The 113,443-nt window shown below is 60.3% G+C and carries 104 protein-coding genes and 4 tRNA genes (2 of these 108 only partly in view); 64 read left to right on the top strand and 44 right to left on the bottom strand.

All coding sequences use genetic code 11. The annotated features are described in order from the left end of the window. Positions 1-823, top strand: partial view of an ammonium transporter gene (locus HBO10_RS00810; RefSeq protein ID WP_034127164.1) — the 3' portion only. 386 nt of this gene lie to the left of the window's left edge; the window shows 823 of its 1,209 coding nt (coding positions 387-1,209); its start codon lies beyond the left edge, outside the window; its stop codon occupies positions 821-823. Here HBO10_RS00810 and HBO10_RS00805 read toward each other — a convergent pair. Continuing rightward, entirely contained in the window at positions 810-2,546 is a 1,737-nt protein-coding gene (locus HBO10_RS00805; protein ID WP_034127165.1) for a monovalent cation:proton antiporter-2 (CPA2) family protein, read from the bottom strand. The genes HBO10_RS00810 and HBO10_RS00805 overlap by 14 nt on opposite strands. 238 nt (positions 2,547-2,784) lie before the next feature. Between HBO10_RS00805 and HBO10_RS00800 the strand changes: the two genes are divergently transcribed. The 3 genes from HBO10_RS00800 to HBO10_RS00790 all read left to right on the top strand — a co-directional run bounded on the left by HBO10_RS00800 (position 2,785) and on the right by HBO10_RS00790 (position 4,391). Beyond that, entirely contained in the window at positions 2,785-3,021 is a 237-nt protein-coding gene (locus tag HBO10_RS00800; RefSeq protein ID WP_034127166.1) for a glutaredoxin family protein, read from the top strand. A 74-nt stretch (positions 3,022-3,095) separates the two neighbouring features. Beyond that, positions 3,096-3,431: a hypothetical protein gene (locus tag HBO10_RS00795; protein WP_003189932.1), complete on the top strand. Its 336-nt coding sequence runs from the start codon at positions 3,096-3,098 to the stop codon at positions 3,429-3,431. Positions 3,432-3,500: 69 nt separating this feature from the next. Then, positions 3,501-4,391 carry a pseudouridine synthase gene (locus HBO10_RS00790; RefSeq protein ID WP_034127167.1) on the top strand — a complete coding sequence of 297 codons (891 nt, stop codon included), beginning with the start codon at positions 3,501-3,503 and terminating at the stop codon, positions 4,389-4,391. A gap of 55 nt (positions 4,392-4,446) precedes the next feature. On the opposite strand, the gene HBO10_RS00785 is transcribed toward HBO10_RS00790, so the two are convergent. Both HBO10_RS00785 and mobA read right to left on the bottom strand, forming a co-directional pair. Beyond that, on the bottom strand, positions 4,447-4,668 hold the full coding sequence (locus tag HBO10_RS00785; RefSeq protein ID WP_003189935.1) for a YgdI/YgdR family lipoprotein: 222 nt from the start codon (positions 4,666-4,668) through the stop codon (positions 4,447-4,449). A gap of 79 nt (positions 4,669-4,747) precedes the next feature. After that, complete coding sequence (mobA, locus tag HBO10_RS00780; protein ID WP_034127266.1) at positions 4,748-5,350, bottom strand: molybdenum cofactor guanylyltransferase MobA; 603 nt, start codon at positions 5,348-5,350, stop codon at positions 4,748-4,750. 76 nt (positions 5,351-5,426) lie between these two features. Between mobA and moaB the strand changes: the two genes are divergently transcribed. Together moaB and glp are read left to right on the top strand one after the other, a co-directional pair. After that, entirely contained in the window at positions 5,427-5,966 is a 540-nt protein-coding gene (gene moaB / locus HBO10_RS00775) for a molybdenum cofactor biosynthesis protein B (protein ID WP_034127168.1), read from the top strand. Beyond that, entirely contained in the window at positions 5,950-7,176 is a 1,227-nt protein-coding gene (gene glp, locus HBO10_RS00770; RefSeq protein WP_034127169.1) for a gephyrin-like molybdotransferase Glp, read from the top strand. Before moaB ends, glp begins: the two co-directional genes overlap by 17 nt. 200 nt (positions 7,177-7,376) lie before the next feature. On the opposite strand, the gene HBO10_RS00765 is transcribed toward glp, so the two are convergent. Beyond that, complete coding sequence (locus HBO10_RS00765) at positions 7,377-7,706, bottom strand: EscU/YscU/HrcU family type III secretion system export apparatus switch protein (protein ID WP_034127170.1); 330 nt, start codon at positions 7,704-7,706, stop codon at positions 7,377-7,379. Beyond that, positions 7,703-9,280, bottom strand: a complete 1,578-nt coding sequence (locus HBO10_RS00760) for a flagellar hook-length control protein FliK (protein WP_034127171.1) — start codon at positions 9,278-9,280, stop codon at positions 7,703-7,705. The genes HBO10_RS00765 and HBO10_RS00760 overlap by 4 nt, the downstream gene beginning before the upstream one ends. Before the next feature lie 200 nt (positions 9,281-9,480). Between HBO10_RS00760 and ccmA the strand changes: the two genes are divergently transcribed. The 11 genes from ccmA to phnN all read left to right on the top strand — a co-directional run bounded on the left by ccmA (position 9,481) and on the right by phnN (position 17,866). Further along, a complete protein-coding gene (gene ccmA, locus HBO10_RS00755) occupies positions 9,481-10,116 on the top strand; it encodes a cytochrome c biogenesis heme-transporting ATPase CcmA (protein ID WP_034127172.1) in 636 nt (211 codons plus the stop codon). Next, the gene (ccmB, locus tag HBO10_RS00750; protein WP_014717701.1) at positions 10,113-10,781 is read left to right on the top strand and encodes a heme exporter protein CcmB; all 669 of its coding nucleotides are present in this window, start codon (positions 10,113-10,115) and stop codon (positions 10,779-10,781) included. Before ccmA ends, ccmB begins: the two co-directional genes overlap by 4 nt. Positions 10,782-10,868: 87 nt before the next feature. After that, positions 10,869-11,624, top strand: a complete 756-nt coding sequence (locus HBO10_RS00745; RefSeq protein WP_034127173.1) for a heme ABC transporter permease — start codon at positions 10,869-10,871, stop codon at positions 11,622-11,624. Further along, positions 11,621-11,797, top strand: a complete 177-nt coding sequence (ccmD, locus tag HBO10_RS00740) for a heme exporter protein CcmD (RefSeq protein ID WP_034127174.1) — start codon at positions 11,621-11,623, stop codon at positions 11,795-11,797. The genes HBO10_RS00745 and ccmD overlap by 4 nt, the downstream gene beginning before the upstream one ends. After that, positions 11,794-12,252 (top strand): cytochrome c maturation protein CcmE, encoded by a 459-nt coding sequence (gene ccmE, locus HBO10_RS00735; protein ID WP_034127175.1) that lies wholly within the window; start codon positions 11,794-11,796, stop codon positions 12,250-12,252. Before ccmD ends, ccmE begins: the two co-directional genes overlap by 4 nt. Positions 12,253-12,255: 3 nt before the next feature. Next, complete coding sequence (locus tag HBO10_RS00730) at positions 12,256-14,244, top strand: heme lyase CcmF/NrfE family subunit (protein WP_034127176.1); 1,989 nt, start codon at positions 12,256-12,258, stop codon at positions 14,242-14,244. Beyond that, entirely contained in the window at positions 14,241-14,777 is a 537-nt protein-coding gene (locus HBO10_RS00725) for a DsbE family thiol:disulfide interchange protein (RefSeq protein ID WP_034127177.1), read from the top strand. The genes HBO10_RS00730 and HBO10_RS00725 overlap by 4 nt, the downstream gene beginning before the upstream one ends. After that, complete coding sequence (locus tag HBO10_RS00720) at positions 14,774-15,247, top strand: cytochrome c-type biogenesis protein (RefSeq protein ID WP_020301388.1); 474 nt, start codon at positions 14,774-14,776, stop codon at positions 15,245-15,247. Before HBO10_RS00725 ends, HBO10_RS00720 begins: the two co-directional genes overlap by 4 nt. Beyond that, complete coding sequence (gene ccmI, locus HBO10_RS00715) at positions 15,240-16,430, top strand: c-type cytochrome biogenesis protein CcmI (RefSeq protein ID WP_034127178.1); 1,191 nt, start codon at positions 15,240-15,242, stop codon at positions 16,428-16,430. Before HBO10_RS00720 ends, ccmI begins: the two co-directional genes overlap by 8 nt. Positions 16,431-16,446: 16 nt before the next feature. Then, positions 16,447-16,854 (top strand): lipoprotein, encoded by a 408-nt coding sequence (locus HBO10_RS00710; RefSeq protein ID WP_034127179.1) that lies wholly within the window; start codon positions 16,447-16,449, stop codon positions 16,852-16,854. A 439-nt stretch (positions 16,855-17,293) separates the two neighbouring features. Then, a complete protein-coding gene (gene phnN, locus HBO10_RS00705; protein ID WP_034127180.1) occupies positions 17,294-17,866 on the top strand; it encodes a phosphonate metabolism protein/1,5-bisphosphokinase (PRPP-forming) PhnN in 573 nt (190 codons plus the stop codon). A gap of 290 nt (positions 17,867-18,156) precedes the next feature. Here phnN and HBO10_RS00700 read toward each other — a convergent pair whose 3' ends face one another. The 9 genes from HBO10_RS00700 to gcl all read right to left on the bottom strand — a co-directional run bounded on the left by HBO10_RS00700 (position 18,157) and on the right by gcl (position 29,000). Continuing rightward, entirely contained in the window at positions 18,157-19,362 is a 1,206-nt protein-coding gene (locus HBO10_RS00700; protein ID WP_034127181.1) for an MFS transporter, read from the bottom strand. Positions 19,363-19,613: 251 nt separating this feature from the next. Continuing rightward, the gene (locus HBO10_RS00695) at positions 19,614-20,615 is read right to left on the bottom strand and encodes a sulfate ABC transporter substrate-binding protein (RefSeq protein ID WP_034127182.1); all 1,002 of its coding nucleotides are present in this window, start codon (positions 20,613-20,615) and stop codon (positions 19,614-19,616) included. Between the two features lie 93 nt (positions 20,616-20,708). Then, entirely contained in the window at positions 20,709-21,533 is an 825-nt protein-coding gene (locus tag HBO10_RS00690; RefSeq protein WP_014717713.1) for an ion transporter, read from the bottom strand. A gap of 31 nt (positions 21,534-21,564) precedes the next feature. Beyond that, positions 21,565-22,440, bottom strand: a complete 876-nt coding sequence (locus HBO10_RS00685) for an urea transporter (RefSeq protein WP_034127183.1) — start codon at positions 22,438-22,440, stop codon at positions 21,565-21,567. A 131-nt stretch (positions 22,441-22,571) separates the two neighbouring features. Next, complete coding sequence (pyk, locus tag HBO10_RS00680) at positions 22,572-23,987, bottom strand: pyruvate kinase (RefSeq protein WP_034127184.1); 1,416 nt, start codon at positions 23,985-23,987, stop codon at positions 22,572-22,574. Then, complete coding sequence (locus HBO10_RS00675; RefSeq protein WP_034127185.1) at positions 23,977-25,257, bottom strand: glycerate kinase; 1,281 nt, start codon at positions 25,255-25,257, stop codon at positions 23,977-23,979. The genes pyk and HBO10_RS00675 overlap by 11 nt, the downstream gene beginning before the upstream one ends. A 157-nt stretch (positions 25,258-25,414) precedes the next feature. Then, positions 25,415-26,305: a 2-hydroxy-3-oxopropionate reductase gene (locus HBO10_RS00670; RefSeq protein WP_034127186.1), complete on the bottom strand. Its 891-nt coding sequence runs from the start codon at positions 26,303-26,305 to the stop codon at positions 25,415-25,417. Between the two features lie 126 nt (positions 26,306-26,431). Further along, positions 26,432-27,214: a hydroxypyruvate isomerase gene (gene hyi, locus HBO10_RS00665; protein ID WP_014717718.1), complete on the bottom strand. Its 783-nt coding sequence runs from the start codon at positions 27,212-27,214 to the stop codon at positions 26,432-26,434. Positions 27,215-27,224: 10 nt separating this feature from the next. Continuing rightward, the gene (gene gcl / locus HBO10_RS00660) at positions 27,225-29,000 is read right to left on the bottom strand and encodes a glyoxylate carboligase (RefSeq protein WP_003189987.1); all 1,776 of its coding nucleotides are present in this window, start codon (positions 28,998-29,000) and stop codon (positions 27,225-27,227) included. 256 nt (positions 29,001-29,256) lie between these two features. Here gcl and HBO10_RS00655 point away from each other — a divergent pair, with 256 nt between their 5' ends. Continuing rightward, positions 29,257-29,697 carry a heme-binding protein gene (locus HBO10_RS00655; RefSeq protein ID WP_020302584.1) on the top strand — a complete coding sequence of 147 codons (441 nt, stop codon included), beginning with the start codon at positions 29,257-29,259 and terminating at the stop codon, positions 29,695-29,697. Between the two features lie 131 nt (positions 29,698-29,828). Here the strand turns inward: HBO10_RS00655 and HBO10_RS00650 are convergent, their stop codons facing one another. Further along, positions 29,829-30,287: a transposase gene (locus HBO10_RS00650; RefSeq protein WP_034127187.1), complete on the bottom strand. Its 459-nt coding sequence runs from the start codon at positions 30,285-30,287 to the stop codon at positions 29,829-29,831. A gap of 203 nt (positions 30,288-30,490) precedes the next feature. Beyond that, complete coding sequence (locus HBO10_RS00645; protein ID WP_032897537.1) at positions 30,491-31,096, bottom strand: TetR/AcrR family transcriptional regulator; 606 nt, start codon at positions 31,094-31,096, stop codon at positions 30,491-30,493. Positions 31,097-31,230: 134 nt separating this feature from the next. Here HBO10_RS00645 and HBO10_RS00640 point away from each other — a divergent pair, with 134 nt between their 5' ends. Further along, the gene (locus tag HBO10_RS00640; RefSeq protein ID WP_034127188.1) at positions 31,231-32,145 is read left to right on the top strand and encodes a DUF808 domain-containing protein; all 915 of its coding nucleotides are present in this window, start codon (positions 31,231-31,233) and stop codon (positions 32,143-32,145) included. A gap of 56 nt (positions 32,146-32,201) precedes the next feature. Here HBO10_RS00640 and HBO10_RS00635 read toward each other — a convergent pair whose 3' ends face one another. Beyond that, on the bottom strand, positions 32,202-32,990 hold the full coding sequence (locus HBO10_RS00635) for a VacJ family lipoprotein (protein ID WP_003189993.1): 789 nt from the start codon (positions 32,988-32,990) through the stop codon (positions 32,202-32,204). Next, positions 32,983-34,281, bottom strand: coding sequence for a serine/threonine protein kinase (locus tag HBO10_RS00630; RefSeq protein WP_032892643.1), 1,299 nt, complete (start codon positions 34,279-34,281; stop codon positions 32,983-32,985). The genes HBO10_RS00635 and HBO10_RS00630 overlap by 8 nt, the downstream gene beginning before the upstream one ends. A 233-nt stretch (positions 34,282-34,514) precedes the next feature. Here HBO10_RS00630 and HBO10_RS00625 point away from each other — a divergent pair, with 233 nt between their 5' ends. Beyond that, positions 34,515-34,883 (top strand): hypothetical protein, encoded by a 369-nt coding sequence (locus HBO10_RS00625; protein WP_014717724.1) that lies wholly within the window; start codon positions 34,515-34,517, stop codon positions 34,881-34,883. A 106-nt stretch (positions 34,884-34,989) separates the two neighbouring features. Here the strand turns inward: HBO10_RS00625 and HBO10_RS00620 are convergent, their stop codons facing one another. Next, a complete protein-coding gene (locus tag HBO10_RS00620) occupies positions 34,990-36,543 on the bottom strand; it encodes a glycosyl hydrolase family 17 protein (protein ID WP_034127189.1) in 1,554 nt (517 codons plus the stop codon). A gap of 332 nt (positions 36,544-36,875) precedes the next feature. On the opposite strand from HBO10_RS00620, the gene HBO10_RS00615 reads away from it, so the two are divergent. From HBO10_RS00615 to HBO10_RS00605, 3 genes are all read left to right on the top strand, one after another. Further along, positions 36,876-37,727, top strand: coding sequence for a glycine betaine ABC transporter substrate-binding protein (locus tag HBO10_RS00615; protein WP_003233255.1), 852 nt, complete (start codon positions 36,876-36,878; stop codon positions 37,725-37,727). 232 nt (positions 37,728-37,959) lie between these two features. After that, a complete protein-coding gene (locus HBO10_RS00610) occupies positions 37,960-38,271 on the top strand; it encodes a DUF485 domain-containing protein (protein WP_003190001.1) in 312 nt (103 codons plus the stop codon). Continuing rightward, complete coding sequence (locus tag HBO10_RS00605) at positions 38,268-39,926, top strand: cation acetate symporter (protein WP_034127190.1); 1,659 nt, start codon at positions 38,268-38,270, stop codon at positions 39,924-39,926. Before HBO10_RS00610 ends, HBO10_RS00605 begins: the two co-directional genes overlap by 4 nt. 246 nt (positions 39,927-40,172) lie before the next feature. Here HBO10_RS00605 and gltA read toward each other — a convergent pair whose 3' ends face one another. Further along, a complete protein-coding gene (gltA, locus tag HBO10_RS00600; protein ID WP_014717728.1) occupies positions 40,173-41,462 on the bottom strand; it encodes a citrate synthase in 1,290 nt (429 codons plus the stop codon). A 365-nt stretch (positions 41,463-41,827) separates the two neighbouring features. Here gltA and sdhC point away from each other — a divergent pair, with 365 nt between their 5' ends. The 10 genes from sdhC to brnQ all read left to right on the top strand — a co-directional run bounded on the left by sdhC (position 41,828) and on the right by brnQ (position 54,947). Further along, entirely contained in the window at positions 41,828-42,202 is a 375-nt protein-coding gene (gene sdhC, locus HBO10_RS00595) for a succinate dehydrogenase, cytochrome b556 subunit (RefSeq protein WP_014717729.1), read from the top strand. Then, positions 42,196-42,564, top strand: coding sequence for a succinate dehydrogenase, hydrophobic membrane anchor protein (sdhD, locus tag HBO10_RS00590; RefSeq protein WP_003172805.1), 369 nt, complete (start codon positions 42,196-42,198; stop codon positions 42,562-42,564). Before sdhC ends, sdhD begins: the two co-directional genes overlap by 7 nt. A gap of 3 nt (positions 42,565-42,567) precedes the next feature. Continuing rightward, positions 42,568-44,340: a succinate dehydrogenase flavoprotein subunit gene (gene sdhA, locus HBO10_RS00585; protein WP_010211741.1), complete on the top strand. Its 1,773-nt coding sequence runs from the start codon at positions 42,568-42,570 to the stop codon at positions 44,338-44,340. Between the two features lie 11 nt (positions 44,341-44,351). Next, a complete protein-coding gene (locus HBO10_RS00580; RefSeq protein WP_003172807.1) occupies positions 44,352-45,056 on the top strand; it encodes a succinate dehydrogenase iron-sulfur subunit in 705 nt (234 codons plus the stop codon). Positions 45,057-45,318: 262 nt separating this feature from the next. Further along, complete coding sequence (locus tag HBO10_RS00575) at positions 45,319-48,150, top strand: 2-oxoglutarate dehydrogenase E1 component (RefSeq protein WP_034127191.1); 2,832 nt, start codon at positions 45,319-45,321, stop codon at positions 48,148-48,150. 44 nt (positions 48,151-48,194) lie between these two features. Continuing rightward, positions 48,195-49,418: a 2-oxoglutarate dehydrogenase complex dihydrolipoyllysine-residue succinyltransferase gene (gene odhB / locus HBO10_RS00570; RefSeq protein ID WP_034127192.1), complete on the top strand. Its 1,224-nt coding sequence runs from the start codon at positions 48,195-48,197 to the stop codon at positions 49,416-49,418. Between the two features lie 98 nt (positions 49,419-49,516). Continuing rightward, positions 49,517-50,953 carry a dihydrolipoyl dehydrogenase gene (gene lpdA / locus HBO10_RS00565; protein WP_003190010.1) on the top strand — a complete coding sequence of 479 codons (1,437 nt, stop codon included), beginning with the start codon at positions 49,517-49,519 and terminating at the stop codon, positions 50,951-50,953. A 204-nt stretch (positions 50,954-51,157) separates the two neighbouring features. Further along, on the top strand, positions 51,158-52,324 hold the full coding sequence (sucC, locus tag HBO10_RS00560) for an ADP-forming succinate--CoA ligase subunit beta (RefSeq protein ID WP_003190011.1): 1,167 nt from the start codon (positions 51,158-51,160) through the stop codon (positions 52,322-52,324). Further along, a complete protein-coding gene (sucD, locus tag HBO10_RS00555) occupies positions 52,324-53,205 on the top strand; it encodes a succinate--CoA ligase subunit alpha (RefSeq protein ID WP_003190013.1) in 882 nt (293 codons plus the stop codon). Before sucC ends, sucD begins: the two co-directional genes overlap by 1 nt. Positions 53,206-53,633: 428 nt before the next feature. Next, positions 53,634-54,947, top strand: coding sequence for a branched-chain amino acid transport system II carrier protein (gene brnQ, locus HBO10_RS00550; RefSeq protein WP_003190014.1), 1,314 nt, complete (start codon positions 53,634-53,636; stop codon positions 54,945-54,947). A gap of 90 nt (positions 54,948-55,037) precedes the next feature. Here brnQ and HBO10_RS00545 read toward each other — a convergent pair whose 3' ends face one another. After that, the gene (locus HBO10_RS00545; RefSeq protein WP_346343134.1) at positions 55,038-57,275 is read right to left on the bottom strand and encodes a DUF6543 domain-containing protein; all 2,238 of its coding nucleotides are present in this window, start codon (positions 57,273-57,275) and stop codon (positions 55,038-55,040) included. A 74-nt stretch (positions 57,276-57,349) separates the two neighbouring features. Next, positions 57,350-58,798: a DUF6543 domain-containing protein gene (locus HBO10_RS31650; protein ID WP_034127194.1), complete on the bottom strand. Its 1,449-nt coding sequence runs from the start codon at positions 58,796-58,798 to the stop codon at positions 57,350-57,352. 216 nt (positions 58,799-59,014) lie between these two features. On the opposite strand from HBO10_RS31650, the gene HBO10_RS00540 reads away from it, so the two are divergent. After that, positions 59,015-59,755 carry a DUF599 family protein gene (locus tag HBO10_RS00540; protein ID WP_034127195.1) on the top strand — a complete coding sequence of 247 codons (741 nt, stop codon included), beginning with the start codon at positions 59,015-59,017 and terminating at the stop codon, positions 59,753-59,755. A gap of 84 nt (positions 59,756-59,839) precedes the next feature. On the opposite strand, the gene HBO10_RS00535 is transcribed toward HBO10_RS00540, so the two are convergent. Then, positions 59,840-60,097, bottom strand: coding sequence for a hypothetical protein (locus tag HBO10_RS00535; RefSeq protein ID WP_034127196.1), 258 nt, complete (start codon positions 60,095-60,097; stop codon positions 59,840-59,842). Between the two features lie 157 nt (positions 60,098-60,254). On the opposite strand from HBO10_RS00535, the gene HBO10_RS00530 reads away from it, so the two are divergent. From HBO10_RS00530 to HBO10_RS00515, 4 genes are all read left to right on the top strand, one after another. Next, positions 60,255-60,731, top strand: a complete 477-nt coding sequence (locus HBO10_RS00530; RefSeq protein ID WP_014717736.1) for a PaaI family thioesterase — start codon at positions 60,255-60,257, stop codon at positions 60,729-60,731. After that, on the top strand, positions 60,728-61,180 hold the full coding sequence (locus HBO10_RS00525; protein WP_034127197.1) for a PaaI family thioesterase: 453 nt from the start codon (positions 60,728-60,730) through the stop codon (positions 61,178-61,180). The genes HBO10_RS00530 and HBO10_RS00525 overlap by 4 nt, the downstream gene beginning before the upstream one ends. An 89-nt stretch (positions 61,181-61,269) precedes the next feature. Beyond that, complete coding sequence (gene htpG, locus HBO10_RS00520) at positions 61,270-63,174, top strand: molecular chaperone HtpG (RefSeq protein WP_014717738.1); 1,905 nt, start codon at positions 61,270-61,272, stop codon at positions 63,172-63,174. 200 nt (positions 63,175-63,374) lie between these two features. After that, positions 63,375-64,103, top strand: coding sequence for a dienelactone hydrolase family protein (locus tag HBO10_RS00515; protein WP_034127198.1), 729 nt, complete (start codon positions 63,375-63,377; stop codon positions 64,101-64,103). Positions 64,104-64,202: 99 nt separating this feature from the next. On the opposite strand, the gene HBO10_RS00510 is transcribed toward HBO10_RS00515, so the two are convergent. Then, positions 64,203-65,069 carry a pirin family protein gene (locus tag HBO10_RS00510; protein ID WP_034127199.1) on the bottom strand — a complete coding sequence of 289 codons (867 nt, stop codon included), beginning with the start codon at positions 65,067-65,069 and terminating at the stop codon, positions 64,203-64,205. Positions 65,070-65,131: 62 nt separating this feature from the next. After that, positions 65,132-65,548 (bottom strand): OsmC family protein, encoded by a 417-nt coding sequence (locus tag HBO10_RS00505; protein ID WP_034127200.1) that lies wholly within the window; start codon positions 65,546-65,548, stop codon positions 65,132-65,134. A gap of 139 nt (positions 65,549-65,687) precedes the next feature. Between HBO10_RS00505 and HBO10_RS00500 the strand changes: the two genes are divergently transcribed. Continuing rightward, positions 65,688-66,710, top strand: coding sequence for an amidohydrolase family protein (locus tag HBO10_RS00500; RefSeq protein WP_034127201.1), 1,023 nt, complete (start codon positions 65,688-65,690; stop codon positions 66,708-66,710). Between the two features lie 96 nt (positions 66,711-66,806). Beyond that, on the top strand, positions 66,807-68,432 hold the full coding sequence (locus HBO10_RS00495) for a methyl-accepting chemotaxis protein (RefSeq protein ID WP_034127202.1): 1,626 nt from the start codon (positions 66,807-66,809) through the stop codon (positions 68,430-68,432). 185 nt (positions 68,433-68,617) lie between these two features. On the opposite strand, the gene fabB is transcribed toward HBO10_RS00495, so the two are convergent. The 5 genes from fabB to HBO10_RS00470 form a co-directional block, all read right to left on the bottom strand. After that, the gene (fabB, locus tag HBO10_RS00490) at positions 68,618-69,838 is read right to left on the bottom strand and encodes a beta-ketoacyl-ACP synthase I (RefSeq protein WP_003190033.1); all 1,221 of its coding nucleotides are present in this window, start codon (positions 69,836-69,838) and stop codon (positions 68,618-68,620) included. An 11-nt stretch (positions 69,839-69,849) separates the two neighbouring features. Beyond that, on the bottom strand, positions 69,850-70,365 hold the full coding sequence (fabA, locus tag HBO10_RS00485; RefSeq protein ID WP_003190035.1) for a 3-hydroxyacyl-[acyl-carrier-protein] dehydratase FabA: 516 nt from the start codon (positions 70,363-70,365) through the stop codon (positions 69,850-69,852). A 249-nt stretch (positions 70,366-70,614) separates the two neighbouring features. Next, entirely contained in the window at positions 70,615-72,516 is a 1,902-nt protein-coding gene (locus tag HBO10_RS00480) for an ATP-binding protein (protein WP_034127203.1), read from the bottom strand. Continuing rightward, a complete protein-coding gene (locus tag HBO10_RS00475; RefSeq protein WP_034127204.1) occupies positions 72,513-73,442 on the bottom strand; it encodes an ABC transporter substrate binding protein in 930 nt (309 codons plus the stop codon). The genes HBO10_RS00480 and HBO10_RS00475 overlap by 4 nt, the downstream gene beginning before the upstream one ends. 1 nt (position 73,443) lies before the next feature. Continuing rightward, positions 73,444-75,564, bottom strand: a complete 2,121-nt coding sequence (locus tag HBO10_RS00470; protein WP_080757672.1) for a TonB-dependent receptor — start codon at positions 75,562-75,564, stop codon at positions 73,444-73,446. 193 nt (positions 75,565-75,757) lie between these two features. Here HBO10_RS00470 and HBO10_RS00465 point away from each other — a divergent pair, with 193 nt between their 5' ends. The 9 genes from HBO10_RS00465 to HBO10_RS00425 all read left to right on the top strand — a co-directional run bounded on the left by HBO10_RS00465 (position 75,758) and on the right by HBO10_RS00425 (position 83,902). Beyond that, complete coding sequence (locus HBO10_RS00465) at positions 75,758-76,783, top strand: NAD(P)H-dependent glycerol-3-phosphate dehydrogenase (protein ID WP_034127205.1); 1,026 nt, start codon at positions 75,758-75,760, stop codon at positions 76,781-76,783. A 10-nt stretch (positions 76,784-76,793) separates the two neighbouring features. Continuing rightward, on the top strand, positions 76,794-77,141 hold the full coding sequence (locus tag HBO10_RS00460; RefSeq protein WP_003190047.1) for a DUF4389 domain-containing protein: 348 nt from the start codon (positions 76,794-76,796) through the stop codon (positions 77,139-77,141). Beyond that, positions 77,138-77,587, top strand: coding sequence for a phosphohistidine phosphatase SixA (sixA, locus tag HBO10_RS00455; RefSeq protein ID WP_034127206.1), 450 nt, complete (start codon positions 77,138-77,140; stop codon positions 77,585-77,587). The genes HBO10_RS00460 and sixA overlap by 4 nt, the downstream gene beginning before the upstream one ends. Positions 77,588-77,964: 377 nt before the next feature. After that, the gene (locus tag HBO10_RS00450; protein ID WP_034127207.1) at positions 77,965-79,617 is read left to right on the top strand and encodes an AMP-binding protein; all 1,653 of its coding nucleotides are present in this window, start codon (positions 77,965-77,967) and stop codon (positions 79,615-79,617) included. A gap of 30 nt (positions 79,618-79,647) precedes the next feature. Then, complete coding sequence (locus HBO10_RS00445; RefSeq protein WP_014717751.1) at positions 79,648-80,091, top strand: hotdog fold thioesterase; 444 nt, start codon at positions 79,648-79,650, stop codon at positions 80,089-80,091. A 98-nt stretch (positions 80,092-80,189) separates the two neighbouring features. After that, entirely contained in the window at positions 80,190-80,993 is an 804-nt protein-coding gene (locus tag HBO10_RS00440) for an alpha/beta hydrolase (RefSeq protein ID WP_034127208.1), read from the top strand. After that, positions 80,990-81,844: an alpha/beta fold hydrolase gene (locus HBO10_RS00435; protein ID WP_034127209.1), complete on the top strand. Its 855-nt coding sequence runs from the start codon at positions 80,990-80,992 to the stop codon at positions 81,842-81,844. The genes HBO10_RS00440 and HBO10_RS00435 overlap by 4 nt, the downstream gene beginning before the upstream one ends. 102 nt (positions 81,845-81,946) lie before the next feature. Further along, positions 81,947-82,765: a DUF4892 domain-containing protein gene (locus HBO10_RS00430; RefSeq protein ID WP_034127210.1), complete on the top strand. Its 819-nt coding sequence runs from the start codon at positions 81,947-81,949 to the stop codon at positions 82,763-82,765. Positions 82,766-82,837: 72 nt separating this feature from the next. Then, a complete protein-coding gene (locus tag HBO10_RS00425; RefSeq protein WP_169921879.1) occupies positions 82,838-83,902 on the top strand; it encodes an AI-2E family transporter in 1,065 nt (354 codons plus the stop codon). Positions 83,903-84,066: 164 nt separating this feature from the next. On the opposite strand, the gene HBO10_RS00420 is transcribed toward HBO10_RS00425, so the two are convergent. Both HBO10_RS00420 and HBO10_RS00415 read right to left on the bottom strand, forming a co-directional pair. Next, the gene (locus tag HBO10_RS00420; protein ID WP_034127211.1) at positions 84,067-85,098 is read right to left on the bottom strand and encodes an ATP-binding protein; all 1,032 of its coding nucleotides are present in this window, start codon (positions 85,096-85,098) and stop codon (positions 84,067-84,069) included. Then, on the bottom strand, positions 85,098-85,862 hold the full coding sequence (locus HBO10_RS00415) for a response regulator transcription factor (protein ID WP_034127268.1): 765 nt from the start codon (positions 85,860-85,862) through the stop codon (positions 85,098-85,100). Before HBO10_RS00415 ends, HBO10_RS00420 begins: the two co-directional genes overlap by 1 nt. A 259-nt stretch (positions 85,863-86,121) precedes the next feature. On the opposite strand from HBO10_RS00415, the gene pyrF reads away from it, so the two are divergent. Next, positions 86,122-86,820, top strand: a complete 699-nt coding sequence (pyrF, locus tag HBO10_RS00410) for an orotidine-5'-phosphate decarboxylase (protein WP_003190068.1) — start codon at positions 86,122-86,124, stop codon at positions 86,818-86,820. 122 nt (positions 86,821-86,942) lie between these two features. Here the strand turns inward: pyrF and HBO10_RS00405 are convergent, their stop codons facing one another. Next, positions 86,943-87,950 (bottom strand): NADP-dependent oxidoreductase, encoded by a 1,008-nt coding sequence (locus HBO10_RS00405; protein WP_169921878.1) that lies wholly within the window; start codon positions 87,948-87,950, stop codon positions 86,943-86,945. A gap of 229 nt (positions 87,951-88,179) precedes the next feature. On the opposite strand from HBO10_RS00405, the gene HBO10_RS00400 reads away from it, so the two are divergent. The 3 genes from HBO10_RS00400 (at position 88,180) to HBO10_RS00390 (ending at position 92,635) form a co-directional block, all read left to right on the top strand. Continuing rightward, entirely contained in the window at positions 88,180-88,941 is a 762-nt protein-coding gene (locus tag HBO10_RS00400; protein ID WP_034127212.1) for an SDR family oxidoreductase, read from the top strand. 200 nt (positions 88,942-89,141) lie between these two features. Beyond that, a complete protein-coding gene (locus HBO10_RS00395) occupies positions 89,142-90,554 on the top strand; it encodes a PLP-dependent aminotransferase family protein (protein ID WP_034127213.1) in 1,413 nt (470 codons plus the stop codon). A gap of 113 nt (positions 90,555-90,667) precedes the next feature. Beyond that, complete coding sequence (locus HBO10_RS00390; RefSeq protein WP_034127214.1) at positions 90,668-92,635, top strand: methyl-accepting chemotaxis protein; 1,968 nt, start codon at positions 90,668-90,670, stop codon at positions 92,633-92,635. Positions 92,636-92,671: 36 nt separating this feature from the next. Here the strand turns inward: HBO10_RS00390 and HBO10_RS00385 are convergent, their stop codons facing one another. Both HBO10_RS00385 and HBO10_RS00380 read right to left on the bottom strand, forming a co-directional pair. Continuing rightward, positions 92,672-93,484 (bottom strand): alpha/beta fold hydrolase, encoded by an 813-nt coding sequence (locus HBO10_RS00385; RefSeq protein ID WP_169921877.1) that lies wholly within the window; start codon positions 93,482-93,484, stop codon positions 92,672-92,674. Positions 93,485-93,776: 292 nt separating this feature from the next. Then, a complete protein-coding gene (locus tag HBO10_RS00380) occupies positions 93,777-94,547 on the bottom strand; it encodes a hypothetical protein (RefSeq protein ID WP_034127216.1) in 771 nt (256 codons plus the stop codon). A 359-nt stretch (positions 94,548-94,906) separates the two neighbouring features. Between HBO10_RS00380 and HBO10_RS00375 the strand changes: the two genes are divergently transcribed. The 4 genes from HBO10_RS00375 to HBO10_RS00360 all read left to right on the top strand — a co-directional run bounded on the left by HBO10_RS00375 (position 94,907) and on the right by HBO10_RS00360 (position 95,321). Beyond that, positions 94,907-94,982: transfer RNA gene (locus tag HBO10_RS00375), tRNA-Glu, on the top strand. A gap of 3 nt (positions 94,983-94,985) precedes the next feature. After that, positions 94,986-95,061, top strand: a tRNA-Gly gene (locus HBO10_RS00370). 105 nt (positions 95,062-95,166) lie between these two features. Next, a tRNA-Glu gene (locus HBO10_RS00365) sits at positions 95,167-95,242 on the top strand. Positions 95,243-95,245: 3 nt separating this feature from the next. Beyond that, positions 95,246-95,321 (top strand) — tRNA-Gly (locus HBO10_RS00360). Positions 95,322-95,399: 78 nt separating this feature from the next. Here HBO10_RS00360 and HBO10_RS00355 read toward each other — a convergent pair. Beyond that, complete coding sequence (locus HBO10_RS00355) at positions 95,400-96,191, bottom strand: LuxR C-terminal-related transcriptional regulator (RefSeq protein ID WP_034127217.1); 792 nt, start codon at positions 96,189-96,191, stop codon at positions 95,400-95,402. A gap of 137 nt (positions 96,192-96,328) precedes the next feature. Here HBO10_RS00355 and HBO10_RS00350 point away from each other — a divergent pair, with 137 nt between their 5' ends. The 3 genes from HBO10_RS00350 to gltS all read left to right on the top strand — a co-directional run bounded on the left by HBO10_RS00350 (position 96,329) and on the right by gltS (position 99,118). Continuing rightward, positions 96,329-97,432, top strand: coding sequence for a polyamine ABC transporter substrate-binding protein (locus HBO10_RS00350; RefSeq protein ID WP_034127218.1), 1,104 nt, complete (start codon positions 96,329-96,331; stop codon positions 97,430-97,432). Positions 97,433-97,454: 22 nt separating this feature from the next. After that, a complete protein-coding gene (locus HBO10_RS00345) occupies positions 97,455-97,742 on the top strand; it encodes a hypothetical protein (protein ID WP_034127219.1) in 288 nt (95 codons plus the stop codon). 164 nt (positions 97,743-97,906) lie between these two features. After that, positions 97,907-99,118, top strand: a complete 1,212-nt coding sequence (gene gltS, locus HBO10_RS00340) for a sodium/glutamate symporter (protein WP_034127220.1) — start codon at positions 97,907-97,909, stop codon at positions 99,116-99,118. A gap of 5 nt (positions 99,119-99,123) precedes the next feature. Here gltS and HBO10_RS00335 read toward each other — a convergent pair whose 3' ends face one another. After that, positions 99,124-100,614, bottom strand: a complete 1,491-nt coding sequence (locus HBO10_RS00335; protein WP_034127221.1) for a PLP-dependent aminotransferase family protein — start codon at positions 100,612-100,614, stop codon at positions 99,124-99,126. Between the two features lie 77 nt (positions 100,615-100,691). On the opposite strand from HBO10_RS00335, the gene HBO10_RS00330 reads away from it, so the two are divergent. Continuing rightward, positions 100,692-102,353, top strand: a complete 1,662-nt coding sequence (locus tag HBO10_RS00330; protein ID WP_034127222.1) for a M24 family metallopeptidase — start codon at positions 100,692-100,694, stop codon at positions 102,351-102,353. A 182-nt stretch (positions 102,354-102,535) separates the two neighbouring features. On the opposite strand, the gene HBO10_RS00325 is transcribed toward HBO10_RS00330, so the two are convergent. The 6 genes from HBO10_RS00325 to HBO10_RS00300 form a co-directional block, all read right to left on the bottom strand. Then, positions 102,536-104,275, bottom strand: coding sequence for a dipeptidase (locus tag HBO10_RS00325; protein WP_034127223.1), 1,740 nt, complete (start codon positions 104,273-104,275; stop codon positions 102,536-102,538). Positions 104,276-104,370: 95 nt separating this feature from the next. After that, entirely contained in the window at positions 104,371-105,588 is a 1,218-nt protein-coding gene (locus HBO10_RS00320) for a phospholipase D-like domain-containing protein (RefSeq protein ID WP_034127224.1), read from the bottom strand. 56 nt (positions 105,589-105,644) lie between these two features. Next, positions 105,645-106,292 (bottom strand): MotA/TolQ/ExbB proton channel family protein, encoded by a 648-nt coding sequence (locus tag HBO10_RS00315; protein WP_034127225.1) that lies wholly within the window; start codon positions 106,290-106,292, stop codon positions 105,645-105,647. Positions 106,293-106,317: 25 nt separating this feature from the next. Beyond that, entirely contained in the window at positions 106,318-108,603 is a 2,286-nt protein-coding gene (locus tag HBO10_RS00310; RefSeq protein WP_034127226.1) for a TonB-dependent receptor, read from the bottom strand. 24 nt (positions 108,604-108,627) lie between these two features. Beyond that, positions 108,628-109,356 carry an energy transducer TonB gene (locus tag HBO10_RS00305; protein WP_014717773.1) on the bottom strand — a complete coding sequence of 243 codons (729 nt, stop codon included), beginning with the start codon at positions 109,354-109,356 and terminating at the stop codon, positions 108,628-108,630. A gap of 2 nt (positions 109,357-109,358) precedes the next feature. Continuing rightward, the gene (locus tag HBO10_RS00300; RefSeq protein WP_014717774.1) at positions 109,359-109,766 is read right to left on the bottom strand and encodes a biopolymer transporter ExbD; all 408 of its coding nucleotides are present in this window, start codon (positions 109,764-109,766) and stop codon (positions 109,359-109,361) included. Positions 109,767-109,956: 190 nt separating this feature from the next. Here HBO10_RS00300 and HBO10_RS00295 point away from each other — a divergent pair, with 190 nt between their 5' ends. Beyond that, on the top strand, positions 109,957-110,511 hold the full coding sequence (locus HBO10_RS00295) for a GNAT family protein (RefSeq protein ID WP_034127227.1): 555 nt from the start codon (positions 109,957-109,959) through the stop codon (positions 110,509-110,511). Then, positions 110,508-112,079, top strand: coding sequence for an alkaline phosphatase D family protein (locus HBO10_RS00290; protein WP_034127228.1), 1,572 nt, complete (start codon positions 110,508-110,510; stop codon positions 112,077-112,079). The genes HBO10_RS00295 and HBO10_RS00290 overlap by 4 nt, the downstream gene beginning before the upstream one ends. A 90-nt stretch (positions 112,080-112,169) precedes the next feature. Here the strand turns inward: HBO10_RS00290 and HBO10_RS00285 are convergent, their stop codons facing one another. Then, the gene (locus HBO10_RS00285; RefSeq protein ID WP_034127270.1) at positions 112,170-112,811 is read right to left on the bottom strand and encodes a serine-tRNA(Ala) deacylase AlaX; all 642 of its coding nucleotides are present in this window, start codon (positions 112,809-112,811) and stop codon (positions 112,170-112,172) included. Positions 112,812-112,900: 89 nt separating this feature from the next. On the opposite strand from HBO10_RS00285, the gene HBO10_RS00280 reads away from it, so the two are divergent. Continuing rightward, positions 112,901-113,443 carry the 5' portion of a LysR family transcriptional regulator gene (locus tag HBO10_RS00280; protein ID WP_034127229.1) on the top strand. The gene runs 390 nt beyond the window's last position, so only the first 543 of its 933 coding nucleotides appear in the window; the start codon lies at positions 112,901-112,903; its stop codon lies beyond the right edge, outside the window.

Genomic DNA, 113,443 nt, shown 5'->3' with positions numbered 1-113,443 from the left:
GATCGTGGCGTTTATCTACCCGTTCTTCGAAGGCCTGGTATGGAACGGCAACCTTGGCCTGCAAGCATGGCTGCTCGCAACCTTTGGCGCCAGCTTCCACGACTTTGCCGGTTCCGTGGTGGTTCACGCCATGGGCGGCTGGCTGGCGCTGGCGGCGGTGTTGCTGCTGGGCCCGCGCAATGGGCGTTATCGTGAAGGGCGCCTGGTAGCGTTTGCGCCGTCGAGCATTCCTTTCCTGGCGCTGGGCTCGTGGATTCTGATCGTGGGCTGGTTCGGCTTTAACGTGATGAGCGCGCAAACCCTCAATGGCGTCAGTGGTCTGGTGGCCGTCAATTCGCTGATGGCCATGGTCGGCGGCACCGTGGCTGCCCTGGTAATTGGCCGTAATGATCCCGGTTTTCTGCACAACGGTCCGTTGGCCGGGTTGGTGGCAATCTGCGCCGGTTCCGACCTGATGCATCCGGTGGGCGCGCTGGTCACGGGCGTGGTCGCTGGCGGCTTATTCGTGTGGTGCTTTATCGCTGCCCAGGTGCGCTGGAAGATCGACGACGTGCTGGGCGTGTGGCCGTTGCATGGCTTGTGTGGCGTGTGGGGCGGCATTGCCTGCGGCATCTTCGGGCAGGCTGCCCTGGGTGGACTGGGCGGCGTGAGCCTGATCAGCCAGTTGATCGGCACCGGGCTGGGCGTGGCGGTAGCATTTGGCGGCGGCTTGCTGGTGTACGGCGTGATCAAGCGCGTGCAAGGGCTGCGCTTGAGCCAGGAACAGGAGTATTACGGTGCGGACCTGTCGATCCACAAGATCGGCGCGGTCAGTCAGGACTGATCGGCGCGTCTTCGTCAGTGTGTGGCGGTGGGTAGAAACCGTGCAGCAGGCGATAGTGGTTGCGCCGTACTTCATTCACTCGCGCCTGCACCTGTTGGTCCGGCAGGCCCAGCAGGATCAGGGCGTGGGAGGCGAGCATCAGGCTCGACTCCAGCAACTCGGGCACCACCTCGCTGGCACCCGCGGCCTTGAGTTCAGCCAACTGGCTGTCATCGCGTGTGCGCACCAGGATCGGCACGTCTGGGTTGATCTGCCGCGCCTCCTTGAGCACCACCAGGGCGACATCGCTGTTGTCCACCGCGATCACCGCCAACCGCGCCCGTTCCAGGCCGACGGCGCTGAGCAATGCACCACGACGGCAGTCGCCGTAATGCACACTGCTGTCCTCGGTGGCGGCTTCCTGCACCCGTTCGGGGTCATCATCCAGGGCGATAAACGCCTGTTGTTCGCGGCGCATAAAGCGCCCGATGGACTGGCCTACCCGGCCATACCCGCAAATCACCACGTGTCCGTGCAATTGAGCGTTGAGCGCGGTGATGTGTTCCAGTTGCACTTGCTGGTTGGGCTTGCGATGCAGGCGCAGCGCGATGGCCGGTGCCGCACGTAACAGCAGCGGTGTCAGCAGCATCGAGCAGAAGGTGGCAGCCAGTAGCAGGCCGTTGAACTCATCGGGAATCAACCGGCTCTGCTGCATCTGCGCCATCAGCGCAAAACAGAACTCGCCGCCCTGGGCCAGCGCCAGACCGCTGCGCCAGGCTGTTTCGGTGTCACTGTTACGCCACTTGACCAGCGCCGCGACGACGCTGCCTTTGACCAGCATCAGCGTGAGCGTCAGGCCGAGGATCAACAGGCTGTGGCTGACGAACAACTGCAGATCGATGAGCATGCCGATGCTGACAAAAAACAGCCCCAGCAGGATGTCGCGAAACGGGCGGATATCGGCTTCGATCTGGTGTCGGTAATGACTTTCCCCCAGCAGCATGCCGGCCAAGAATGCACCGAGGGCAGGGGACAGGCCCAGCAGGTGGGTGAGCCAGGCGGTGAGCAAGACAATCACCAGCGCCAGCAGCACAAACAGTTCCGCCGAATGAGACGCGGCGACTTCACGGAACAGGCGCGGCAGCAACCAGCGGCTGGCGAACAACAGGCCCACGAACAGCACCACGGTCTTGCCCAAGGTCAGCGGCAGCGCCCAGTACCAGGCTTGGTCGCTGCTGCCGGCAAATACCGGTACCAATGTCAGCAGCAACACCGCTACGACATCCTGGAACAGCAACACGCCGATCGCATTCTGCCCATGACTGCTGAAGACTTCACCCAGGCTGGTCAGCTCCTTGCTGACAATGGCGGTGGACGATAACGCCAGCCCTGCGCCCAGTAACAACGCGACGCCAGGTGCGAGGCCAAAGCTCATCAATAACGCGCCCAGCAATGCCCCGCACCCCAGCACTTGCAGGCTGCCCAGGCCAAATACCACGCTGCGCAGCGCCAACATTCTCGACAGGGAAAACTCAAGCCCCAGGGAAAACAGCAGGAACACCACACCCATCTCGGCCAGGTCCGGCAGGTCTTCGTTGTCATTGACCCAGTCCAGCGCGGTGGGGCCCACTGCCAGGCCTACGCACAGGTAGCCCAGCACGGGCGGCAGCTGCAGCCGGCGAAACAGTGCAATCACCACCAGGGATGAGGCCAGAATAATCAGCAGGTTGGCGAACACAGGCATCTCCGTTGCGGGGCGAGCGGCAAAAAGCCGCAAGAATCGCTGAATCAGTTATAGGCCATGGTGATCTGGATCAGGCTTTTTGCACCGTAGGAGCGAGCTTGCTCGCGAAAAACGTCAACGATAACGCGGGGTTCCTGAGTGAACGCGGCGCGCGGGAGTTTTTCGCGAGCAAGCTCGCTCCTACAGGGGCTTGTTGGGATTAGAATGGACGTTCGTTTCTTGTTCGAGTCTTTTCATCATGCTTCCTGAATGTCAGCTGTTCGGCACCCTGGGTTGCCATCTGTGTGAGATTGCCGAAGCCGAAGTCATGCCGCTCGTCGAGCACGGGTTGTTGGTGGAGTTGGTGGATATCGCCGATCCGGAGGACCTGACAGACGTCTACGGCCTGCGGATTCCGGTGCTTCGCCGCACGGACACCGGGGCGGAACTGGACTGGCCGTTCGACACCGCGCAGGTGGTTACCTTCCTGCGCTGAGATTTATGCGATGGCGGCTTTCCAAATATTAAGTTACTGTATATTCGTACAGCGATTGAATAGAGGGAACGCCCGTGGTGAATGTTGAACAACTTAAAAGCAGCGTCAATCGCATGTCCGCCGATGTGGTGCGTGACGCGGTGAACGAACTGCGCCTCGATGGCCTGGTCACGGAAGGCAAGACGCCGTTTAACAAAGTGCATTTCAACACCTGCTTCGCGGAAATCGAGGCGCTGTTCCAGCGCGCCGGTTATCACAAGCAGCTGGATGTGGTGGGTTATCAGGGCTTGCTCTACGCGTTGTATGACCCGGGTCGTTGGGAAGCGGTGGACGTGCTGCGCTGGCTCAAGGAATTCACCGAGGCGGCAAGCGCCTCGCCAGTGCTGCGAGCTCAACTGGCCAAGGCCTGAGATAGGCCCTAGGCAATCGCGCGCCATGGGCGATAATGCCCGCCTGTTTTCCAGGCTTTGAGCGTCGGCATGTCCACTTCCATTTTTTCCCCCTCCCAGCACCAAGCCAGCACCCTGTACTTGCCGCCGGGCTCCTGGGTGACGGTGCTCGATTGCCTGTGCGCACACTTTCCGGCCATCGGCCGCGAACAATGGTTGGACCGCATTGCCCGCGGCCGGGTGCTGGATGTCAATGGCAACCCGATCAGCCTGGGCCTGGGCTACAAGGAAGGCCTGTGCATCTATTACTTTCGCGAAGTGCTCAACGAGAAAGTGATTCCGGTGCAGGAAAACATCCTGTACGCCGATGAACACCTGGTGGTGGCGGACAAACCGCATTTCCTGCCAGTGACACCCGCTGGCGAGTACGTCGAGCACACCTTGTTGCGACGCTTGATCCGGCGCCTGGACAATCCCGCCCTGGTGCCCCTGCATCGCATCGACCGACATACGGCGGGGTTGGTGCTGTTCTCCGCCAACCCGCACAGCCGTTCGGCCTATCAGCAATTGTTTCCCACGCGACGTATCGACAAATTCTACGAAGCCATCGCTCCGGCCTTGCCGCACCTCAGCTTCCCGTTGGTGCACAAAAGCCGTTTGGTGGATGGCGAACCTTTCTTTCGCATGCAGGAAGGGCCGGGTGCCAGCAACACCGAGACGGCGGTAGAGGTGCGCGAGAAAAACGCTGATCTATGGCGCTACGGCCTGTTCCCGGTGACCGGCAAGAAGCACCAGCTGCGCGTGCATATGACGGCGCTCGGGGCGAGCATCTGTAATGACCCGTTCTACCCCGAAGTGATCAAGGATGCCGAGGACGATTACGCCAAGCCACTCAAGCTACTGGCCCAGGGCGTGCGCTTTATCGACCCGGTAAGCGGTGAACAACGCAGCTTTCGCAGCCAGATCACCCTGGACTGGTAAACCCCAGGAACAACAAGGCCCGCGCTAGGCGGGCCTTGTGTGCAAGCGCTGAGGCTTACAGGTCTTTAACGGTGCGAACCTGATCTTTATTGATACGGGTGTGCTTGCCGTCCAGTTGTTCGAATTCGTAGAAGCCCGAATCTTCATCGTACTTCGGGGTGTCGACGGCCTGGATTTCGCGACCGTCATTCAGGGTGATCACTGTTGGCGAAGCGCAACCGGCGAGGGTGGCGAGGCCCAGTGCAAGCATGAGAGCGGCGATGGTCCGTTGAGTCATGAGTTTGTCTCCGAGAGAATACTTTTAAATTGCTGACCTTGTGACGTACGGGACGCCGGCAAAGTTCCTTGTGCAGGGTTCATTCTGACATGCCAGCCCCGGGGTGCAACAGCTCGGGCGTATTAAGATTGGCCAGGCGCGGGTCATCGGCCGGACATTCCAGCGCCACGGCACCCAGTTGCAGCCACAGCTTGCGCGGGCTGCGCTCCCCCGCTTGCCACGCCTGTTCCACCTGGTTTTTCAGGCGAGTGGGGATGACGCACAGCAAGGGTTCCCAGACGTCACCCTGGCGCACCATCACCGGTAGCTGCCGATTGCGTCGTGCGGTCGCACGCAGGTCGGCGAGCAGTCGCGCATCGATCTGCGGCACATCGCAAGGCAATATCAGCAGATGCTCATGGCGTGCGGCGAAGAGTCCTGCACGGATACCTGCCAGCGGGCCGGGGAAGTCCGGGTTGTCATCGCTCACCTGTTGGTCGGCATAGAGCGCGTAGCGTTCATGGTTGCGGTTGCACGAGATGATCAGGTCATCGGTGAGCGGCCGGGCCAACTGGTGCAGGTGGGCGATCAAGGGCTGACCTTGCCATTCCAGCAGCCCTTTGTCCTGCCCGCCCATGCGTTGGCCGCGACCACCGGCCAGCAACAGGATCGAACACGGCAGGGAAGAAAATTCAAACGTCATGGTGGTTGCGCTGCGGCAGGGAAACAGGGGCCTGTGATATAACATCGGGCTGTTCCTTCGACAACCGGACCGTGCCATGAAAGCCAAGGCCGATGCGCCCTTTGTACCCCTGAATATTGCTGTATTGACGGTCAGCGACACCCGCACCCTGGAGACCGACACCTCCGGCCAGGTCTTCGTCGATCGTCTTGCCGCCGCCGGCCACCGCCTGGCCGAGCGCGTGCTGCTCAAGGACGACCTTTACAAGATTCGCGCCCAGGTGGCCCACTGGATCGCCGAAGACGTGGTGCAGGTGGTGCTGATTACCGGCGGCACCGGCTTCACCGGTCGCGACAGTACCCCTGAAGCAGTGAGCTGCCTGCTCGACAAGCAGGTCGATGGTTTTGGCGAGCTGTTCCGCCAGATCTCCGTGGCCGATATCGGCACCTCCACCGTGCAATCGCGCGCCTTGGCGGGGTTGGCCAATGGCACTCTTGTGTGCTGCCTGCCAGGGTCCACCAATGCCGTGCGCACCGGTTGGGACGGCATCCTCGCCGAGCAGTTGGATAACCGTCACCGCCCATGCAACTTCGTTCCGCATCTGAAGCTGGCCGAACCTTGTGAATCCCGTGGATAAGCCCGGCAAGACCGGCGCCCTGATGCCGGTGGAAGCAGCCCTGCAGCGTTTGCTCGACATGGCCGCCGCCGCGCCGATCCGCGAGCAGGAAGTACTGCCTCTGGCTGAGTGTGATGGCCGGGTATTGGCCCTGGACCTGATCTCCACACTCGACCTGCCACCGTGGCCCAACAGTGCCATGGACGGCTACGCCGTGCGCCTGGCGGACTGGACCGGCGAGCCCTTGGTGGTGAGCCAGCGGATTTTCGCCGGCACTGCCCCTGAACCCTTGGCGGCCGGCACCTGTGCACGCATCTTTACCGGCGCGCCGGTGCCCCAAGGCGCTGACTGCGTGCAGATGCAGGAAAACGCCGTGGTGCATACCGACCAGCGCGTGAGTTTCACCGAGCCATTGCAGATGGGCGACAACATCCGGCCTCAGGGCCAAGAGACCACGGTCGGCGAGACCGTACTCAGTGCCGGCACCCGCCTGGGCCCTATCGAACTCGGTTTGGCCGCGTCTCTTGGACGTGATCGACTCGAGGTGGTGCGGCGCGTACGCGTGGCCGTGTTGTCGACCGGCGATGAATTGATCGAGCCAGGGTTGCCGCTCGGCCCTGGGCAGATCTACAACAGCAACCGTCGCGTGCTGTGCAGTTGGCTGGTGCGCATGGGCTGCGAAGTGATTGATGCCGGGATTCTACCGGATGATCTGGAACAGACCCGCGCGCGCCTGGCGGGGCTGGGCAGTGTTGACCTGATCCTCTCGACCGGCGGTGTGTCGGTGGGCGAAGCGGACTTCCTCGGCATTGCCCTGCGGGAAGAGGGTGAGCTGGCGCTGTGGAAGCTGGCGATCAAACCGGGCAAGCCGCTGACCTTCGGGCATTTTCGTGGCGTGCCGGTGATCGGCCTGCCGGGAAACCCGGCCTCGACCCTGGTGACTTTTGCGCTGCTGGCGCGCCCGTATCTGCTGCGCCGTCAAGGGGTGCAGGAGGTGCAGCCGCTGCGCTTCGAAGTGCCGGCAGGGTTCGTCTGGCCCAAGCCCGGCAACCGCCGCGAGTACCTGCGCGGGCGGATCGAACAGGGCAAGGCGATCATCTACCGCAACCAAAGCTCCGGGGTGCTGCGCAGTGCGGCGTGGGCTGAAGGCTTTGTGGAGGTGATGGAAGGGACCACGCTGGCCATCGGCGACCGGGTCAACTTCATTCCTTTGAGCGAAGTCCTTAACTGACCGCGCGCTAAAAATGTGGGAGCTGGTTGGCCTGCGATAGCCATAGGTATTTACACAACCTCTGAACGACGCAAAACCTGTGGCGAGGGAGCAAGCTCCCTCGCCACAGATCCAGCGTCGCGCCGAAGTTGTGTAGGTACCGATGGCTATCGCAGCCAAGCCGGCTCCCACATTTGGATGTGTATGTGCCCTATGAGCAATCAGTAATCGTCACCCTGCTCAGTGACATCCCGCTCCACCGGCCCCGCCTCCGGGTCGTAGCCGGCCGGGAACTTGCCCTTCAACGTCCAGGCAAACGCAATGATCTCGGCAATCGTGCGGTACAACTCTTCCGGAATGCTGTCCCCCAGTTCCATGCGCGCCAGCAGCTTTACCAACTCGGCGTTTTCATAGATCGGTACTTCATTCTCCCGTGCCAGCTTGAGGATGGCTTCGGCCAGGGCATCATCGCCTTTGGCTGTCAGGGTAGGGGCCTGTTGGCCGTCGTACTTGAGGGCGATGGCCTGGCGGGGCGGGTCGGCGTTTTTCATGCGGTTTCGTCCACCCAGCGTTGCTCCAGTCCGGTTTTTGGACCGCGTGGCGGGGTGCCCAGATGGCAATCCAGGTCGCCGACGTTGAGCCCGGATGAGACCAGGCGCTCACGCAAGTTGCCCAAGTGGCTTTCGATCAGGCTGGCCGTGAAAGGGCGGCTGGCCCATAGCTGGCTGGACAGTTTGCCCTGAGACAGCTGCGCCTGAACTTGCAACGGCCCCAGCGGCTCCATGTCAAAGGCCAGTTCGACGCGCCAAAGCATTTGTTTCGGGTCTTTTTTATCCTTGCGCTCGGGCTGGTCCTTGTCTGGCGCGGGCTCCTCGCGTTGGAACTTGACCTGCAGCGGCACGATGTCTTGCAGGGTGCGCATGGGAATCTCCAACTGCCAGGTCGTTTGCAGGCGTCCGTCGGCGGTGGTGCCGGTCTGTTCCAAGCTCGACAGTTGATGGCTCTGCAAGCGCGAGATCGCCCCAGCGGCCAGGCGTAGCAGGTTTTCCAGGTCGCCTTCACCTTCCAGTTTTGCCATCAGTCTTTCGGGCAGCGGGAAGCCGGCGGGTATCTGCCGGGCGCCGACCTGGCCGAGGGTGTTCAGCGGGCTGCGCACAAAGTGCGGCAACACCTGGGCCAGGGTGTTGGCGGCGAGGATCGCATTCAGGTTGGTGCTGGCGGGCAGGGCGGGCAGCAGGTCTGCGACCAGGCGTAACAGCGCGCCTTTCATGTCCAACGGTGGGATTTGCGGGTTCTGGCCGGCGAGCAGTTTGGCTTCCAGAAAGGCGCCGCTGTTCTGCACCATCTGGGCCAGCACCTTGGGATTGCTGACCTGTGCCAGATCGGGCAAGGCCGCCAACAATCGCTCGGCGGCGGCCCGCAGCTCGGCCGATGTGCTGTCGCCACGGGGCAGGTTTTGCAAGGCGGTGAACACCGCATCCAGCGAGCCTTGGCGACTTTGCTGAATGGCTAGTTGCTGCGTCACGGCCAGTTGGTCCTTCAGGCCGCTTAGCGGTACGAAGTTCAGGGTCTGCGCGTTCTGCACCACAGCACTGAGCAAGCTGCCCACCCTCAGCGGTTGAGGGCTTTCCAAGGTCAGGGTGGCACCGGCCAGGGCGTTATTGAGCACACTCACCAGCGAGCGATAGATCGCCGGTTGTGCCGTGCCCTGGGGCAGCATCTGCGTGGTCAGCACCTTGGCTTGCAACAACGTACCCACCGGCATCTGGTGGGTGTCGAGGCGAGTGAGAGCGGCCACGTTGGCACTCATGGCTTGCTGCAAGGTAAGGGCCAGGTTGCCCGCAGGCGTCTGGCTCACCGCCACATTGCTGCCCAGAGGCAAGGGCTGGGCACTGCTGGCCTGCACCAGCGCCTGGCGACCGCCTTCGAGGGTCAGTTTGAGCAGTAACTGAAAGGCCTCGCCGCCTTGTTTAAGCGCGATGACCTCAGCGTTCACGGTTTTCCCCGGGTCGATCAACCCGGCCTGCGGCTCCAGCAGTTTGAGCAATGCGCCGGCCCCAGGCAGCGGAGTGGGCCCGGGTGCGAAGGTTGGCGGCAGTGGAGGAAGGTTGATCTCGCCGGTCATCGTGCGCATCGTCTCTGGGGAAATTGCCCTCTTTAGAGTAGGGCATCGCATGTATAATGCCGCCCGTCTGCAAAGAGAGCGGTAAAAACCTCACAACTATTTGATCCAGCTCTCTAAAATCGGTCGCCAAAGCCGTTATTGTGCATCTCTCTATAACGGCCGCTGCACCGCCGACTTGAACCGTAAAGGCCCGCGATCTTTTGACCAGCCCTCTTCTTGAAGCCGTAGCGCTTGCCTGTGAACGCGACCTGCGCCTGCTGTTCGAGCAACTCGACCTGCGGCTGACGGGTGGGGACATGGTGCAAATCAGTGGCCCCAATGGCAGCGGCAAGACCAGCCTGCTGCGCCTGCTGGCCGGGCTGATGCAGCCGACGGCCGGCGTGGTGCATCTCAACGGCAAGCCCTTGAACGAACAGCGTAGCGAGCTGGCGCGCAACCTGATCTGGATCGGCCACGCCGCCGGCATCAAAGACGTACTCACTGCTGAAGAAAACCTCAGTTGGCTCAGCGCCCTGCATCATCCTGCTTCCCGTGACGCCATCTGGCAGGCCCTGGCCGCGGTGGGCCTCAAGGGCTTTGAGGACGTTCCCTGCCACACCCTGTCCGCCGGCCAGCAGCGCCGCGTGGCCTTGGCCCGCTTGTACTTGCCCGGCCCGCCGTTGTGGATTCTCGACGAACCTTTCACCGCCCTCGACAAACAAGGCGTGGTTCAACTCGAAGCACACCTGGCCCAGCACTGCGAGCAAGGCGGCCTGGTGGTGCTCACCACCCACCACACCTTGGCGCGTATGCCTGCTGGCTACCGTGAGCTGGACCTGGGGCGGTGGTCGCTATGAGTGTGTTCGCCCTGTTGGTCGCCCGCGAAGCCCGGCTGTTGTGCCGTCGCCCCGCCGAACTGGCCAACCCGCTGGTGTTCTTTGCCATCGTGATCGCGCTGTTCCCGCTGGCGGTTGGCCCGGAGACTAAACTGTTGCAAACCTTGTCCCCAGGACTGGTGTGGGTCGCCGCGCTTTTATCGGTTCTGCTCTCGCTGGACGGGCTGTTTCGCAGTGATTTCGAAGACGGTTCCCTGGAGCAGTGGGTCCTTTCGTCGCACCCGTTGCCACTTTTGGTACTGGCCAAGGTGCTGGCACACTGGGTTTTTTCCGGCTTGGCGCTAGTCTTGCTCTCGCCACTGCTTGCCATGATGCTTGGGTTGCCCGTTGAATGCCTGCCGGTGCTGCTCCTGTCTTTGTTACTCGGCACGCCGGTGCTCAGCCTGTTGGGGGCGGTGGGCGCAGCGTTGACGGTCGGCTTGAAGCGTGGCGGGCTGTTGCTGGCCCTGTTGATTCTGCCTTTGTATATCCCGGTGTTGATCCTGGGCAGTGGCGCGTTGCAAGCCGCGCTCATGGGTATGCCGGCGACCGGTTACCTCTTGTGGCTGGGTAGCCTGACCGCCCTGGCGGTAACCCTGACACCTTTTGCTATAGCCGCCGGCCTGAAAATCAGCGTCGGTGAATAATGAGGTCTGACCCGGCGTCAATGACGCTGAGTCAGTAAAGACCCTGAGCTTTTCGCCACGACGAAAAGCACCGTGATGGAAACAGCAATGAACTGGACCTGGTTTCACAAGCTCGGCTCGCCCAAATGGTTTTATGGCATCAGTGGCAAGCTGCTGCCGTGGTTGAGTATCGCCGCCATCCTGCTGATCGGCACTGGCCTGGTCTGGGGCCTGGCCTTTGCGCCGCCGGACTATCAGCAAGGCAACAGCTTTCGCATCATCTATATCCACGTACCTGCCGCGATGCTGGCCCAGTCCTGCTATGTGATGCTGGCGGTGTGTGGCATCGTCGGCCTGGTATGGAAGATGAAGCTGGCCGACGTGGCCCTGCAATGCGCCGCGCCGATCGGTGCATGGATGACCGCCGTGGCACTGGTGACCGGTGCGATCTGGGGCAAACCGACCTGGGGCTCGTGGTGGGTGTGGGATGCGCGCCTGACCTCGATGCTGATCCTGCTGTTCCTGTATTTCGGCCTGATTGCCCTGGGCAACGCCATCAGCAACCGTGAAAGCGCCGCCAAGGCTTGCGCGGTGCTGGCGATTGTCGGCGTGATCAACATCCCGATCATCAAGTACTCGGTGGAGTGGTGGAACACCCTGCACCAAGGCGCCACCTTCACCCTCACCGAAAAACCGGCGATGCCCGTGGAGATGTGGGCGCCGTTGCTGTTGATGGTGCTGGGCTTCTACTGTTTCTTCGGCGCCGTATTGCTGCTGCGCATGCGCCTTGAAGTGCTCAAGCGTGAAGCCCGTACCAGTTGGGTGAAAGTCGAAGTGCAAAATTGCCTGGGAGCACGTGGATGAGTTTTGCTTCTTTCAGCGATTTTCTCGCCATGGGCCACCACGCCCTGTATGTCTGGACGGCCTATGGCATCTGCCTGGCGGTGCTGGCCCTCAACGTCGCCGCGCCGATCCTGGCCCGCAAGCGTTACCTGCAACAAGAGGCGCGACGTCTGCGCCGGGAGACCGAAAAGTGAATCCGCTGCGTAGAAAGCGTCTGTTGATCATCCTTGCCATCCTGGCCGGCGTCGGCATTGCCGTGACCCTGGCCCTGAGCGCCCTGCAGCAGAACATCAACCTGTTCTACACGCCCACCCAGATCGCCAATGGCGAGGCACCGGTCGATACGCGCATCCGCGCTGGCGGCATGGTAGAGCAGGGCTCGTTGAAGCGTTCCGGCGATTCGTTGGACGTGACCTTCGTCGTCACCGATTTCAACAAGGCCGTGACCATCACCTATCGCGGCATCCTCCCGGACCTGTTCCGGGAAGGCCAGGGCATTGTCGCCCTGGGCAAGCTCAACGCCGATGGCGTGGTAGTGGCTGACGAAGTGCTGGCCAAGCACGATGAAAAATACATGCCGCCCGAGGTCACCAAAGCCTTGAAAGACAGCGGCCAAACCGCTCCCGCCACCCAAGTCAAGGAGGGCTGAGCCATGACGTCCGCACTGTTTATTCCGGAGCTGGGCCAGTTGGCGATGATCCTCGCGCTGTGCTTTGCCGTGGTCCAGGCCGTGGTGCCCTTGCTCGGTGCCTGGCGCGGCGACCGCCTGTGGATGAGCCTGGCGCAGCCGGCCGCCTGGGGCCAGTTTGCCTTCTTGCTGTTCGCCTTTGGGTGCCTGACCTACGCCTTCATGACCGACGATTTTTCGGTCGCCTACGTTGCCAACAACTCCAACAGCGCTTTGCCCTGGTACTACAAGTTCAGCGCCGTGTGGGGTGCCCACGAAGGTTCATTGCTGTTGTGGGCCTTGATCCTCGGCGGCTGGACCTTCGCCGTCTCGGTGTTCTCGCGCCAATTGCCGCAAGTGATGCTGGCGAGGGTGCTGGCGGTGATGGGCATGATCAGCATCGGCTTCCTGCTGTTCCTGATCATGACCTCCAACCCGTTCACCCGCATCCTGCCGCAGATCCCGGTGGACGGTCACGATCTCAACCCGTTGCTGCAGGATATCGGCCTGATCGTGCACCCGCCGATGCTCTACATGGGTTATGTGGGGTTCTCCGTGGCCTTCGCGTTTGCCATCGCCGCCTTGCTCGGCGGTCGTCTCGACGCCGCCTGGGCGCGCTGGTCACGGCCATGGACCATCGTTGCCTGGGCCTTCCTCGGTATCGGTATCACCCTGGGCTCATGGTGGGCCTACTACGAACTCGGCTGGGGCGGCTGGTGGTTCTGGGACCCAGTGGAAAACGCCTCCTTCATGCCGTGGCTGGTGGGTACCGCGCTGATTCACTCCCTGGCCGTCACCGAAAAACGTGGCGTGTTCAAGAGCTGGACGGTACTGCTCGCCATCGCGGCGTTTTCCCTCAGCCTGCTCGGCACTTTCCTGGTGCGCTCGGGCGTGCTGACCTCGGTGCATGCGTTTGCCTCAGACCCTGAGCGCGGCGTGTTCATCCTGATCTTCCTGCTGTTTGTCGTCGGCGGCTCGCTCACCCTGTTTGCCTTGCGCGCGCCGGTGGTCAAGAGCCAGGTCGGTTTCAACCTGTGGTCGCGGGAAACCCTGTTGTTGGGCAATAACCTGGTGCTGGTGGTAGCCGCGTCGATGATCCTGCTCGGCACCCTCTACCCGCTGGTGCTGGACGCCTTGAGCGGCGCCAAGCTGTCCGTGGGGCCGCCGTACTTCAATGCGTTGTTCATCCCGCTGATGGGCCTGTTGATGGTGGTGATGGCGGTCGGCGTGCTGGTGCGCTGGAAAGACACCCCGGTGAAATGGCTGGTGGGCATGCTGATGCCGGTGCTGCTCGGCAGCGTGGCCCTGGCGGTGATCGCCGGTTTCGCCTACGGCGACTTCAATTGGGCGGTACTCGCGACGTTCCTGCTGGCAGCCTGGGTGTTGCTCGCGGGGGCGCGGGACATCGTCGACAAAACGCGCCACAAGGGTTTGCTCAAGGGCCTGCCCACCCTGACCCGCAGCTACTGGGGCATGCAGATCGCCCACATTGGTATCGCGGTGTGCGCCCTTGGGGTAGTGCTGTCCAGCCAGAACAGCGCCGAGCGCGACCTGCGCCTGGCGCCGGGCGAGTCCATGGACCTGGCCGGTTACCACTTCATCTTCGAAGGTGCCAAGCACTTCGAAGGGCCGAACTTCACTTCCGACAAAGGCACGGTGCGCGTAGTGCGCAATGGCAAGGAAATCGCCGTGCTGCACCCGGAGAAACGCCTGTACACCGTGCAGAGTTCGATGATGACCGAGGCTGGTATCGACGCCGGTTTCACCCGTGACCTGTATGTGGCCCTCGGTGAACCCTTGGGAGACGGGGCCTGGGCCGTGCGCGTGCATGTCAAACCCTTCGTGCGCTGGATCTGGTTCGGCGGTTTGCTCACCGGGTTCGGCGGGTTGCTCGCAGCGCTGGACCGGCGCTATCGGGTCAAGGTCAAGAGCCGGGTGCGTGAAGCGCTTGGCCTTTCGGGAGCTGCGGTATGAAGCGTTGGTTGATGGTTGTGCCGCTGGCGTTGTTTCTGCTGGTGGCGGTGTTCCTGTATCGCGGGTTGTACCTGGACCCTGCCGAGCTGCCTTCGGCGATGATTGGCAAGCCGTTCCCCGCCTTCAACCTGCCAACGGTGCAGGGTGACAAGACCCTGACCCAGGCAGACTTGCAGGGCAAGCCGGCGCTGGTCAACGTGTGGGCCACCTGGTGCATCTCTTGCCGCGTCGAACACCCGGTGTTGAACAAGCTGGCCGAGAAGGGTGTGGTGATCTACGGCATCAACTACAAGGACGACAATGCGTCGGCCTTGAAGTGGTTGGCGGAATTTCATAACCCGTACCAGCTGGATATCCGCGACGAAGACGGCAACCTGGGATTGAACCTGGGTGTGTACGGCGCACCGGAAACTTTCTTCATCGACGCCAAAGGTGTGATCCGCGACAAGTTCGTCGGCGTGATCGACGAAACGGTGTGGCGCGAGCAACTGGCCGCCAAGTACCAGGCCCTGGTCGATGAGGCCAAGCCATGAAGCGTTGGTTGACCGCTGCCGTTTTAGCCCTGGGCCTGGCCGGCGTGGCCCACGCCGCCATCGACACCTATGAATTCGCCAACGACGCGCAGCGTGAGCGTTTCCGCGACCTGACCAAGGAACTGCGCTGCCCCAAATGCCAGAATCAGGACATCGCCGACTCCAACGCCCCGATTGCCACCGACCTGCGCAGAGAGATTTTCCGCATGCTGGGGGAGGGCAAGGACGACCAGCAGATCATCGACTTCATGGTCGACCGCTACGGTGATTTCGTACGCTACAAACCGGCACTCACCGGCAAGACCGCGCTGCTGTGGTTTGGCCCGGCCGGGCTGTTGCTGGCCGGCGTGGTGGTAATGGCCGTGATCGTGCGTCGGCGCCGTGTCGCACCGATTGATGGCGCCGATGCGCTGTCCCCTGAAGAGCGTAAACGCCTCGACCAATTGCTGGACACCAAGACTGATGATTGATTTCTGGCTCGCAGCCGGTTTGCTGCTACTGATTGCCCTGAGTTTCCTGTTGATCCCTGTGTTGCGTGGCCGTCGTGCCCAGCGTGAAGAGGATCGCACCGCGTTGAACGTGGCGCTGTACCAGGAACGCGTCGCCGAGCTGCAAGCGCAGCAGGACGAAGGTGTGTTGAATACCGCGCAGCTCGACACCGGCCGCGCCGAAGCGGCCCGTGAGTTGCTGGCCGACACTGAAGGTGTGGCAAAGCCCCGCGAATCGCGGTTAGGCAAACCGCTGCCGTTTTTGGCGGCGTTTCTGGTGCCTGTGCTGGGCGTTGCGCTGTACCTGCATTATGGCGCGAGCGACAAGGTTGAACTGACCCGTGAGTTTTCCCAACCGCCGGTGTCCATGGCCGACATGACCCGCCGCCTGGAACGCGCCGCCGCTGCACAACCGGATTCGGCAGAAGGTTTGTACTTCCTTGGGCGCGCCTATATGGCCCAGGACCGTGCCGGCGATGCCGCCAAAGTCTTTGAACGTACGGTTGCGTTGGCCGGGCGCCAACCGGAACTGCTCGGGCAATGGGCCCAGGCGCAGTACTTTGCTGACAACAAACAATGGTCGCCTCAGGTTCAGGCGCTGACCGACGAAGCCTTGAAGCTCGATCCCAAGGAAGTCACCAGTCTTGGCCTGTTGGGTATCGCTGCCTTTGAGGGCCAGCGTTATCAGGAAGCCATCGACTACTGGAACCGCCTGCTCGCGCAACTGCCGCCAGAAGACAATTCCCGTGTCGCCCTGCAAGGCGGGATTGATCGCGCGGCAGAGAAGCTCAAGGAGAGCGGTGGCAGCGTCGCCCAGGCGCCCAAGGCGCTACTGACCGTGCGGGTGGACTTATCTGCCGAAGTGAAGGCCAACGTCCTGCCAGGCGACAGCGTGTTCATCTTTGCCCGCGCCGTAAACGGCCCCCCGGCGCCCTTGGCTGCCAAGCGTGTGACCGTCGACGCATTGCCGGTCACCGTCGAACTGGGCGATGCCGACGCGATGATGCCGCAGTTGAAACTGTCCAACTTCCCCGAAGTCCAACTGGTTGCGCGCATATCCCGGGCCGGCCAACCGACCACTGGCGAATGGATCGGCCGCAGCCAACCGTTGGCCAGCAGCACCACTGCGTTGCAGCAACTGACCATCGACACTCCGGACCAGTAATTCTGAGGACACACCCATGACCGCATTTGCACGCATCACCTTGCTCAGCCTGGTACTCGGCCTGAGCGCCTGTGCGGTCCACCGCCCACCTCCGGCGCCGACCGGCCCGACTATTCCACCGTCTGGCCCCTCGACCCAGCCGAACACCAAGCCCAGCACCAAACCTTCCGGCCCGGTGACGCCACCGGCCAAACCCCTGCCAAGCAAGTCGCCGACCTTTGCCCCACCGCCGGGCGCCGCCAGCCACTGGGACGGCAAGATGCAGGTGTACGTGCTCGACGATCAGCCTGACACCTTCTACCGCCAGCGCACTTACTACCGTTGGAGCAACGGCTGGAGCCGCTCCATCAGCCCCAACGGGCCATGGGAAGAGACCAACGTGCAAGGCGTGCCGCCGGGGTTGAGCAAGCAGTACGCGCAATGACAAAAGGCGGCCTTAGGGTTAATGCCAGTCAGTTAAGACAGAATCGGTAACTGTGGCGAGGGAGCTTGCTCCCGCTGGGGCGCGAAGCGGCCCCAAAAATGGGACTGCTACGCAGTCCAGCGGGAGCAAGCTCCCTCGCCACAAGTCACTGGTTGTCTGCTCTAGCTCTTAACTGACTGGCATTAGGCCTGAGGGTCGCCTTTTTCATGGCTTTCAAACGCACTGTGTAGATCACGGTAGGGCCAAGCAATTAAAGCCCGACGCATGCGCCGAATGCGCAGTGCGCTGTAGTGATGTAGCTATCGCTGGCCTGGCGTGGGAAGGATTGCTAGGTATACTTTCCTGCGGCTACTACGACGCGGCTCCCCGGGTGCAAACCAGGCGCCGCGCAGTGGTCCCGGGGATGTACCGGTGTGGGGACAAGCGAAGAGGGTTTTTAATGGCAGGCAGGTTGATCTATCTCATCGGGCCATCGGGTTCGGGCAAAGACAGTCTGCTGGATGCCGCACGCCCACGTCTGGTTGAGCGTGGGTGCCGCATGGTGCGACGGGTGATCACTCGGTCCGCGGAGGCGGTGGGCGAAGCGGCGCAAGGTGTGAGCCCCGAGCAGTTTGCGGCCATGGAGGCCGAGGGCGCATTTGCCTTGAGCTGGCAGGCTAATGGCTTGTCCTACGGCATCCCCAGGGAAATCGACGATTGGCTGGCCGCGGGGGACGACGTTCTGGTCAACGGTTCCCGTGCGCACCTGGCGCAAACCCGTGAGCGTTATCCGACCTTGCTGATATTGCTGCTGACGGTGGACCAAGCGGTGCTGCGCCAGCGTCTGATTGCGCGTGGGCGGGAGTCATTGGCGGATATCGAGGAGCGCCTCGCGCGCAATGCGCGGTTCACTGCCGAATTGATTGCCGGTCATGGCGCGGGGTTGTTCGTATTGGATAATTCCGGCCCGTTGGCGCATACCGTCGAACGCTTGCTGTGTTGCCTGGAGCACGGGCACAGCGTGAACACCTGACCCAGTAGTGCATGGGTAATGCCAGCGCTCAGATAAAACCCGGAGACGGAGCTCATATTTTTCAATACGCACCCATGCCGACTTGTTGGTGGACTTCAATACGGAGAAGACAAGATCGACCTGTCGCAAATGGCACGCGACGGCAAGGTAGCGCTGAACTTCGTTGAGCACTATACAGGGGCGGCAGGGGCGCGATTGTTTGACGCAATGCGGGGCGGGACTTACTCAATGATTGATTAAGTCCCGCCCCTTTGTGCGTTGTGAAAAGTATTTATGAGCCGAAGGCCCCGTCAGGACGCTTGGGCAGTGGCCAACGCGGCTTTACGTGACGCACTCAGGAAGCGCAACAAGGCCACCAGCGCAAATGCGCTGCCCACCAGCATGACGGCCAACCAGCCGCCATGTTCATACACGCTGCTGGCAATCGCCGAACCGAACGCACCGCCGATAAAAATGCTGGTCATGTACAGCGCGTTCAGGCGGCTACGGCTGTTGGCATCGAGGGCGTAGATGGCGCGCTGGCCGAGGACCATATTCATCTGCACGCAGAAGTCCAGAACCACACCGGTGACTGCCAGGCCGATCACGCTGTAGAGCGGGTGTACCAACGCCGGCAGGAAACTCAGCGCGCCAAACAGCATCGCCAGCAGCGAGGCGCGGTGGGTATGGCCGGCATCGGCCAGGCGACCGGCCATGGGCGCGGCGATGGCGCCAAGGGCACCGACCAGGGCAAACAGTGCGATCTCGCTTTGGCTCAGGCCGTGGTTACGCGCCAGTTCCAGTGGTACGGCAGTCCAGAACAGGCTGAAGGCAGCGAACATGCAACCCTGGTAGAACGCCCGCTGGCGCAACAGCGGTTGCTCACGCAACAGGGTGCCCAGGGAGCGCAGCAACTGGCCGTAGCTGGCACTGTGATCGGGCTGGCGCTTGGGGATTGTCAGCATCAGCACCACGCTGATAAACGCCATCAGTGCGGCGGCCGCCATGAACATCGCACGCCAGCCGAAGTGGTCGGCCACCACGCTCGACACCGGCCGTGCCAGCAGAATGCCCAGCAGCAGGCCGCCCATGATGCTGCCGACCACCCGGCCCCGGGATTCGGCCGGCGCCAGGTGTGCGGCCAGCGGAATCAGGATCTGCACCGAGACGGAACTGAAACCGATCAGCAGCGACACCAGCAAGAACAGGTTCGGCTGTTCGATAAACGCCGCACCCAACAGGCTGGCGATCGCCACGACGGTGGTGGCGATCATCAGCTTGCGGTTTTCCAGCAGGTCGCCCAGAGGCACCAGGAAAAACAGGCCCAGGGCATAGCCGATTTGCGTGAGGGACACGATCAGGCTGGCCATTGCCGGCGTCAGGCCAATGTCTGGTGCAATCAGCTCGATGATCGGTTGCGCGTAGTAGATGTTGGCGACGATGGCGCCGCAGCAAAACGCGAACAGCATGACCATGCCCCGGGTCATGGTGCCTGCAGCGTGAGAGGTTGCGTTCATGGTGTACTCATAAAGGCGAAGGACGATGGCGTGAGAGAGTAAAGACAAGGCTCTCAAGTGAGTAGGCTGCTTGTGGTGATATCACTTATGCCGGCTGATGATACATTCAGACACATCTGCCCTACGCAAAAAAGTGGGAGCTGGCTTGCCTGCGATGGCGGTGCACCAGTCACCAGAAATATGACTGATAGATCGCTTTCGCAGGCAAGCCAGCTCCCACAGGTTTGACCGAGTTGATTCAGTCAGATGGGTTATTGGCCAGAGTAGATCTGGTCAAACACCCCGCCATCATTGAAATGGGTCTTTTGCACTGTGCGCCAGTCGCCGAAGGTCTTCTCCACCGACAGGAAGTCCACCTTGGGGAACCGGTCGGTGTACTTTGCCAGCACCTTCGGGTCCCGTGGGCGCAGGTAGTTGTTGGCCGCAATTTCCTGGCCTTCGGGCGACCACAGATACTTGAGGTAGTCCTCGGCCACGGCACGGCTGCCTTTTTTCTCGACCACTTTATCCACCACCGACACCGGCGGTTCGGCTTCGGCGGAAACGCTTGGATAGACCACTTCGAACTGATCACGGCCAAACTCGCGGGCGATCATTTCTGCTTCGTTTTCAAAGGTCACCAGCACGTCGCCAATCTGGTTGGTCATGAAGGTGGTGGTGGCGGCGCGGCCACCGGTGTCCAGCACTGGCGCTTGCTTGAACAACTTGCCAACGAAGGTCTTGGCCTTTTCTTCATCGCCGCCGTTCTTCAGCACGTAACCCCAGGCCGACAGATAGGTGTAGCGGCCGTTACCCGAGGTCTTAGGGTTGGGCACGATTACCTGCACGCCGTCCTTGAGCAGGTCGGGCCAGTCTTTCAACGCCTTGGGGTTACCTTTGCGCACAATAAACACCGTGGCTGAGGTGAATGGCGCACTGTTGTTCGGCAGGCGTGTCACCCAGTTGTCCGGCACCAGCTTGCCGTTGTCGACCAGGGCATTGATATCGGTAGCCATGTTCATGGTGATCACGTCGGCGGGCAGGCCGTCGATCACTGAGCGCGCTTGTTTGCTGGAGCCACCGAAGGACATCTGCAGCGTCAGCTTGTCGTCCGGATGCTCGGCTGCCCAGTGCTTCTGGAAAGCGGCGTTGTAGTCCTTGTAGAAGTCGCGCATCACGTCGTAGGAGACGTTGAGCAGGGTGGTCGCTGCCTGGGCGGAGCCCGCCAAGGCCAGGCCGGCGGCCAGTAGGGAGGCGCTGAGGATTTTTTTCACTGCTCATTCCTTGTTGTTCGAGAAGAGGGAGGCAATTTGCCAGCGACTATAGCCGGGCCTGCATAGAGCTTTAAAGATTAAAACGAACTTTGCTTATTCCAGTTTGCGAAACAGATTGCTGCCACAGCGCGCGCAAAACGCGGCGTTGGGTTCATGGCTGTCCTTCTTGCACACTGGGCAGTCGGTATGCAGCTGTTCGCCGCGCATGGCACTGGCCAGTTCAGCGGTAAAAATACCCGTCGGCACGGCGATGATCGAGTAACCGGTGATCATCACCAGCGAAGAAATCACCTGGCCCAGGGGCGTCTTGGGCACGATATCGCCGAAGCCCACGGTGGTCAGGGTGACGATCGCCCAGTAGATGCCCTTGGGAATACTGGTAAAGCCATGTTCCGGGCCTTCGATCACGTACATCAAGGTGCCGAACACCGTCACCAGGGTGCACACGCTGACCAGGAACACCACGATCTTCTGCTTGCTGCCGCGCAGCGCCGCCATCAGGTAGTTGGCCTGCTTGAGATACGGGCTGAGCTTGAGCACGCGGAAGATGCGCAGCATCCGGATGATGCGGATGATCAGCAGATACTGGGCGTCGCTGTAGTACAGCGCGAGGATGCCGGGGACGATGGCGAGCAGGTCCACCAAGCCATAAAAGCTGAAGGCATAGCGCAGCGGCTTGGGCGAGCAATACAGGCGCAGGCCGTACTCGATGGCGAAGATCAGCGTGAAGCCCCACTCGATATAGGCCAGCACGTCGGCGTAGTTCTGATGGATTGTGTCGATGCTGTCGAGCATCACGATCACCAGGCTGGCGAGGATGATCAGCAGCAGGATGCCGTCAAAGCGCCGCCCGGCGACGGTGTCGCTTTGGAACACCATGATGTAGAGGCGCTGGCGCCAGTCGTTGTTGCTGTCCATAAACCCTGCCTGAAACGAATATCGAGCAAGCCTAGGGCGATTCGAACGGGCTGTCCATGTGAGGCTTGTGCAGCATTCGCTGACCGGCGCGCACCAGCCAGCACGCGAGAATAAATGGCGCGGTCAGCGCGGGCAGGTGCAGGCCGCAAAAGCCAGGGGTGAGCAGGATGGCCAGGCCGATGCCCAGCAGTGGCAACCAAGGCTGGCGACGCGACGAGCACAGGGCCAGCGCGGCCAGCGCGGGGTTATAGCTGTGCAGGCCGAGCAGGGCGCCAGTGGGGTCGTTCAACCACAGGCCGGCCAGCATGCCGAGAGTGGCGCCGCCCAAGGCCCACGCGACGGCGCGACGGTCGGCCAGCAGCAAGCCCAGGGCGATCAGCACACCCGCCAGGGGCTGGTCCAGCAGCATGATTTGCCCAAGGCCGGTGAAGGGTGCGGCCAGTACAGCGACAGTGTCGGGCTCGCTCAGCGCAAGGGTGTTCTCCGGGGCCTGGCCGAGCAGCAACCAGCCCAGGCCAACAAAGGGCGCGGTGTACGCTGGCAAATTCAGGGGTTGGGTCGCGTGTTTCAACCAGTGCCGGGTGAGGATGGCACTCAAGCCGCCGCACGCCAGGATCAGCGGCGGCACCAGCGCCGACCAGGCAAAGTGCTGGCTGATCAACAGGCCCAGCAATACGCCGTTGTAGCTATACAGCCCGGCCTGGCGCTCGGCCTTGGGATACCCCCGGCGCTGGGCCGTGAGCAACCCTGCGACGCCCCCCAGCAAGGCACCGCCAAGCAAGGCCGGGGCACCGATCAGGATCGCCAGCAGGCACAGCAGGCCGCACAGCGGGTGGCGCTGCAGGAAGATTTGGCTGAAGCCGTTGAGCAGGGCTTCGGCCCAGTCGGGGCAGGTTGGGTTGTGCATTTGGGTTGAGTCAATAAGACCGAGTTGCCCTCATCGCAGGCAAGCCAGCTCCCACATTTGATTGATGTTCGACATGCAAACTCGATCAAATGTGGGAGCCGGGCTTGCCCGCGATGAGGCCCTGACAGGCGCTAAATCAGCGTCTCTATACGCAGCGAATTGGTGGACCCCGGCTGCCCGAACGGCACCCCTGCGGTAATCACCAAGGTATCGCCACGCTGCGCCATGCCCTGGGCCTGGGCAATTTCCAGTGCGGTGGAACACACCTCATCCACCTGGCGCAGCCGATCATTGACCACCGAGTGCACGCCCCACGCCACGCTCAGGCGCCGCGCCGTGGACAGGTTGGGTGTGAGGTTGAGGATCGGCGCCACGGGCCGCTCCCGCGCCGCGCGCAAGCTGGAACTGCCGGACTCGCTGTAGTTCACCAGCACCGCCACCGGCAGGATGCTGCTGATGCGGCGGATCGCGCAGCTGATGGCGTCCGACACCGTGGCATCTGCCTTGGGCCGGCTGACATCCAGCTGTGCCTGGTAGTCCGGGCCGTTTTCCACCTGGCGGATGATCTTGCTCATCATCTGCACCGCTTCCAGCGGGTACTCGCCCGAGGCGGTTTCGGCCGACAGCATCACCGCATCTGCACCTTCGGCCACCGCGTTGGCGACATCGGTGACTTCGGCGCGGGTGGGTGCCGGCGAGAAGCGCATGGATTCGAGCATCTGCGTGGCCACCACCACCGGCTTACCCAGTTGGCGGCAGGTGCTGATGATGTCTTTCTGGATCTGCGGCACGCTCTCGGCCGGCACTTCCACGCCCAGATCACCCCGGGCCACCATGATCGCGTCACTCAGTTCGGCGATTTCACGCAACCGTTGCACCGCCGAAGGCTTTTCGATCTTGGCCATCAAAAATGCTTTATCGCCGATCAGCTCGCGGGCTTCGCGGATGTCTTCCGGGCGCTGCACAAACGACAGCGCCACCCAGTCCACACCCAGCTCCAGGCCGAAGCTCAGGTCGCGGCGGTCCTTGGTGGTGAGTGGGCTCAGTTCCAACAGCGCTTGTGGGACGTTCACACCTTTGCGGTCAGACAGTTCGCCGCCATTGAGCACGGTGGTGTCGATGGCATCGGCATGCTTGGTGATTACGCGCAGGCGCAGCTTGCCGTCGTCGAGCAGCAGGTCCATACCCGGCTCCAGGGCCGCGATGATTTCCGGGTGGGGCAGGTTGACCCGGCGTTGGTCGCCCAGGGTTTCATCCAGGTCCAGGCGCAGGGCCTGGCCGCGTACGAGCTGCACCTTGCCCTCGGCAAAGCGTCCCACCCGCAGCTTCGGCCCTTGCAGGTCCATGAGGATACCGAGCGGGTAGTTGAGCTGGCGCTCGACCTGGCGAATCCACTGGTAGCGCTGGGCATGGTCGGCGTGGTCGCCGTGGCTGAAGTTGAGACGGAAGATATTTACCCCGGCCTCCACCAGCTCGCGGATGTCGTCGATACCGTCGGTGGCCGGGCCCAGGGTGGCGAGGATTTTGACCTTCTTGTCAGGCGTCATGGTTGGCAGTCTCGAGGATCAGGATGGCGCGGAAGTCGTTGACGTTGGTGCGCGTCGGCTCGGTGACGATCAAGTCGCCCAGGGCGGCGAAATAGCCGTAGCCGTTGTTGTTGTCCAGCTCATCACTGGCCGACAAGCCCAGGGCTTCGGCACGGCGGTAGCTGCAGGGGGTCATGATCGCGCCGGCGTTGTCTTCTGAACCGTCGATGCCATCGGTATCGCCGGCCAGGGCGTACACGCCGGGCAGGCCCTTGAGACTATCGGTGAGGCTCAAGAGGAATTCCGCATTGCGCCCGCCACGACCGTCGCCGCGTACAGTGACGGTGGTTTCGCCCCCCGACAGAATCACGCACGGCGCCGCCAGTGGCTGGCCGTGCTGCACGATCTGCCGGGCGATGCCGGCGTGTACCTTGGCCACATCGCGGGCTTCGCCTTCCAGGTCACCGAGGATCAGCGGGCTGAAACCGGCCTGGCGCACTTTGACCGCCACCGCTTCCAGGGATTGCTGCGGGCGGGCGATCAATTGGAAGTGGCTGCGGGCAAGCACCGGATCGCCAGTCTTGACGGTTTCCGAGGCCGGGTTCTGCAACCAACTGCGCACCGAAGCGGGGGTGTCGATGTGGTAACGCTTGAGGATCGCCAGGGCCTGTTGCGAGGTGCTAGGGTCACCGACGGTTGGGCCCGAGGCAATCACCGTGGCCTGGTCGCCCGGTACATCGGAGATCGCGTAGGTGTACACCGTGGCCGGCCACGCAGCCTTGGCCAAACGCCCGCCCTTGATGGCCGAGAGGTGCTTGCGCACGCAATTCATCTCGCCAATGGTGGCGCCGGATTTAAGCAGGGCTTTGTTGATGGCTTGTTTGTCCGCCAGGGTGATGCCCTCGGCGGGCAGGGCCAGTAATGCCGAGCCACCGCCGGAGAGCAGGAAGATCACACGGTCGTCTTCACTCAGATGGCTGATCAGTTCCAGCACGCGCTGGGCCACGGCCAGGCCGGCCGCATCCGGAACCGGGTGGGCGGCTTCGACCACTTCGATTTTTTTGCATGGCGCGCCATGGCCATAGCGCGTGACCACCAGGCCCGAGACTTCGCCATGCCAACAATCTTCGACGACCAATGCCATGGCGGCCGCGGCTTTACCGGCGCCGATCACGATCACACGGCCACTGCGGTCGGCAGGCAGGTAGGGTTCAAGGACTTGCCGGGGGTGGGCGGCATCGATGGCTGTGGCAAACAGCTCGCGAAGCAGGTGTTGCGGATCGACCGACATAAGCGGGCTCCCGGGGGATTCTTGTTATTAGAGGTGCAGCGATCGTTCCCACGCTCTGCGTGAGAATGCAGTCCGGGACGCTCTGCGCCCAAAGCGTGACGCGGAGCGTCACAAGAGGCATTCCCACGCGGAGCGTGGGAACGATCAGCGGTGTGGGTTATTTATCGCGAATCGAGAAATTCGCCATGTGCTCCAGGCCCTTGATCAGTGCCGAGTGGTCCCAGTTGCCGCCGCCAAGTGCGGTGCAGGTGCTGAACACTTGCTGGGTGCCGGCGGTGTTCGGCAGGTTGATCCCCAGTTCCTTGGCGCCCGCAAGGGCCAGGTTCAGGTCCTTCTGGTGCAGGTTGATGCGGAAACCCGGATCGAAGGTGCCCTTGATCATGCGCTCGCCGTGCACTTCCAGGATCTTGGACGATGCAAAGCCACCCATCAGCGCTTCACGCACTTTGGCTGGGTCGGCGCCGTTTTTGGAGGCGAACAACAACGCTTCGGCCACCGCCTGGATGTTCAGGGCAACGATGATCTGGTTGGCCACCTTGGCGGTCTGGCCATCGCCATTGCCGCCTACCAGGGTGATGTTTTTGCCCATGCTCTGGAACAGCGGCAGCGCGCGTTCGAAGGTCTGCGGTTCGCCACCGACCATAATGCTCAAGGTGCCGGCCTTGGCACCGACTTCACCACCGGACACCGGGGCGTCCAGGTACTGCGCGCCGGCCTGGTTGACCTTGGCGGCGAATGCTTTGGTGGCAGTAGGGGAGATCGAGCTCATGTCGATCACCACCTTGTTCGGCGACAGGCCCGCAGCCACGCCGTCGGCGCGAAACAGCACGTCATCGACTTGAGGGGTGTCGGGCACCATGACGATGATGAACTCGGCTTCCTGGGCCACTTGTTGCGGGTTGGCCAGCGCCACGGCGCCGGCGCTGATCAGTTCAGCCGGAGCCTTGCCGTGATGTTCGGAGAGAAACAGTTGATGGCCTGCTTTCTGCAGGTTGGCGGCCATGGGTTGGCCCATGATGCCGGTGCCGATAAATCCGATTTTAGCCATGATCAAAAACCTCTTTTAGTGTGGGCGCTGGCTTGCCTGCGATGGCATCACCCCCGTATGCCTGATACAGCGAGGTGTCTGCATCGCAGGCAAGCCAGCTCCCACATTGTTTTGTTTTGTGTTGTGTCAGATGGCGTTGTGGGTTTTGAGCCAACCCAAACCCGCCTCGGTAGTGGTCAACGGCTTGTACTCACAGCCGACCCAACCCGCGTAACCAATGCGGTCCAGATGCTCGAACAGGAAGCGGTAGTTGATCTCGCCGGTACCTGGTTCGTTGCGCCCAGGGTTGTCCGCCAGCTGAATGTGATTGATCTCGCCCAGGTGCGCCGCCATGGTCCGCGCCAGGTCGCCTTCCATGATTTGCATGTGGTAGATGTCGTATTGCAGGAACAGATTGGCGCTGCCCACTTGCTCGCGAATCGACAGGGCCTGCGCCGTGTTGTTGAGGTAGAAGCCGGGAATGTCGCGGGTGTTGATCATCTCCATCACCAGCTTGATACCCGCCGCTTGCAGCTTCTCGGCGGCGTACTTGAGGTTGGCGACAAAGGTCTTTTCCACGGTCTCGTCATCGACGCCTTGTGGCCGGATTCCCGCCAGGCAATTGACCTGGGTGTTGCCCAAGACCTGGGCATAGGCGATTGCCAGTTTGACCCCAGCACGGAACTCCTCGACCCGGTCCGGGTGGCAAGCCAGGCCGCGCTCGCCCTTGGCCCAGTCACCGGCAGGCAGGTTGAACAACACCTGGGTCAGGCCGTTGGCGTCCAACTGCGCCTTGATGTCGGCAGAGCTGAACTCATACGGGAAGAGGTACTCCACGCCCTGGAAGCCGGCATCGGCAGCCGCTTTGAAGCGGGCAAGGAAATCCTGTTCGGTAAACAGCATGGACAGGTTGGCAGCAAAGCGCGGCATAGGGTTCTCCTTAATCGAGCAGGGAAATGGCAGTCGGCGCGTCGTTGCCGACCAGGGCCAGGTCTTCGAATTCATTGACGGCGTTGATCTCGGTGCCCATGGAAATATTGGTCACCCGTTCCAGAATAATCTCAACGATCACCGGCACCTTGAATTCTTCGATCATCTCTTGGGCGCGGCGCAAGGCTGGTTGGATCTGGCCTGGCTCGAACACACGCAGGGCCTTGCAGCCCAAGCCCTCGGCAACCGCCACATGGTCGACGCCGTAGCCGTTGAGTTCTGGGGCGTTGAGGTTGTCGAAGGACAGCTGCACGCAGTAGTCCATCTCGAACCCACGCTGGGCCTGGCGGATCAGGCCCAGGTATGAGTTGTTCACTACCACATGGATGTACGGCAGCTTGAACTGTGCGCCCACCGCCAGTTCTTCGATCATGAACTGGAAGTCATAGTCGCCCGACAAGGCCACCACTTTGCGGCTCGGGTCGGCCTTGACCACGCCCAGCGCCGCGGGAATGGTCCAGCCCAGTGGACCAGCCTGGCCGCAGTTGATCCAGTGGCGTGGCTTGTACACATGCAAGAATTGCGCGCCGGCAATCTGCGACAGGCCGATGGTGCTGACGTAGCAGGTGTCTTTGCCGAACACCTGGTTCATCTCTTCGTAAACGCGTTGCGGCTTGACCGGCACGTTGTCGAAGTGAGTCTTGCGATGCAGGGTGGCCTTGCGTTGTTGGCAGTCATGCAACCAGGCGCTGCGGTCCTTGAGCTTGCCGGCGGCTTTCCACTCGCGGGCCACTTCAATGAACATCGTCAGCGCGGAGCCGGCGTCGGAAACGATGCCCAGGTCCGGCGTGAACACGCGGCCAATCTGGGTCGGTTCGATGTCGACATGAATGAATTTACGGCCTTCGGTGTACACCTCTACCGAACCGGTGTGACGGTTGGCCCAGCGGTTGCCGATGCCCAGCACCACGTCTGACTTGAGCATCGTCGCGTTGCCGTAGCGGTGCGAGGTTTGCAGGCCGACCATGCCCACCATCAGCGGATGGTCGTCCGGGATAGTGCCCCAGCCCATCAGGGTCGGGATCACCGGGATGCCGGTCAGTTCAGCGAACTCCACCAGCAACTCGCTGGCGTCGGCGTTGATCACGCCGCCACCGCTCACCAGCAATGGGCGTTCGGCTGCGTCGAGCAGAGCCAGGGCTTTTTCCACTTGCACACGGGTCGCCAGCGGCTTGGCCAGAGGCAGCGGCTGGTAGGCGTCGATGTCGAACTCGATCTCGGCCATCTGTACGTCGAACGGCAGGTCGATCAGCACCGGGCCGGGGCGGCCGGAGCGCATTTCATAGAAGGCCTTCTGGAACGCGTAAGGCACTTGGCCGGGTTCCAGCACCGTGGTTGCCCACTTGGTCACCGGCTTGACGATGCTGGTGATGTCCACGGCCTGGAAGTCTTCCTTGTGCATCCGGGCGCGGGGGGCTTGGCCGGTAATGCACAGGATCGGGATCGAGTCGGCCGAGGCGCTGTACAGGCCGGTGACCATGTCGGTACCCGCCGGGCCCGACGTGCCGATGCACACGCCGATGTTGCCGGCCTTGGTACGGGTGTAGCCCTCGGCCATGTGCGAGGCGCCTTCAACGTGGCGAGCAAGGACGTGATCGATGCCACCCACCTTCTGCAAGGCCGAATACAGCGGGTTGATCGCGGCGCCTGGGATACCGAAGGCGGTATCCACACCTTCACGGCGCATCACCAGGACGGCGGCTTCGATTGCTCTCATTTTGCTCATGGTTTTGGTGCCTCTTGCGTTTTGTAATTGTATACAAGTGGTGTCTGTCCAAAGTGTATTCACGGCGAGCGGCGTTGGTCAATGCCTTTCGTAAACTGACCTTTGCGTTCGTCGGAAGCGCTTTTTTCGACGTGTGGAGCCTTTGTTGGAAAATATTGTATACAAAAATAAACATCATTGTGTTCTATTTGTGTGATCGAGCATCTGATCAAACAGACCTCACCGCATTACCCATAACAAGATAAGGACGGCACCTATGAGCGCTTTAACCTTGAAACTCGCCACCCAACTGGCCACCCAGGCCCTTACTGCAGGCCGCACCATTTCGGCTGCGCCACTGACCATCGCCGTGCTCGACAGCGGCGGCCACCTGGTCACCCTGCAACGCGAAGACGGCGCCAGCCTGCTACGGCCGCAAATCGCCATCGGCAAGGCCTGGGGCGCCATTGCCCTGGGCAAGGGTTCACGTTTGCTGGCGCTGGACGCCCAACAGCGCCCGGCGTTTATCGCGGCGTTGAACAGCCTGGGGCAGGGCAGCGTCGTGCCGGCGCCGGGTGGGGTGTTGATTCGGGATCAGAGCGGCATGGTGCTGGGCGCGATCGGGATCAGCGGGGACACGTCCGATATTGACGAGCAGTGTGCGATCACGGCGATAGAAGGAGTGGGGTTGATGGCGGATGCGGGGGTGTCGGCTTGAATCGTTCTGACTGTGAGTAAGCTATCGCAGGCAAGCCAGCTCCCACATTGGCGGTGTTCACAAATTCAACTGTGGGAGTGCAATCAGTGTGGGAGCTGGCTTGCCTGCGATGCAGTCGACTCGGTCTAGAGTCAAACCCAAATGGCATCCCACAGCGGATAGTCACCAAACTTCTTTACCAGCCCGGCCCTGAGTGGACTGGCTACGATGTAACGTGCAATCCCCTCAAGGCTTTCCTCTCGACGCACGGCATGGTCATGAAAGCCCGGTTGCCAGAGGCGACCTTGGCGGCCAGCCACCGCATTCACCACTCGGGTGCTCTTGGATTTAACTTGTCGCATCAAGTCGGCAAGTGAACCTTTCTCCAGAGAAACAAGCCAATGGAAATGGTCAGGCATCACCACCCAGGCCAATGATGTTGCGAGCCCTTTATATTGGGCGATCCTGAATTGTTGTACGACCAGGCGGCCGAGTCTGAAGTCGCTGAAGATGGGCTCGCGTTCAAGGGTGTTGGTGGTGAGCAGGTAAATGCGGTTGGACTCGTTATAGCGGCCGATGCACAGGCGTTTTGAAGCAGGTAAATCAGGCATTCCGTGGCCTCTCTTCAGATGGTGTTCTGAGAGGCTAGACTGAGGGGCGAAAGCTGATCGGCGGGCTTTTAGCAGGATGTGTCTGGATGGGCGCTATCGCGGGCAAGCCCGCTCCCACAGGGGATTGTGACCATTTTACATTTTGTGTCCGGCGCAAATCCGTGTGGGAGCTGGCTTGCCTGCGATAGCCTCGCCGCGGTCTATCAATCCGGCTCACACCCCTTGAGCACCAACCGAATAATCGTCTGCGCCGCCGCCTCATAATCGGCCTCATCCAGTTTGGCCTTGCCGGTTACCGCCGAGATCTGCCAGTCGAAATCGGCATAGGTCTGGGTGGCTGCCCAGATGCTGAACATCAGGTGGTTGGGGTCGATCGCGGCGATCAGGCCACGGTCAACCCAGCTCTGAATGCAGTCGATATTGTGCTTGGCCTGAGCGTTGAGCTGCTCAACCTGGTCGGCGCTCAGGTGTGGGGCGCCGTGCATGATTTCGCTGGCGAACACCTTGGAGGCGAACGGCAGGTCGCGGGAGATGCGGATTTTGGAGCGGATGTAGTTGCTCAATACTTCCTTGGGCTCGCCTTCGGGGTTGAACGGCGTGGAGGCGGCCAGGATCGGCTCGATAATGCTTTCGAGCACCTCGCGGTAAAGGTTGTCCTTGGACTTGAAGTAGTAATAGACGTTGGGCTTGGGCAGCCCGGCCTTGGCGGCGATGTCGCTGGTTTTGGTCGCGGCGAAGCCCTTGTCGGCAAACTCCTCGCTCGCCGCCCGCAGGATTTTTTCTTTGTTGCGCTCGCGAATGCTGCTCATAAACCAGACGTTTCCTTGCCATGACAGGCGGTTGCGCATGGTAGCACCGGCCATCCGCAAGCCTCAACAATCTGCCCGCAAGGCCCCGCGCCGCGCTATGCTCGCGCCATCTCTCTCTAACGGAAGTCCGGTTCATGGCAGGAAGCAGCTTGTTGGTGTTGATCGACGATATCGCGGCGGTACTCGATGACGTCGCGCTGATGACAAAAATGGCCGCCAAGAAGACATCGGGCGTGCTGGGTGATGACCTCGCGCTGAATGCCCAGCAGGTCTCCGGCGTGCGCGCCGAGCGAGAAATCCCGGTGGTGTGGGCGGTGGCCAAGGGCTCGTTTATCAACAAGCTGATCCTGGTGCCGACGGCCCTGTTGATCAGCGCCTTTGCACCCTGGGCGGTGATACCGCTATTGATGCTCGGCGGCGCCTACCTGTGTTTCGAGGGCTTCGAAAAACTCGCGCACAAATTCCTGCACAGCAAGGCTGAAGATCAAGCCGAACACGCACAGTTGGCTGAAGCGGTGGCCGACCCGGCAACCGATCTGGTGGCGTTCGAGAAAGACAAGATCAAGGGTGCGATCCGTACCGACTTTATTCTTTCCGCCGAAATCATTGCCATCACCCTCGGCATCGTCGCCGACGCGCAGCTCACGCAGCAGGTGATCGTGCTGTCGGGTATCGCCATTGTCATGACCATCGGCGTATATGGATTGGTGGCCGGTATCGTCAAGCTCGACGACCTGGGGCTGTGGCTGACGCAGAAGCCGGGCCAGGTGGCGCGCAGTATTGGCGGCGCGATCCTGAGCGCGGCCCCCTACATGATGAAGAGCCTGTCAGTGATTGGCACGGCGGCGATGTTCATGGTCGGTGGCGGCATCCTCACCCATGGCGTGCCCGTGGTGCATCACTGGATCGAAACCGTGAGCCAGAGCACCGGCGCGTTGGCGTGGCTGATGCCAACGCTGCTCAATGCGGTGGCGGGGATCATTGCCGGCGCTGTCGTCCTGGCAGTGGTCAGCGTGGCAGGTAAAGGTTGGAAAGCACTGCGAGGGTGAAACCGCAGGCATAAAAAAGGCCATTCAATCGAATGGCCTTTTTTTATCGCTGCTGTTTACTCGGCGATCTGCAACTTGCGCGATTCGGTGTAGATATACCGCACCTTCTCATACTCGAACGGCGAGTTCATCTGGCCGTAGCGGAAGCTGGTCTGGTAGCGCTTGTCGACGGCGCGCAGGGCCCAGACTTCCGGATGGTTGGAGCTGACTTCAGACACGTTGAGGAAGTTGATCTGCGATTCGGCGCTGTAGTCCACCAGCAGGCCGCCGGTATCACGCAGGTTCGACGGCCCGAAAATCGGCAGCATCAGGTAGGCGCCACCCGGTACACCGTAGAAGCCCAGGGTCTGGCCGAAGTCTTCGCTCTGGCGCGGCAGGCCCATGGCGGTGGCCGGGTCCCACAGGCCCGCGATGCCAATGGTGGTGTTGACCAGCAGGCGCCCGGTGGTTTCCAGCGAGCGGTGGCCCTTGAGCTGCAACAAGCTGTTCATCAGGTTGGGCACATCGCCCAGGTTGTTGAAGAAGTTGCTCACGCCGGTGCGCAGAAAGCTCGGCGTGACATAGCGGTAACCGTTCACCACCGGCAGGAACACCCACTGGTCGAAGCGATAGTTGAAGTGGTACACGCGGCGGTTCCACGACTCCAGTGGGTCGTAGACGTTGAGCGCGGTGAGCGTGGAACGCTCGAATTCGCGCTGGTCCAAGCCTGGGTTGAACTTGAGCTTGGTCAGCGGTTCCTTGAAGCCGTCGGCATCGACCTTGACGGGTTCTTGGGCCTTGCTGTTGTCGGCATTGGCCACGCCTGCGCACATCAGTGCGGCGAGCAGCAGAAGATATTTAGCCACGGAAGAACTCCAGCATGGCGTCGGCGTTGACGCGGTAATTGAGGTTGCCGCAGTGGCCGCCCAGCGGGTAGACGGTCAAGCGATCGCCGAAAGTTTTACGCAGGAAGCCCAGGTCGCCAGGGCCGAGGATCACGTCGTCGGCGTTATGCATCACGGCGATTTTCGGGCTGTCGCGCAGGTAGTCCTTGAGGGCGTAGAGGCTGACCTGGTCGATCAGTTGCAGCAGGCTGCCGCCATCGGAACGCGCGCGCCACATCGGGATCACTTGTTCGGTGAGGTAGCAGTCGAAGTCACACTGCAGGGCACGCTTGAGGAACGGCGTGAGGCTGGTGCCTTCGGTAATCGGGTACTTGGGCGGAATAATCAGGCCACGTCGGTTGATCAAGTCCGAAGTGAAGGCAATGTCGGCGGCCGAGAAGCGGAACGAGGTGCCGATCAGCATGGCCATCTGTTCGTTGGTCAGGTGCTGCTTGGACTGCTGGAAGTCATAAAGCAGGGCATCGTTGAGGTCGATGTAGCCTTTTTGCTGGAAGTAACGCGTCAGTTTGCTCAGCACCAACTCATAGAAGGTGGTGCTGTTGTTGATGCCCTTGACCTCGGTCTGTACCAGCTTGTCGAGGTTGGTGATCGAGGTGTAGAGGTTGACCGGCGGGTTGAGCAGCAGCACTTTCTTGAAGTTGAAGCTGCGGCGGGTCTCATCCAGCTTGCTGACAAACGCCGCATCCAGGGCGCCCAGGCTGTAGCCGGTGAGGTAGAAATCGGTCACGGGCAACGAGGCGTTCTGCGCGCGTACGGCTTGCATCACGCGGTACATGTCTTCGGCGTCTTCCTGGGTGATGCCCGGGGTGGCGAAGCGCGAAGCGGCGCTGATGAAGTCGAAGCTGGTTGGCGAGGAGAGCTGCACCACATGGTAGCCGGCCTGGTAATACAGCTTTTTCAGGTATTCGTTAATGCTGCTGTCAAAGCGTGCACCGGTGCCGGCGATCAGGAAGATCAAAGGCGCGGCGCGGTCCTGCTTGGCAATGCGGTAGGTGAGTTTCTTCACCGCCCAGAAATTGTCCGGCAGGCTGAACTCGCGCTCGGGGCGCATCGTCAGGGTGTAGTCGGACTGGGTGATCTCGTCATCGGTCGGCAGGGTTGGCCGCAGATCGGGGGGGGTGGTGGCGATGGTCGCTTCGAACGGGTTGGTCAAAGGGTAGCCATAGCTGGCTTGGTCGATATCGACGGCCAGTGCTGACGCACTCAAAAATAGGCTGCCCAGCAAGGCAGCACAGCGCAAGGAACGGAGCATGACTTAATCCCTAAGAGGAACGGGCTGAATGAAGTTCGCAGGCTATGACCACCGCCTTGTCACCGAAGTGCCAGCACTCGGCACGAAAAGTCGGAAAAAACGTCGGAATCGGGGTAATAGTAGCGAGACGATACACTTTGCCATGCTTTGTTGAACAGATATCTGTGCGAACACCTTGCTAACGGCCGCCGTGGGATTAAGCTGGGCGCCGTTTTTGCCTATCGGAGTGCCCCATGTCCCGTCGTTTGCCGTTGATCCTGCTGCTTATTGCCCTGCCGTTATGGCTGGCCGCCAGTTATGCCGCACGCTATGGCTTCATGGAGGATGGGCAATGGGTTGGCATCTGCGCTGATGAGGCCAGCCGCTGGGAATGCCAGGTGCGTTCGAACCTGGGTTTGATGATTCATTTCAAGCTGCTGGGGTGGGCGGCGTTGATCACTTCGGTGCTGGGCTTTTTTGTACCGGGGCGTGCGGGGTGGGCGTTGGCGGTGGTGGGGTTGGTGTTCGGGTTGCCGGCGCTGGCGCTGTACAACACGACGTTTGCGGTGTTTGCGGTGGTGATTGCGGGGTTGCGGTTGGTCAGGAAGCCTCGCGGCGCCTGATGTGGCCTCATCGCAGGCAAGCCAGCTCCCACAGTTGATTGTGTTCACACATTTCTATCTGTGAGCACGGTCAAATGTGGGAGCTGGCTTGCCTGCGATAGCGGTGTTACGCCTTGCGCACTCGCAAGCAACGCCACAAAGCCGCAACCATCAGCACGCTGACCACTGCCCAACCCCAGGCCTGCTGATTCAACAGCCCTTCACGGTACAACTGCGGCGCAACGCCGGCACCGATGATAAAGGCCAGCAACGCAATCTCCCGACGTGGCCCGGTCACCGGGCGTATCAGGTACACCAGGGCCGGCAACACCAGCGCTGCGCTTGGGAAGCTGCGATAACGCGGGTCAAACACCAGCGCCAGCATCATCACCGCACCGGCAAACCCGGCAATTGCCATCAACCAGCCGGCGCGCTGCTCCAGCCAGTTGAACCCGCGCTCACGCCAGCCTTGCCGGGCGCTGAGGGCCAGGGCGGCATGAGCCAGCACCAGCAGGTTCAAGACCACCAGCAAGCCTGCCCATAGCCATTCATCGTTGAAACGCGCGGTAACGCGGGTCAGTTCGGCCCAACTGCCGATGGAGCACGCTGCGACGGCCCCTAGCAACGGCAGTATTAACGCAGAGCGAGTGCTGCGAACGCGGCCGCCGAGCACCAGGGTGCCCAGCAGGATGAGCCCGCCGACGCCCAGCCACAGCCGCCAGTACGGCACATTGGTCACCGGGCCGGCGAGGATACCTTTGTCCTGACGGTCTGCATCGAACAGCCCCCAGTAACCACCCACAGCCCCTTCACTCGCACGTTTCCATGGCTGGTCAAAGGCTTCGATCAGGTTATAGCGCCAGCCATTGGCTTCGGCCATGGCCACGAAGCCGCGCATGAACCTGGCCTCATTGACCCGGCTGGGCACGGCGGTTTCGCGCTGCCGGCCTTCGCTGGGCCAGCCGGTTTCGCCGATCACGATGTCCTTGGGCGCGAATTTATGGCCGAAGGTCTGGCGCACATCGCCCACGTGCTTGAGCGCCTGGTCGATGCCGGACGGCTCATCTTCCCAATACGGCAACAGGTGAATGGTCAGGAAGTCCACCGCAGGCTCGATTTCCGGGTGTTGCAACCAGAACTCCCAGACATCGGCATAGGTGACGGGCTGCTTGATCTGGCTTTTAACCTGATGGATCAGCGCCACCAGTTGCTTGGCGGTGACTTCCTTGCGCAGCAGGGCTTCGTTGCCGACGATCACCGAGGTCACCACGTCCGGGCTGGCGTTGGCCGCCGCGATCAACTCGTTGATCTCTTTTTCGGTCGCCACGGGGTCGCTGCTGACCCAGGCCCCGGCCATCACTTTCAACCCATGCTTGCGCGCCATGTCTGGCAGGGCCTCCAGGCCGGTCATGGAGTAGGTGCGAATGCATTCAAAGCGCGTAGCCAGTAGCGCCAGGTCGGCGTCCATGCGCTCGGGGCGCAGCGCGAACGGTTGATCGAATGGGGATTGGTCTTTGTCGAACGGTGTGTAGGACGCACATTGCAGCTTATGGCTGGCGCTCGCGACGTCTGGCAACACCACGGGCCGGCCGAGGCCGTACCAGTAGCCGACAAGGGCAAGCACGCCGAGGATCAAGGCGAAGAAATAGGGCAGGGCAGGGAAGCGGGCAGTCGCGGGCATGGTCGGCTTATCTGGGGGAGCAAAGGCGCGCATCTTACCCGGATTTGCCGCAGCCCTGTGGGGCTGCATAATTTTGACATGCAAACTTCGGGCGGGATTCTGGCGATAACGCCTACAAAGCATCCTGCTGGCGATGTGATGTCGTTTCCTGCTCAACCAAGGTCGCTGACAGAGCAGGGCAAATGCCTACGCAGGTTGAAGATAAAACTGTCAGTACTCCACTGATGCCTCAGCAACCGGATCGATGCGCGTGAAGGGGGCGCGGTGCACCCTATAACAACAGTTTGACGTCGCTCGGCATCCGTCGGGCGCAGCACTTTCGGGGAAGTACTATGAAGATGCGACGACTCTTGGGCGCAGCTGCCACTCTGGTAGTTGCGATGGGCTCCACACTGGCCAGTGCCGACAGCAAGACCCTGAGCATCGGCTACGTGGACGGCTGGTCCGACAGCGTGGCCACTACTCATGTGGCGGCAGAGGTGATCAAGCAAAAGCTCGGCTACGACGTAAAACTGCAAGCGGTTGCCACCGGGATCATGTGGCAGGGCGTCGCCACCGGCAAACTCGATGCCATGCTTTCCGCCTGGCTACCTGTAACCCACGGTGAATACTGGACCAAGAACAAGGACAAGGTGGTCGACTACGGCCCCAACTTCAAAGACGCCAAGATCGGCCTGATCGTGCCTGAATACGTCAAGGCCAAGTCCATTGAAGACCTCAAGACCGATACCACCTTCAAAAACAAGATCGTCGGCATCGACGCCGGTTCGGGCGTAATGCTCAAGACCGACGAAGCCATCAAGCAATATGGCCTGGACTACAAACTGCAAGCCAGCTCGGGTGCGGCGATGATTGCCGAACTGACCCGCGCCGAAGACAAGCAGGAGTCGATTGCGGTCACCGGTTGGGTGCCGCACTGGATGTTCGCCAAGTGGAAACTGCGTTTCCTGGACGACCCAAAAGGGATTTATGGTGCTGCTGAAACCGTCAACAGCATCGGCAGCAAGGGCCTGGAGAAGAAAGCGCCGGAAGTCGCAGCCTTCCTGAAGAAATTCCAGTGGGCCTCCAAGGATGAAATCGGTGAAGTCATGCTGGCGATTCAAGAAGGCGCCAAGCCGGACGCCGCGGCCAAGGACTGGGTAGCCAAGCACCCCGAGCGCGTCGCCGAATGGACTGCTAAATAACCCCGCCCCAATTGTAGGAGCGAGCTTGCTCGCGAAGAACGCACAGGCACCGCGATCATCCAGAATGAACGCGTTATCGTTAACGTTTTTCGCGAGCAAGCTCGCTCCTACACTTTTTACAAATCCTCGCTAAGCTCGATCTACTACTAAGGTCGTCTGGAACCCATTGCGCAGCCGCATACAGTGGATACGTTCCAAAATAATAAAAAGCTGTGCTGCGAGGATAAAAACAATGAACGACAGCATTTACCTCTCGATTCAAAACAGCCCGCGTTTCAAGGAGCTGGTCAGGAAAAGGGAAAGGTTCGCCTGGATTCTCTCGGCGATCATGCTAGGGCTTTACTCCGCTTTCATCCTGTTGATTGCCTACGGGCCACAAGTGCTGGGGGCCAAGATCAGCCCTGGTTCCTCGATTACCTGGGGCATTCCCCTGGGCGTCGGGCTGATTGTGTCGGCCTTCATTCTCACCGGCATCTACGTGCGTCGGGCCAACGGCGAATTTGACGACCTGAACAATGCGATTCTCAAGGAGGCTGCGCAATGATCCGGCGTCTATTGGCTCTACTCGGTGCTTCGCTGTTGGCTCCGGCCGTTTGGGCGGCGGACGCATTGACCGGTGAAGTGCACAAGCAACCGCTGAACGTCTCAGCCATTGTGATGTTCGTCGCGTTTGTCGGCGCCACCCTGTGCATCACTTATTGGGCGTCCAAACGCAACAAGTCGGCGGCGGACTACTATGCGGCGGGCGGCAAGATCACCGGTTTCCAGAACGGTCTGGCGATTGCCGGTGACTACATGTCGGCGGCGTCCTTCCTGGGGATTTCCGCGTTGGTGTTCACCTCCGGCTACGACGGCTTGATCTACTCGATCGGCTTCCTTGTGGGCTGGCCGATCATTCTGTTCCTGATCGCCGAGCGCTTGCGTAACCTGGGCAAATACACCTTTGCCGACGTGGCGTCCTATCGCCTGGGGCAAACCCAGATCCGCAGCCTGTCGGCGTGTGGCTCGCTGGTGGTGGTGGCGTTCTACCTGATCGCGCAGATGGTTGGCGCGGGCAAGCTGATCCAGCTGCTGTTTGGCCTTGATTACCATGTGGCGGTGATCCTGGTGGGTATCCTGATGTGCCTGTACGTGCTGTTCGGCGGCATGTTGGCGACCACCTGGGTGCAGATCATCAAGGCGGTACTGTTGCTGTCCGGTGCCTCGTTCATGGCGCTGATGGTGATGAAGCACGTCAACTTCGACTTCAACATGCTGTTCTCCGAGGCGATCAAGGTTCACCCCAAAGGTGAAGCGATCATGAGCCCCGGCGGCCTGGTGAAAGACCCGATCTCGGCATTCTCCCTGGGCCTGGCACTGATGTTCGGTACCGCTGGCCTGCCGCACATCCTGATGCGCTTCTTCACGGTGAGCGACGCCAAGGAAGCGCGTAAGAGCGTACTGTACGCAACCGGCTTCATCGGCTACTTCTATATCCTGACCTTCATCATCGGTTTCGGTGCGATCCTGCTGGTCAGCACCAACCCGGCGTTCAAGGATGCAGCGGGCGCCTTGCTTGGTGGTAACAACATGGCGGCGGTGCATCTGGCCAACGCGGTGGGTGGCAGTATCTTCCTGGGCTTCATCTCGGCCGTGGCGTTTGCCACCATCCTGGCGGTGGTTGCCGGCTTGACCCTGGCGGGTGCTTCGGCGGTGTCCCATGACCTGTATGCCAGCGTGATCAAGAAAGGCAAGGCCAACGAGAAGGACGAGATTCGCGTATCGAAGATCACCACCGTAGCCTTGGGTGTATTGGCCATCGGCCTGGGTATCCTGTTCGAAAGCCAGAACATTGCGTTCATGGTCGGCCTGGCGTTCTCCATCGCTGCCAGCTGTAACTTCCCGGTGCTGCTGCTTTCCATGTACTGGAAAAACCTCACCACCCGCGGCGCCATGATTGGCGGCTGGCTGGGCTTGATCAGCGCCGTGGGCTTGATGATCCTCGGCCCGACCATCTGGGTGTCGATCCTGCACCATGAAAAGGCGATCTTCCCGTACGAGTACCCGGCGCTGTTCTCGATGATCATTGCGTTCGTCGGCATCTGGTTCTTCTCCATCACCGACAAGTCGGCGGCGGCAGAGAAAGAGCGTGCGCTGTACTTCCCACAGTTCGTGCGTTCGCAGACTGGCCTGGGGGCGAGTGGGGCGGTTAATCACTAAGTCGTCAGCTGCATAAGAGATACCCCGGTCGCAAGGCCGGGGTATTTTTTTGCTTGGCTTTTTTGTGTCGCCTGGGCTGGCCTCATCGCGGGCGAGCCCGGCTCCCAGGCTGGGCCGTGTCCTTTTGTTGGAATGCGGTCCAATGTGGGAGCTGGCTTGCCTGCGATGACGGTAGATCAGGCCACACCAACAAAAACGGCCTCCACTAAGGGAGGCCGTTCTCAATGCAGCTAAGCAGTTGAATGCTTACTTGCGGTCTTCCAGCTTGGTGATGTCACGCGACTCGTAGCCGGTGTACAGCTGGCGCGGGCGGCCAATCTTGTACGGGCTGGAGAGCATTTCTTTCCAGTGGGAGATCCAGCCCACGGTCCGCGCCAGGGCGAAGATCACGGTGAACATGCTGGTTGGAATGCCGATCGCCTTGAGGATGATCCCCGAGTAGAAGTCGACGTTCGGGTACAGCGAGCGTTCGATGAAGTACGGGTCGGTCAGGGCGATCTCTTCCAGGCGCATGGCCAGTTCGAGTTGCGGATCGTTCTTGATGCCCAGTTCCTTCAACACTTCGTCGCAGGTCTGCTTCATGACGGTAGCGCGCGGGTCGCGGTTCTTGTAGACCCGGTGACCGAAGCCCATCAACTTGAACGGATCGTTCTTGTCCTTGGCCTTGGCGATGAAGGTGTCGATGTTGGACACATCGCCGATTTCATCGAGCATGGTCAATACGGCTTCGTTCGCACCGCCGTGGGCAGGGCCCCACAGTGCGGCGATACCGGCGGCAATACAGGCGAACGGGTTGGCACCCGAAGAGCCCGCCAGGCGCACGGTAGAGGTGGAAGCGTTCTGCTCGTGGTCGGCGTGGAGGATGAAGATCCGGTCCATGGCCTTGGCGAGCACCGGGCTGATCGGTTTGATCTCGCACGGGGTGTTGAACATCATGTGCAGGAAGTTTTCCGCGTACGTCAGGTCGTTGCGCGGGTACATCATGGGTTGGCCCATGGAGTACTTGTAAACCATTGCGGCCAGGGTAGGCATCTTGGCAACCAGGCGGATCGCGGAAATTTCGCGATGCTGCGGGTTATTGATGTCCAGGGAGTCGTGATAGAAGGCCGACAGGGCGCCTACTACACCGCACATGACGGCCATCGGGTGGGCGTCGCGACGGAAGCCGTTGAAGAAGGTCTTCAACTGCTCGTGAACCATGGTGTGGTTCTTCACGGTGCTGACGAACTGGGCTTTCTGCTCGGCTGTTGGCAATTCGCCATTTAGCAGCAGGTAGCAGGTTTCCAGGTAGTCCGACTTTTCAGCCAGTTGCTCGATCGGGTAGCCGCGATGAAGCAGAATGCCATTGTCACCATCGATATAGGTGATCTTCGACTCGCAGGAAGCGGTCGACATGAAGCCTGGGTCGAAAGTAAAACGGCCCGTGGCCGTCAGGCCCCGTACGTCGATAACATCGGGACCAACGGTGCCGGTTAAAATGGGCAGCTCGACGGGGGCTGCGCCCTCGATGATCAACTGCGCTTTTTTGTCAGCCATGTGGCCTCCTATTTATGCTTCAAATCATCAGACAGACCCCCCACGCAGGGCCCGCACCACTATATTGATATAAATCCAGATGTCAATTTGCCTAAAGTCTTGCGCCAGAAGGCTTTAACCGTACTTTTTCGTCGAAATTGACTGCCATTTACGCCTTTTATCCCGCCAGCGCAATCAGCTATTAGGGTGAGGTGTGCGCGTTGTCATTAGTAACCTAACTGTCTATACTCGGCCACCGACCGCCAAGGGCTTTTGGGCTTGCTTTCATTGGGGGTCGCACTCCCTGGGTGGTGCTTACCTGACCAGTCGCACTCCCCAACAACTTTGCCCTGATTGTTAGGGGCTCTTCAGTGTGAAAAAAAGCCGTGAATAGCCAACGACCTGTAAACCTAGACCTAAGGACCATCAAACTCCCCATCACCGGCGTTACGTCGTTCCTGCACCGTGTTTCCGGCATCATCCTGTTCCTGGGCTTGGGCATCATGCTTTATGCATTGAGCAAATCCCTGGGTTCCGAGGAAGGATACGCCGAGGTGAAGGCATGCTTGACCAGCCCGCTGGCCAAGTTCGTAGCATGGGGCCTCCTGTCCTCTCTTCTGTATCACCTGGTAGCCGGTGTGCGCCACTTGATCATGGACATGGGCATCGGTGAGACGCTGGAAGGCGGCCGCCTGGGCTCGAAAATCATCGTCGCCATTTCCGTGGTGCTGATCGTTCTGGCAGGAGTTTGGATATGGTAACCAGCGTAACGAATCTGTCGCGTTCGGGCCTCTATGACTGGATGGCACAGCGTGTGTCTGCGGTCGTTCTCGCGGCTTATTTCATTTTCCTGATCGGATACCTCGTCGCAAACCCGGGCATAGGCTATGAGCAATGGCACGGCCTGTTTTCCCACAATGCGATGCGAATCTTCAGTCTGCTGGCCCTTGTAGCCCTGGGCGCTCACGCCTGGGTTGGCATGTGGACCATCGCGACTGACTACCTGACGCCGATGGCGCTGGGCAAGTCCGCGACTGCAGTACGTTTCCTCTTCCAGGCAGTATGCGGCGTTGCGATGTTCGCTTACTTCGTCTGGGGTGTGCAGATTCTTTGGGGTATCTGATTCATGGCTAACATTCCAACTATTTCATTCGACGCCATCATTATTGGTGGCGGCGGTGCGGGCATGCGCGCTGCGCTGCAGCTGGCCCAGGGCGGTCACAAGACTGCCGTGATCACCAAGGTGTTCCCGACGCGCTCGCACACCGTATCGGCCCAGGGTGGCATCACCTGCGCCATTGCCTCCGCCGACCCGAACGATGACTGGCGCTGGCACATGTACGATACCGTCAAGGGTTCCGACTACATCGGTGACCAGGACGCTATCGAATACATGTGTCAGGAAGGCCCGGCCGCGGTGTTCGAGCTGGACCACATGGGTCTGCCGTTCTCCCGTACCGAGCAAGGCCGTATCTACCAGCGTCCATTCGGCGGCCAGTCGAAGGACTACGGTAAAGGCGGGCAGGCTGCCCGTACCTGCGCTGCGTCCGACCGTACCGGTCACGCGCTGCTGCACACCCTTTATCAGGGCAACCTGAAAGCCGGTACCACGTTCCTGAACGAGTACTACGCGGTAGACCTGGTCAAGAACGCACAAGGCGAGTTCGTCGGTGTGATCGCCATCTGCATCGAAACCGGTGAAACCACCTACATCCGCGCCAAGGCTACTGTGCTGGCGACCGGTGGTGCAGGTCGTATCTACGCGTCGACCACCAATGCCCTGATCAACACCGGTGACGGCGTCGGCATGGCTCTGCGTGCTGGCGTACCGGTACAAGACATCGAAATGTGGCAGTTCCACCCGACCGGCATCGCCGGCGCCGGTGTGCTGGTGACCGAAGGTTGCCGTGGTGAAGGTGGTTACCTGATCAACAAGCACGGCGAGCGTTTCATGGAGCGTTATGCTCCGAACGCCAAAGACTTGGCGGGTCGTGACGTTGTGGCTCGTTCGATGGTTAAAGAGATCATCGCCGGTAACGGCTGTGGCCCGAATGGCGACCACGTACTGCTCAAGCTCGATCACCTGGGCGAAGAAGTGCTGCACAGCCGCCTGCCTGGTATCTGCGAGCTGTCCAAGACCTTTGCCCACGTTGACCCGGTAGTTGCTCCGGTTCCGGTGGTTCCAACTTGCCACTATATGATGGGCGGCGTGCCGACCAACATTCACGGCCAGGCAATCACCCAGAACGCCGAAGGCGAGGACGAGATCATCCATGGTCTGTTCGCGGTAGGCGAAGTGGCTTGCGTATCGGTTCACGGCGCCAACCGCCTGGGCGGCAACTCGCTGCTCGACTTGGTGGTATTCGGTCGCGCGGCCGGCCTGCACCTGGAAAAAGCGCTGACTGACGGCATCGAATACGATGACGCCACCGACGCCAACATCGAAGCTGCCCTGGCGCGTCTGAACGCTCTGAACGAGCGCACTGATGGCGAAGATGTAGCAACCCTGCGTCGCGAGCTGCAAAGCTGCATGCAGAACTACTTTGGTGTGTTCCGTACCGGCGAATACATGCAGAAGGGCATCGCCCAGTTGGCTGACCTGCGCAAGCGCATCGCCAACGTCAAGATCAACGATAAGAGCCAGGCGTTCAACACCGCTCGTATCGAAGCCCTTGAACTGCAAAACCTGCTGGAAGTGGCTGAAGCGACGGCGATCGCCGCCGAGGTTCGTAAAGAATCCCGTGGTGCTCACGCTCGTGAAGACTTCGAAGATCGCGACGACGAAAACTGGTTGTGCCACACCCTGTACTTCCCGGGTGACAAGCGCGTAACCAAGCGTGCCGTGAACTTCTCGCCGAAGACGGTACCGACGTTTGAACCGAAGATTCGGACTTACTAAGGGTGGCTGCCATGTTGAAAGTCAGTGTTTATCGCTACAACCCTGATCAGGACGCTGCGCCGTTCATGCAGGAATTCCAGGTCGATACCGGTGGTAAAGACCTGATGGTGCTGGATGTACTGGCACTGATCAAAGAGCAGGACGAGGGTTTCTCCTATCGTCGCTCTTGCCGTGAAGGTGTGTGCGGTTCCGACGGCATGAACATCAACGGCAAAAACGGCCTGGCGTGCATCACGCCGCTGTCCGCCGTGGTCAAAGGCAACAAGCTGATCGTTCGTCCGCTGCCAGGTTTGCCGGTTATCCGTGACCTGGTCGTCGATATGAGCATCTTCTACAAGCAATACGAGAAAGTTAAGCCGTTCCTGCAGAACGACACGCCGGCTCCGGCCATCGAGCGTCTGCAGTCCCCGGAAGAACGTGAAAAGCTCGATGGCCTGTACGAGTGCATCCTGTGCGCTTGCTGCTCGACATCCTGCCCGTCCTTCTGGTGGAACCCGGACAAGTTCCTGGGTCCAGCTGCGCTGCTGCAAGCCTACCGCTTCCTGGCAGACAGTCGCGACACCAAGACGTCCGAGCGTCTGGCTTCGCTGGATGACCCGTTCAGCGTATTCCGCTGCCGCGGGATCATGAACTGCGTCAACGTATGTCCTAAAGGCCTGAACCCGACTAAGGCCATTGGTCACATCCGTAACATGCTGCTGCAGAGCGGCGTGTAACTGACGTTGTAGTAAAAGCAGGACCGTTGTGCCCGTAAATGCTGCGGCGCAGGCTTCAACCGGCGCCGTAGTTTTAACTTGAGCAGCGACTTACAAAGCCGCGGCTCTTATTTTGAAGAAATGAGACAAGCAGGGGCATTCGGGTTGGTACCCGAACTATCAGCGTGATCCTAAGTGGCTTGTTTTGGTCGCTGCACTTGGCCTTTTGCAAGCAGACTCGGTGTTTTCGCCGGTGGTGTCCCCAAATCGAGGGTGACCAAGCATGCAAGAAAGCGTGATGCAGCGCATGTGGAACAGCGGCTATCTTTCAGGTGGTAACGCTGCCTATGTGGAAGAGCTTTATGAGCTCTACCTGCACGACCCTAACGCTGTGCCAGAAGAATGGCGCACCAAATTTCAGACGTTGTCTTCAGACGGCAACGCTGCCACCGATGTATCGCACGCAACAATTCGCGATCAGTTCGTGCTGCTGGCAAAGAACCAGCGCCGCGCCCAACCGGTTTCCGCCGGCAGCGTGAGCAGTGAGCACGAGAAGAAGCAAGTTGAAGTACTGCGACTGATCCAGGCCTACCGTATGCGTGGCCACCAGGCAGCCCAGCTTGACCCGCTGGGGCTGTGGCAGCGTCCTGCACCTGCAGACCTGTCGATCAATCATTACGGCTTGACCAATGCCGATCTTGATACGACCTTCCGTGCCGGCGACCTGTTCATCGGCAAAGAGGAAGCGAGCCTACGCGAAATTCACGAAGCGTTGCAGCAGACATATTGCCGCACCATCGGCGCTGAATTCACGCACATCACTGATTCCGAGCAGCGCCAGTGGTTCCAGCACCGCCTGGAAGGCGTGCGTGGCCGTCCGGTATTGTCCGCCGATGTGCGCGGCCACCTGCTGGAGCGTGTGACCGCGGCCGAAGGCCTCGAAAAATACCTGGGCACCAAATACCCAGGCACCAAGCGTTTCGGCCTGGAAGGCGGCGAAAGCCTGATTCCGATGCTCGACGAGTTGATCCAGCGTTCCGGTTCCTATGGCACCAAGGAAATCGTGATCGGCATGGCTCACCGTGGTCGCCTGAACGTGTTGGTCAACACCTTCGGCAAGAACCCGCGTGAGCTGTTCGACGAGTTCGAAGGCAAGAAGAAGGTCGAGTTGGGTTCCGGTGACGTTAAATACCACCAGGGCTTCTCGTCCAACGTGATGACCACCGGCGGTGAAGTTCACCTGGCCATGGCATTCAACCCCTCCCACCTGGAAATCGTTTCGCCAGTGGTCGAGGGTTCGGTGCGTGCTCGCCAGGATCGTCGTAACGACGCCACCGGTGAGAAAGTGCTGCCGATTTCCATCCACGGTGACGCGGCATTTGCCGGTCAAGGCGTGGTCCTGGAAACGTTCCAGATGTCGCAGACTCGCGGCTTCAAGACCGGCGGTACCGTTCACATCGTCATCAACAACCAGGTGGGCTTCACCATCAGCAACCCGTTGGATGCGCGCTCCACCGAGTACGCCACCGACGTTGCCAAGATGATCCAGGCGCCGATCCTCCATGTGAATGGCGATGATCCGGAAGCCGTGCTGTTCGTGACCCAACTGGCTGTCGACTACCGCATGCAGTTCAAGCGTGACGTGGTCATCGACCTGGTTTGCTACCGCCGTCGCGGTCACAACGAAGCGGACGAGCCAAGCGGCACCCAGCCGTTGATGTACCAGCAGATCACCAAGCAGCGCACCACCCGTGAGCTGTACGCCGAAAGCCTGACCAAGGCCGGCGTGGTTGACGATGCGCGTGTTCAGGCGAAAGTCGACGAATACCGCAACGCGCTGGACAACGGCCTGCATGTAGTGAAAAGCCTGGTCAAGGAGCCGAACAAAGAGCTGTTCGTTGACTGGCGCCCGTACCTGGGTCACACCTGGACTGCCCGTCACGATACCTCGTTCGATTTGAAGACGTTGCAGGAACTGTCCGCCAAGCTGCTGGAAATTCCCGAAGGCTTTGTCGTACAGCGCCAGGTTGCGAAGATCTACGAAGACCGTCAGAAGATGCAAGCTGGCGGCCTGCCGATCAACTGGGGTTACGCCGAAACCATGGCGTACGCGACCCTGGCGTTCGAAGGTCACCCCATCCGCATGACCGGCCAGGACATCGGCCGCGGTACGTTCTCGCACCGTCATGCTGTATTGCACAACCAGAAAGACGCGGGCACCTACATCCCGTTGCAGAACCTTTACGAAGGCCAGCCACGTTTCGACCTGTACGATTCGTTCCTGTCCGAAGAAGCCGTACTGGCGTTCGAATACGGTTACTCGACCACCACGCCGAACGCGCTGGTGATCTGGGAAGCCCAGTTCGGCGACTTCGCCAACGGTGCCCAGGTGGTTATCGACCAGTTCATCACCAGCGGCGAGCACAAGTGGGGCCGTCTGTGCGGTCTGACCATGCTGCTGCCACACGGTTATGAAGGTCAGGGCCCGGAGCACTCCTCGGCCCGCCTGGAGCGTTACCTGCAACTGTGCGCCGAGCACAACATTCAGGTGTGCGTGCCGACGACCCCGGCCCAGATCTACCACTTGCTGCGCCGCCAGGTGATCCGTCCGCTGCGCAAGCCGCTGGTGGTGCTGACGCCGAAGTCGCTGTTGCGTCACAAACTGGCCGTTTCGACCCTGGAAGATCTGGCCCAAGGTTCGTTCCAGACCGTGATTCCAGAGATCGATACGCTGGACGCCGCCAAGGTCACTCGCCTGATCCTGTGCAGCGGCAAGGTCTACTACGATCTGCTGGAAAAACGCCGTGCCGAAGGCCGCGAAGACATCGCCATCGTGCGTATCGAGCAGCTTTATCCGTTCCCGGAAGATGACCTCATGGAGATCATCGCGCCTTACACCAACCTCACGAACGTAGTGTGGTGTCAGGAAGAACCGATGAACCAGGGCGCCTGGTACAGCAGCCAGCATCATCTGCGTCGCAGCATCGGCAACCACAACAAGGCCTTGGTCCTTGAGTACGCCGGTCGTGATGCTTCTGCTGCACCTGCCTGTGGTTATGCGTCGATGCACGCCGAGCAGCAGGAAAAACTGCTGCAAGATGCTTTCACTGTTTAACGCCTTCGCGCTGACTGAAACCGAATTTTAAGGACCTACAGATAATGGCTATCGAAATCAAAGCCCCGTCATTCCCGGAATCGGTTGCCGATGGCACCGTTGCCACCTGGCACAAGAAACCAGGCGAGGCCGTCAAGCGTGACGACCTGATCGTCGACATCGAGACCGACAAAGTCGTTCTGGAAGTATTGGCCGAAGCTGACGGCGTGCTGGGCGCGATCGTTGCTGAAGAGGGCGCTACCGTTCTGTCGAACCAGGTACTGGGCTCGATCGAAGAGGGCAGCGCTGCTGCAGCGCCTGCTCCTGCCGCTGCTGCACCGGCTGCTTCGGCGCCTGCCGCTGCACCGGCAGCCGGTGGCGAAGATCCAATCGCTGCTCCGGCTGCGCGTCAACTGGCTGAAGAAAACGGCATCAACCTGGCTTCCATCAAGGGCACCGGCAAAGATGGCCGTGTGACCAAGGAAGACGTGGTTGCCGCAGTTGAAGCCAAGAAGAACGCTCCGGCTGCCGCACCTGCCAAGGCTGCAGCGCCTGCTGCCGCTGCGCCTGTGTTTGCCGCTGGCGACCGCACCGAGAAGCGCGTACCGATGACTCGCGTACGTGCCACCGTGGCCAAGCGCCTGGTTGAAGCTCAGTCGAACATGGCGATGCTGACCACCTTCAACGAAGTCGACATGACCGAAGTCATGGCCCTGCGTTCGAAGTACAAGGACCTGTTCGAGAAGTCCCACAACGGCGTGCGCCTGGGCTTCATGTCGTTCTTCGTGAAAGCGGCCACCGAAGCGCTGAAGCGCTTCCCGGCAGTCAACGCTTCCATCGACGGCGGCGACATCGTTTACCACGGCTACGCAGATATCGGCGTTGCCGTCTCCAGCGACCGTGGCCTGGTGGTTCCAGTCCTGCGTAACGCCGAGCTGATGAGCCTGGCCGAAATCGAAGGCGGCATCGCTGGCTTCGGCAAGAAAGCCCGTGACGGCAAGCTGACCATCGACGAGATGACCGGCGGTACCTTCACCATCACCAACGGTGGTACCTTCGGTTCGATGATGTCGACGCCGATCGTCAACCCACCGCAAGCCGCGATCCTGGGCATGCACAACATCATCCAGCGTCCGATGGCCATCAACGGCCAGGTCGTGATCCGCCCAATGATGTACCTGGCACTGTCTTACGATCACCGCCTGATCGACGGTAAAGAAGCCGTGACGTTCCTGGTGACCATCAAGAACCTGCTGGAAGACCCGGCTCGCCTGCTCCTGGATATTTGATTGGAGCAGCTTCAAGTTGCGAGCTGCAAGCTGCAAGTAAACGCAGTTTGGCTTGCAGCTTGTGGCTTGACGCTTGAAGCTAATAGAGGATCTATTTCATGACACAGAAATTTGACGTTGTAGTGATTGGTGCAGGCCCTGGCGGCTATGTTGCCGCCATCAAGGCTGCGCAACTGGGCCTCTCCACTGCTTGCATCGAAAAATACACCGACAAGGAAGGCAAACTGGCGCTGGGCGGTACTTGCCTGAACGTGGGTTGCATTCCGTCCAAGGCGCTGCTGGACAGCTCCTGGAAATTCCACGAAGCCCAAGACGGCTTCGCGATCCACGGCATCAATCATGCTGGCGTGACCATGGACGTACCAGCAATGGTCGGCCGTAAAGCCAACATCGTCAAAGGCCTGACTTCCGGCGTTGCGACCTTGTTCAAGGCCAACGGCGTTACTTCGATTCAAGGCCACGGCAAGCTGCTGGCCGGCAAGAAAGTTGAAGTCACCAAGCCAGACGGTTCGGTTGAAGTCATCGAAGCCGAAAACGTGATCCTGGCGCCAGGTTCGCGTCCAATCGACATTCCGCCTGCTCCTGTTGATAACAACGTGATCGTTGATTCGACCGGCGCCCTGGAATTCCAGGCTGTGCCTAAGCGCCTGGGCGTGATCGGCGCTGGCGTCATCGGTCTGGAGCTGGGCTCGGTATGGTCGCGTCTGGGCGCTGAAGTCACCGTGCTGGAAGCCCTGGACACGTTCCTGCTGGCGGCTGACACTGCAGTCTCCAAGGAAGCGCTGAAAACCCTGACTAAACAAGGTCTGGACATCAAGCTTGGCGCCCGTGTTACCGGTTCCAAGGTCAACGGCGAAGAAGTCGTGGTGACCTACACCGATAAAGACGGCGAGCAGACCATCACCTTCGACAAGCTGATCGTTGCCGTTGGTCGCCGCCCAGTGACCAATGACCTGTTGGCTTCCGACAGCGGCGTGAACATCGACGAGCGTGGTTTCATCCACGTTGACGATCACTGCGCTACCACTGTGCCTGGCGTCTATGCCATTGGCGACGTGGTTCGTGGCATGATGCTGGCCCACAAGGCTTCCGAAGAAGGCATCATGGTTGTCGAGCGCATCAAGGGTCACAAGACCCAGATGAACTACGACCTGATCCCATCGGTTATCTACACCCACCCGGAAATTGCATGGGTCGGCAAGAACGAACAGCAGTTGAAAGCTGAAGGCGTTGAAGTTAACGTCGGCACCTTCCCGTTTGCCGCTTCTGGCCGTGCCATGGCAGCCAACGACACCGGTGGTTTTGTCAAAGTCATCGCTGATGCCAAGACTGACCGCGTTTTGGGCGTCCACGTGATTGGCCCAAGCGCTGCAGAACTGGTTCAGCAAGGCGCGATCGGCATGGAATTCGGCACCAGTGCCGAGGACTTGGGCATGATGGTCTTCTCCCATCCGACCCTGTCCGAAGCGTTGCACGAAGCAGCGTTGGCAGTGAATGGCGGCGCCATCCACATCGCCAACCGCAAGAAGCGCTAAGCGAGATAATAAGAAACCACGGCGGAGTTGCCCGTCGTGAGCCTTGCGCGCAAGACTCACCGCGGAATATCCGCTGGACGCAGCCTTGCGCAGCTTTACGGGCCATAAGCCCCGCAAGTTGCGCAAGCAGCAGTCACAGGTGGCGCGGCACTCATAATGAGCGCAGCGCCGAATGCGCAGTACCTAACGAAGACGGTAAAAAGCATGAATCTTCACGAGTATCAGGGTAAGCAGCTGTTCGCTGAATACGGCCTGCCAGTTTCCAAGGGCTACGCAGTAGACACCCCGGAAGCAGCAGCAGAAGCTTGCGACAAAATCGGCGGCAGCGAGTGGGTTGTCAAAGCCCAGGTCCACGCCGGTGGTCGCGGTAAAGCGGGCGGCGTCAAGCTGGTTCGCAGCAAAGAAGACGCCAAGGCCTTCGCACAGCAGTGGCTGGGCAAGCGTCTGGTGACTTACCAGACTGATGCCAATGGCCAACCAGTCACCAAGATCCTGGTTGAATCGTGCACTGATATCGCTAAAGAGCTGTACCTGGGCGCTGTCGTTGACCGTTCGAGCCGTCGCATCGTGTTCATGGCTTCCACCGAAGGTGGCGTGGACATCGAGAAAATCGCTCACGAAACCCCAGAAAAAATTCTGAAGGCCACTATCGATCCACTGGTTGGCGCACAGCCATTCCAGGGTCGCGAGCTGGCTTTCCAGCTGGGCCTGGAAGGCAAGCAAGTTGCCCAGTTCGCCAAGATCTTCGTAGGTCTGGCCAAACTGTTCCAGGATCACGATCTGGCCCTGCTGGAAGTGAACCCGCTGGTGATCAAGGCTGACGGCGATCTGCACTGCCTCGATGCCAAGATCAACATCGACGCCAACGCCATGTACCGTCAGCCTAAGCTGAAGACTTTCCACGATCCGTCGCAAGACGATCCGCGCGAAGCGCACGCTGCCAAGTTCGAACTGAACTACGTAGCCCTGGAAGGTAACATCGGCTGCATGGTCAACGGTGCCGGCCTGGCCATGGGTACCATGGACATCGTCAACCTGCATGGCGGCAAGCCAGCCAACTTCCTCGACGTAGGTGGTGGCGCTACCAAGGAACGCGTTACCGAAGCGTTCAAGATCATCCTGTCCGACTCCAACGTCGCCGCAGTACTGGTCAACATCTTCGGCGGCATCGTTCGTTGCGACATGATTGCCGAAGGCATCATCGGTGCAGTGAAAGAAGTCGGCGTTAAAATCCCGGTTGTTGTTCGCCTTGAAGGTAACAACGCTGAACTGGGCGCTAAAGTACTGGCAGAAAGCGGTTTGAACATCATCGCGGCTACCAGCCTGACCGACGCTGCTCAACAAGTTGTCAAAGCTGCGGAGGGCAAGTAATGAGCGTCCTGATCAATAAAGACACCAAAGTTATCTGCCAGGGTATTACCGGTTCGCAAGGTAGTTTCCACACCCAGCAAGCCATCGAATACGGCACCCAGATGGTTGGCGGCGTAACACCAGGCAAAGGCGGCACCGAGCACCTGGGCCTGCCCGTGTTCAACACCGTGAAAGAAGCGGTAGAAGCCACTGGCGCCACTGCCAGCGTGATCTACGTTCCAGCTCCTTTCTGCAAGGACTCGATCCTGGAAGCGGCGTTCGGCGGCATCAAGCTGATCGTCTGCATCACCGAAGGCATTCCTACCCTGGACATGCTGGACGCTAAAGTTAAGTGCGACGAGCTGGGCGTAGTCCTGATCGGCCCTAACTGCCCAGGCGTGATCACCCCAGGCGAATGCAAGATCGGCATCATGCCAGGTCACATTCACTTGCCAGGTAAAGTCGGTATCGTTTCCCGTTCCGGCACCCTGACCTACGAAGCTGTAAAGCAGACCACTGACGCCGGTTTCGGTCAGTCGACTTGCGTCGGCATCGGCGGTGACCCGATCCCAGGCTCCAACTTCATCGACATCCTGAAGCTGTTCCAGGAAGACCCGAAGACCGAAGCGATCGTGATGATCGGTGAGATCGGCGGTTCGGCTGAAGAAGAAGCGGCTGCCTACATCAAGGCACACGTGACCAAGCCGGTTGTTTCCTACATCGCTGGTGTGACTGCCCCTGCGGGCAAGCGCATGGGCCATGCTGGCGCAATCATCTCTGGCGGCAAAGGCACTGCAGACGAGAAGTTCGCTGCACTGCAAGACGCAGGCGTTAAAACCGTGCGTTCGCTGGCAGACATCGGCAAGGCCCTGGCCGAGCTGACCGGTTGGGCTGTCAAGTAAGCCTCGCGCTTAGCTGACGCTTCACCACACAAAGGCCACCTTCGGGTGGCCTTTGTGCGTTCTGTGTCTGCGATATGGCCCTTCTGTAGGAGCGAGCTTGCTCGCGAAAAACGTCAACGATAACGCGTGCTCTCTGAATGAACGCGGCGCCTGTGAGTTTTTCGCGAGCAAGCTCGCTCCTACAAATAAACTGTATGGGCAAATTAAGTATGAAAACGCGACATTCAAATGTCGCTTATCGGACAGTTCGCCCCGCAACAGTGCGTTTGTCAGCCTGATTCTGTACTCTAGCCGCCTCTTTATGCGTCCGCGTCCCAAAAGGAAGCTGCGCGCTAGACCGGTCGGTCCCCACAAGGGCCGGCAGCATTTCCCTCATCCATAGGGAAGCCCTCTCTAAATTCCGATTCAGTAGTGTGGTATTTCCTCAAATGAAAGTGTTGAAAAGCCAGGATATCCTGGCGCTGGGCTTTATGACCTTTGCCCTGTTCGTGGGCGCCGGCAACATCATCTTCCCGCCTATCGTGGGTTTGCAGTCCGGGCCGCATGTGTGGATGGCGGCGCTGGGCTTCCTGATCACCGCAGTCGGTTTGCCGGTGGTCACCGTGATCGCCCTGGCCAAGGTCGGTGGTGGCATGGACGCGCTGAGCAGCCCGATTGGCAAGATTGCCGGTGGCCTGCTGGCGGCAGCGGCCTACCTGGCAGTGGGCCCGCTGTTTGCGACCCCACGCACCGCAACAGTATCGTTTGAAGTGGGCCTGGCGCCCTTGACCGGTGAAAGCCCTTTGGCGCTGTTCCTCTACAGCTCGGTGTATTTCCTGGTGGTGTTCTTTGTCTCCCTGTATCCAGGGCGACTGCTGGACACCGTGGGCCGTTTCCTGGCGCCGCTGAAGATCATCGCCCTGGCTATCCTCGGCATCGCTGCGTTTGCCTTGCCCGCCGGTGAGGTGGGGGTTGCCACGCCGGAATACGTTGCCGCTCCGTTCTCCCAAGGCTTTATCAATGGTTACCTGACCATGGATACCCTGGGCGCCCTGGTGTTCGGCATTGTGATCGTCAACGCTATCCGCTCCCGTGGCGTCGAGTCGCCCAAGCTGATCACCCGTTACGCGATCATTGCCGGGCTGATTGCCGGCGTGGGCCTGGCACTGGTGTACGTCAGCCTGTTCCGTCTGGGTTCGGGCAGCCATGCCGTGGCCGCGGGTGCCAGCAATGGCGCGGCGGTACTGCACGCCTATGTGCAATACACGTTCGGCTCCCTGGGTAGTGGTTTCCTCGCCGTGCTGATTTCCCTGGCATGCCTGGTGACCGCCGTGGGCCTGACCTGTGCCTGCGCCGAGTACTTCAGTAAGATCCTGCCGCTGTCCTACAAGACCCTGGTGGTGATCCTGGCACTGTTCTCGCTGTTTGTGTCCAACCTGGGCTTGACCAAACTCATTGCCTTCTCGATCCCGGTGCTGACCGCGATCTACCCGCCGTGCATCGTGTTGGTGGCCTTGAGCTTCTGCAAAGGGTTCTGGCAGGAACAGGGCCGTATTGTCGGCCCGGTGATGCTGGTGTCGTTCATCTTTGGCTGCATCGACGCACTCAAGGGTGCGGGCCTGGCGGGTTGGATGCCTACGCAACTGGTAAACCTGCCGTTGAGCGAACAAGGCTTGGCGTGGCTGGTGCCGTCGGTGATGACGCTGGTCGTGGCCGTGGTGATTGACCGTATGCTGGGCAAGCGCAGCGAAGCGATCGCTTAAAACCGCTGACTTATACGCTGCAATTAAAAAGCCCCGGATCAAATGATCCGGGGCTTTTTTTGTACGCAGTGCCAAGCCAGGCTGCCTGTTTCAGGGTATCGGGAACTTGCTCTTTGTCGAATCCACTCCCATGTTCCTCAAATATTCCTGGGCGGGCCTTAAATCGCTTTTTTTGGGTAGATAGTGTCCAGAGACATCGGAAAGGTGGAATTTCCCGAAGGCGTCTTTCCTTATATAGCCTGCGCTGACTACCTTTTCTGATTGGCCACTGCCAGCACCGATTTCCGCGATGGCAGGATGTGATAACCATTTTGGCGGTGCACTTTTGTCGATAGTACCGATGATCAGTTGGTTGTCTTGAGTGAAGACGAACTTGCTGACTGTGTCGGGTTTCAATACAACCTTCAGGTCATCCGGCTTTGTGATGCGAACCAGTTCCGCTCGGGCCGCTCGGGGGTTCAATGCCGCTCCGGCCAGATGCAGCTCGGCGTTCAGGTCACGAGCCCTGGTATTGACCAGCACTGCAAGTGGTTTTCGAATGGGCGGCTCTATTCGCGAACTGCCGGAGGTGGAGGAGCTGCTTGCAGGCACTAGGTTTTCCGCCGAGGAGGCAGAATGAGGCTGCGGTAGGGGGGCTAGCGTTTGAGGTAGTTTGGCGCCTCCCGGCAAACCGGTTAGCACCCATTCGCCGTTCCCTTTGTTCAAAAGCGTAGCCACCCGACGCTTTGTCTCGGGGTTTATAACGTTTACAAATCCTGATTCGAATTTGAACGCTGGGCTTATTTGATAGACCCTGCTCACGTCTGAGTTATCGGTGTAACGGATCAACCATTTTTCACCGACTTGTTGTGGCCCGGTGGCGCTGAGCGGTTTTCCTGCCAGTAGCTGATTATCCAGTGCGTGCGCGGCGAGGTCCCCACGGTTCTGTACAGGGTGGGCCGGGTTCGGCAATTGAGTCGGGATGCTTGAGGGGCGGCCGGCCGATATCGACGTACCCGGAACCGGTACGACGTGACCGCTTGGCGTACCGTTTGTACCTGCCGTGATTGTCAGTCGCTGTTGGAGCGTGCGCCCAGGGGTTCTGAACACTGGGCGCAACGGGGTCCTTTTGAGTAAAGGGATACCCGACGCAGCCATGGCGAAGTCGTTGTACACCGCCCCCCAGCGTCCCGGTTGGGTGAGGAGCTTGGGCAGGCTTTGTCCGGGTGTACGCAACGTTCTTAGCGCAGCCTTGGAGAGCCTGTTGGTGGCTGACATACCAGCGTTGACCGGGATGAGGCTTAGAACGAATTGGGCTATGTCTGCGGCGAACATTAATTTGTTGGCTGTGGATCGGGCCGATATCTCTGCGCTGGTTGTCATCCCAACCGACGCTCTCCCTCTGAGTAACCCCACCTCCTGCATGTACAGGTTTTCAGTGATGCTACCTTTGAACGGCTTCAGCCGGATGCCCGCTTCATGGTCGGCCGCGAATTTCTTGAGCCACGTGCCGAGCTGAGGCAAAAACAGGGTGTCGTGAATATCGTATCGATCAACAGGTGATACCCGCTGATCCATGTAGGACATCCACTCGGACGTGTTCAGCAGCGCGTTAAGTTGATCCTCGTCCACAATTTCTCTGAAAGGACGTCCGTCGGGAGCATCCGGGCTGTACAGCACCAGCGAGGGGTGGTTGGTCGGTTTGATGACCATCATGCCCTGGACGGGTTTGCCGTTCAGGACCACTCTATGCGAGACGATGGACGCACCATTCACGATTGGCCAGGTGGTGGAGTCGCTATGCTCAAGTGTCGCTTCGATCCATTGTTCGGCGATTTTTTGCCTGTTCAGATAGGCGTCGGGATCCAGGCTGGTGATGAACGCGTCCTTGGCCATCCTTGCCTTCAGATGGTTTTTCCACGCGTCGGGCAGCACCCTGGCTTCGTCGGAGGTGGCAGTGGGGCTGAGTTTGTCATCCAGTAGTTTGAGGTATTTGCCGCCCACATCGGTTTGGCTGATCAGGTCCTCGAGAAACGGCTTATCCAGGGTCAGCAGGTATTTTCCATTGGCACTTACGACGCGAGCGGCCCAGGTGCTCGTCGGCGAGCGTTCATGCCATGGCGTTGTGTTCATGAGCGTCAGGTCGGTAAGCGATCGGGTGTGGATCTGCGGCTTTGGTGCGTTTGCGGAACCTAAAAGGCCGCGATTGCTCGACTGCTGTGTGGTCATCTGAACCATCACGTGGTCAGGGTCTATTTCCTCGTGCCGGTAGCGGTCCGGCAGCTTGGCTTTCAACGCCTGGGCCAGCAACTGTTTGGCGAAAATGTTGGGGGCCGGGATGTTTGCCAATAGCGCTTGCAAGTGCGTAAGGCTTGTATCCTGTGCTTCCTCCAGCTCCCTATAGCTCGTTTCTTGTTGGGGAGTCAGTTCTTTAAGCCATTGTGGCTGCAGTTTGTTGTGCAGTTGCTCATTGCGTGCGAGCAGGGCATTACTGCCATCGAAATGCAGTGAAAGATCCGCTGCATCATTGATGGTTTCGACAGTTTGGGCAGAGAGCAACGACGGTGTGCGAGAGGAGCCAGCTTCGGCTTGCGCTTGGGCGAACCCGGCCCGCATGGTTTCATTGACCTCGTCAGCCTGTCGCTGCAACAACTGGGAAAGGTTTGTGCCACGACGTCGCCGCAGACGGGGGCGAACCCCAGCATTAAATCATCACCCCACGGAGGGTTTCGACTGTGCTCTACCGACACCGGTAGACTTTTGAGTAGCAGGTTGGCCTTCTCGTCATCATTATCGATTCTCTGCATCAATGCTTCGCGGGCTTTGCCAGGGCTCGTGAACTCCTCGAAACCGTCCCCGGGGGTATAAAGCACTACAGGCCCGGTGGTGTCATCCAGCCCAATATTACGGGTGTCACTTGCGGTGTAAGGTGCCTCGGCCGACGAGCCGTCGCTGCGAGTGATAAGAAAACAACCGGCTAAAAATGCGCCGTTGGCGGAGTTGTCATCTATCCGGATCGGATACACCCCAGGCCGATCCCCTGCGGGAAGTTCGCGTTCGCGTGCTTCAAGGGTGGGGTATTGAAAGGCGGTGTCGATCAACTTTTTGCCAGCCTCGCTGAGGGTTCCGTCTTCAACCCGCAGGGCTGCCTCGGTGGAAAGCATTTGCCGATGCAGGGCGAGCAGTTGGGCTGAACGTGATGGCTGCTTGGAAGAGCCTACGGGTGATCTTTTCCAGTAGCTACTGAGCGCGCCTGAAAAGCGGGTTGCGATATCGTATGCAAGCGTCAGCAGGGAACCCTGATGCTCCAGCCTGGTTTGGGGAGCACCCGCAGGTCCGTCAATGTAAAAGCCCGTTTGTATGTCGGCACTGTGCTCTTCAGTGTTGGGCGTGCCAGTGACGGCGTTTATGTGGACTTGCGCGACTTTTTCGAGCAATGCCTCCGATAAGCTTTGCGTAGAAATCAGCACGGGCTCTGCCGGCGGCTGTTTTCGATAGGTGTTGACGTGGATAATGTTCGGGTCGATTGATGTGAGCTGGGGAAAGGCTTTTTTCAACTGAGCCTGGGTGAAGCGTTGGAATGTCATCTGCTGACTGAGTAAATCAATAATTTTCTGGTTGTACGCCTGATGCTGCTCAATCAATTGGGATTGCGCGGCGACTGCGTTCGGCCCTGTATCATTGGCAACGACTGGCTTTATGCCGGCTACTTGGATTTTGATCCGATCATCCGGGTCTAGTCCCAACGGCTTGGGCTGAGGGTGATGCGATAAAGGCGGGTGTTGCGTTGTCGATTCAGAGGCTGTGCCCACGGACAGCTGGATCGCTTGCGGCGCATGTGTTTGGCTGACAGAGAGAGACGTTGAGCGCATTTAACATCCTAAGGATAGATATGCAGTTCCTTCCGCCTGAGAAATGATCAAGGCTTCGTGCCCTGGGGCCAACTAAGTGAGTGGAGGCGTCCTATTGGTTCCAAGGCCGAACTCATGTACATCTGGAAACAGGAATTCTCATAAAAGACAGGTAGTACGGCCGGGGTTTTGATATTTGTTGCACAACTCACCGGGCTCACATTTAGAAGGACCCGCATGTCGTTCGTCGAAACCAATCAAGTCCACCTGCTTGCCGCACTGTGGTTCATTCTCTGCTGGGGCGGCTATACCCGTTATGCCACCTGGAAAGCTCGAGATACGGCCTGCCTGGCCAGCGTGTTGCACCTGTACCGTGAAGACTGGATGCGCCGCATGCTGTTGCGCGATAACCGCATCGCCGATGCCAGCGTGATCGGCAACCTGGAGCGTAATGCCTCGTTCTTTGCCTCCAGTACCTTGATCATCCTTGCGGGTATCCTGACCGTGCTCGGTGCTTCGGAGCGGGCGGTGTCGTTGCTGGCAGACATTCCGATGGTGCAGCAGGCGTCCCAGGGCATGTCGGAGGTCAAGTTGCTGTGCCTGGCCCTGGTATTTGTCTATGCGTTTTTTACTTTCAGCTGGTGCATGCGTCAGTACAACTTCGCGGCGGTGCTGGTGGGCTCGGCGCCGATGATTGGTGAACGACATGTGTCGGAGCAGGAGCGCAATGCATTTGCCTTGCGGGCGGCGCGGGTGATTTCGATGGCGGCCAACCAGTTCAACTTTGGCCTGCGTGCGTATTACTTCGGCATGACCATGCTGGCCTGGTTTGTCAGCCCCTGGTTGTTCATGTTGATGAGCAGCGGGGTGGTGCTGGTGCTGTACCGCCGCGAGTTCCATTCCGATGTATTGCAGGTGATGGTGTATACCCCGACCGATATGCCAGCAGTCGACGCTGTAAAAGAGGGCGCATCGTAGCGCTGGCAGTAAATCGCAGACAAAGAAAAGCCCGCTTAGTCAGCGGGCTTTCTTTTTGCTGCAATACAGCTTCAAACCCTGCGATTACTGCTTGGCAGGTTCTGCAGGTGCAGCAGGTGCAGCTTCTTTTGCAGCAGCTTCGTTCGATTCGGCCTGAGCTTTGGCAGCTTCGGCGTTTTCTTTCGCAGCGTCGTTCACTTTATCCTGTGCTTTAGCCATATCTTGCTGAGCTTGCTCAGCATGTGCAGCAGCGTCTTGGGCTTTGTCTTCGGATTTCTTGTCGCAGGCAGCCAGACCGAGAGCAGCGGCCAGCATCATGGAAATAGCTAATGTCTTACGCATGGGGTGTTTCTCCTTATTGAAGATATCTACTGGCCTTTCGAACCCAAGGGGCCAGCATTAGTTCCTTATGTCCCACAGATATATAGCATGTTTCGTACAGGAACTTTACCCAGTCATTCCAATCCGCCGAATTCACACTAATAAGAGTCTAAAAACAATGACCGTAAACCCTTTGTTGGAGCGTGCCGTGCGCTTCGTTTCGGCCCTGCGCCATTGCCAGGTGCTGGGTGTGGCGGTGCATGAAGCCAGCGAGGAGGGCATGACCCTCGTACTGCCTTATGGGCCGCATATTGTCGGTGATCCCCTGACCGGGGTGATCCACGGCGGCGCGCTGACCTCCTTGATGGACACCGCTTGCGGCATGGCGACCCTGTGCGTATTGCCCGAGTTCGAGGTGTGCCCCACCCTGGACCTGCGTATCGACTACATGCATCCCGCCGAACCCCATAAGCCGGTGTATGGCTTCGCGCAATGCTACCGGGTCACCACCGACGTGATCTTCACCCGTGGCGTTGCCTATCAGGATGACCCGCAACAACCTATCGCCCATGTGGTAGGCACGTTCATGCGCATGGGCAAGCGCCTCAAAGGCACTCAAGGCTTGGGCACTGTCATCAAGGGAGAACAGGCATGACGCATCGGTTCAAGACGCGCCTGGAGCAAGCCCTCGACCGTGGCAACTACGATGCGCTGCTCGAGCTGGTGCCCTATGCCAGGCTGATCGGCATCGAATGCACCCGCCTGGGGGATGAGTTGCTGTTTCGCCTGCCGGCCAGCAAGGACAATATTGGTAACCCCATATTGCCAGCGCTGCATGGCGGGGTGATCGCCGGCTTCATGGAGCTGGCAGCCGGCATGCACCTGCTGGTGTTCACTGGCGCTCCGGGCCTGCCGAAAATCATCGACTTCTCCCTGGATTACCTGCGCGCCGGCCAGTTTCGGGACACCTATGCCAAGTGTCAGGTATGGCGCCAGGGCCGGCGCGTGGCCAACGTGGCGATTACCGCTTGGCAGAGCACGCCGGCCGAACCGATTGCCACTGCCCGGGCACATTTCAAAATTGAGGAATTGGTCCGCCCTTGAAATCCTGGTCTTAGTCCCCAACTTTGATGACAACCCGCCGCCAACCCTCAAGGGCGCGGCCACTGCCATCCAATTGGAGTTTGATGACCATGAGTGTGGAAACTCAAAAGGAAACCCTGGGCTTCCAGACCGAGGTGAAGCAACTGCTGCACCTCATGATCCATTCGCTGTATTCCAACAAGGAAATTTTCCTTCGCGAATTGATCTCGAACGCCTCTGACGCTGTCGATAAATTACGTTTCGAAGCCCTGTCCAAGCCCGAGTTGCTGGAAGGCGGCGCGGAACTCAAGATCCGTGTGAGCTACGACAAAGACGCCAAGACCGTCACCCTCGAAGACAACGGTATCGGCATGAGCCGTGACGATGCGATCACCCACCTGGGGACCATCGCCAAGTCCGGCACCGCAGATTTCATGAAGAACCTGTCGGGCGACCAGAAAAAAGACTCTCACCTGATCGGCCAATTCGGCGTGGGCTTCTATTCGGCCTTCATCGTCGCCGACAAGGTTGAAGTATTCAGCCGCCGCGCCGGCCTTGACGCCAGCGAAGGCGTGCACTGGGCTTCCAAGGGCGAGGGCGAATTTGAAATCGCCACTATCGACAAGGCTGACCGTGGTACGCGCATCGTGCTGCACCTGAAAGCCGGTGAAGACGAATTCGCCGATGGCTGGCGTCTGCGCAACATCATCAAGAAGTACTCCGACCACATCGCGTTGCCGATCGAGTTGCCCAAGGAACAGACCGTTGCCGAAGGCGAAGAAGCCCCTGCGGTGGAGTGGGAAACCGTCAACCGCGCCAGCGCCCTGTGGACCCGTCCGCGTACCGAGATCAAGGACGAGGAATACCAGGAGTTCTACAAGCACATCGGGCACGACTACGAGAACCCGCTGAGCTGGAGCCACAACAAGGTTGAAGGCAAGCTCGAATACAGCTCGCTGCTCTACGTACCGGCCCGTGCTCCGTTCGACCTGTACCAGCGCGAGGCGCCAAAAGGCCTGAAGCTGTACGTGCAGCGCGTGTTCGTAATGGACCAGGCGGAATCCTTCCTGCCGCTGTACCTGCGCTTTATCAAAGGTGTGGTCGACTCCAACGACCTGTCGCTGAACGTGTCGCGGGAAATCCTGCAGAAAGACCCGATCATCGACTCCATGAAGTCGGCGCTGACCAAGCGCGTACTCGACATGCTGGAAAAGCTGGCGAAGAACGAGCCTGAGCAATACAAGAGCTTCTGGAAAAACTTCGGCCAGGTCATGAAAGAAGGCCCGGCGGAAGATTTTGCCAACAAGGAAAAAATCGCCGGTTTGCTGCGTTTTGCCTCGACTCAAGGCGAAGACGGCGAGCAGGTTGTGTCCCTGGCTGACTACCTGGCACGTGCCAAGGAAGGTCAGGACAAGATCTACTACCTGACCGGCGAAACCTACGCCCAGGTCAAGAACAGCCCGCACCTGGAAGTCTTCCGCAAGAAAGGCATCGAAGTGCTGCTGCTGACCGACCGTATCGATGAGTGGCTGATGAGCTACCTCACCGAGTTCGACGGCAAAACCTTCGTCGACGTGGCCCGTGGTGACCTGGACCTGGGTAACCTGGACTCCGAAGAAGAGAAGAAAGAAGCCGAAGAAGTCGCCAAGTCCAAAGAGGGCCTGGTTGAGCGCATCAAGGCTTCCCTGGGCGAAGCGGTGAGTGAAGTGCGGGTTTCCCACCGCCTGACCGATTCCCCGGCGATCCTGGCTATCGGCGAGCAGGACCTGGGTATGCAGATGCGCCAGATCCTCGAAGCCAGCGGCCAGAAAGTGCCGGATTCCAAGCCCATCTTCGAATTCAACCCGTCTCACCCGCTGATCGAGAAACTCGATGGCGAGCAGAGCGAAGAGCGGTTTGGCGACCTGTCGCACATCCTCTTCGACCAGGCCGCCCTGGCAGCCGGCGACAGCTTGAAGGACCCGGCCGCGTATGTGCGCCGACTGAACAAGCTGTTGGTTGAATTGTCGGTTTAACACCGTTGTAGAAAAACCCGCTTCGGCGGGTTTTTTCGTTCTGGCTCTACTGTAGGAGCGAGCTTGCTCGCGAAGAACGTCAACGATAACGCGCAAATGCTGAATGAGCGCGGTGATCTCACGTTTTTCGCGAGCAAGAACTAGGCGTCCCCCTCGCTCCTACAGGGAGCATCGTCAATCCATCTGAATTGGAGAAAATGATGAGCCAAGTCACTGTACGTTCCGTGGTCTATCAGATTGATGGCCAGTCTTATGAAAGCCGTCTGGCATTCGATGCCAGCCACAAGGGCCCGTTGCCGGGACTGCTGATGGCGCCGAACTGGATGGGCGTGAGTGCGGGGGCCGAAGAGATCGCGAAGGCCGTTGCCGGCAAAGGCTACGTGGTGCTGATTGCCGACCTCTACGGGCAAAACGTACGTCCTTCAAATGGCGATGAAGCGGGCGCGGCGATGATGCCGTTGAAGAATGATCGCCCGTTGCTGAACAAGCGCATGCAAGCCGCCTTCGAGCAACTGCAAGGCCAAGCTGAAGCCGCGGTGGATACGTCGAAACTGGCCACCTTCGGCTTCTGCTTTGGCGGTTGCTGCTCCCTGGAACTGGCCCGTACCGGCGCGCCGCTGAAGGCTGCCGTGTCGTTCCATGGCACTCTGGATACACCGAACCCCGCAGACGCGAAGAACATCAAGGGTTCAGTGCTGGTGCTGCATGGCGCCTCGGACCCGTTGGTGCCAAAAGAGCAACTGCCAGCGTTCGAAGATGAAATGAACGCGGCGGGTGTGGATTGGCAGTTGCTCAGCTACGGCGGCGCGGTGCATTCCTTCACCGACCCCCATGCCAATGTGCCGGGCAAGATGATGTACGACGCCAAGACCGCCGCACGGGCTTTCCAGTCGATGCATAACTTGTTGGATGAAGTGTTCAAGGGCTGATTTCTCAGCGCCTGATCGGACGCCATCGCAGGCAAGCCAGCTCCTACATTCTAAAATGTGTATACCCATCAAATGTGGGAGCTGGCTTGCCTGCGATAGCTATTTCACAGGCAACTCGATTCTTTCTGACTCCCCCGGCACAGTCGGCCAATCCCCAGCCGCCCAACGCTGTCTCGCCTGCTCGATCACAGCCGGGTCGCTCGCCACAAAATTCCAGTTGATCCGCCGTGGCCCATCCAGCGGTGCCCCGCCAAATACCATCAGGTGGCAATCACTCTCGGCATACAGAGTCATCTCCTGCACAGTCGGCAATACCACCAAGCTGTTGACCTCCAGGGCTTCACCGTCCAATTGCACCTCACCCTCCAGCACATACACCGCGCGTTCCTCATGTTCATCAGGAATCAACAGGGTGGTGGCGGTTTGCATCTGTACTTCGGCATACAGCGTCGGCGACAGCACCGGCACCGGTGATCTGAGGCAAAAACCATCACCGGCGATCAAACGCACCTGCACGCCGAGGTTATCGCTTATCGGCAAACTTGCGGCTGGGTGATGGCTGTAGTGTCCGGGCCCGGTCTCGTGGTCCTTGGGCGAGGCCAGCCACACCTGCAGGCCATGCAGGTTGAAACCCCTGGCCTTGACCGCTTCTGGTGTGCGCTCGACGTGGGCAATCGCGCTGCCGGCGGTCATCCAGCTGACATCGCCGGCTTGCACCACCTGGTCCGAGCCAAGGCTGTCCTTGTGCTGCAAGGTGCCTTCAAACAGGTAGGTGAGGGTGGACAGGCCGATGTGGGGATGCTGGCGGATATTCATGCCGTTACCCGGTGCGTAGCGGGTCGGCAGCATATGGTCGAAAAATACAAAGGGACCGACGCTGCGGCATTCACGCGAGGGCAGGGGCCGCAGGATAGGCTGGCCTTCTACATCTTCGGGGCGAGGGCGAATCACGGTGAGGGTGGTCATGGGCATCCCAGTCTGAGCGGGTTGGATGCTTTGAGCATAACCCGCTCGATGGGAAGTTGGGGCTATTGGCTGAAGGCGCCTTCCGACAATTTCGTCTCGATAGTGACTTCGGCGGTGGTCATCAGCTTATGTACCGGGCACTTATCGGCCACGCGATGCAGTTCATCGCGCTGGGCGTCGGTGAGTACGCCCTTGAGGGTCAGCTTGACGTTGAGTTTGTATTTACCCTTTTGCTCTTCGTCGCTGTCGTGAGTGACCTCCACGGTCACGCCGGTCAGCGGGATATCTTTTTTCTGCGCGTAGAGCCTTACGGTCAAGGCTTTGCACGACGCCAGCGCAGCATCGAAATAATCGTGGGGGGAGGGCGCCGAATCGTCACCGCCCAGGCTCTTGGGCAGGTCGGTAAACAGCTCGTGATTATTGATATTCACGCTGTGACGGAAGTTTTCAGCGTTCAGCGTATTAACGGTAACAGGCATGGCAAACCTCATAAGGGCGCAGGATGAAGGTCATGCAGTTATAGAGCATGCTGGCACCCCAGTGTTCCGGTTTTTTCCATGCTGAACCCTGAAGGCTGGCGCAAGGTCTACCCGTTTCAACCCTTATTGAGGTTTTACCGTGTCTGGAGCCCGCCTGAGTCTTGCCTTGTTGCTCGCCGCCAGCAGCCTTGTCGCGCAGGCCCGTGACTATGCCTACAGCGACGCGCACCTGCACTACGTGGATTTTTTCCAGGAAACCGCCGGCATGGACAAGCTGCTCAAGGCCATGGCGGACAACCGCATTGAGCACGTCATGATTTCCGGGATTCCCGTGGCCAAGAAATGGCACGAAGACGAGCCCAAGCGCCCGCGCTATTACGCCGGTGACGACGCCGATGCCTATTGGTACAGCGCCACGGATGTGGTCGTCGCGGCGGCGGTCAATAAACTTTCCCCCGAGCAACGCCAGCACTTTCATCCCTTCCTCGCCGGTTTCAATCCCAACGACAAAAACTCCGCCGCCCACATCCAGCGTATGCTCGACCTCAACCCAGGGCTGTGGCAGGGCATCGGTGAAGTGTTCACCCGGCACGATGACCTTACCGCCCTGACCTCCGGTGACACCCCGCGCGCCAATAACGAAGCCATGACGCGCATTTACCACCTGGCGGCCGAAAACGACCTGCCGGTGATGCTGCACTCCAACATCACCTCCAAACGTGAGCGCAACCCGCTGTACCTGGCGGAAGTCGAGCAGCCGTTACGCAATCACCCGCACACGCGTTTTATCTGGGCCCATGCCGGTACCAGCAAGGAAATTCACCGTCATCAGGTGCAGATGGACTTTTTGTTGCCTACCCTGACGCGCCTGCTTGAGGCGTACCCCAACCTGTATATCGACCTGTCCTGGAGCATGCTCACGCCCTATCTGCTGGATGACGCCGGCAAGCCACGGCCGCAATGGGTTGCGCTGGTGGAGCGCTTCCCGGATCGCTTCATGCTCGGCTCCGATGTTGTGGGGCGCTTCAATAAGTTGGGCAAAGAGATGCGCCGTTTCGATCCTTTCCTCGATGCGTTGCCCGAAGACGTTGCCCACAAGGTTGCGCGCGACAACTTCCTCGCCATCCTGCCCAAGCCGCATCGCGATGGCGACGCGCCTTGATATCGCGTTTTGATCTTACGCCAATGACCTGAGGTGCCGATAACGTCCAAGAGACCCGCTGCAGGTGGATGCAGTACTTTTGGAAGGAACCCTGGCATGAATATCCGCAGTTTGAATATCGCCCCTCGCGCCGGCCTGGGCTTTGGTGTGCTGGCGTTGATGGTGTTCGTCTTGGGCGGCTTTGCCCTGTTGCAGATGGCCAATATGCGCCAGCAGTCGGACCAGGTGGAGACCAACTGGCTGCCCAGCGTGATGGCGGTGGGGGAGATGAACCAGGATGTGTTGCGCATTCGGGCGCTGACGTTGCGCTTGCTGGTCAACCGCGACCCCCAGGCGGTGGCGCAGAACGAGCAGAAAATTGCCGAGATCAAAACCGGTTTGCACCACGCTGAAGGCGTGTACGAGGCATTGATCGTCTTGCCTGAGGAGCGCGTGCTGTTTGATCGCTTCAAGGTCGAGGAGCAGCAGTACCTGCAACGCCAGGAGCAGGTGGTGGGCTTATCCAAGGCCAATCGGCTGGAGGAGGCCATTGCGGTGGTCAATGGCGAAATGAATCAGATGGCTGACCAGATGGCCGTGACGCTGCGTGAGTTGGTCAATCTGAACAAGTCCAGCGCCAACGAGGCCGCCCGGCTGGCACAGCAGGTGTTCAGCCAGTCGCGGGTCTGGGTGATGACCATGATTGGCGTCACGGCGTTGGTCACGATTGGCCTGGCGGTGTGGCTGACACGCAGCATCGTGCTGCCGCTGGCACAGTCGTTGAAAGTGGCCCAGGGCGTTGCCAGTGGCGACTTGACGGGCGACATCAGGCTCAGTGGCAGCGACGAGCCGGCGCGCTTGCAACAGGCGCTCAAGCGCATGCAGGAGAGCTTGCGCGACACTATCCGGCGCATATCAGAATCGTCGAACCAATTGGCGTCGGCTTCCGAAGAGCTCAGTTGCGTCACCGAGGATGCGACCCGTGGTTTGCACCAGCAGAACCAGGAAATCGAACAGGCGGCCACGGCAGTCAATCAGATGACGGTGGCGGTGGAGGAGGTGGCGAGCAATGCCGTGGCCACTTCCCAGGCGTCTCGCGAATCCGACCGGATTGCCCAGCAAGGGCGTGAGCAGGTGCAGCAGACGGTGGTGTCGATTGAAGCCCTCGCGACCGATGTGACCGCCAATGTGACCCAGGTCGAAGCGCTGGCGCAAAAGGTCTATGGCATCAGCACAGTGCTGGATGTGATTCGCTCGATTGCCGAGCAAACCAACTTGCTGGCACTGAACGCGGCGATTGAAGCGGCGCGAGCGGGGGATGCCGGGCGCGGGTTTGCGGTGGTAGCCGATGAAGTGCGGGCCTTGGCCCATCGCACGCAACAGTCGACCCAGGAAATCGAGCAGATGATCAGCGGGATTCAGCAGGGCACCGACCAGGCTGTCAGCTCGATGCAGCAGAGCAATACACGGGCGCGCTCTACATTGGATCTCGCCAAATCGGCGGGCATGGCCCTGGAAGAGATTGCCTCGGCATTCACCTTGATCAACGAACGCAACCTGGTGATTGCCAGCGCGTCGGAGCAGCAGGCGGCGGTGGCTCGGGAGGTGGATCGTAACCTGATGAATATCCGCGACCTCGCGCACCAGACATCGACCGGGGCTAACCAGACCAGTGCGGCGAGCCAGGAGCTGTCGCGGTTGGCGGTGGATCTGAATTCGATGGTGGCGCGGTTTTCGGTGTAGGGCCGGGAACCGGGGCGGCCCAGCCACAGGCAAGCCAGCTCCCACACTGGACCGTATTCCTTCAGGATGAACGCGGTCGAACGTGGGAGCTGGCTTGCCTGCGATGAAGGCGACGCGGTTTCAAATCAAACGCAAAAAAAAGCCCCGAACCAGTCGGGGCTTTTTCGTGTGATCAACCTGCGGGCTTACTTGCCCTGCCAGCGCTTGAGTACCAAGGTGGCATTGGTGCCACCGAAGCCAAAGCTGTTGCTCATCACGGTGTCGATCTTGGCGTTTTCAACGGTCTTGGTCAGGATTGGCATATCGGCCACAACCGGATCAATCTCGTCGATGTTGGCCGAGCCGGCCATGAAGTTGCCTTCCATCATCAGCAGGCAATAGATCGCTTCGTGAACGCCAGCGGCGCCCAGGGAGTGACCCGACAGGCTCTTGGTGGAGCTGATCTTCGGAGCCTTGTCGCCAAATACCGCGCGCACGCCTTCCATTTCCTTGGCATCGCCGACCGGGGTCGAAGTGCCGTGGGTGTTCAGGTAGTCGATTGGGGTATCGACGGTGGACATTGCCATCTGCATGCAGCGGATGGCGCCTTCACCGCTTGGCGCAACCATGTCGTAGCCGTCGGACGTCGCGCCGTAGCCGACGATTTCCGCGTAGATCTTGGCGCCACGGGCCAGGGCGTGTTCCAGCTCCTCGACCACCACCATGCCACCACCACCGGCGATGACGAAACCGTCACGCTTGGCGTCGTAAGCGCGGGAGGCTTTTTCCGGGGTTTCGTTGTACTGGGTGGACAAGGCACCCATGGCGTCGAACAGGAACGACTGGCTCCAATGCTCTTCTTCACCGCCGCCGGCAAACACGATGTCCTGCTTGCCCAGTTGGATCTGCTCAACGGCAGTCCCAATGCAGTGGGCGCTGGTGGCGCATGCGGAGGAGATCGAGTAGTTCACGCCCTTGATCTGGAATGGCGTAGCCAGGCAGGCGGAAACGGTGCTGCCCATGGTCCGCGTTACACGGTACGGGCCAACGCGCTTCACGCCTTTTTCGCGCAGGATGTCCAGCGCTTCCATCTGGTTGAGGGTCGATGCGCCGCCGGAGCCGGCGATCAGGCCGGTGCGTACGTTCGAAACCTGGTCTTCGCTCAGGCCGGAGTCGGCGATCGCGTCTTTCATGGCCAGGTAGGCGTAGGCGGCAGCGTGGCCGACGAAGCGATAGATCTTGCGATCGATCAGTTCTTCGAGGGGCAGGTCAATGGAGCCGGAAACCTGGCTACGCAGACCCATTTCGGCATATTCCGGGTTGAAGCGGATGCCAGGGCGACTTGCACGCAGGTTAGCGGTGACGGTCTCTTTGTCATTGCCCAGGCAAGAAACGATGCCCAGACCAGTGATAACGACGCGGCGCATGCGGATAACCCTTAAAAGTTGTCAGTGGAAGTGAATACGCCGACCCGAAGGCCTTCGGCAGTATAGATCTCGCGACCGTCGACAGTCACCGAACCGTCGGCGATGGCCAGGTTCAGCTTGCCCTTGAGGACGCGCTTGATTTGAATGTTGTAGGTGACTTTCTTGGCGCTCGGCAGTACCTGGCCAAAGAACTTCACTTCGCCCGAACCCAGGGCGCGACCGCGGCCCGGCAGGCCTTGCCAGCCCAGGTAGAAGCCAACCAGTTGCCACATGGCGTCAAGGCCCAGGCAACCTGGCATCACAGGGTCGCCTTCGAAGTGGCAAGCGAAGAACCACAGGTCAGGGGTGATATCCAGCTCGGCGACCAATTCACCTTTGCCGTACTTGCCACCCTCTTCGCTGATATGGGTGATGCGATCCACCATCAGCATGTTCGGGGCGGGCAGTTGCGCGTTACCTGGGCCGAACAGCTCACCGCGACTGCAGCGCAGCAGGTCTTCCCGAGTAAAGGCGTTTTGTTTGGTCATGCGAGCTCCTCAATAATCCCATGCGGCAGGGTAGGGCAAATCTTCCCGAACCGAATGAAGCGTTCATGCCTCATAGCGGCAGCCTACACATAGACTATTGCGTTGTAGTGAAAGTCACAGCGGCAAGGCACTGAATGTACACTTGTTCACTGAAATTTTAAACCGGGCCTGTTTATCAGCCCGTTCGGGTGCCTAAGACTGCCGCACTTTCGTCTTTCACGCCAGTCGCAGTTGGCTGATGGCGCGGCGCTATTGCACCCAGCGCTGCAGGATTTGCTGCAAATCCGTGCGTTTGAACGGCTTGGCCAGGTAATCGTTCATTCCGGCTGCCAGGCAGGCTTCGCGATCGCCCTGCAAGGCGTTGGCCGTCAGGGCGATGATCGGCAGATCGGCGCAGCCGGGCAGTTGGCGAATCTGCCGTGTGGCTTCGTAGCCGTCGATCAAGGGCAGGCGACAATCCATCAGGATGGCGGTGAAAATCAGGCTCTCGGCGCTGCGGATCGCCTCGGCGCCGTCCGTGGCCAGGCTGACTTCGAAGCCCAGGCTGCGCAGCATCGCTTCGACCACGGTGCGGTTGACCGGGTTGTCTTCCACCAGCAGCACATGGCGGCCATCGCCGGCGCTGGCTTTGCCAGGCGCGTCGGGAGCAGCGGCCGCCATTTGTTGCTGGGCGATGGCCAGCGGAATCTCCAAGGTGAACACTGAACCTCGACCTTCTTCGCTCTGGGCGCGCAAGGTGCCACCCATACGTTCGGCCAGGGTGCGCGCAATCGGCAGGCCCAGGCCCGTGCCACCGTAACGTCTGGAAATGGAGCTGTCTGCCTGCTGGAATGCATCGAACATCAAATCCAGGCGTTCGGCGGAAATACCGATACCGCTGTCGCGTACGGTGCAGGTGAACCACACCAACTCATGGTCCAGGGTTTGCCAGTGGGGCTCCACGGTCACGCTGCCATGTTCGGTAAATTTCAATGCATTGCCGATCAGGTTCACCAGAATCTGGCGGATCCGCGTCGGGTCGCCGCGCACACGCAGAGCCTCCATGCCCATGGGAATGGGCAGTTCCAGGCTCAGCCCGCGCTGCTGGGCGCTGTGCTGGAAAGCCTGGGCGCAGCTGTTGATCAGATCGGCCAGGCTGAACGGAATATGTTCCAGTTCCAGGGCGGCGCGTTCAATGCGTGAGAAATCGAGGATGTCATTGATCACCTTGAGCAAATGCTCGGTGGACTCGCAAGCCAGCGCCGCGTACTCAGTCTGCTCCTCGGTCATCTCCGTGGTTTCCAGCAGTTGCAGCATGCCCAGCACGCCATTCATGGGCGTGCGCAGTTCGTGGCTCATCATCGCCAGGAAATCTGACTTGGCGTTGTTCGCCCGCTCGGCTTCTTCACGGGTCTGGATCAACTGCGCCATGGCTTGTTGCTGTTCGCGACTGGCCTGTTGAAGGCCCTCGGCCAGGTTGTTGATATGCCGCGAGAGGTCGCCCAATTCCGAGTCATCGACGATGGGCAGTGGCGTCTTGTAATCGCCTTGCTGGATGGCCTTGACCGCGTGCCCCATGGCGCTGATCGGCTGTGACAGGCTGGCCGACAAGCGTCGCGCCAGCAGGAAGGTAAACAGCAGGGCAAACAGCGCCAGGACCCCTGCCTTGAACAGGATTTCCTGCTGGCGCTGGCTGAAAGCGTCGTTGGACATGCCCACAATCACCCGCCCCAGGTAGTCCGCGCGGGGTGCCTTGGGTTCGCTGAGGTTGTCCTGGAAAAAGTCATTGTTGAGCTGGATGTGTTGCAGGCGGATCGGTGCCTGGAACACCTTAACCGACAGCGAACGGTCATGCCGCTCGGACGGCTGCTCCACATACACCAAAATGTTCTCGGCGCTGTCCTGGATCTCCAGGAAGCGCACATGGGGTGTGGCCAAGGTCGCACGCAGCAGGGTTTCAAGCACATCGTTGTTGCCGGAAATCACGCCGTACTCAGTGGCAGGCGCCAGCTGGTTGGCGATCAATTGACCGGTGTGGTCCAGCTCCTGGCGCAAGTCCTGAATGCGCACGAAGGTGAAGAAGGTGATGAGCAGCAGGGTCAACAGCAGCGCGGGGCCCAAGGTAATGAGCTGGGTGCGGGTGTTGATATCCCAACGACGGCGCAAGGTCATGGGCGTTGTTCTCCTTCGGCCAGGCGGGCGGCAACGGCGATTTCATCGACCTGTTCGATGCCCAGTGAGCGCGCGACTTGTGGGTTGCCCACGACTTTGAAGTACTGCGGGTAGAGCGTGCTGGGCCAACTGGCCGGCGGCTGGTCCAGCAGTCGGTCCAGTACCGCGAGCCAGTCGGATTGATCGCTGTAGGTGCTGGCCAGGCTGCCGGCCCGCACGAACCCAGCATTGGGCCCCACCAATGGCAGTTGTTGGGCGTAGCTGCTCAGCAACAGGTTTTTTACGGTCTTGGGGTTGTACAGCTGCGGATCGTCGAGGCCCAGTAGCACGTCGCTGTTTTTGAACAGGGTTTGCAGCGGGCGACTGTCGCTGGTGTTGTCCCAGGGCTGGGGCATGATTTCCAGGCCCATGGGTTTGGCGAACTGGATCAGTTCGCGCAGCAGGAATTCGCTATCGACCCCGTACAGCACGCCGACGCGCCGGGCCTGGGGCAGGATATTGGCGATCAGGCGCAGCTGACGTTCCAGCGGCGGGTCGCTCCATAGCAGACTGATTTTTGCCGGGTGGGAGTTGCCCAGGCGTTGTCGGGCCTGCAGGCGGCTGATGCGCAGCACCAGGGTTGGTGGCCCCTGAGCATCCTGCAGGCGCCAGTCCAGACCCGGCAGGTCAAGGAGAATCAGGCGTGTGCTGGCAGGCAGGTGACTGGGCGCTGGCAACTGCTTGAGTGGCGTGAAGCTGACCTGGTCTTCGGGGCGTTGTTGGGCAAGGGCCTGGGTAAAGGCGCGCACGCCGGCGCTGTCTTCGGCGGCCGTCAGCAGAATGTCGGCACTCCACGCCGGCGCTGTCAGCAACAGGCAGACGAGCAGCAGGCCGCGGCGCCAAAACCGTGAAACCAACAAGAGGGTCATCCGTGACTGGTCGGCCATGTCAGAAGTCCAGCTCGGCGCTGAAGTAGAGAACGTGGCGATGGTCGTAGTTGTTGTCGGCCCAGGTGGTGGGCTGGTCATCCAGGCGTTGCTGCAACATGCCCGCCAGCTCCACATTGGCTTTGCCTACGGCAATGCGCTTGGCCACCCGCAGGTCGACCCGCTGGAAGCGATATTGGTTGAGTGCGTCGTCGCCATAGTAGAACAAGGCGCTGGACCAACCCTGGCCCCACTCACGCAGCCAACCGGCCGAGCCACTGTTACGCGCGGTTTGCGCTTTGTCCAGCGGGTTGCTGGAGGTGGCGTCTACATAAGCATAGGTCAGGCGCAGGCGGTCGGCGTCACTCACGCGCCAGTCGAACTGCGACTCGGCACCGCTAAAACGCGAGCTGTTGGCGTTGCTGGCGATGTATTGGTTGTTGCGCAGCGGCGAGCTGATCATGTCGGTGATTTCGTCATAGAACAGCTTCACGTCGACATTCAGCCCCAGCTCGGCAAAGAAGCCGTTGTAGCCCAGTTCGCGCGAACGCATCAACTCTTTGTCGAGGTTGCCAGGGCCGCGCGTCACGACAAAATATTGACCGGCGTTTTGCCCGTAGGTCGGGGAGCTGAGATTGGTGACGCGGTAGCTCCAATTGACGTTGTTCTCGAACATGTCCGGCGAGCGGATTGCCTCGGAGTACACCGCGCGCAAGCCGTGGCGAGGATTGATCAGGTAATTGACCGCCACACGCGGCGTGAGCGAGTTGCCGCTCAGGTGGGTGTCTTCGTACATGGCGCCACCTTGCAGCAGCCAGTGCTCGCTGGCGCGCCATTCCAGGTGGCCGAACAGGCGCCAGGTGGTGTCGTCCAGGGTGCCATTGAAGTAGGTTTCGGAGTCGGCGCGGTCATAGCGGTAATTCATACCGCTGACCAGGCGCAGGCTGTCGGAGAGGCTGAGCGTGTCCTGGATCTCCACGTCGTAGCGGCTTTCGCGGGTGCTTTGGTCGATATCGCCGCACACGCTTTGGTTGGCACCGTTGCGCCACTGGTCCAGCACCTGGTTGGCCAAGGCCTGTTCGGCGGCGTTACCCGGTGGGGCGGAGCCTTGGCTGTAGGTGTCCATGTGCCGTGCCAGCAATTCGGCATAGTTGGGGTTGAGCTGCCATAACTGGGTCAGTTCAGGGCTGAACGAGGCCTTGGCGTCACAGGCTTTCCAGATTTGCTTGCGGTCCCATTGCTGTGCCGAGCCCTGGATATACAGGCTGTGGTCGGGGTTGAAGTCGAAGTTCCAGCGCAGGGAGCCTGCGTAGTCCTTGGCGGTGACATCGGAATTGGTGCCGCCTTCGGTAATTCCGGCAAACACCGGGGTGTAGGTATAAGGGCGCTGGTTGGTGCCTTCCTTGACGTCCAGTTGCCAATCGAGACTTTGTTGCGCGTTCAAGGCCTGGCTCACCGCCAGGCTGAAACGGTTGAGACGACGCCCGTCACGGCGGTCGGCGCCGACCGCGTCGCTGTCAAAACCATCGTCCTGTTGCCCGGACAGAGACAAGCGCAAATCGCCGGTCTCCCAGCCCACACCCTGGCTGGCATAGAAGTCATTGATGCCACGCTCGCCACGGATGACCTTTACCCGCGAGCCGTGGCTGTTGGCTGGCGAGCGGGTGAGGATATTCACCACCGCCATCAGCGCATTGGCACCGTAGCTGACGGTGTTGGGGCCGCGAAAGACCTCGATGCGCTCGATGTCCTCCATGGCCACTGGGATATCGCTCCAATCCACCGTGGCCAGGCCGGCGCGGTAGACCGAGCGACCGTCGATCAGCACCTGCATGCGCCGTGCGTCACTGGCGCTGGTGCCATGGTAATTCACCGACGCCTGGTTGCCGCTGGTGTAGCCGACCATCATCCCCGGGACCAGCCGCAGCAGTTCCGAGATGTCCCGGGCACCGCTGGCCTTGATCAGCTCACTGTCGATCACCGTCATGCTGCCGGGCACGGCGGCGGCCGATTGCTTGAGACGCGTGGCGGTCAAGACCTGCGGCAGCGGCTGGCTGTCGAGGAACAGATCGTCGGCCTGCGCGCAGGTAGCGCACAACAGCACCAACAACAATGATGAGCGAGGAGGAGGGCCCAGATACACGGCACGGCCTTGTTAATTGCGGATAGCCGCCCATGTTAACCGAGGTGCGGCTGTTTGCCAGTCGTCGGACTTGCATTTACTTCGCACGCCTTTGGCATTTTCTGACTCGCGCGAATTGATACGGGGGCTGGCCGCAAGCGGGGCGCCCCGTATAATGCCGCCATCGCCACTGGTATGGATTAACGGATTGCATATGACTGAACAGCGCCCTATTGCGGTTCTGGGAGGCGGAAGTTTTGGTACCGCCGTGGCTAACCTGCTGGCCGAGAACGGTCACGCGGTGCGCCAGTGGATGCGCGACCCCGAGCAGGCCGAAGCCATTCGCGTGCATCGCGAAAACCCTCGTTACCTTAAAGGTATCAAGATTCATCCCGCCGTCGAGCCGGTGACCGACCTGTTGGAAACCCTCACGGCCTGCGACCTGTGCTTTGTCGCGCTGCCTTCCAGCGCCTTGCGCTCGGTACTGGCGCCACACGCCGAACGCTTGGCCGGCAAGTTACTGGTCAGCCTGACCAAGGGCATCGAAGCCCACACCTTCAAGTTGATGAGTGAAATCCTCACCGAAATCGCCCCTCAGGCGCGCATTGGCGTGCTGTCCGGGCCAAACCTTGCTCGGGAAGTCGCCGAGCACGCGTTGACCGCCACCGTGGTCGCCAGTGAGGACGAGGCTTTGTGCGAGCGCGTCCAGGCCGTGTTGCACGGCCGTACCTTCCGGGTCTACGCCAGCGGCGATCGCTTCGGCGTCGAATTGGGCGGGGCCTTGAAAAACGTCTACGCGATCATTGCTGGCATGGCCGTGGCCCTGGGCATGGGCGAAAACACCAAGAGCATGCTGATTACCCGCGCACTGGCCGAGATGACACGTTTTGCGGTGAACCAGGGCGCCAACCCGATGACCTTCCTCGGCCTGGCGGGCGTAGGGGACTTGATCGTCACCTGTTCTTCGCCCAAAAGCCGCAACTACCAGGTCGGGTTCGCCTTGGGCCAAGGGCTGAGCCTGGAGGAAGCGGTGACGCGTCTGGGCGAAGTGGCCGAGGGGGTCAACACCCTCAAGGTCTTGAAGGCCAAGGCCCAGGAAGTGGGCGTGTACATGCCGCTGGTCGCCGGCCTGCATGCGATCCTGTTCGAAGGGCGCACCCTGAACCAGGTCATCGAGTTGCTGATGCGGGCCGAGCCCAAGACCGATGTCGACTTTATTTCCACCAGTGGTTTCAACTGAGGAACGCGTCATGAACGATCCCAAAGCTGCCCCCCCATACGAGTCGATTGTCTTGCGCATCCTGTGGATGCTGGTGTTTGCGCTGGTGTGGCAGGTGGCGCAATTCCTGCTCGGTGCGCTGGTGGTGGTGCAATTGATTTACCGGCTGATCTACGGCGCACCGAACCTGGGCCTGATGAACTTTGGCGACAGCCTCAGCCAGTTCCTGGCGCAGATTGGCCGCTTCGGCAGCTTCCACACCGAGCAAAAGCCCTGGCCGTTCGCCGATTGGCCAACCCCACGCGCCCCCGAAGGCGAAGCGGCCCACAGCGTACCGCCGGCACCGCACCCGGTGCGCGATGAAGAGCCGAAGCTATGAAAGTATGGATTCTGCGTCACGGCGAGGCCCAAGCGCATGCGCGCACGGACGCCGAGCGCAACCTTACCGAGCATGGGCGTGCTGAAGTATTGCGCAGTGCTGCGCACCTGATTGGCCAGCCCTTGGGCGCCATCATTGCCAGCCCTTATGTTAGGGCGCAGCAGACGGCGCAGTTGGTGCGCGATGTGCTGGGGTTTGAGCCTGAGATCTGCACGGTGCCGTGGTTGACGCCCGATGGGGATGTCCAGCGAGTGCTGGAGAAACTCGACACCGACGACGACGTGCTGTTGGTTAGCCACCAACCGCTGGTGGGTAGCCTGATCAGTTTTCTGCAGCATGGACACCAGCGCCAGCCACAGCCGATGTACACGGCCAGCCTGGCGGAGCTTGAGGGTGACTTTCCGTTGGCTGGCTTGATGAGTCTGGTGGATGTGAAGAATCCTTAGGCATCGTGCGACGCTGTGGCGAGGGAGCTTGCTCCCGCGACGGCCTGCCAGCCGACGCCTATCTCGCTGACACCCCGCGATCCAATTGTGGGAGCTGGCTTGCCTGCGATGACGACCTGACAGGCGACACTGTTATACCGAGTACATATCCACTCCTGCAGTAACGGCCACTTAGAGTTCAACGGCGGGTCACTTTTGGAAAAGGCCCCGGAATTCCGGCCAGCGTGGTTCGACGGGGCGCCTGAGATCAAGAGCAGATCAAGAGCGTCTCGCTTCGCATCGTGGTGAGCGGCAGGCCGTTTCCTTCGTCTGTGCTATACAGTCAACCAAGCAAGTGCTTGGTTGGCTGTATCTCGGATCACAAAGGAGCGCGTCCCATGCCTGTCGCTTTTCGTTTGCCGTTGCAGGTCTTCTTCGAGCGTGAAGCGCGGCACCCGCGCAAAGTCTTCCTCGTTCAACCCATCGGCGGCGGTGAGGTGCAGGCCCTCACCTGGGGCGATGTCGGCCACCAGGCCCGTTGCGCCGCGCACTGGCTGCGTGCGCGGGAGTTGCCCCAGGGCTCGCACATTGCGCTGATTTCAAAAAACTGCGCCCACTGGATCATCGCCGACCTGGCGATCTGGATGGCAGGGCATGTGTCGGTGCCGCTTTATCCCAACCTCACCGCGGACTCAGTCGCCCATGTGCTGACTCACTCGCAGGCGCGGTTGGCGCTGATCGGCAAGCTGGATGATTGGTCGGCGATGGCGCCTGGCGTTCCTGTGGGTGTGCCGACTATCAGTCTGCCGCTGTGCCCTCCTGAAGAGACTTTCGATTTCAGTTGGGCGGACCTGCAAGCCTGTTCACCGATCCAGGACAACCCGCTACCGGATGCCGCCAGCCTGGCCACTATCATCTACACCTCCGGTACGACCGGCCTGCCTAAAGGGGTGATGCACAGTTTCGGCGCCTTGGGGTTTGCTGCTTCGGGCGGTACTGAGCTGTTTGGCCTGGGGGAGGGCGACCGGTTGCTGTCGTACCTGCCGCTGTGCCATGTGGCGGAGCGGATGTTTGTAGAAATGGCGTCGATCTATACCGGGCAAACCGTTTTTTTCGCCGAGAGCCTGGAAACCTTCCTCACCGATCTGCGCAGGGCGCGGCCGACGGCCTTGTTTGGCGTGCCGCGCATCTGGACCAAATTCCAACTGGGCGTCTACGCCAAAATCCCGGAAAAACGCCTCGATACCCTGTTACGCCTGCCTTTTATCGGCAAACGCGTCGGCCATAAAATTCTCGCCGGCCTGGGGCTGGATGCGCTGCGCATCGCCCTGTCCGGCGCCGCGCCGGTGCCCGAGGCGTTGCTGCGTTGGTATCAGCGCCTGGGCCTGGATGTGCTGGAGGTGTACGGCATGACCGAAAACTGCGGCTATTCCCATGTGTGTCGCCCAGGTGGGCAAACGCTCGGTTGGATCGGCCAGCCCTGCCCAGGCGTGCAAGTGCGTATCGACCCGTCAGGCGAAGTGCAGGTACACAGTGGCGCGACCATGTTGGGCTACTTCAAGGACCCGCAGAAAACCGCGGATACGCTCACCGCAGATGGCTTCCTGCGGACGGGTGACAAGGGCGAGCAGGACGCGGACGGTCGCCTGCGCCTGACCGGGCGTCTCAAGGAAATTTTCAAGACCAGCAAAGGCAAATATGTAGCCCCGGCGCCGATTGAAAACCGCCTGGCCGAACATGCACGTATTGAACAGGTGTGTGTGGTCGGCGAGGGGCTCAGTGCGCCGATAGGGCTGTGCGTGTTGTCGGCGCCCGGCGAGGACCGCCAAGCCCTCGGCAGCGGCCTTGAGCGCTGGCTGGCACAGGTGAACGCGGGCCTGGACAAGCATGAACGCATGGGGCAATTGGTGGTGGTGAAAGACCAATGGGCGGTGGAAAACGGTTTTCTCACGCCGACCTTGAAGATCAAACGCAACGTGATCGAGTCGACGTACGGGCCACAATTGCAAGCATGGAGCACGCGCGCCGAAACCGTTTTGTGGCAGGATTAGGGCCGTAATAAAACCAACAAGGACAACCGTATGAGCCTGTGGCGTACCCAACCGAATATCGAACACCTCAACGCGATCCAGAAAAACACCATCGGTGAAATGCTGGATATTCGTTTCGAAAGCTTCGACGACGAATCCCTTACCGCCAGTATGGTGGTCGACCACCGCACCCATCAGCCCTACGGCCTGCTGCACGGCGGCGCCTCGGTGGTGCTGGCCGAAAGTGTCGGCTCCATGGCCGCCTACTTGTGCATTGATGCAAGCAAGTTCTATTGCGTGGGCCTGGAGGTCAACGCCAACCACCTGCGCGGCGTGCGCAGCGGCCGGGTAACTGCGGTGGCCAAGGCTATTCATATCGGGCGTACCACCCAGGTGTGGGACATCCGCCTGAGCAGCGACGAGGGCAAGGCCAGTTGTGTCTCGCGCCTGACCATGGCCGTGGTGCCGCTGGGTGAACAACCGCCGGCGCGATAGCGCGTGGCGTGAGTGTCATCATTCCTGGCAGTTACAGTCATTGCTGTAGGGGCCGGGCATGGTGACAATCCCCCTCTGTTTTTGTTGATGGAACCTGTATGTCGCAGCACGTGTTTTTTACCCACGCCAATGGCTTCCCTTCGGCCACCTACGGCAAGCTGTTTGCCGCCCTGGCCCCGGAATATGCGGTGGCCCATCTGCCGCAGCACGGTCACGACCCCAGGTTCCCGGTGGATGATAACTGGCAAAACCTGGTGGACGAGCTGATCCATCATCTGGAGCAGCAGCTAGAGCCGGTATGGGGCGTGGGCCATTCCCTGGGTGGCGTGCTGCATTTACACGCGGCCATGCGCTGCCCGCACCTGTACCGGGGCGTGGTGATGCTGGATTCGCCGGTGCTCACCCGCGCAGACCGCTGGGTGATCCGCGCTGCCAAGCGTTTTGGCTTTATCGACCGTCTCACCCCGGCTGGGCGCACGCTTGGCCGGCGCGAAGAATTCACCGACCTGGACACCGCGCGCAGCTATTTCGCCGGCAAGACCTTGTTCCGTGGCTTTGACCCCGATTGCTTTGACGCGTACCTGCAACATGGCCTGCAGCAAGTGGGCGATCGCCTGCGCCTGCGGTTCGACCCAGCCACCGAAATCAGCATCTATCGCGGCGTGCCCCACACCAGCCCGGGCCAGGTGCGCCAGTTGAAGGTGCCGCTGGCCGTGGTGCGTGGCCGCCAGAGCCGGGTGGTTATGCGTCACCATGCCAGCGGTGTCGACCGCTTGCCCATGGGCGAAATGCTCACCATGCCCGGCGGCCATATGTTTCCCCTCGAACGCCCTCAGGACACTGCTGCCTTGATCAAGACCCTGTTCGCCCGCTGGCAGGCCCGTGAGCGCAGTTGCGCATGAGTACGCCCGTCGAAGAGGTACGCCTGAGCCTGCCGCACATCGAACTGGCCGCGCATCTGTTCGGGCCCGAGGACGGCCTGCCGGTAATTGCCCTCCATGGTTGGCTGGACAACGCCAACAGCTTTGCGCGCCTGGCGCCCAAGCTGCGAGGGTTGCGCATCGTCGCCCTGGACATGGCGGGGCATGGGCATTCGGCGCATCGCCCGGCTGGCGCCGGTTATGCCTTGTGGGATTACGTCTACGACGTGCTGCAGGTGGCTGAGCAACTGGGCTGGAAACGTTTTGCATTACTTGGCCACTCCCTGGGCGCCATCGTCTCTCTGGTAGTGGCCGGGGCCTTGCCGGAGCGGGTGACATACCTGGGCCTGATTGACGGCGTGATCCCACCGACCGCCAGCGGCGAGAACGCGGCCGAGCGCCTGGGCATGGCGTTGCAGGCGCAATTGAGCCTGCAGGACAAGCGCAAGCCGGTCTACAACAGCCTTGATCGAGCGGTCGAGGCGCGGATGAAAGGCGTGGTCGCGGTCAGCCGTGAAGCGGCGCAGCTCCTGGCCCAGCGCGGTTTGATGCCCGTACCGGGCGGTTATACCTGGCGCAGCGATAGCCGCCTGACCCTGGCGTCGCCGATGCGCCTGACCGACGAACAAGCCATGGCCTTCGTGCGAAGGGTAGGGTGCCCTACCCAGTTGGTGGTCGCGGCTGACGGCATGCTGGCGAAACATTCCGAATTGCTTTCTCAGCTACCCTTCACGGTTACCATGCTGCCAGGCGGCCATCATTTACACCTGAATGACGAGCTCGGTGCGGCTCTTGTTGCAGACTGTTTCAATCGGTTCTTCTCCACGCCTTGACTTGGCGGGGTCAACTGCCGAGGCTGGGCGGATTGAAAGGGAGTCAACCATGAACACACTCGATATCGCTGTGACCAACATTGGCCAGGGCTCACTGATCCGATGAGCCTGGGTAAAGGATGTATCCGTGCCCTGGGCCTTTGTTGTTTCAGCCCCCTGGTATTTGCCGCCGATCTGCCCGGCAGCCAGGATCTACCGGCGGTAGCCCGTCAGGTTGATGCGCAAATCGTCGATTACCGCCCCGCTGAAGACAAGGAACGCATTTACCCCATGGGCGCGATCCGCAAGATCAGCGGCCAGTTACGTTATGAAGGCCAGGCCATCGCACGCGGCCCAGCCACTGCAATCACCTATGAATTGCCCGCCGAACACAGCTCCAGCGCCGCCTTTACCGCAACGCGCGAAGCTTTGCAGGCCAAGGGTGCGCAGTTGTTGTTCTGGTGCAAGGCCCGCGATTGTGGCGAAAGCAGCCTGTGGGCCAACGAAGTGTTTGGCAACGCCAAGCTGGTGGGCGCCGACGGCCAACAGGAATACCTGCTGCTACGCCTGGCCGCCCCGCAGGACAATTCCCTGGTCGCGCTGTACGGCATCACCCGTGGTAACCGCCGCGCCTACCTGCATGTGGAGCAACTCGACGCCAGCGCGCCCTTGGGCGAGCTGCTGCCCACCTCGGCCACCCTGCTGCGTGAACTCAAAAGCACTGGCGAGCTGGATTTTCCCACGTTGGTTGCCGAGCCTGACGACACTTGGCTGACCTTGATATCCCGAGCCTTGAACCTCGACACCACCCTGCGCGTGAGCCTGAGCGGGCCGCAGGCCGAGGCCTGGCGCCAGGCGCTGGTGGAGAAGGGCGTGCGCACCGCCCGTCTGGAAACCGGCACCGGTGAAACCCAAGGGCTGCATCTGCATCTGATACGCTAAGCACCACAGGGCGAACGGACCCGTGCCGTTCGCCTAAGCTCTCTTCCTACAGCCTTCTTTTCGAGATACCCGATGCTCAATAACGATCGCCTGCTGGTGCAAATCCTGCTGCTGGTGCTGTTTGGTGCCAGCTTCTGGGTCATGGCGCCGTTCTGGTCGGCGCTGTTCTGGGGCGCGGTGCTGGCATTTGCCAGCTGGCCGCTGATGCGTTTGCTCACCCGTTGGCTCGGCGGCCGAGAATCCCTGGCCGCTGGCATCCTGACGTTGGGGTGGATGTTGCTGGTGGCGGTGCCATTGGTATGGCTGGGGTTCAACCTGGCTGACCATGTGCGTGATGCGGTGGCGCTCATCAAGGACATCCAGGTCGACGGCTTGCCCGAGGCGCCGACCTGGTTGGGGTCGATCCCCTTCGTAGGCGAGCGCCTGGTGGCGACCTGGGACAGCATTGATCAACAAGGCGCGGCGCTGATGGTGAGCATCAAGCCGTACCTGGGCCAGGTCGGCAATTGGTTGTTGGCGCGCAGTGCGCAAATTGGCGGCGGCATTCTTGAGCTGACCCTGAGCCTGGTCTTCGTGTTCTTTTTCTACCGTGACGGGCCGCGCCTGGCGATGTTTGTGCACCGCCTGTTGGAGCGCCTGATTGGCGAGCGCGCTGGCTATTACATCGAACTGGTGGCCGGCACGGTACAGCGGGTGGTCAATGGTGTGATCGGCACTGCTGCGGCCCAGGCGCTGCTGGCCCTGATCGGCTTTCTCATCGCTGGCGTACCGGGCGCGCTGGTGCTGGGTATCGTGACTTTCCTGCTCAGCCTTATTCCCATGGGGCCGCCGCTGGTGTGGATCCCGGCCACGGCGTGGCTGGCGTGGAAGGGCGATTACACCTACGCGGTATTCCTGGGCGTGTGGGGCACGTTCGTGATCAGCGACGTGGATAACGTGCTCAAGCCGTACCTGATCAGCCGTGGCGGCAACCTGCCGTTGGTGATTGTGCTGTTGGGTGTGTTTGGTGGGTTGATAGCGTTCGGCTTTATCGGCCTGTTTATTGGCCCGACGTTGCTGGCGGTGGCCTACAGCCTGTTGACAGACTGGAGCGCGAGCCAGGCGCAAGTACGTCGTGAAGACAAACCGTGTAACTGATCGGTGAATACATAACGGGCCTTCTGTAGGAGCGAGCTTGCTCGCGAAAAACGTCAACGATAACGCGTGCGTCCTGAATAAACGCGGCGCCTGTGCGTTTTTCGCGAGCAAGCTCGCTCCTACATTTTTGGCCTCCCACAGGTGCAGGTCGTGCGACTGCCTTCTTAAACCCTCGGCAACCACATCACCGCCGTCAACCCACCGCCCGGTGTATCTTCCAGGCTCAGGTGGCCGCCGAGTCGCTCGACGGCCTCCCTGGCAATGGTCATCCCCAAACCGACCCCTCCGGAATTGCGGTTGCGCGAACCCTCCAGGCGAAAGAACGGCTCGAACACCGCTTCGCGCTTATCGGCGGCGATTCCCGGGCCGTGGTCGATCACCCGTATCACCAGGGCGCCACGGCTGTCAGCCAGTTCTACCCGGGCGGTGCCGGCATAGCGCAGGGCGTTGTCGATCAAATTGTTCAGGCATGAGCGCAGCGCCATCGGCTGTACCTGCAACGGTGTACAGGTGCCGGAAAATTTCACGTCGCGGCCTTGGTCCTGAGCGTTTTCACTCAGGGATTCCACCAATGCCTGTACGTCGAGCCAATGTCGTGTCTCGCTGGTGCGCTGTTCGTGCAGGTAGCTCAAGGTGGCATCCAGCATGCCGATCATGTCGTCCAGGTCTTGGCGCATCTGGCCTTGCAACTTGGGGTCTTCGATCTGTTCCAGGCGCAGCTTGAGGCGCGAGAGGGGGGTGCGCAGGTCATGGGAGACCGCGCCGAGCATGCGGGCGCGCTGGCTGACTTGTTCGCGGATGCGCTTTTGCATCAGGTTGAAGGTCGAGGCCGCCTGGCGCGCTTCGCGAGGGCCGGATTCCACCAGGGGCGGGCTGTCGAGGTCGACGCTCAAGCGCTCGGCCGCCGCGCTCAGGCGCTGGATCGGCCGGCTCAGCAGTTTGGCGCCGTACCAGGCGGCAATGATCAGCGAAATAAATTGAAATGTCAGGGGTACCACCGGGCCGCCAAACCAGGGGCGAGGCGCTTTGTGCAAGGGCGTGAGACTGCCGTCTGGTTGTTCGACGAACGCCGCGCGGGGCGGTGGCGGCGGGCCGTAGTGGTGGAACCAGAAGAACGCCAGCACGTGGGCCAGCACAATCGCCACCAGCAACAGGCCGAACAGTCGCCCGAACAGCGTATTGAAGGGGGCGCGCATCAACCGATATCCCGGGCGTCGAACAGGTAGCCTTCGCCGCGTACGGTCTTGATCAGTTGCGGAGCCTTGGGGTCATCCCCCAGCTTCTGACGCAGGCGCGACACCAGCAAGTCGATGCTGCGATCAAAGGCCTCGATAGAGCGCCCACGGGCCGCGTCCAACAGCTGTTCGCGGCTCAGCACACGGCGCGGGCGTTCGATGAACACCCACAACAAACGAAACTCGGCGTTGGACAGCGGCACCACCAGGCCATCATCGGCCACCAACTGGCGCAGCACGCTGTTCAGGCGCCAATTGTCGAAACGGATATTGGCCCGCTGTTCGGTGCGGTCATCACGCACCCGGCGCAGAATTGTCTGGATACGCGCGACCAGTTCCCGGGGTTCGAACGGCTTGGACATATAGTCGTCTGCCCCCAGTTCCAGGCCGATGATGCGGTCTGTGGGTTCGCAGCGGGCGGTGAGCATCAGGATCGGAATGTCCGACTCGGCGCGCAGCCAGCGGCACAATGTCAGCCCGTCTTCGCCCGGCAGCATCAGGTCGAGCACCACCACATCGAAGGTCTCCGCTTGCATGGCTTGGCGCATGGCGGTGCCGTCGGTGACGCCTGAGGCGAGAATATTGAAGCGTGCCAGGTAGTCGATCAGCAGTTCGCGGATCGGCACGTCGTCGTCGACAATCAGCGCGCGAGTATTCCAGCGCTTGTCTTCGGCGATCACCGCGTCTTTTGGCGCTTCGTTTACAGGGTCGCAAGGGGTATGCATAGCGAGGTCATCTGCCTGAGTGTGGCTGTCAGCATAGGCGCCCAGTTCCAGGGCTGGAAGTGCTGGGCGGACGGTCATGTGCGCGAGGCTAGCCGGACGGCGTATTGAGGGCATGTCGTGAATGTATCGGCGCTGAAACAATCATCCTGAATCGCCTATATTGGGCGCTTGATCGGTATTTACCGATCATCGGATCCCGCAACGGCGCTGCTTGCGCTACAATCCGCGCCGATTTCGACTTGCCTGAGAGCCCATTCCAATGTCCGTCTGCCAGACTCCTATCATCGTCGCCCTGGATTACCCCACCCGTGACGCCGCACTGAAGCTGGCTGACCAGTTGGACCCCAAGCTTTGCCGGGTCAAGGTCGGCAAGGAACTGTTCACCAGTTGCGCGGCGGAAATCGTCGGCACCCTGCGTGACAAAGGCTTCGAAGTGTTCCTGGATCTGAAATTCCATGACATCCCCAACACCACGGCGATGGCCGTTAAAGCCGCGGCCGAGATGGGCGTGTGGATGGTCAATGTGCACTGCTCCGGTGGCCTGCGCATGATGAGCGCCTGCCGCGAAGTGCTGGAACAGCGCAGCGGCCCAAAACCGTTGTTGATCGGTGTAACCGTGCTCACCAGCATGGAGCGCGAGGACCTGGCGGGCATTGGCCTGGATATCGAGCCGCAGGTTCAGGTGTTGCGCCTGGCAGCCCTGGCGCAGAAAGCCGGCCTCGACGGCCTGGTGTGCTCAGCCCTGGAAGCCCAGGCCCTGAAGAACGCTCACCCCTCGCTGCAACTGGTGACACCGGGTATCCGTCCTACCGGCAGCGCCCAGGATGACCAGCGCCGCATCCTGACCCCACGCCAGGCCCTGGATGCGGGCTCGGATTACCTGGTGATTGGCCGTCCGATCAGCCAGGCGGCGGATCCTGCCAAGGCGTTGGCAGCGGTCGTCGCCGAGATCGCCTGATTTTTAGAGCGGCAAAAATGTGGGAGCTGGCTTGCCTGCGATAGTATCAACTCGGTATCACTTAGAGACCGAGTTGCTTGCATCGCAGGCAAGCCAGCTCCCACATCTGTTTTCGTGGTGTGTCAGCTGACTTTGAGCACCAACTTCCCGAAGTTCTCGCCATTGAACAGCTTCATCAGCGTTTCCGGGAATGTCTCCAGCCCTTCGACAATATCTTCCTTGCTCTTGAGCTTGCCCTGGGCCATCCAGCCGGCCATTTCCTGACCCGCCGCCGCGAAGTTCGCCGCGTGGTCCATCACCACAAAGCCTTCCATGCGCGCACGATTGACCAGCAATGACAGGTAGTTGGCCGGGCCTTTGACCGCTTCCTTGTTGTTGTACTGGCTGATTGCGCCGCAAATCACTACGCGGGCTTTGAGCGCCAGGCGGCTGAGCACGGCGTCGAGAATATCGCCGCCGACGTTATCGAAATACACGTCCACGCCTTTGGGGCACTCGCGCTTGAGGGCGGCGGGCACGTCTTCGTTTTTGTAGTCGATGGCGGCGTCGAAGCCCAGCTCATCCACCAGGAACTTGCACTTTTCGGCGCCACCGGCGATCCCCACCACGCGACAGCCTTTGAGCTTGGCGATCTGCCCGGCGATGCTACCCACGGCACCGGCAGCACCGGAGATCACCACGGTGTCACCGGTTTTCGGGGCGCCGGTCTCCAGTAGGGCAAAGTACGCCGTCATGCCGGTCATGCCCAGGGCGGACAGGTAGCGGGGCAGAGGTGCCAGCTTGGGGTCCACCTTATAGAAACCACGGGGCTCGCCGAGGAAGTAATCCTGCACGCCCAGTGCACCGTTCACGTAGTCCCCCACCGCGAAGTTCGGATGCTTCGAGGCAATCACCTTGCCTACGCCCAAGGCGCGCATCACTTCGCCGATGCCTACTGGTGGGATGTAGGACTTGCCTTCATTCATCCAGCCACGCATGGCCGGGTCGAGGGACAGGTATTCATTGCGCACCAGCACTTGGCCGTCCTGGGGTTCGCCCACTGGCACTTCCTGGTAAGTGAAGGTCTCTCGCGTGGCGGCACCGACCGGGCGTTTGGCGAGCAGAAATTGGCGGTTGGTCTGGGCGGTCATGGCAAGGACTCTTTAGAAATGGAACATGAGTGATAGACCCTCAGTGGCAGAAGGGCAAGGGTGTGCAAAGCAGGCGAATGCCCGGTAATAGGCTTCGCTGATAATCAGCCGTGCGGCTTTATCACTGCGATTCATGCAGCGCCAACCGGCCTTCTGATAGTGCTGACGCGCGGCTGCCGGCGTTGGCTAGACTCGCTCCACCGTTACTAACCCCCACAGGACAGTTCCCATGAGCATGACGTTTTCCGGCCAGGTCGCCTTGGTGACCGGCGCCGCTGCTGGTATTGGCCGCGCCACCGCGCTGGCATTCGCCGCCGAAGGCTTGAAGGTGGTGGTCGCGGACCTTGATGTGGCAGGAGGCGAGGGCACTGTGGCACTGATCCAACAGGCCGGTGGCGAAGGGATATTTGTGCGCTGCAACGTCACGCTCGACACGGACGTGCAGCAATTGATGGCACAAACCGTCGCCACCTATGGGCGCCTGGACTACGCCTTCAACAACGCCGGCATCGAGATCGAAAAGGGCAAGCTGGCCGACGGCAGTCTTGATGAATTTGATGCCATCATGGGGGTTAACGTCAAAGGCGTGTGGCTGTGCATGAAGTATCAGTTGCCGTTGCTGTTGGCCCAGGGCGGTGGGGCCATCGTCAACACCGCATCGGTGGCGGGGCTGGGGGCGGCACCGAAGATGAGCATCTATGCGGCGTCCAAGCATGCGGTGATTGGCCTGACCAAATCGGCGGCCATCGAGTACGCGAAGAAGAAAATTCGCGTGAATGCCGTCTGCCCGGCCGTGATTGATACCGACATGTTTCGTCGCGCCTATGAGGCCGACCCACGCAAGGCTGAGTTTGCCGCCGCCATGCACCCGGTGGGACGCATTGGCAAGGTTGAGGAAATCGCCAGCGCCGTGTTGTACCTGTGCAGTGATGGCGCAGCGTTTACCACCGGTCAGGCCCTGGCGGTGGACGGTGGCGCGACGGCGATCTAGGACCGCGCTTGGCACGCTGTTTGAAAAGAGCGCGGGGTGATGTGGGGCGTTTCCATAGCTGGCAGAGTGCCGTGGCTGAATATGTTTCCTAAGGTAAATAATCTAATAAAATCAATACTTTAATAAAACTTGGCGACCGGTTTTACCAGGCTTCTGTGCTTAACTGTTTTGGGTTAACAGACAGTTTAAGTGAGTGGCTCATGGATTTAGGGATCGATCGACAAGCCCTGGTACCGGTTGTTCAGCAGATCGTCGGCGCGGTGGCAGAATGGATTCGCAAGGAGGGGGTGAGCCCTGGCACACGCTTGCCGTCCATTCGCCAATTGGCCCTCGATAACCTGCTGAGCCAGTCCAGCGTGATCGAGGCATTCGAGCGCTTGGTGGCCCAGGGGCTGCTGGCTCCCAGGCAGGGTTCGGGGTTCGTGGTGGCGCATCCCGCCACGGCCCACGAAAACCATTGGTATGAAGGTGCGGAACAAGGCTGGGGTGCATTTACCGATAGCCCGCTGGGCGAGCTGAAGTTGGGCTGCGGTTGGTTACCCGACACTTGGCGCGAAAGCGATGACATCAGCTACGCGATCCGTGAACTGAGCCGCACCGACACTGGTGGCCTGTTCAACTACAGCACACCCTTGGGGCTGCCGGCGTTGCGCGAACAACTGCTCAAGCGCCTGACGCAGATTCACGTGCCCGCCAGCCTGGACTGTATCCTGACCACCCATGGCGCCAGCCATGCCCAGGACCTGCTGATACGCACGTTGCTCAAACCCGGTGATGAGGTGGTGGTCGAAACACCCGGGTATGGCAATCTCTACCGCCAACTGGCCTTTCGGGGGGTCACGCTGCTGCAAGTGCCACGTGCCCATGGCGGCCCGGATATCCCGGCATTGGAAGCGCTGCTGCAAACCCATCGGCCCAAGTGCCTGTTCATCAACAGCCTGTATCACAACCCCACCGGCACCAGCCTGTGCCGTCCGGTGGCGGAGCGGTTGTTGGAGCTGGCCCGCGAACTCGACTTCCTGATTATCGAAGAGGATGTGTACGGCGACCTGCAGCATGCCAGTTGTACGCGCTTGTCAGCGCTGGCCCATGATGACCGGGTGATCTATGTGTCGAGCTTTTCCAAGACCTTGAGCAGCGCCCTGCGCGTGGGTTACCTGTGTGCCAGTGCTGCGATCATTACGCAATTGGCCCAGCTCAAGACCCTGACAGGCATCGGCACTTCACGGTTTGCCGAAGCCATGGTGGCGACGTTGCTGAGTAACGGCACTTACCGTAAGTGGGTGCAGCGCCTGCGCAAGCGCTTGAATGCACAGATGGCCGCGACGTTGCAGGTACTGGAGGATGAAGAGTGGCAGGTATTTGCCGCACCCGCGGGCGGGATGTTCCTGTGGGCACGACCAGGCTTGGCCGACCCCTCGCGATTGCAAGCCTGCGCCCAGCGGCTGGGTGTGTTGCTGTCGCCCGGCGCATTGTTCAGCCCCACGGGCGAGCGCAGCGAATGGTTACGCATCAATGTGGCCTACGCGGCTGATCAACGCGCATTGACGCTGTTCCGAGCCATGGGCGCGGCAAGATCGACCTCGACCATTCTGAAAACGACGCGCATGTAGCTTTTTGCCATTATTCCGGCGCCAGCGGCTTGTGCTCAGTGCCTCGGGGTTGCGAATCTCGCTGCTTGTAAACCTGGCTTATGGCATTTGCCATTGCAAGAGGATCAAGTGCAATGATTTCGGGCGTGCAACGACGTTTCGCCAACCTCGGTATGGCAAAAAAACTCGGCTTGGGGTTTACCCTGGTACTGCTGCTGACGGCCTTGGTAGCGGCCATCGGTGTGTGGTCCCTGCAGACCATCGGGCAGCGCTTCGAAGGCCTTACGTCGATGTCCACGCTCAACAGCGACCTGCTCAAGGTGCGCTTGATCGAGCAGGACTATGCGTTGCACGCCGACCCCAAGGCCGTTGATGCCCTGCATGCCAGTGTCGATGCGCTGCTGGCCCAGGCCACGCGTCTCAAGGCTCGGTCTGCCAGCAACGAGCGAGTGATGGGTGACGTTGAGCAAGCCTTGGTCGCCTATCGCCAGGCATTCGATGAGTTCGTCGAGTTGACCCAGACCAAGGACCTCGCCCTGGAAATGGCCAGTTGGTCGGTGTCCAGCGTGGCCAATAACCTGGATGTGCTGCAAGCCGGGCTGGCGGACGACGGTGCCTATGGCCTCAAGGAAAGCCAAGGCAAGGAGGGCGCGGAGTTTATCGAGCAGGCGGGGCAGGTCAGCCAGGTGTCGCGTCTGATGTTGCAGGCCATGAACGAGGCGCGGGTGCGCCTGGATCAGAGCCGCAGGGCGGACGCAGACGACGCCGGGCAGGGCAAGATCGAGCAAGCCGACCAGGCCCTGGCTGAAGTCGAGAAACTCAAAACCACGGTCAAGGACCCCGGCTACCAGACCGTGCTCAATGAAGTCTCCGGGCATATCGCGTCGTTCAGTGACAAGCTCGGCGAATACACCGGGCTGTTGGCCCAGGAAAAAGTGGTCTACACCCAGTTGCATGACCGCGCCGAGCAAGTGGTGAATCGGGTCAACCAGGCGTACGCCGCCGAAGACCAGTCCATGCAAACGCAGTTGCAGCACAGCACGCTGCTGATCATCGGTTCATCTGCCCTGGCGCTGCTGGTGGGCTTGATCGCTGCATGGGTGATCACCCGCTTGATTGTTGCGCCGTTGCGGGCGGTAATCGCCGTGGCTCAGCAGATCGCCTCGGGTGACCTGAGTGGGCGCATGGAGATCAGCCGGCGTGATGAAATCGGCCAACTGATGCAGGCGATGCAGCAGATGGGCAACAGCTTGAGCCAGATGGTCAGCGGGTTGCAGGCGGGGATCGAACAGCTCGCCAGCTCCGCGCATTCATTGTCCAGCGTCACCGAGCAAACCACTGCCGAAGTCAGCAACCAGAAGGACGAAACCGAGCAAGTCGCTACGGCGATGAACCAGATGACCGCCACGGTGCACGATGTGGCACGCAATGCCGAGCAGGCTGCCCAGGCCGCGCAGACCGCGGATGCCAAGGTCGATAGCGGCCAGCAGGTGGTGCGCATGAGTCTGCAGCGTATCGAGTTGCTGGCCACATCCAGCAACAGTGCCAGCGCCAGTATCGAAAGCCTCAGCGCGCAAATCCAGAATATAGGTACCGTCTTGAGCGTGATCCAGAGCGTGGCCGAACAGACCAACTTGTTGGCTTTGAACGCTGCGATTGAGGCGGCGCGTGCTGGTGAGCAGGGGCGTGGCTTTGCAGTGGTGGCAGATGAAGTGCGGGCATTGGCCAAGCGCACCCAGCAATCGACCGAGGAAATTGAACGGCTGGTCAGCACCTTGCGCAGTGCGGCGCAGTCCTCGGTGCAGCAGATCCAGCAGAGTGGCGAGCTGGTGAAGCTGGCGGTCAGTGATGCGCTGGAAACCGAAGGGGCCTTGGGCAGCATTGCGGCGGCTGTTTCATTGATCCAGCAGATGAACCAACAGATCGCCGCCGCCGCCGAGGAGCAAAGCTCGGTGGCCGAAGAGATCAACCGCAGCGTCACGAGTATTCGGGCGAGTGCCGATCATTCGGCGTTGAGCATGCAAGGCAATGCCGCCTCGAGCATCCAGTTGGCGCAGTTGGGCGCGCAACTCAAGGGGATGGTGGGGCATTTCCGCCTTTGATCGCAGCGTAGGCGCTGCGATCTGAGGGCGGGGCGATCAGGCGTGGTTGGCGAGGAAGGACAGCAGCGCCTCGTTGACGAAGTCGGGGTTCTCGCGGCTTGAGATATGCCCAGCCTCGGGGATCAGGATCAGGTCGCAACCAATCTGGTCGGCCATTTCCTTGGATTCTGCAGGTGGCCGGGGTTTGTCCTGTTCGCCGCACATCACCAAGGTGGTGTCGGCGTCCAAGCCAGGTAATTGCTCCAGGATGTCTTCGCGGCTGAAAATCAGGCGGCCCAGCGGCACGATACTGTCCAACAAACGTTCTCTGGGGAAGTCTTGCAGTGACTGGCGAAAATCCCGGTACAGCGCGGATTCGCGGTCGATGCCCGGGCGGAAGAAGATCGGTGCGATCACATCCAGCAACGGTTCGGGGATCGCCCCGGCGTCTTCAATCATCTTGAACAGCGAGAAATAATACTGGCGCGTTGCTTCGGGTTCGGCCCCGAGGTAGGTGTCCATCAGCACTACGCTGTTGATGCGCTCGGGAGCTTGCAATGCCAGGCGTGCGCCCCACATGCCGCCGACCGAGAGGCCCACCAGGTTGGCTTGCTCGATACTCAGGTGATCCAGCAACGCCAGGGCCTGGCGGGCGAGGTCATCCAGGGAATGAGTGGGTGCTGGCAACGGCCCGGACTCACCGTGGCCCCACAACTCGGGGATGATCACGCGGTATTGCTGCGACAGCGCTTCAATCTGCGGCGCCCACATGTCGCTGGCCCACAGGTAACTCGAACCCAGTAGCACGACAGGGCCGGCGCCCTGGTCGATATAGTGCAGCGGTTGTCCATCAATCACGGCGACAGGCATAACAGGCCTCGAATTTCACGGAGTGAGGGGCACTTTTTTACGCTAGTCGGGAGCGGGGGGATAGGTGCACATTGATGGCATGTGATGATTTCACTGTGGGAGCTGGCTTGCCTGCGATGAAGGCCTGCCAGCCGATGCTCACCTACCTGACACCCCACAATCCCACTGTGGGAGCGGGCTTGCTCGCGAAAGCGGTGTGTCAGTCAACATCAATGTTTGCTGGGCCGACGTCTTCGCAGGCAAGCCACCACCTTTGATCTTCGTTGCTATGAGCATTGCGTTCGCGTTGCCATCAATCGTAGATCGCTTTCTTCTTCCACTCGGCGTCGGCATCGACGACTTTCAAGCCCTCGGTCAGCTCGTTGACTTCGTCCTCGGCCGGCTTGCTGTTGGTCAGCACTGTGGAGTTGGCGCGCGCCAGTTGGGACTCCAGCAGTTGCAACTGGGCGCTGTAGAGCACCGGCTCCGGTTGTTTGCGCAGGTACTGCACGCCGCGCTCGAACGCCAGGCGTGCCTGGCCGGGTTGGCCTTGCAGCAGGGCGTGCTGGCCGAGGTTGTTGAAAAACTCGATATGCAGCAGCACCAGGATATGACGGATTTCCTTGATCCAGTGCTTGGCCTCGTTGGTCGGCAGGAAGCCATCCTGGGCGGCGCGGGTGACTTGGCCGTGCAGGGCTTCGAGCAGGAAGCGCACGTCCTTGGCCTTGGCTTCGGTCTGGATCGGGGCCGGTGGGTTGGGCACCGGAATCGATTCGCCTTGGGCGATCAGCGCATTCAGTTCGTTGATGCGGGCCTTGAGCGGTGTGCTGGACTTGTTGAGGTTCAACAGGCGCTGGTTGACGTTCAGTTCCAGGCGAGCCAGCAACAGCTTGAGCGCTGGGGTCATCAGTTGGCCGGGGAAGGTCTCGGTGATTTCACCGCAGCGACGCAGCCGATCGTTAAGCTCGATCTCGGTACGCTTCTTTTCCAGCTTGTTGTTTTCCACCACGTGGTTCATGTAGCCAATGGCGATCAGTATTACGATCCCGGCTATTACCAGCAGGGTGATCATGAGTGGTGTCACCGGTGTGACCTCTTTAATAGGGTGTGCTGTGGAGTGTAGTGACTGGGTCATCCGGCGGATAGGACCGATCGACCAGTTGCCCAGGTGATTTCTTCTATATAGGTAGGCGCTTCCTGAATGGATGCACATTGCCATCATTTGTCAGGGTGAACTATAGCGTCTTGTCGAACGCCAGAATATAGGCGCCAAGGCTCGGACGGTGCCAATGCCCGCGAAGGCCGTGAAACCATGGCGAAGTCATTGATTTAAATAAATTTATCCTTGGGGGTTGACGACCTTTCAATCCATCCATAGAATGCGCGCCACTTACAGCGTAAAGCACACAGCGAAACGCGGTAGGGAGTGAATGTTGTAGGTGTGTCCCCTTCGTCTAGTGGCCTAGGACACCGCCCTTTCACGGCGGTAACAGGGGTTCGAGTCCCCTAGGGGACGCCATATGCGGGAATAGCTCAGTTGGTAGAGCACGACCTTGCCAAGGTCGGGGTCGCGAGTTCGAGTCTCGTTTCCCGCTCCAATTTACAAGCAGTGTGGCCTTCGGGCGGCATTGAGTGAAACCAGGACCAAGTCTTCGGACAAGGCCTCTGGGCACTGGAACACACACCATGTGTTTCAGTAGCGTGTCCCCTTCGTCTAGTGGCCTAGGACACCGCCCTTTCACGGCGGTAACAGGGGTTCGAGTCCCCTAGGGGACGCCATTTGCGGGAATAGCTCAGTTGGTAGAGCACGACCTTGCCAAGGTCGGGGTCGCGAGTTCGAGTCTCGTTTCCCGCTCCATATTTAACGAAAACGCCGATCAGTGATGATCGGCGTTTTTGTTTGTGCGCAATTTACTTCGCCAGCGCACCACCCCGTTCAAAGCGTCGAAGGGATCTCTTGCCGTGGCATGAAAAAACGCGCAAACAGTTCGGACTGAGATTTGATATTCAGCTTGCTGTAGATGTTGCGGCGGTGGACTTTGATGGTTTCTGTCGACAGCGACAGCTTGCCGGCGATCTCTTTGTTGGAGAACCCACTGAGGAGTAACTTGAGCACGTCCTTTTCACGTGCCGTTACTTGTGTTTCCAACTGAGTAAGTGCCTCGGCCCATGGGGCCGGCTCGGCGAGGTTTTTCGTCGGGTCAGTTTCAAAAAACATGCGTTGATGCATCAATGCCGTCACCCACGGCTTGATCATGTCCAATACTGTTATCTGCGCCTGGGTGAATCGCAGGTTGCTGCCAAACGACATGCACAGCGTTGTACCGGCATCGAGCCGTACATTGTATTGCGCCTCATCGACCGAGATGTATTGCGCGAAATATTGTTGGTAGTACTCGGTTTCCCGGAAGTGTTCCGGCGCAATATCGAGCAGATGGAAGAACCCGCTCTGTGGGTTTTCTCGATCAGCGATATAGAACGGGTCCAGCAGATACAGGCCTTTCACATAGCGGTGAATAAAGGCGTCGATTTCTTCGCTGTCTGCTACTTCGGGCAGGCTGATCACGCGCACCGCGTGGTCGCCAAAAACCAGCACCACCCAATTGTCTATCTGCACATATTCATTCAATACGCGAATCAAAGAACTCCAGAACTCCGGGCGATTGAGCTGCATGATCAGTTTTCCAACCGATCGGTGCCAAGCCAGGCTATGAAGGTCAAGCGACATGTTCTACCCCTTTAGGGTTAGGGCTTTGCAGGCCAGAGCTAAGTACTTGTAGGTATTTACTATTCGTTGATGCTCGGTATATTCACCCCGAGCTTACGATAGCCATGAAGGCGTGTCGTGTGGACAGGGATAGTCATATGAGTCGAGCACACTTGCGAGCTATTTTTTTAGCTTCGCTCCTGGGCGCTGCAACCAGCACGCCCGCAGCCGCCGCTGAATCTTCGGTGTATCTGTATAACTGGTTCGGGTTTCTTGAACCGCAGACGCCCAGGCAATTCCAGCAGGAGACCGGCATCAAGCTGCATATGGATGCTTTCGACAGCGCCGAAATCATGCAGAGCAAGGTCATGGCTGGGCGCACCGGCTATGACCTGGTCGTGGCCACCTCCAATGTATTACCCGGCTTGATCAAGGCTGGGGTGCTGCAGCCGCTGGATCGCGCGCAGTTGAGTAACCTTTCGCACATCGACCCTGACATCCTCTCCCTGCTGGCGGTCAATGACCCAGGCAATCGCTACGCCGTGCCCTATGTCTGGGGTACCACTGGCATTGGCTACGACGTGGATAAAGTCAAGGCGGCGCTGGGCGATGACGCCCCGGTGGACAGTTGGGACCTGATCTTCAAAGAAGAAAACATCAGCAAGCTCAAGTCTTGTGGCGTAGCCATGCTCGACTCCCCCAGCGAAATCATTTCGATCGCCTTGCACTACCTGGGGTTGCCCAGTAACAGTACCGATCCAGAGGATTACCAGAAGGCCCAGGCGCTGTTGTTGAAAATCCGTCCCTATGTGCTCTATTTCGACTCGTCCAGAATCGACGCCGACCTGGCGGACGGCAATATCTGTGCAGTCGTCGGCTGGGCCAATGGTGCGCTGGCCGCTCAGGCGATTAATGAAAAGTCCAACAGCGGCCGCAAGATTGCCTACAGCCTGCCGCACGAAGGCGCCTTGGTCTGGTCTGAAAACTGGGTGTTGCTCAAGGATGCTCGCCACCCAAAGGCCGCTCTGGCGTTCATCAACTACATGCTGCAGCCGCAGGTGATAGCCAAGACGTCCAACTACATGCTCTATCCCAACGCCAACAAAGATGCCACTGAGTTCGTCGAGCAAAAGTTGCGGGATAACCCTTGGATTTATCCCGATAAAAAGACCATGGCCACACTGGTTCCGCTTGAGCCCTTGCCGCTGAAGGCGGAGCGCATTCGCACACGGGTCTGGACCAAGGTCAAAAGCGGTACGTGACGGGGTCGGGGAGGGAGACAGCATGCGCCAGGGTCGTGATCAGCGTTATTTAGAGTCGGACGACTACAAGGCCTACAAAGAGATTGAAGAACAGATCGGCCTCTGTACGCCAGAGCAAGCCTGGGCCATGTATTACGTTTCGACGGGCATGGTGCGTGAAAACATTACCCTGGCCGTGATGGAGCACATTGGCCGGGGCAATCGTGCCCTGTTGCTTGAGTTTCCAGACCTGGTGCGAATCGCAGGGCGTGACGCTGAGCCGGGGGAGATCGCCTCCAACTGGCCTCTGCTGCGAAGGCGTCCTCGGTAAGTCTACTCTGCGTATCTCTGGAGGGGCGAGGTGCAGGCGGTTGTAGGTTATTATTGTGAGGCTTGTAGGGAAAGTCTGTGTTTTTTGTGGGGGCGATACCTTTTCGCCCTGTGCTCTCTACTCTGGCCACCCATTCTCCTTGTCCACTTCAGAGAACTGACCGGATGCTTCAACTCGATTTCTATTCAACCCTCGTTGCCGCTTCACTGGTGCTATTGCTGGGGCGCGGGCTTGTGGCTCGCATCGGCTTCTTACGTACCTACAACATTCCGGAACCAGTAGCCGGTGGCCTGTTGGTCGCCATGCTGCTCCTGGCGTTGCGCGCGTTTGCCGATATCGAAGTACGCTTCGATCCTTCATTGCAAACCCCGTTGATGCTGGCGTTCTTTGCCACTATCGGTTTGAACGCCGATTTTGCCAGCCTGAAGAAAGGCGGGCGGATCCTGGCGGTGTTTCTGCTGGTGGTAACGGGCTTGCTGGTGGTGCAAAACGCCATGGGTATCGCGCTGGCCTCGGCGCTCGGCCTTGACCCATTGATGGGCCTGCTCGCGGGCTCGGTGACCTTGTCCGGTGGGCATGGCACCGGTGCGGCCTGGGGCGCGGTGTTCAGTGAGCAGTATGGCGTGGCGTCTGCGTCTGAATTAGCGATTGCCTCGGCGACCTTTGGCCTGGTGCTCGGTGGACTGATCGGCGGGCCCGTGGCGCGTTTTCTGATCAAGCGGGTCGAGGTTCCAGGTATTGGGCAACCGCAATCGAGCCTGGCCAAGGGGTTCGAGCAACCGAACGAAGAGCGCCTGATCACCGCGTTTTCGTTTATCGAGACCCTGGCGCTGGTGGCGATCAGCCTGCAGGGCGGCAACTTGTTGAATGCCGCCATCCAAGGCACCGCTTTCGAATTGCCGACGTTCGTGTGCGTATTGTTCGTCGGTGTGGTGCTGCGCAATGGGCTGTCGATGCTCGGCTGGCATCAGGTGTTCGAACGCGAAGTCTCGGTGCTGGGCAATGTCAGTTTGTCGTTGTTCCTGGCGATGGCGCTGATGTCACTCAAGCTCTGGGACTTGGCGGCACTGGCTTTGCCGATTGTCGTTCTGCTGGCCGCACAGGCATTGCTGATGGCGCTGTTCGCGATTTTCGTGACGTTCCGGGTGATGGGCCGCAACTACGATGCGGCGGTGCTGGCGGCAGGCCATTGCGGCTTCGGGCTAGGCGCCACGCCTACGGCGATTGCCAATATGCAGGCGGTGACGCAGCGCTTCGGGCCTTCGCAGATCGCGTTTCTGGTGGTGCCGATGGTGGGCGCGTTCTTCATCGATATCGCTAACGCGGTGGTGATCAAGTTGTACCTGGCGCTGCCATTTCTAGGGGCCGCAGGGTAAGTTTTTCAGCGCCTGCCCATGGCGTTCATCGCCCGGGCCAGGCGCTGAGTGGCTTGCTGGATTTCGTCCCGGTCGAGGGAGGCAAAGCCCAGGCGCAGCGCGTTTACCGGTTGGTCGTTGGGGGAAAACTGACGACCACTGCGCACCACAACGCCGTGGTCCAGTGCAGTGCTTGCCAACTTATCGACGTCTATTTCTTCCTCGAAACGTACCCATAGCGCCAAACCACCCTCGGGCTCGCGCACTTGTATGCGAGCACCAAACGCCTGATCCAGGCAATCTTGCAATACCGTGCGGCGCGCCCGATATTCTTTCGACACGCGGCGCAAATGCTTCTTCAACTCCCCCTCATTGATCAGGTCTGCCAGCATGGCTTGAGCGACCGCGTCGGTATCGCCCAGCATCAGCGCGGCATTGCGTTGCAGGGCTTCAATCACAGAGGTGGGCGCCACGATATAGCTGCAGCGGAACGTCGAGCCCAGCACCTTGGACAACGAGCCGATGTAGAGCACATGGCGTTGGGCGCGGTCACTGGCCAGCGGCAGGTAAGGGCGGCCACTGAAATGGTATTCGTGGTCGTAGTCCTCTTCGATAATGCAGAAGTCATGCAGCGCGGCCAACGTCAGCAAGTGCTGCCGGCGTGCAGCGTGCAAGCTCACGGTGGTGGGGAATTGGTGATGAGGCGTGAGGTAAATCATGCGCACCTTGTGCTCACGGCATAAGCGCTCGATCTGGTCTGTGCGGCAACCTTCATCATCAATGTCGACCGTGACCAACTTCGCCCCGAGCTTGCGGAAAATTTCCCATGCCGGTGGGTAGCTCAGACGTTCCACCAGGACCACGTCGCCGGGCTTGAGCAGCAGGCTGGCGCTCAGGAACAGGGACATCTGGGTGCCCTGGGTCAGGCAGATATTTTCGGCAGTGACCGTCAGCCCACGGTTGTTGCGCAGCATTTCGGCCAGGGCGCAGCGCAAGTGATAGCCGGTGCCTTCGCTGCCGTAGCGCACGGTATTGGAGGCAAAGCTGTTGCGCAGTGCATGGCGATAGTAACGGTGCAGAACTGCCTGGGGCAGCAGGCGGTGGTCGCTGGTGCCGTTGTCGAAAAACAGCGCATCGCGCCGATGCTGTAGAGCGACCACTTGGGCGTTATGGGTGAAATAGGGTACCAGCGGTTGCTCCAGTAACGGCGGCGCGAATGACGGTTGCGTAACGCTGGGCAGGTGTTTGAGTGTCAGCTTTACATTGACGAAGGTGCCACGGCGCGGCTCGCTGGTCAGCCAGCCCTTGGTCATGGCTTCTTCGTAGGCCAGGATCACCGTCTTGCGGTTGACGTCGAGCAAGTGTGCCATTTCCCGCGTGCCCGGCAGTAACGTCCCGGGCGGCAGGCGGCCTTCGAGGATGGCATTGACCAAGCCTTCGGCGATCTTGCGGTAAGTCGCCTGGCTTGCACCTTCTTCAAGCCGGAGCAGTGGACGCCATTTACGCATCTGGACCATCTTAAGTATCCAAATCTGGAGGTTTTAATGGGCCTAGTCTAGCGCAACAATCAAGCCTTACTTATCCCGAGGTCTTTATGAATAAACGTCATGTCATCGAACTGTCGCCCTCGGGGAAAAGCTTTGAAGCGGGCGATGAACTCTTGCTCGAGGCCATGCTCGCCAGTGGCCTGGCCGTGCCGTTCTCCTGCCGCCGTGGCGCCTGCGGTTCGTGCAAGGTGGTGGTCGCCGAAGGTGCGTACCGGGCCAAACGCCTGGCGCCGGGTGCGCCGCAGCCTTCTTATCCTTTGGCAGCCAATGAGATGTTGTTATGCCAGAGCCACGCCTGTGGCGACATGCGCCTGCATATTCCCGGCTGGTCGCTGGATACCCCCGCGCTGGTAGTGGCGGCGCAGGTTCACAGCAAGCGTGCGCTGGGCCCCGATGTGATCGAGTTGGTATTGATGCCCGAAACCCCAGTGGCGGTGCGGGCTGGCCAATACCTCAAGTTCCACCTGGCGGACGGTGACACGCGCTGCTTCTCGATTGCCAACCTGCCCGATGAGGACGATGGGCGCTTGGTCTTCCAGATTCGCCGGGTGAGTGGCGGGTATTTTTCCGAGGGTATCCTGGGGGGTCTCGCCGTGGGTGAGCGTCTGCACGTGGAAGGGCCGTTTGGTGCCTGTACCTGGCAGGACGATGAGGCGGCGCCCGTGGTGCTATTCGCTACGGGTACTGGTTACGCGGGCATCAAGCCTATCTTGCTGACCGCGCTCAAGCGCGATGCCGACGTGACGTTGTATTGGGGCGGCGCGCAATCGGCAGACTTTTATGACAGCGCTTTCCTCGACCACCTGATGCTTGAGCATCCCCGTTTTCGCTGGCATCCCGTGCGGTCCTCCGAGGGCAGGGTTCAGGAGGTTGCAATGAGTCATGGGCATCAGTGGGAACAGGCCCAGGTCTATGCGTGCGGCAACGGTGCAATGCTCGGCCAGGTACGCATCCACTGCCTTGAAGCGGGGTTGCCCAGCCACCGGTTTATCGCGGAGGCGTTTGTCGCCAGTGGTCGGTCAAGTGCTGGAGCAGTCTCCCTATCGTTTGACCCGGTGTGGGAGAAAGTCGGCCCGCGTTATTCCTTGGACGGCATGCTGGCGGCGCGGGAAAAATCCATACGTGCCCTGGCGGCGATTGCCAGCCAGTTGAAAGTCGGCATGACCACCGGCGAGGCCCTTGAGATGGCCGCGAGGCAACTGCAGGCCATGGGCGCTTCGCACACTTGGCATCCGACCTACATTCGTTTTGGCGCCGACACTGTGCGCCCACCGCGCGAGGGTATTGATCGTCAGCGCAGGCTGCGCGCGAATGACATTGCCGTGGTCGATCTTGGCCCGGTGTGGGATGGCTACGAAGGCGACTATGGCGATACGTTTGTGTTTGGCGATGGGCCGTTGCACCAGGCCTGTACGACGGCCTTGCATGAAGTCTTCGATGAAACACGCCAGGCGTGGCTGCGTGGTCTGACCGGGCGTGAGCTCTACGACTTCGCCGAGCAGAGCGCTGCGTCAAAGGGCTGGAGGCTGGCGCGCAACCTGGCGGGGCACCGCCTTGCGGATTTTCCCCATGCATTGTTCGAAAGCAAGGAGTTGGCTGACCTGGAGATCCCACCGAGTGAAATGGCCTGGGTATTGGAGATCCAGCTGTGCCATCCCACTGAGCCGGTGGGGGGGTTCTTTGAAGACATGCTGATGTTGCAAGGCTGAAGAGCTGTCATTGTTGCCGAGTCGTGTTTGACGCGATGGCCCTGCAAAGCGAGATCTCACCCACACCGCCGATCCCCTGTGGGAGCTGTCGAGCTTCAGCGAGGCTGCGAAAGCGGTGGTTCAGGCGATGAAAATGTTGCCTGTACCGCCGCCATCGCAGCCTCGCTTGGGTACCAGATGGGTCAGAGCTTCGGCAATTGCCCGACGCGGCCCATCATTTCGGTGACGATCTGCAGGTCCAGCAGGAACTGGTCGACGGTTTTGAATTCGCTGTCAGTGTGCCCGGTGTACTTCTCTTCCGGGCGGGCCAGGCCGAATTGCACGCCGTTGGGCAGGTCGTGCACCGAGGTTGCGCCGGCGGAGGTGCCGAATTTGTGCGCCATGCCCAGGTTTTCAGTGGCCACTGCCAGCAAGGCTTTTACCCATTCGCCTTCAGGGTTGCGGTACATCGGCGTGTCCAGCGAGTAAGTGAAGCTCACGTTGACCTTGGCGTTCTTGTCCCAGGCGTTCAGCTTCTGCTCGATTTGCGCCTTGAGCGCCTCCGGGGTTTTACCTTTCGGTGCGCGCAGGTTCACGGCCAGTTTGAAGGCTTTGTCATCCTGCCCCACAAACGTCAGCGAGGTGGTCAACGGCCCCATGAAATCATCCGCGTAGCCCACACCCAATTTGCCGCCCAGGTAATCCAGGCCCCAGTTGTCGGCGGCATAGCGCGCGGCATCGGTGATGTGGTTGTGCTGGAGGGCGACCTTGCCGTCGAGGCTGTGGATCAGGTCCAGCATGCGCGCCACCGGGTTGACCCCGGTTTCAGGCTCGGAAGAGTGAGCGGATACGCCGGTAACCGTGAGTTTGACATCCTTGCCATCGACCTTGGCCGTCACCTGGAAGTCGCCACCGTTGCGCTTGGCATAGTCGGCACCGGCCTGTTGCAGGCTGGCGGCCAGTTCGGCGGGGGTGTCGCTGACCAGCGTGGCCACCGAGGCCGATGGAATCTGGTTGTTCGCCTTGCCGCCGGTCATCGCGATGATTTCTGCGCCTTTGCCTTCGCCCTTGCGCACCGGGAAGGTGGCCATCACGGTACCCGAGCCTTTTTCGGCGATCACCACCGGGTAACCGCCATCCAGCGCCAAGTTGTATTGCGGCACGGGGTTGCGTTCGAAGTAGTAAGGAATGGCATCACCGGCGGTTTCTTCAGTGGTGTCTACCAGCAGTTTGAACGTGCGCGCCAGTGGCAGTTTTTCTTCCTTGATCACTTTCATGGCGTACATCGCCACCACGATGCCGTTCTTGTCATCCTCGGTCCCGCGGCCATACATGCGGTCGCCAATCAGCGTGACCTTGAACGGGTCGAGTTTGGTACCGTCTTGCAGCACCCAGTTTTCCGGGGTCACGGGCACCACATCGGCATGGGCGTGCACACCCACGACTTCATCACCGCTGCCTTCCAGAGAAATTTCGTATACGCGGTTGTCGACGTTACGGAAGTTCAGGTTGAAGGACTTGGCCAGGGCCTCGATCTTTGCGGCAATCTTGAGGAATTCCGGGTTTTTGTACTGTGGCAGACCGTCTACGTTGAACGTCGGGACTTCCACCAGTTCACGCAAGGTTTCGAGCGCGGCTTTGCCATATTTAACGCGGGTGTAAATGCCCAGCAGGCGATTGATCTCGTTCTGCTGCTCGGCGCTCAGGGGTTTGTTGCCCACAAACGCGCTGATAGCCGGGCCGGTGTCAGCCGCTTTGCCCAGCTCGCCCTGGGCCAGAGTGCCGAGGAAACTGCGAAAATCGGTAACCGAGGTCTCGTTGAACTGCTTCAGGATTGCCGTGCTCTGGTCCGCGCTGATGTTGGCGAATGCGGGCGTGGCGACGGCCGAAAGGCCGGCGGCGAACAGGGTGGCAACCGCCAATTGCTTAAGTGGAAAGTGCATGGTTGAAGGCATTCCTTTGCAGGTAGTGAGTAGGAGGTTTCTGACGGAAGAGACAGAAACATTTCCACACACTACCATTACTCAGGTGCCCAAGGTCAATGCTGGCCAGGGTGGGGCGCGGGATACTCTTGGGTCACGCTCAAGGCTCTAGCGTAAGGCCCATCCCACAGTTGTTCATGCAACTGGCCTACACGCCTGGCCATCGCCTCACTGCGCATCACCACCTCCAGATTGCGTGAATTATCCAGGTAGCCGCCCAACCAATTGCTGGTGCCTACCCACGCCACTTGCCCGTCGATCTCCATGGTTTTGCTATGTATCACCCGCGCATAAGGGATAAAGCCTTGCTTGGCTTCGGGCAGGGTGACGATCTTGATCTCAACATTGGGCAGCACCGCCAGGCTCTTGAGATAGGGCAGTTCCAGCGGGTCGGTATTCCAGTTGGACACCATCAGTTTGATCGACACGCCACGGGCTGCGGCGGCGCGCACGGCGTTGTCGATCACCGCGTAGTACGGTCGGGTTCGATCCGGTCCGTAGGACAGCGGCGCGTAGTCGAGCAATTGCACGCGCACCTCTTTTTGGGCTTCGCCCAGCAGGCGCGGCAGTTCCAGCTGTGAGTCGCCCACGCCGGGCGGGTTGTAGCGTTGCGGGCTGGCCACCAGGTAGTTGCCGGTACGTGCGGGTGCCGGGCCGCTGGCGGGTAGCGGCACCGGTTGTTTACCCTCCAGCGCTGCCTGGGCTTGCCAGTCTTGCTCGAAGATCGCCTGCACCTGGCCCACCACCGTTTCGTCAGTGATCCGCAGCCCGGTTTCGTGGATATGTTCCAAGGCGCGCCAGTCGAAATTCTGACTGCCGACAAACGCCTGCTTGCCATCCACCAGCAGGTACTTGGCGTGGATGATGCCGCCGCTCAGTTGCCCGTAGGGCAGCACGCGCAAGGTCAGGTTGGGAATGGCGCGCAAGCGTTCCAGGGTGGCGGCATCCGACAGCTTGATGCCTTTTTCTTCGAGCAGGAAACGAATCTTCACGCCGCGTTTGCCGGCGGCTTCCAGGTGTTCAAGCACGCTGTTCATCACCGAGCCAGGGTGGTCCGCGGCGTAGAACTGGCCGATATCAATGTGGCTTTTGGCGCCGTCGAACAGCTCGATCCATACCGGGCCGGGCTGGCGCAAATCGTCGGTGCCCAGGGCGGTGTCCACAGGCACGGTATGCACCAATTCAAAACCTGGAATGGAAAAGTCCGCCTGGGCCAGCGGACTGAGGAGCAAGCCGGTCAGGCCGGCAATACGCAACTTTATCGAAAGGGACATAAGCGTCTCATCGCACCAAAGGTAAAGGCGAGCGCCCAAGGCGCCCGCCCTGCAGGTCAGGCTGTGCGGCTGTGCAGCGGGGTGGGCACGCGATGAGTCACTTCATCCTGTGCACGGGCGCCGGTGGCGGCGCGGATCAACAGGATCTTCAACTGGTCGTTGATGCGCTCCAGGCTGTCCTGGAAGAAGTTGTGGAACACCACGCAAAAAAGCGCGATGGCGATACCTAATCCCGTGGCAAACAAGGCCGTCCCGATACCACCGGAAATCTGCCCTGGGTCCGATACGCCCGCGGTGGCCAGCGCCTTGAAGGTGTCGATGATGCCGAGAATGGTGCCCAGCAGGCCCAGCAGTGGGGCGGCGGTGGTGATGGTCTCGATGATCCACAGGCTGCGGGCCAGTGGGGCGCGGGTCTTCAGGTATTGGGTATCGATTTCGTCGTCCAGGTCCTTGCGCGAACCGTGGGTCGCCTTCTGGGCCAGCACCGGCAAGATCATGTTCAGCGGCAGGCTGTCGCGACGGCTCAGGTTGTCCGGCAGGTCACGCTCGCTGTGCACATTGGCGCCCAGGGCGTCGATCAATGCGCGTGCCTGGCGGCGTACGTAGGCGAAGTAGATACCGCGTTCGATGGCGATGAAGATCGCAATGGCCATCGCCGCGTACATCACATAGAAAGTGACGTCGTGGAGCAGGTTCATATCCATGATGGTGTTCCTCTTGGGGTGAGTCTTAGAAATTCGCTTCCAGCGAAACCGTGACGGTACGGTCCAGGCCGACGATGTACGCGGGGTCGCCATCGCGGAAACCGCTGTAGCTGGCCGCGTTGGTCTTGGTGGTGTACACGCCGTCCAGGTATTTCTTGTCGAACAGGTTGTCGACGTTCAGGCGCAGGGTCGCGTCCTTGACCACTTTCTTGTCCACCGGCAGGTAAATACCGGCGCCGAGGTTGAACACGGTGCGACCGGAAATCGCCTCGTCGTTGGTCAGGTCGCCGTAGAGCTTGCTGGTGTACTTGCCACCGAAGGTGCCGTAGAAGCGCCCGTCGTCATACCCGATGTTGGCCGCCAGCATGTTCTTGGGCACGTTGGCGAACTGCTTGCCACTGGTGGGCAGCACGATGGGTTTGCCGGCGTTGTAGACGGTCAGGTCATCCTGCTGCTCGGCCTTGGTGTAGGTGTAGGAGGTGTAGTAATTGAAGTGGTGGGGCAACTGGCCGCTCCACTCCAGCTCCAGGCCTTTGTTGACCACGGAGCCGGCGTTGATGTCGGCAAAGTCACCGTTGATGTCCCGGGACGAAACCTGGCGGTTCTTGAAGTCCATGTAGAACAGGGTGGCGGCCAGGTTCATATCGTCGCCGCTGTAGCGCCAGCCCAGTTCATGGTTCCAGCTGGTTTCCGGTTCGGCGTCGATCGAGCCGGCGCCTTTGTCGTAGAGCACGTAGTTCTGCGGTACCCGCATGTTGCGCGACAGGCTGTAGAACAACTGGTCACGCTCGTCCAGCTGGTATTTCAGGCCGGCGTTGGGCAGCAGTTTGTTATAGGTCTGGTTACGTTTTTCCGGGCGTTCGTTGAGGCTGCCGTGGTTGGTGCCTTCACGCTCGACGTTCATGTAGGCCAGGCCTGCGATGAGGGTCCAGTCCGGGTTGATGTACCAGGTGTCCTGGGCCCAGACCTTTTGCGCTGGCGTCACGGTGAAACGGTCGCGACCCTGCACGGTGTTGCCGTTGGCATCGACGATGGCGCTGTTGGAATCTGGCCAGGTATCCACTGGCTTGCCGTTGCTCTTGAGCGGAATGAACGGCTGGGTCTGGCTCTGGCGTGCGCGCTCGTACCAGTAACCGAATTGCAGGCTGTGGTCGCCAAGGTCCCAGGTCAGCTTGGTGGTGATACCCGGACGCCAGGTTTGCGTGCGTGAAGGGCGGTAGTACACGCCGCTGTTGGGTGTGCCGTCGGCGTTGTATTGGGCGGCCGTGGGCAGGTTGCCGAGGTCGAACACACCGCCCTGGTTGGAGCCACGGTTGAGGGCATAGCTGGATGAACCGACGCCGCTGCCATTGCCCCAGTAGTAATACGGGATCACCGACAGTGCGAGGTTATCGGCCAGTTTGAACTGGGTGTTGAGCACGGCGGTGAACGTCTGGAACGGGTTCTGCGCCAGGGCGTAATAGCTGTTGTACTTGCCGTTGCTGCCCACGCTGGGTGTTGCCGGATAAGGGTCGTACTTGCGGCCATATTGCTGGAACTGCGCCTTGGTCAACTGGCTGTAACTGTTGTTGTCCTGCTCGTGGTACTTGAGGATCAGGTTGGCGGTGTTGCCATTGCCAGCGTCGAAAAAGCTGTTCCACTCCACCTTGTCCGCGCGTACCGCGCCCGAACCGCGCCACATCTCACCTTCGGTATGGGACACCGACAGCCAGTTGCTCAGGCCGTTGATTTCGCCGGTATTGAGGCGGGCAAAAGTCTTGCGCGTGGCATTGCTGCCGACGACCTGTTTGACGAAGGCGCCGGTTTCCTTGGTCGGGCGAATGGTCACGATGCCAATGTTGCCGCCGCTGGAACCAATGTGCGGGCCGTCGGATTCCGAAGCGCCCTGGGTGACGAAGATCTGGTCGATGTTTTCCGGGTCGCCCAGCAGGTTGGAATACAGCGCGTAGTTGCCGGAGTCGTTGATCGGCATGCCGTCCACCGACATGCCCACCTGGTCGGAGTTCATGCCGCGCATGGTGAAGCGAAAGCCCGACAGGCCGGTGTTGTCTTCACTGGAGATGTTCAAGCCCGGGGTGTACTTGAGCTTGTCGATGGCATTGCCGGTGGCCGCCTGTTTATCCAGTGCTTCCTTGGTCACCGTGGAGCGGCCCTTGATGCTTTCCTCCGGCACCATGTAACCGCCCCCGGCGGTCGCCTTGCCTTGTACCCCAATGGTGCCGACATCACTGTCGCTGGTCTCTGCCATGACCAGTCCCTGGCTCATGCTGGTCGCGGCCACAAGTGCCAGATGAATACGGGTGAACTTCATCACTGTCGTCCTGGTGTCGGGTGCTTATTGCACGCTGTAGTTGAAGGTGGCGGTGAAGCGCTGCTCATTGCGCCCCCCGAAGGCTTGCTCGGGGAACGGTTTGACTTGCTTGATGCGACGCAAGCTGTTGGTGGCTGCCCGGTTGAGCAACATGCTCGAGGCCTGGGTTTGTAAACCTGAGTCGAGGACGCGGCCCTGACGGTCTACCAACAGCCAAACCACCACCTCGCCGCTCGGGCGTTCGAGGGACGCCTGGCGCCCGGTGGGGTACTGCTTGTAGGTGTCCAGTTCGTTGCGCAAGCCTTTGAGGTAACCGCTTTCCAGGGCCTGGCCATCGACCTTCGGTGGCGCCGGTGGGGCAGGCGTCGGTGCCGCTTGGGTGACGACGGCCGGGGCTGGCTTGGCGGCCACCGGTGGCGGCGTCGGCACGGGCTTGGCGACCACGGGGGCAGGCTTGGGCACAGGTTTTGGCTTGGGTTCAGGTTTGGGTTTGGGCAGCGGCTTGGGCGGTGGCGGCGGGGGCGCCGGCTCGGCCTCTTCCTCTTCGATCACTGGCGGTGGCGGTTCTTGCTCCACCACCGGTTCCGGTATGACTTGCGGTTCCGGCTCGACCAAGGCCAATTCGACCGCCGACTCGTCATACACCGGCTCGACTTTCAACGTCTGGGACTGGATACCCAGTGCAATCAGCACCAGGGCGATCAGGGCCGGGACACTGCCCAGCAGCTGACGCGCACGAAACAGAACGTACATGATCAGGACTTACGCGTGGCGATGGACACGGAGGTGAAGCCACCCAGGCGCAGGGTGTCCATCACTTCCACCAGGCGCGAAACCTCCACGCCTTTGTCGCTGTTGACGATGATCGTCGACTTGGTATCGGGCTTTTCGGCCGCCTTCAGCGCCGGCACCAGGGCCTCCACCGTCAGGTCCTTGCCGTCCAGTTGCAACTGGCCTTCCAGGCCCAGGGTGAGGATGAATTTGTTCTGCGGCTTGAGCTGCTGCGAACTGCTGGCGCTGGGCAATTGGGTCTTCATGCCGAGCGCGGGAATCACGTTCAGGCTCACCAGTACGAAAAACACCAGCAGGAACATCATCACGTCGATCATCGGGATCAGCTCGATGTGCGCCTTGCGTTTCTTGGGTTCGTCCCAGGTTCTCATTCCGTTACCCCGTCATTGAATTAGGGGCAAAACGCTAACAGCCAAAAATGACCGATTGGTTAACTTTAATTGACCGTTTAGAGGCTCTAGGACGCGTCTTTCAGAAAACTTACCGGTCAGTTTTCGGGCGTAATGAAACTGACACTCGGGGCATCCATGCTTGAGAAATTTATCTTGAGAGCCGGCTCCCATGCCCACTGCACTGCCTCAATTGACGACCCCGCGACTGCTGTTGCGCGCCCTGCAAATGCATCAGGCGCAGGTGCTTTTCACGCTTGCCAACGGGCCGAAAATTGCCGACAACACGGCGAACATTCCATCGCCCTACACCCTGGAAACCGCCCAGGATTTTATTGCCGGGGCCGCCGACAAGTACCGCACCGGTGAACTGCTGAACCTGGGGATGCATGTGCGCAGCACTGACGAATTGGTCGGCATGGTCAGCCTGCGCATCAACGCTCGCCATCACTATGGGCACTTGGGTGGCTGGGTGGCGGCGCACTGCCGTAACCAGGGATATGCGGCTGAAGCGGCGAGCGCGGTGATGGACTTCGGGTTCGAGGCGCTAGGGTTGCAGCGCGTGGGCAGCCAGTGTTTCGCGCGCAACAAGGAATCGGCGCGGGTCATGGAAAAGATCGGCCTGCGTTATGAAGGCTGCATGCGCCAGGCGTTTTTAAAGAACGGCGTGTATGAGGACTTGCTCGGGTTTGCCACCGTGCGCGACGACTGGGAGCGCTGCCTGTGAGCGGCGAAGTGGACCACGGCCGGCGCCGGGTCCTTGGCGGGCTGGCGGTCGCTACCGCGTTTTCGATTCTCAGCCCGTTTGCGCGCAGTGCCGGGGTGGATTATCCGTTCACCCTCGGCGTGGCTTCCGGTGACCCGTTGCCAGATGGCTTTGTGATCTGGACGCGCCTGGCGCCGTTGTTCAACGCTGCGGATGGCCGTGGCGGCCTGAGTCGCTCGGTGCCGCTGCGTTGGCGGGTGGCCAGCGATGCGGCGATGACGCGCATTGTGAAGCAGGGCGAAGTACTGGCGACGCCCCGTTTTGCTCACGCAGTGCATGTCGAAGTGGCGGGGCTGGCGGCGGATCGGCCGTATTGGTACCAGTTTGAAGGGCTCGGTGCGCAGAGCCCGGTGGGCCAGTCGCGCACGATGCCGCCGCTGCAGGCCATGGCCTCGGCCCGGCTGGGGTTTGTGTCCTGCTCGCACTGGGAACGTGGCTATTTCAGCGCCTACCGACATCTTGCCGCCGAGCAGCCGGACCTGGTGTTTTTCCTCGGTGATTATATTTACGACAGTTCCTATGCTGCGGAGTCGGGCAAGGTGTTTCGTTCTCACGGCAGCGGCAATGCGCAAAGCCTGAGTGATTACCGCAACCGCTACGCACTGTACAAAACCGATCCAGACCTGCAGGCCCTTCACGCCGCTGCCCCCAGCGTCGTGACCTGGGACGACCACGAAGTACAGAATGACTACGCCAACCGCTGGTCCCAGGACCCGAAGGTGGCGGTGGCGCAGTTTCTCAAGCAACGGGCCGCGGCGTACCAGGCGTTTTATGAACACATGCCCCTGCGTGCCAGCAGCGTGCCGAAGGGGCCGGACATGCGCATCTACCGGCGCCTGGACTATGGGCGGCTCGCGCGTTTTCATGTGCTCGACGGTCGCCAGTACCGTTCCGAGCAACCCTGCATCGCGGCCAATGGCAGCCACCAAGGGCATATTGTCACCACCCCTTGCAGCGACCTGCGTGACCCTGGCCGCACGTTGCTCGGCTGGCAGCAAGAGTCTTGGCTGGACCAGGGGTTTGCCCAGTCCAGTGCGCAGTGGAATGTCATCGCCCAGGATTTGCTGGTGGCGCCGCTGATGCAGCGTGACTTGACCAACCATAAGCTTGGCCGCTGGACCGATGGTTGGGATGGCTACATGGCGAACCGCTCACGGATGCTGGCGTCGATCGTGCGCAATCGCGTGAAGAACCCGGTGTTCTGGGGAGGGGATATACATTCGTTCTGGGCCACCGACCTGCATCTCGACGCCGACAGGCCAGACTCGGCGGTGGTCGCCACCGAGTTCGTCGGCTCGTCGGTCACCTCAGATGGCCCTCCCTACGACGCGTTCATGAAGATCATGCCGCTCAACCCCCATGTGAAGTTTTTCGACAGTCGCCAGCGTGGGTATGTGTCGGTGGAGTTGGCGGCCAACACCATGTTGACGAATTTTCGTGCGATCAGCGACCCGCGTGACCCGGCGGCGACGGTGTCGACGTTGAAGTCGTTCATCAATGAATCGGACCAGCCGAGCGTGGCCCTGTAGGAGCGAGCTTGCTCGCGAAAAACGAAAGGGCGCCGAGGGGAATCAGGTATCCCGCGTTATCGTTAACGGTCTTCGCGAGCAAGCTCGCTCCTACAGTGTCAGGGTATCAGCGAGGCTGTAGCGCACCGAGAGCGCGCCTTTTTTCTCCGACAACGCCAGGATCGTTACCTGGCCCAGTTCGCTCAACGCTTGAACATGCGTACCGCCACAGGCGTACGCCGGTAATTCGCCGAAGCCGACTTCGCGGGTGCCGTCTTCCAGCGTCATATGGCGGGAATAGTCGGCGGCGATCCATGTGTTGACCCACTGCTGGAGCGCCTGCGCATCCATGTCTTGCGCGGTCTCGCCACGGATAAAAGTGATCTTGCCTTCGCCCGGCCAATGGTGGGCCTTGATGGGCATCCAGCCCAGGCGTTCGCCGGCATTGCCAATCAAGTGCCCCGCCGAATGCAGACGAGTGTGCAAGGCGCGCCGCTGTGCGTCGACTCGTGCAACGACGAGGCCGGGCTCCAGAGGTCGGTCGACGTAGTGCACCACCTGTTCGGCTTCCTGCATGACTCGCAGCACCTGGCTGTCGCCGAGCCAGCCGGTGTCGGACGGCTGGCCTCCGCCTTGGGGATGGAAAATGGTCGACTGCACAATCACGGCGAATTGCTCTTCGTACGGGGTGCAACTGAGCACTTCCAGCTCGGCCGTCAGGTGGTCGTGGGTAAAAAACAGGCGCTCGGTCATCATCTACATCCGCATCAGGGTTCTGTGGGCAGTATAAATAGTGCGCAGATGGGTGATAATCCGCTCAATTATCAATGGACCTGTGCGTCATGAGCATCAATCTTCCTTTGCCGTTATTGGGTGAAATGGCGATTTTCGTCAAGGTCGTGGAAACCGGCAGCTTCTCCGAAGCGGCGCGGCAACTCAGCGTTTCACCTTCGGCGGTGAGCCGCAGCATCTCGCGCCTGGAACAAGCCCTGGCCACGCGCCTGCTGCAACGCACCACGCGCAAGCTGCGCCTGAGCGAGGGCGGCGAGGAGGTGTTCAAGCGTTGCCAGGAGATGGTCAATGCGGCGCGCTCGGTGATGGAAATCAGTGGGCAATTTACCCATGAAGCCGAGGGGCTGGTGCGGGTCAGTGTGCCCAAGGCGGTGGGGCGATTTGTGGTGCACCCGCATATGCCGGAATTTTTGCGGCGCTATCCCAAGGTGGATGTGCAATTGATCCTGGAAGACAGGCATGTGGATTTGATCGACGACAACGTCGACTTGAGCATCCGCATCACCGACAGCCCACCGCCAGGTTTGGTCGGGCGCCAACTGTTGCCCATCGAACATTTGCTGTGCGCGACGCCACAGTACTTGGCCGAGCAC

This window comes from Pseudomonas sp. WS 5503, from assembly GCF_012985385.1.
Classification (GTDB): Bacteria; Pseudomonadota; Gammaproteobacteria; order Pseudomonadales; family Pseudomonadaceae; genus Aquipseudomonas; species Aquipseudomonas paracarnis.
The sequence above is the reverse complement of the archived record's forward strand: the minus strand, read 5'-3'. Positions and strand labels throughout refer to the sequence as shown.

Excerpts from the sequence above, each read along its gene's own strand:
- sdhA (WP_010211741.1), top strand. The coding sequence starts at position 42,568 with ATGGCTAACATTCCAACTATTTCATTCGACGCCATCATTATTGGTGGC.
- HBO10_RS00335 (WP_034127221.1), bottom strand. The coding sequence starts at position 100,614 with ATGGTCCAGATGCGTAAATGGCGTCCACTGCTCCGGCTTGAAGAAGGT.
- HBO10_RS00450 (WP_034127207.1), top strand. The coding sequence starts at position 77,965 with ATGCCTGTCGCTTTTCGTTTGCCGTTGCAGGTCTTCTTCGAGCGTGAA.
- HBO10_RS00285 (WP_034127270.1), bottom strand. The coding sequence starts at position 112,811 with ATGACCGAGCGCCTGTTTTTTACCCACGACCACCTGACGGCCGAGCTG.
- sucC (WP_003190011.1), top strand. The coding sequence starts at position 51,158 with ATGAATCTTCACGAGTATCAGGGTAAGCAGCTGTTCGCTGAATACGGC.
- HBO10_RS00295 (WP_034127227.1), top strand. The coding sequence starts at position 109,957 with ATGCCCACTGCACTGCCTCAATTGACGACCCCGCGACTGCTGTTGCGC.
- mobA (WP_034127266.1), bottom strand. The coding sequence starts at position 5,350 with ATGACGTTTGAATTTTCTTCCCTGCCGTGTTCGATCCTGTTGCTGGCC.
- fabA (WP_003190035.1), bottom strand. The coding sequence starts at position 70,365 with ATGACCAAACAAAACGCCTTTACTCGGGAAGACCTGCTGCGCTGCAGT.
- HBO10_RS00610 (WP_003190001.1), top strand. The coding sequence starts at position 37,960 with ATGAACGACAGCATTTACCTCTCGATTCAAAACAGCCCGCGTTTCAAG.
- pyk (WP_034127184.1), bottom strand. The coding sequence starts at position 23,987 with ATGACGCCTGACAAGAAGGTCAAAATCCTCGCCACCCTGGGCCCGGCC.
- HBO10_RS00765 (WP_034127170.1), bottom strand. The coding sequence starts at position 7,706 with ATGAAAAACGCCGACCCGCCCCGCCAGGCCATCGCCCTCAAGTACGAC.
- HBO10_RS00650 (WP_034127187.1), bottom strand. The coding sequence starts at position 30,287 with ATGCCTGATTTACCTGCTTCAAAACGCCTGTGCATCGGCCGCTATAAC.
- hyi (WP_014717718.1), bottom strand. The coding sequence starts at position 27,214 with ATGCCGCGCTTTGCTGCCAACCTGTCCATGCTGTTTACCGAACAGGAT.
- gltA (WP_014717728.1), bottom strand. The coding sequence starts at position 41,462 with ATGGCTGACAAAAAAGCGCAGTTGATCATCGAGGGCGCAGCCCCCGTC.
- gltS (WP_034127220.1), top strand. The coding sequence starts at position 97,907 with ATGCTTCAACTCGATTTCTATTCAACCCTCGTTGCCGCTTCACTGGTG.
- HBO10_RS00805 (WP_034127165.1), bottom strand. The coding sequence starts at position 2,546 with ATGCCTGTGTTCGCCAACCTGCTGATTATTCTGGCCTCATCCCTGGTG.
- sixA (WP_034127206.1), top strand. The coding sequence starts at position 77,138 with ATGAAAGTATGGATTCTGCGTCACGGCGAGGCCCAAGCGCATGCGCGC.
- HBO10_RS00320 (WP_034127224.1), bottom strand. The coding sequence starts at position 105,588 with ATGTCCCTTTCGATAAAGTTGCGTATTGCCGGCCTGACCGGCTTGCTC.
- HBO10_RS00310 (WP_034127226.1), bottom strand. The coding sequence starts at position 108,603 with ATGAAGTTCACCCGTATTCATCTGGCACTTGTGGCCGCGACCAGCATG.
- HBO10_RS00315 (WP_034127225.1), bottom strand. The coding sequence starts at position 106,292 with ATGGATATGAACCTGCTCCACGACGTCACTTTCTATGTGATGTACGCG.
- HBO10_RS00630 (WP_032892643.1), bottom strand. The coding sequence starts at position 34,281 with ATGCTCCGTTCCTTGCGCTGTGCTGCCTTGCTGGGCAGCCTATTTTTG.
- HBO10_RS00730 (WP_034127176.1), top strand. The coding sequence starts at position 12,256 with ATGACGTCCGCACTGTTTATTCCGGAGCTGGGCCAGTTGGCGATGATC.
- HBO10_RS00710 (WP_034127179.1), top strand. The coding sequence starts at position 16,447 with ATGACCGCATTTGCACGCATCACCTTGCTCAGCCTGGTACTCGGCCTG.
- HBO10_RS00645 (WP_032897537.1), bottom strand. The coding sequence starts at position 31,096 with ATGAGCAGCATTCGCGAGCGCAACAAAGAAAAAATCCTGCGGGCGGCG.
- HBO10_RS00390 (WP_034127214.1), top strand. The coding sequence starts at position 90,668 with ATGATTTCGGGCGTGCAACGACGTTTCGCCAACCTCGGTATGGCAAAA.
- pyrF (WP_003190068.1), top strand. The coding sequence starts at position 86,122 with ATGTCCGTCTGCCAGACTCCTATCATCGTCGCCCTGGATTACCCCACC.
- HBO10_RS00670 (WP_034127186.1), bottom strand. The coding sequence starts at position 26,305 with ATGGCTAAAATCGGATTTATCGGCACCGGCATCATGGGCCAACCCATG.
- HBO10_RS31650 (WP_034127194.1), bottom strand. The coding sequence starts at position 58,798 with ATGCGCTCAACGTCTCTCTCTGTCAGCCAAACACATGCGCCGCAAGCG.
- HBO10_RS00745 (WP_034127173.1), top strand. The coding sequence starts at position 10,869 with ATGAACTGGACCTGGTTTCACAAGCTCGGCTCGCCCAAATGGTTTTAT.
- HBO10_RS00465 (WP_034127205.1), top strand. The coding sequence starts at position 75,758 with ATGACTGAACAGCGCCCTATTGCGGTTCTGGGAGGCGGAAGTTTTGGT.
- HBO10_RS00405 (WP_169921878.1), bottom strand. The coding sequence starts at position 87,950 with ATGACCGCCCAGACCAACCGCCAATTTCTGCTCGCCAAACGCCCGGTC.
- odhB (WP_034127192.1), top strand. The coding sequence starts at position 48,195 with ATGGCTATCGAAATCAAAGCCCCGTCATTCCCGGAATCGGTTGCCGAT.
- HBO10_RS00530 (WP_014717736.1), top strand. The coding sequence starts at position 60,255 with ATGACCGTAAACCCTTTGTTGGAGCGTGCCGTGCGCTTCGTTTCGGCC.
- HBO10_RS00725 (WP_034127177.1), top strand. The coding sequence starts at position 14,241 with ATGAAGCGTTGGTTGATGGTTGTGCCGCTGGCGTTGTTTCTGCTGGTG.
- HBO10_RS00325 (WP_034127223.1), bottom strand. The coding sequence starts at position 104,275 with ATGCACTTTCCACTTAAGCAATTGGCGGTTGCCACCCTGTTCGCCGCC.
- HBO10_RS00640 (WP_034127188.1), top strand. The coding sequence starts at position 31,231 with ATGGCAGGAAGCAGCTTGTTGGTGTTGATCGACGATATCGCGGCGGTA.
- HBO10_RS00345 (WP_034127219.1), top strand. The coding sequence starts at position 97,455 with ATGCGCCAGGGTCGTGATCAGCGTTATTTAGAGTCGGACGACTACAAG.
- HBO10_RS00415 (WP_034127268.1), bottom strand. The coding sequence starts at position 85,862 with ATGCATACCCCTTGCGACCCTGTAAACGAAGCGCCAAAAGACGCGGTG.
- phnN (WP_034127180.1), top strand. The coding sequence starts at position 17,294 with ATGGCAGGCAGGTTGATCTATCTCATCGGGCCATCGGGTTCGGGCAAA.
- HBO10_RS00445 (WP_014717751.1), top strand. The coding sequence starts at position 79,648 with ATGAGCCTGTGGCGTACCCAACCGAATATCGAACACCTCAACGCGATC.
- HBO10_RS00790 (WP_034127167.1), top strand. The coding sequence starts at position 3,501 with ATGTCCACTTCCATTTTTTCCCCCTCCCAGCACCAAGCCAGCACCCTG.
- HBO10_RS00700 (WP_034127181.1), bottom strand. The coding sequence starts at position 19,362 with ATGAACGCAACCTCTCACGCTGCAGGCACCATGACCCGGGGCATGGTC.
- HBO10_RS00675 (WP_034127185.1), bottom strand. The coding sequence starts at position 25,257 with ATGTCGGTCGATCCGCAACACCTGCTTCGCGAGCTGTTTGCCACAGCC.
- HBO10_RS00625 (WP_014717724.1), top strand. The coding sequence starts at position 34,515 with ATGTCCCGTCGTTTGCCGTTGATCCTGCTGCTTATTGCCCTGCCGTTA.
- HBO10_RS00440 (WP_034127208.1), top strand. The coding sequence starts at position 80,190 with ATGTCGCAGCACGTGTTTTTTACCCACGCCAATGGCTTCCCTTCGGCC.
- HBO10_RS00430 (WP_034127210.1), top strand. The coding sequence starts at position 81,947 with ATGAGCCTGGGTAAAGGATGTATCCGTGCCCTGGGCCTTTGTTGTTTC.
- HBO10_RS00785 (WP_003189935.1), bottom strand. The coding sequence starts at position 4,668 with ATGACTCAACGGACCATCGCCGCTCTCATGCTTGCACTGGGCCTCGCC.
- HBO10_RS00690 (WP_014717713.1), bottom strand. The coding sequence starts at position 21,533 with ATGGACAGCAACAACGACTGGCGCCAGCGCCTCTACATCATGGTGTTC.
- HBO10_RS00480 (WP_034127203.1), bottom strand. The coding sequence starts at position 72,516 with ATGACCTTGCGCCGTCGTTGGGATATCAACACCCGCACCCAGCTCATT.
- HBO10_RS00655 (WP_020302584.1), top strand. The coding sequence starts at position 29,257 with ATGAGCGCTTTAACCTTGAAACTCGCCACCCAACTGGCCACCCAGGCC.
- HBO10_RS00620 (WP_034127189.1), bottom strand. The coding sequence starts at position 36,543 with ATGCCCGCGACTGCCCGCTTCCCTGCCCTGCCCTATTTCTTCGCCTTG.
- HBO10_RS00385 (WP_169921877.1), bottom strand. The coding sequence starts at position 93,484 with ATGCCTGTCGCCGTGATTGATGGACAACCGCTGCACTATATCGACCAG.
- HBO10_RS00760 (WP_034127171.1), bottom strand. The coding sequence starts at position 9,280 with ATGACCGGCGAGATCAACCTTCCTCCACTGCCGCCAACCTTCGCACCC.
- HBO10_RS00305 (WP_014717773.1), bottom strand. The coding sequence starts at position 109,356 with ATGTACGTTCTGTTTCGTGCGCGTCAGCTGCTGGGCAGTGTCCCGGCC.
- HBO10_RS00720 (WP_020301388.1), top strand. The coding sequence starts at position 14,774 with ATGAAGCGTTGGTTGACCGCTGCCGTTTTAGCCCTGGGCCTGGCCGGC.
- moaB (WP_034127168.1), top strand. The coding sequence starts at position 5,427 with ATGAAAGCCAAGGCCGATGCGCCCTTTGTACCCCTGAATATTGCTGTA.
- HBO10_RS00475 (WP_034127204.1), bottom strand. The coding sequence starts at position 73,442 with ATGGCCGACCAGTCACGGATGACCCTCTTGTTGGTTTCACGGTTTTGG.
- gcl (WP_003189987.1), bottom strand. The coding sequence starts at position 29,000 with ATGAGCAAAATGAGAGCAATCGAAGCCGCCGTCCTGGTGATGCGCCGT.
- sdhD (WP_003172805.1), top strand. The coding sequence starts at position 42,196 with ATGGTAACCAGCGTAACGAATCTGTCGCGTTCGGGCCTCTATGACTGG.
- HBO10_RS00300 (WP_014717774.1), bottom strand. The coding sequence starts at position 109,766 with ATGAGAACCTGGGACGAACCCAAGAAACGCAAGGCGCACATCGAGCTG.
- HBO10_RS00685 (WP_034127183.1), bottom strand. The coding sequence starts at position 22,440 with ATGCACAACCCAACCTGCCCCGACTGGGCCGAAGCCCTGCTCAACGGC.
- HBO10_RS00460 (WP_003190047.1), top strand. The coding sequence starts at position 76,794 with ATGAACGATCCCAAAGCTGCCCCCCCATACGAGTCGATTGTCTTGCGC.
- HBO10_RS00395 (WP_034127213.1), top strand. The coding sequence starts at position 89,142 with ATGGATTTAGGGATCGATCGACAAGCCCTGGTACCGGTTGTTCAGCAG.
- brnQ (WP_003190014.1), top strand. The coding sequence starts at position 53,634 with ATGAAAGTGTTGAAAAGCCAGGATATCCTGGCGCTGGGCTTTATGACC.
- lpdA (WP_003190010.1), top strand. The coding sequence starts at position 49,517 with ATGACACAGAAATTTGACGTTGTAGTGATTGGTGCAGGCCCTGGCGGC.
- HBO10_RS00420 (WP_034127211.1), bottom strand. The coding sequence starts at position 85,098 with ATGCGCGCCCCCTTCAATACGCTGTTCGGGCGACTGTTCGGCCTGTTG.
- HBO10_RS00330 (WP_034127222.1), top strand. The coding sequence starts at position 100,692 with ATGAATAAACGTCATGTCATCGAACTGTCGCCCTCGGGGAAAAGCTTT.
- HBO10_RS00540 (WP_034127195.1), top strand. The coding sequence starts at position 59,015 with ATGTCGTTCGTCGAAACCAATCAAGTCCACCTGCTTGCCGCACTGTGG.
- ccmB (WP_014717701.1), top strand. The coding sequence starts at position 10,113 with ATGAGTGTGTTCGCCCTGTTGGTCGCCCGCGAAGCCCGGCTGTTGTGC.
- HBO10_RS00580 (WP_003172807.1), top strand. The coding sequence starts at position 44,352 with ATGTTGAAAGTCAGTGTTTATCGCTACAACCCTGATCAGGACGCTGCG.
- HBO10_RS00435 (WP_034127209.1), top strand. The coding sequence starts at position 80,990 with ATGAGTACGCCCGTCGAAGAGGTACGCCTGAGCCTGCCGCACATCGAA.
- sucD (WP_003190013.1), top strand. The coding sequence starts at position 52,324 with ATGAGCGTCCTGATCAATAAAGACACCAAAGTTATCTGCCAGGGTATT.
- HBO10_RS00425 (WP_169921879.1), top strand. The coding sequence starts at position 82,838 with ATGCTCAATAACGATCGCCTGCTGGTGCAAATCCTGCTGCTGGTGCTG.
- HBO10_RS00800 (WP_034127166.1), top strand. The coding sequence starts at position 2,785 with ATGCTTCCTGAATGTCAGCTGTTCGGCACCCTGGGTTGCCATCTGTGT.
- HBO10_RS00575 (WP_034127191.1), top strand. The coding sequence starts at position 45,319 with ATGCAAGAAAGCGTGATGCAGCGCATGTGGAACAGCGGCTATCTTTCA.
- ccmD (WP_034127174.1), top strand. The coding sequence starts at position 11,621 with ATGAGTTTTGCTTCTTTCAGCGATTTTCTCGCCATGGGCCACCACGCC.
- HBO10_RS00400 (WP_034127212.1), top strand. The coding sequence starts at position 88,180 with ATGAGCATGACGTTTTCCGGCCAGGTCGCCTTGGTGACCGGCGCCGCT.
- HBO10_RS00525 (WP_034127197.1), top strand. The coding sequence starts at position 60,728 with ATGACGCATCGGTTCAAGACGCGCCTGGAGCAAGCCCTCGACCGTGGC.
- HBO10_RS00605 (WP_034127190.1), top strand. The coding sequence starts at position 38,268 with ATGATCCGGCGTCTATTGGCTCTACTCGGTGCTTCGCTGTTGGCTCCG.
- HBO10_RS00535 (WP_034127196.1), bottom strand. The coding sequence starts at position 60,097 with ATGCGTAAGACATTAGCTATTTCCATGATGCTGGCCGCTGCTCTCGGT.
- HBO10_RS00495 (WP_034127202.1), top strand. The coding sequence starts at position 66,807 with ATGAATATCCGCAGTTTGAATATCGCCCCTCGCGCCGGCCTGGGCTTT.
- HBO10_RS00510 (WP_034127199.1), bottom strand. The coding sequence starts at position 65,069 with ATGACCACCCTCACCGTGATTCGCCCTCGCCCCGAAGATGTAGAAGGC.
- htpG (WP_014717738.1), top strand. The coding sequence starts at position 61,270 with ATGAGTGTGGAAACTCAAAAGGAAACCCTGGGCTTCCAGACCGAGGTG.
- ccmI (WP_034127178.1), top strand. The coding sequence starts at position 15,240 with ATGATTGATTTCTGGCTCGCAGCCGGTTTGCTGCTACTGATTGCCCTG.
- HBO10_RS00505 (WP_034127200.1), bottom strand. The coding sequence starts at position 65,548 with ATGCCTGTTACCGTTAATACGCTGAACGCTGAAAACTTCCGTCACAGC.
- HBO10_RS00615 (WP_003233255.1), top strand. The coding sequence starts at position 36,876 with ATGAAGATGCGACGACTCTTGGGCGCAGCTGCCACTCTGGTAGTTGCG.
- HBO10_RS00350 (WP_034127218.1), top strand. The coding sequence starts at position 96,329 with ATGAGTCGAGCACACTTGCGAGCTATTTTTTTAGCTTCGCTCCTGGGC.
- HBO10_RS00515 (WP_034127198.1), top strand. The coding sequence starts at position 63,375 with ATGAGCCAAGTCACTGTACGTTCCGTGGTCTATCAGATTGATGGCCAG.
- fabB (WP_003190033.1), bottom strand. The coding sequence starts at position 69,838 with ATGCGCCGCGTCGTTATCACTGGTCTGGGCATCGTTTCTTGCCTGGGC.
- HBO10_RS00355 (WP_034127217.1), bottom strand. The coding sequence starts at position 96,191 with ATGTCGCTTGACCTTCATAGCCTGGCTTGGCACCGATCGGTTGGAAAA.